The 115,343-nt window shown below is 46.9% G+C and carries 115 protein-coding genes; 112 read left to right on the forward strand and 3 right to left on the reverse strand.

Annotated features, from left to right (window positions below):
• Nucleotides 1–12 precede the first annotated feature (12 nt).
• The 7 genes from ftsY (at nt 13) to trmD (ending at nt 4,963) form a co-directional block, all read left to right on the forward strand.
• Nucleotides 13–1,020, forward strand: coding sequence for a signal recognition particle-docking protein FtsY (ftsY, locus tag AC0YN3_RS02495; RefSeq protein WP_475773547.1), 1,008 nt, complete (start codon nt 13–15; stop codon nt 1,018–1,020).
• Nucleotides 1,021–1,186: 166 nt separating this feature from the next.
• Nucleotides 1,187–1,549, forward strand: coding sequence for a putative DNA-binding protein (locus AC0YN3_RS02500; protein WP_475773548.1), 363 nt, complete (start codon nt 1,187–1,189; stop codon nt 1,547–1,549).
• Nucleotides 1,550–1,575: 26 nt separating this feature from the next.
• Nucleotides 1,576–2,952, forward strand: a complete 1,377-nt coding sequence (gene ffh / locus AC0YN3_RS02505) for a signal recognition particle protein (protein WP_183561784.1) — start codon at nt 1,576–1,578, stop codon at nt 2,950–2,952.
• 33 nt (nt 2,953–2,985) lie between these two features.
• On the forward strand, nt 2,986–3,258 hold the full coding sequence (gene rpsP / locus AC0YN3_RS02510) for a 30S ribosomal protein S16 (protein ID WP_053375694.1): 273 nt from the start codon (nt 2,986–2,988) through the stop codon (nt 3,256–3,258).
• A 25-nt stretch (nt 3,259–3,283) separates the two neighbouring features.
• Nucleotides 3,284–3,514 carry a KH domain-containing protein gene (locus tag AC0YN3_RS02515; RefSeq protein WP_053375695.1) on the forward strand — a complete coding sequence of 77 codons (231 nt, stop codon included), beginning with the start codon at nt 3,284–3,286 and terminating at the stop codon, nt 3,512–3,514.
• A 171-nt stretch (nt 3,515–3,685) separates the two neighbouring features.
• Complete coding sequence (rimM, locus tag AC0YN3_RS02520; RefSeq protein WP_475773549.1) at nt 3,686–4,210, forward strand: ribosome maturation factor RimM; 525 nt, start codon at nt 3,686–3,688, stop codon at nt 4,208–4,210.
• Nucleotides 4,211–4,213: 3 nt separating this feature from the next.
• The gene (gene trmD, locus AC0YN3_RS02525) at nt 4,214–4,963 is read left to right on the forward strand and encodes a tRNA (guanosine(37)-N1)-methyltransferase TrmD (RefSeq protein WP_475773550.1); all 750 of its coding nucleotides are present in this window, start codon (nt 4,214–4,216) and stop codon (nt 4,961–4,963) included.
• A 73-nt stretch (nt 4,964–5,036) separates the two neighbouring features.
• Here trmD and AC0YN3_RS02530 read toward each other — a convergent pair whose 3' ends face one another.
• A complete protein-coding gene (locus AC0YN3_RS02530) occupies nt 5,037–6,452 on the reverse strand; it encodes a CAP-associated domain-containing protein (protein WP_475773551.1) in 1,416 nt (471 codons plus the stop codon).
• A gap of 200 nt (nt 6,453–6,652) precedes the next feature.
• Here AC0YN3_RS02530 and rplS point away from each other — a divergent pair, with 200 nt between their 5' ends.
• From rplS to AC0YN3_RS02565, 7 genes are all read left to right on the forward strand, one after another.
• Entirely contained in the window at nt 6,653–6,994 is a 342-nt protein-coding gene (rplS, locus tag AC0YN3_RS02535) for a 50S ribosomal protein L19 (RefSeq protein WP_053375699.1), read from the forward strand.
• A gap of 186 nt (nt 6,995–7,180) precedes the next feature.
• On the forward strand, nt 7,181–7,792 hold the full coding sequence (gene lepB / locus AC0YN3_RS02540) for a signal peptidase I (protein WP_475774270.1): 612 nt from the start codon (nt 7,181–7,183) through the stop codon (nt 7,790–7,792).
• A gap of 9 nt (nt 7,793–7,801) precedes the next feature.
• On the forward strand, nt 7,802–8,668 hold the full coding sequence (ylqF, locus tag AC0YN3_RS02545; protein WP_441941740.1) for a ribosome biogenesis GTPase YlqF: 867 nt from the start codon (nt 7,802–7,804) through the stop codon (nt 8,666–8,668).
• Nucleotides 8,669–8,689: 21 nt separating this feature from the next.
• Complete coding sequence (locus tag AC0YN3_RS02550) at nt 8,690–9,304, forward strand: ribonuclease HII (RefSeq protein WP_475773552.1); 615 nt, start codon at nt 8,690–8,692, stop codon at nt 9,302–9,304.
• Between the two features lie 235 nt (nt 9,305–9,539).
• Complete coding sequence (locus AC0YN3_RS02555) at nt 9,540–11,420, forward strand: hypothetical protein (protein WP_475773553.1); 1,881 nt, start codon at nt 9,540–9,542, stop codon at nt 11,418–11,420.
• Nucleotides 11,417–11,725 carry an EscU/YscU/HrcU family type III secretion system export apparatus switch protein gene (locus AC0YN3_RS02560; RefSeq protein WP_475773554.1) on the forward strand — a complete coding sequence of 103 codons (309 nt, stop codon included), beginning with the start codon at nt 11,417–11,419 and terminating at the stop codon, nt 11,723–11,725. The genes AC0YN3_RS02555 and AC0YN3_RS02560 overlap by 4 nt, the downstream gene beginning before the upstream one ends.
• Nucleotides 11,718–12,122, forward strand: a complete 405-nt coding sequence (locus AC0YN3_RS02565; protein ID WP_475773555.1) for a YraN family protein — start codon at nt 11,718–11,720, stop codon at nt 12,120–12,122. Before AC0YN3_RS02560 ends, AC0YN3_RS02565 begins: the two co-directional genes overlap by 8 nt.
• A 71-nt stretch (nt 12,123–12,193) precedes the next feature.
• On the opposite strand, the gene AC0YN3_RS02570 is transcribed toward AC0YN3_RS02565, so the two are convergent.
• On the reverse strand, nt 12,194–13,762 hold the full coding sequence (locus tag AC0YN3_RS02570) for a YifB family Mg chelatase-like AAA ATPase (protein WP_475773556.1): 1,569 nt from the start codon (nt 13,760–13,762) through the stop codon (nt 12,194–12,196).
• Between the two features lie 349 nt (nt 13,763–14,111).
• On the opposite strand from AC0YN3_RS02570, the gene sucC reads away from it, so the two are divergent.
• The 97 genes from sucC (at nt 14,112) to pduL (ending at nt 112,718) form a co-directional block, all read left to right on the forward strand.
• On the forward strand, nt 14,112–15,272 hold the full coding sequence (gene sucC / locus AC0YN3_RS02575) for an ADP-forming succinate--CoA ligase subunit beta (protein ID WP_183561764.1): 1,161 nt from the start codon (nt 14,112–14,114) through the stop codon (nt 15,270–15,272).
• 59 nt (nt 15,273–15,331) lie between these two features.
• On the forward strand, nt 15,332–16,264 hold the full coding sequence (sucD, locus tag AC0YN3_RS02580; protein WP_475773557.1) for a succinate--CoA ligase subunit alpha: 933 nt from the start codon (nt 15,332–15,334) through the stop codon (nt 16,262–16,264).
• Nucleotides 16,265–16,470: 206 nt separating this feature from the next.
• The gene (gene dprA / locus AC0YN3_RS02585; protein ID WP_475773558.1) at nt 16,471–17,574 is read left to right on the forward strand and encodes a DNA-processing protein DprA; all 1,104 of its coding nucleotides are present in this window, start codon (nt 16,471–16,473) and stop codon (nt 17,572–17,574) included.
• Nucleotides 17,575–17,602: 28 nt separating this feature from the next.
• A complete protein-coding gene (topA, locus tag AC0YN3_RS02590) occupies nt 17,603–19,711 on the forward strand; it encodes a type I DNA topoisomerase (RefSeq protein WP_475773559.1) in 2,109 nt (702 codons plus the stop codon).
• Nucleotides 19,712–20,017: 306 nt separating this feature from the next.
• Complete coding sequence (gene trmFO, locus AC0YN3_RS02595; protein WP_475773560.1) at nt 20,018–21,337, forward strand: FADH(2)-oxidizing methylenetetrahydrofolate--tRNA-(uracil(54)-C(5))-methyltransferase TrmFO; 1,320 nt, start codon at nt 20,018–20,020, stop codon at nt 21,335–21,337.
• A gap of 59 nt (nt 21,338–21,396) precedes the next feature.
• Nucleotides 21,397–21,942, forward strand: coding sequence for an ATP-dependent protease subunit HslV (gene hslV, locus AC0YN3_RS02600; RefSeq protein WP_475773561.1), 546 nt, complete (start codon nt 21,397–21,399; stop codon nt 21,940–21,942).
• A gap of 79 nt (nt 21,943–22,021) precedes the next feature.
• Entirely contained in the window at nt 22,022–23,422 is a 1,401-nt protein-coding gene (hslU, locus tag AC0YN3_RS02605; RefSeq protein ID WP_475773562.1) for an ATP-dependent protease ATPase subunit HslU, read from the forward strand.
• Between the two features lie 27 nt (nt 23,423–23,449).
• Entirely contained in the window at nt 23,450–24,220 is a 771-nt protein-coding gene (gene codY / locus AC0YN3_RS02610) for a GTP-sensing pleiotropic transcriptional regulator CodY (protein ID WP_475773563.1), read from the forward strand.
• Nucleotides 24,221–24,436: 216 nt separating this feature from the next.
• Nucleotides 24,437–24,850 (forward strand): flagellar basal body rod protein FlgB, encoded by a 414-nt coding sequence (flgB, locus tag AC0YN3_RS02615; RefSeq protein WP_475773564.1) that lies wholly within the window; start codon nt 24,437–24,439, stop codon nt 24,848–24,850.
• A 2-nt stretch (nt 24,851–24,852) separates the two neighbouring features.
• Entirely contained in the window at nt 24,853–25,302 is a 450-nt protein-coding gene (flgC, locus tag AC0YN3_RS02620) for a flagellar basal body rod protein FlgC (RefSeq protein WP_475773565.1), read from the forward strand.
• Nucleotides 25,303–25,341: 39 nt separating this feature from the next.
• Nucleotides 25,342–25,647, forward strand: a complete 306-nt coding sequence (gene fliE, locus AC0YN3_RS02625; protein WP_475774271.1) for a flagellar hook-basal body complex protein FliE — start codon at nt 25,342–25,344, stop codon at nt 25,645–25,647.
• A 42-nt stretch (nt 25,648–25,689) separates the two neighbouring features.
• Nucleotides 25,690–27,261 carry a flagellar basal-body MS-ring/collar protein FliF gene (gene fliF / locus AC0YN3_RS02630; RefSeq protein ID WP_475773566.1) on the forward strand — a complete coding sequence of 524 codons (1,572 nt, stop codon included), beginning with the start codon at nt 25,690–25,692 and terminating at the stop codon, nt 27,259–27,261.
• Between the two features lie 23 nt (nt 27,262–27,284).
• A complete protein-coding gene (gene fliG / locus AC0YN3_RS02635; RefSeq protein ID WP_475774272.1) occupies nt 27,285–28,286 on the forward strand; it encodes a flagellar motor switch protein FliG in 1,002 nt (333 codons plus the stop codon).
• A complete protein-coding gene (locus tag AC0YN3_RS02640) occupies nt 28,279–29,118 on the forward strand; it encodes a FliH/SctL family protein (protein ID WP_475773567.1) in 840 nt (279 codons plus the stop codon). Before fliG ends, AC0YN3_RS02640 begins: the two co-directional genes overlap by 8 nt.
• Entirely contained in the window at nt 29,105–30,430 is a 1,326-nt protein-coding gene (gene fliI, locus AC0YN3_RS02645) for a flagellar protein export ATPase FliI (RefSeq protein WP_475773568.1), read from the forward strand. Before AC0YN3_RS02640 ends, fliI begins: the two co-directional genes overlap by 14 nt.
• Before the next feature lie 8 nt (nt 30,431–30,438).
• Complete coding sequence (gene fliJ, locus AC0YN3_RS02650; RefSeq protein ID WP_475773569.1) at nt 30,439–30,885, forward strand: flagellar export protein FliJ; 447 nt, start codon at nt 30,439–30,441, stop codon at nt 30,883–30,885.
• A gap of 37 nt (nt 30,886–30,922) precedes the next feature.
• Nucleotides 30,923–31,828 (forward strand): MgtE protein, encoded by a 906-nt coding sequence (locus AC0YN3_RS02655; RefSeq protein WP_475773570.1) that lies wholly within the window; start codon nt 30,923–30,925, stop codon nt 31,826–31,828.
• 49 nt (nt 31,829–31,877) lie between these two features.
• Complete coding sequence (locus AC0YN3_RS02660) at nt 31,878–33,248, forward strand: flagellar hook-length control protein FliK (protein ID WP_475773571.1); 1,371 nt, start codon at nt 31,878–31,880, stop codon at nt 33,246–33,248.
• 41 nt (nt 33,249–33,289) lie between these two features.
• Complete coding sequence (locus AC0YN3_RS02665) at nt 33,290–33,811, forward strand: flagellar hook capping FlgD N-terminal domain-containing protein (protein ID WP_475773572.1); 522 nt, start codon at nt 33,290–33,292, stop codon at nt 33,809–33,811.
• Nucleotides 33,811–34,188 (forward strand): TIGR02530 family flagellar biosynthesis protein, encoded by a 378-nt coding sequence (locus AC0YN3_RS02670; RefSeq protein ID WP_475773573.1) that lies wholly within the window; start codon nt 33,811–33,813, stop codon nt 34,186–34,188. The genes AC0YN3_RS02665 and AC0YN3_RS02670 overlap by 1 nt, the downstream gene beginning before the upstream one ends.
• 118 nt (nt 34,189–34,306) lie before the next feature.
• Complete coding sequence (gene flgG / locus AC0YN3_RS02675; protein ID WP_475773574.1) at nt 34,307–35,125, forward strand: flagellar basal body rod protein FlgG; 819 nt, start codon at nt 34,307–34,309, stop codon at nt 35,123–35,125.
• A gap of 57 nt (nt 35,126–35,182) precedes the next feature.
• On the forward strand, nt 35,183–35,410 hold the full coding sequence (locus AC0YN3_RS02680; protein WP_475773575.1) for a flagellar FlbD family protein: 228 nt from the start codon (nt 35,183–35,185) through the stop codon (nt 35,408–35,410).
• Entirely contained in the window at nt 35,407–35,871 is a 465-nt protein-coding gene (locus tag AC0YN3_RS02685) for a flagellar basal body-associated FliL family protein (RefSeq protein ID WP_183561725.1), read from the forward strand. Before AC0YN3_RS02680 ends, AC0YN3_RS02685 begins: the two co-directional genes overlap by 4 nt.
• Nucleotides 35,872–35,909: 38 nt before the next feature.
• Nucleotides 35,910–36,911 (forward strand): flagellar motor switch protein FliM, encoded by a 1,002-nt coding sequence (gene fliM / locus AC0YN3_RS02690; protein ID WP_475773576.1) that lies wholly within the window; start codon nt 35,910–35,912, stop codon nt 36,909–36,911.
• Nucleotides 36,901–38,172 carry a flagellar motor switch phosphatase FliY gene (gene fliY, locus AC0YN3_RS02695; RefSeq protein ID WP_475773577.1) on the forward strand — a complete coding sequence of 424 codons (1,272 nt, stop codon included), beginning with the start codon at nt 36,901–36,903 and terminating at the stop codon, nt 38,170–38,172. Before fliM ends, fliY begins: the two co-directional genes overlap by 11 nt.
• Before the next feature lie 21 nt (nt 38,173–38,193).
• The gene (locus AC0YN3_RS02700; protein WP_028611027.1) at nt 38,194–38,556 is read left to right on the forward strand and encodes a response regulator; all 363 of its coding nucleotides are present in this window, start codon (nt 38,194–38,196) and stop codon (nt 38,554–38,556) included.
• 57 nt (nt 38,557–38,613) lie between these two features.
• Nucleotides 38,614–39,213, forward strand: a complete 600-nt coding sequence (locus AC0YN3_RS02705) for a flagellar biosynthetic protein FliO (RefSeq protein ID WP_475773578.1) — start codon at nt 38,614–38,616, stop codon at nt 39,211–39,213.
• A 37-nt stretch (nt 39,214–39,250) separates the two neighbouring features.
• Nucleotides 39,251–39,958 carry a flagellar type III secretion system pore protein FliP gene (gene fliP, locus AC0YN3_RS02710; RefSeq protein ID WP_475774273.1) on the forward strand — a complete coding sequence of 236 codons (708 nt, stop codon included), beginning with the start codon at nt 39,251–39,253 and terminating at the stop codon, nt 39,956–39,958.
• Between the two features lie 22 nt (nt 39,959–39,980).
• Complete coding sequence (fliQ, locus tag AC0YN3_RS02715; protein ID WP_183561717.1) at nt 39,981–40,250, forward strand: flagellar biosynthesis protein FliQ; 270 nt, start codon at nt 39,981–39,983, stop codon at nt 40,248–40,250.
• Between the two features lie 11 nt (nt 40,251–40,261).
• The gene (gene fliR, locus AC0YN3_RS02720; protein ID WP_475773579.1) at nt 40,262–41,059 is read left to right on the forward strand and encodes a flagellar biosynthetic protein FliR; all 798 of its coding nucleotides are present in this window, start codon (nt 40,262–40,264) and stop codon (nt 41,057–41,059) included.
• Between the two features lie 12 nt (nt 41,060–41,071).
• The gene (flhB, locus tag AC0YN3_RS02725) at nt 41,072–42,169 is read left to right on the forward strand and encodes a flagellar biosynthesis protein FlhB (RefSeq protein ID WP_475773580.1); all 1,098 of its coding nucleotides are present in this window, start codon (nt 41,072–41,074) and stop codon (nt 42,167–42,169) included.
• A gap of 22 nt (nt 42,170–42,191) precedes the next feature.
• The gene (gene flhA, locus AC0YN3_RS02730; RefSeq protein ID WP_475773581.1) at nt 42,192–44,222 is read left to right on the forward strand and encodes a flagellar biosynthesis protein FlhA; all 2,031 of its coding nucleotides are present in this window, start codon (nt 42,192–42,194) and stop codon (nt 44,220–44,222) included.
• Nucleotides 44,219–45,424 carry a flagellar biosynthesis protein FlhF gene (gene flhF, locus AC0YN3_RS02735; RefSeq protein ID WP_475773582.1) on the forward strand — a complete coding sequence of 402 codons (1,206 nt, stop codon included), beginning with the start codon at nt 44,219–44,221 and terminating at the stop codon, nt 45,422–45,424. Before flhA ends, flhF begins: the two co-directional genes overlap by 4 nt.
• Nucleotides 45,421–46,290 carry a MinD/ParA family protein gene (locus tag AC0YN3_RS02740; protein ID WP_475773583.1) on the forward strand — a complete coding sequence of 290 codons (870 nt, stop codon included), beginning with the start codon at nt 45,421–45,423 and terminating at the stop codon, nt 46,288–46,290. The genes flhF and AC0YN3_RS02740 overlap by 4 nt, the downstream gene beginning before the upstream one ends.
• A gap of 26 nt (nt 46,291–46,316) precedes the next feature.
• A complete protein-coding gene (locus AC0YN3_RS02745; RefSeq protein ID WP_475773584.1) occupies nt 46,317–47,678 on the forward strand; it encodes a protein-glutamate methylesterase/protein-glutamine glutaminase in 1,362 nt (453 codons plus the stop codon).
• Nucleotides 47,679–47,722: 44 nt separating this feature from the next.
• Complete coding sequence (locus tag AC0YN3_RS02750; RefSeq protein WP_475773585.1) at nt 47,723–49,798, forward strand: chemotaxis protein CheW; 2,076 nt, start codon at nt 47,723–47,725, stop codon at nt 49,796–49,798.
• Between the two features lie 13 nt (nt 49,799–49,811).
• The gene (locus AC0YN3_RS02755; protein ID WP_183561701.1) at nt 49,812–50,273 is read left to right on the forward strand and encodes a chemotaxis protein CheW; all 462 of its coding nucleotides are present in this window, start codon (nt 49,812–49,814) and stop codon (nt 50,271–50,273) included.
• A 3-nt stretch (nt 50,274–50,276) separates the two neighbouring features.
• The gene (locus AC0YN3_RS02760) at nt 50,277–50,897 is read left to right on the forward strand and encodes a chemotaxis protein CheC (RefSeq protein ID WP_475773586.1); all 621 of its coding nucleotides are present in this window, start codon (nt 50,277–50,279) and stop codon (nt 50,895–50,897) included.
• Nucleotides 50,894–51,388 carry a chemotaxis protein CheD gene (locus tag AC0YN3_RS02765; RefSeq protein WP_183561697.1) on the forward strand — a complete coding sequence of 165 codons (495 nt, stop codon included), beginning with the start codon at nt 50,894–50,896 and terminating at the stop codon, nt 51,386–51,388. Before AC0YN3_RS02760 ends, AC0YN3_RS02765 begins: the two co-directional genes overlap by 4 nt.
• A 1-nt stretch (nt 51,389) precedes the next feature.
• Nucleotides 51,390–51,827, forward strand: coding sequence for a hypothetical protein (locus AC0YN3_RS02770; RefSeq protein ID WP_475773587.1), 438 nt, complete (start codon nt 51,390–51,392; stop codon nt 51,825–51,827).
• Nucleotides 51,828–51,831: 4 nt separating this feature from the next.
• The gene (locus tag AC0YN3_RS02775) at nt 51,832–52,617 is read left to right on the forward strand and encodes a FliA/WhiG family RNA polymerase sigma factor (protein WP_441941778.1); all 786 of its coding nucleotides are present in this window, start codon (nt 51,832–51,834) and stop codon (nt 52,615–52,617) included.
• 15 nt (nt 52,618–52,632) lie between these two features.
• On the forward strand, nt 52,633–54,039 hold the full coding sequence (locus tag AC0YN3_RS02780; protein ID WP_475773588.1) for a DUF342 domain-containing protein: 1,407 nt from the start codon (nt 52,633–52,635) through the stop codon (nt 54,037–54,039).
• A 36-nt stretch (nt 54,040–54,075) separates the two neighbouring features.
• A complete protein-coding gene (locus AC0YN3_RS02785; RefSeq protein WP_475773589.1) occupies nt 54,076–54,402 on the forward strand; it encodes a hypothetical protein in 327 nt (108 codons plus the stop codon).
• A 33-nt stretch (nt 54,403–54,435) separates the two neighbouring features.
• Complete coding sequence (locus AC0YN3_RS02790) at nt 54,436–55,041, forward strand: DUF6115 domain-containing protein (protein ID WP_475773590.1); 606 nt, start codon at nt 54,436–54,438, stop codon at nt 55,039–55,041.
• Nucleotides 55,034–55,615 (forward strand): hypothetical protein, encoded by a 582-nt coding sequence (locus tag AC0YN3_RS02795; protein ID WP_475773591.1) that lies wholly within the window; start codon nt 55,034–55,036, stop codon nt 55,613–55,615. Before AC0YN3_RS02790 ends, AC0YN3_RS02795 begins: the two co-directional genes overlap by 8 nt.
• Nucleotides 55,616–55,795: 180 nt before the next feature.
• Complete coding sequence (rpsB, locus tag AC0YN3_RS02800) at nt 55,796–56,494, forward strand: 30S ribosomal protein S2 (protein ID WP_054028957.1); 699 nt, start codon at nt 55,796–55,798, stop codon at nt 56,492–56,494.
• 143 nt (nt 56,495–56,637) lie between these two features.
• On the forward strand, nt 56,638–57,288 hold the full coding sequence (gene tsf, locus AC0YN3_RS02805) for a translation elongation factor Ts (protein WP_141500749.1): 651 nt from the start codon (nt 56,638–56,640) through the stop codon (nt 57,286–57,288).
• Between the two features lie 105 nt (nt 57,289–57,393).
• Nucleotides 57,394–58,122, forward strand: coding sequence for a UMP kinase (gene pyrH / locus AC0YN3_RS02810; protein ID WP_138752926.1), 729 nt, complete (start codon nt 57,394–57,396; stop codon nt 58,120–58,122).
• On the forward strand, nt 58,122–58,676 hold the full coding sequence (gene frr / locus AC0YN3_RS02815; protein WP_475773592.1) for a ribosome recycling factor: 555 nt from the start codon (nt 58,122–58,124) through the stop codon (nt 58,674–58,676). Before pyrH ends, frr begins: the two co-directional genes overlap by 1 nt.
• Before the next feature lie 61 nt (nt 58,677–58,737).
• A complete protein-coding gene (locus AC0YN3_RS02820) occupies nt 58,738–59,502 on the forward strand; it encodes an isoprenyl transferase (protein WP_475773593.1) in 765 nt (254 codons plus the stop codon).
• 27 nt (nt 59,503–59,529) lie between these two features.
• Nucleotides 59,530–60,324 (forward strand): phosphatidate cytidylyltransferase, encoded by a 795-nt coding sequence (locus tag AC0YN3_RS02825; protein ID WP_475773594.1) that lies wholly within the window; start codon nt 59,530–59,532, stop codon nt 60,322–60,324.
• Between the two features lie 15 nt (nt 60,325–60,339).
• Nucleotides 60,340–61,479, forward strand: coding sequence for a 1-deoxy-D-xylulose-5-phosphate reductoisomerase (locus tag AC0YN3_RS02830; protein WP_475773595.1), 1,140 nt, complete (start codon nt 60,340–60,342; stop codon nt 61,477–61,479).
• Between the two features lie 87 nt (nt 61,480–61,566).
• Nucleotides 61,567–62,841: an RIP metalloprotease RseP gene (gene rseP, locus AC0YN3_RS02835; protein WP_475773596.1), complete on the forward strand. Its 1,275-nt coding sequence runs from the start codon at nt 61,567–61,569 to the stop codon at nt 62,839–62,841.
• Between the two features lie 10 nt (nt 62,842–62,851).
• Nucleotides 62,852–64,300, forward strand: a complete 1,449-nt coding sequence (gene proS / locus AC0YN3_RS02840) for a proline--tRNA ligase (protein ID WP_475773597.1) — start codon at nt 62,852–62,854, stop codon at nt 64,298–64,300.
• A 43-nt stretch (nt 64,301–64,343) separates the two neighbouring features.
• Entirely contained in the window at nt 64,344–68,651 is a 4,308-nt protein-coding gene (locus AC0YN3_RS02845; protein WP_475773598.1) for a PolC-type DNA polymerase III, read from the forward strand.
• A 169-nt stretch (nt 68,652–68,820) separates the two neighbouring features.
• Nucleotides 68,821–69,282: a ribosome maturation factor RimP gene (rimP, locus tag AC0YN3_RS02850; RefSeq protein ID WP_475773599.1), complete on the forward strand. Its 462-nt coding sequence runs from the start codon at nt 68,821–68,823 to the stop codon at nt 69,280–69,282.
• 39 nt (nt 69,283–69,321) lie between these two features.
• Nucleotides 69,322–70,419: a transcription termination factor NusA gene (gene nusA / locus AC0YN3_RS02855; RefSeq protein ID WP_475773600.1), complete on the forward strand. Its 1,098-nt coding sequence runs from the start codon at nt 69,322–69,324 to the stop codon at nt 70,417–70,419.
• Nucleotides 70,420–70,470: 51 nt separating this feature from the next.
• Nucleotides 70,471–70,785 (forward strand): RNase P modulator RnpM, encoded by a 315-nt coding sequence (gene rnpM, locus AC0YN3_RS02860; protein WP_364140393.1) that lies wholly within the window; start codon nt 70,471–70,473, stop codon nt 70,783–70,785.
• On the forward strand, nt 70,772–71,104 hold the full coding sequence (locus AC0YN3_RS02865) for a L7Ae/L30e/S12e/Gadd45 family ribosomal protein (RefSeq protein WP_183561662.1): 333 nt from the start codon (nt 70,772–70,774) through the stop codon (nt 71,102–71,104). The genes rnpM and AC0YN3_RS02865 overlap by 14 nt, the downstream gene beginning before the upstream one ends.
• Before the next feature lie 61 nt (nt 71,105–71,165).
• Complete coding sequence (gene infB / locus AC0YN3_RS02870; protein WP_475774274.1) at nt 71,166–73,742, forward strand: translation initiation factor IF-2; 2,577 nt, start codon at nt 71,166–71,168, stop codon at nt 73,740–73,742.
• A 7-nt stretch (nt 73,743–73,749) separates the two neighbouring features.
• A complete protein-coding gene (gene rbfA / locus AC0YN3_RS02875) occupies nt 73,750–74,106 on the forward strand; it encodes a 30S ribosome-binding factor RbfA (protein ID WP_054028943.1) in 357 nt (118 codons plus the stop codon).
• Complete coding sequence (locus AC0YN3_RS02880) at nt 74,103–75,092, forward strand: DHH family phosphoesterase (RefSeq protein ID WP_475773601.1); 990 nt, start codon at nt 74,103–74,105, stop codon at nt 75,090–75,092. The genes rbfA and AC0YN3_RS02880 overlap by 4 nt, the downstream gene beginning before the upstream one ends.
• 3 nt (nt 75,093–75,095) lie before the next feature.
• Entirely contained in the window at nt 75,096–76,010 is a 915-nt protein-coding gene (gene truB, locus AC0YN3_RS02885) for a tRNA pseudouridine(55) synthase TruB (RefSeq protein WP_475773602.1), read from the forward strand.
• A 43-nt stretch (nt 76,011–76,053) separates the two neighbouring features.
• Complete coding sequence (locus tag AC0YN3_RS02890; protein ID WP_475773603.1) at nt 76,054–77,004, forward strand: bifunctional riboflavin kinase/FAD synthetase; 951 nt, start codon at nt 76,054–76,056, stop codon at nt 77,002–77,004.
• Nucleotides 77,005–77,210: 206 nt separating this feature from the next.
• Nucleotides 77,211–77,480 carry a 30S ribosomal protein S15 gene (gene rpsO, locus AC0YN3_RS02895; RefSeq protein ID WP_053375765.1) on the forward strand — a complete coding sequence of 90 codons (270 nt, stop codon included), beginning with the start codon at nt 77,211–77,213 and terminating at the stop codon, nt 77,478–77,480.
• Nucleotides 77,481–77,630: 150 nt separating this feature from the next.
• Nucleotides 77,631–79,730 (forward strand): polyribonucleotide nucleotidyltransferase, encoded by a 2,100-nt coding sequence (gene pnp, locus AC0YN3_RS02900; RefSeq protein WP_475773604.1) that lies wholly within the window; start codon nt 77,631–77,633, stop codon nt 79,728–79,730.
• Nucleotides 79,731–79,935: 205 nt separating this feature from the next.
• Complete coding sequence (locus AC0YN3_RS02905) at nt 79,936–80,934, forward strand: polysaccharide deacetylase family protein (protein WP_475773605.1); 999 nt, start codon at nt 79,936–79,938, stop codon at nt 80,932–80,934.
• 125 nt (nt 80,935–81,059) lie between these two features.
• On the forward strand, nt 81,060–82,328 hold the full coding sequence (locus AC0YN3_RS02910; protein ID WP_475773606.1) for a M16 family metallopeptidase: 1,269 nt from the start codon (nt 81,060–81,062) through the stop codon (nt 82,326–82,328).
• Nucleotides 82,273–82,752 (forward strand): dUTP diphosphatase, encoded by a 480-nt coding sequence (gene dut / locus AC0YN3_RS02915; RefSeq protein ID WP_475773607.1) that lies wholly within the window; start codon nt 82,273–82,275, stop codon nt 82,750–82,752. Before AC0YN3_RS02910 ends, dut begins: the two co-directional genes overlap by 56 nt.
• Before the next feature lie 134 nt (nt 82,753–82,886).
• Nucleotides 82,887–83,786 (forward strand): dipicolinate synthase subunit DpsA, encoded by a 900-nt coding sequence (gene dpsA / locus AC0YN3_RS02920; RefSeq protein ID WP_475773608.1) that lies wholly within the window; start codon nt 82,887–82,889, stop codon nt 83,784–83,786.
• The gene (locus tag AC0YN3_RS02925; protein WP_475773609.1) at nt 83,783–84,370 is read left to right on the forward strand and encodes a dipicolinate synthase subunit B; all 588 of its coding nucleotides are present in this window, start codon (nt 83,783–83,785) and stop codon (nt 84,368–84,370) included. The genes dpsA and AC0YN3_RS02925 overlap by 4 nt, the downstream gene beginning before the upstream one ends.
• Nucleotides 84,371–84,401: 31 nt before the next feature.
• The gene (locus tag AC0YN3_RS02930; RefSeq protein WP_475773610.1) at nt 84,402–85,436 is read left to right on the forward strand and encodes an aspartate-semialdehyde dehydrogenase; all 1,035 of its coding nucleotides are present in this window, start codon (nt 84,402–84,404) and stop codon (nt 85,434–85,436) included.
• A 57-nt stretch (nt 85,437–85,493) separates the two neighbouring features.
• The gene (dapG, locus tag AC0YN3_RS02935; RefSeq protein WP_475773611.1) at nt 85,494–86,708 is read left to right on the forward strand and encodes an aspartate kinase; all 1,215 of its coding nucleotides are present in this window, start codon (nt 85,494–85,496) and stop codon (nt 86,706–86,708) included.
• Nucleotides 86,709–86,735: 27 nt separating this feature from the next.
• A complete protein-coding gene (gene dapA, locus AC0YN3_RS02940) occupies nt 86,736–87,611 on the forward strand; it encodes a 4-hydroxy-tetrahydrodipicolinate synthase (protein ID WP_475773612.1) in 876 nt (291 codons plus the stop codon).
• A gap of 399 nt (nt 87,612–88,010) precedes the next feature.
• The gene (locus AC0YN3_RS02945) at nt 88,011–89,690 is read left to right on the forward strand and encodes a ribonuclease J (protein ID WP_138751535.1); all 1,680 of its coding nucleotides are present in this window, start codon (nt 88,011–88,013) and stop codon (nt 89,688–89,690) included.
• 181 nt (nt 89,691–89,871) lie between these two features.
• Entirely contained in the window at nt 89,872–90,606 is a 735-nt protein-coding gene (locus tag AC0YN3_RS02950; RefSeq protein ID WP_475774275.1) for a ClpP family protease, read from the forward strand.
• Entirely contained in the window at nt 90,603–90,815 is a 213-nt protein-coding gene (locus AC0YN3_RS02955; protein WP_475773613.1) for a YlzJ-like family protein, read from the forward strand. The genes AC0YN3_RS02950 and AC0YN3_RS02955 overlap by 4 nt, the downstream gene beginning before the upstream one ends.
• Before the next feature lie 80 nt (nt 90,816–90,895).
• Nucleotides 90,896–93,577: an FtsK/SpoIIIE family DNA translocase gene (locus tag AC0YN3_RS02960; protein WP_475773614.1), complete on the forward strand. Its 2,682-nt coding sequence runs from the start codon at nt 90,896–90,898 to the stop codon at nt 93,575–93,577.
• Nucleotides 93,578–93,695: 118 nt separating this feature from the next.
• Nucleotides 93,696–94,481 carry a spore cortex-lytic enzyme gene (sleB, locus tag AC0YN3_RS02965; protein WP_475773615.1) on the forward strand — a complete coding sequence of 262 codons (786 nt, stop codon included), beginning with the start codon at nt 93,696–93,698 and terminating at the stop codon, nt 94,479–94,481.
• 129 nt (nt 94,482–94,610) lie between these two features.
• A complete protein-coding gene (gene yfmF, locus AC0YN3_RS02970; protein ID WP_475774276.1) occupies nt 94,611–95,903 on the forward strand; it encodes an EF-P 5-aminopentanol modification-associated protein YfmF in 1,293 nt (430 codons plus the stop codon).
• A 2-nt stretch (nt 95,904–95,905) separates the two neighbouring features.
• A complete protein-coding gene (gene yfmH, locus AC0YN3_RS02975; protein WP_475773616.1) occupies nt 95,906–97,192 on the forward strand; it encodes an EF-P 5-aminopentanol modification-associated protein YfmH in 1,287 nt (428 codons plus the stop codon).
• The gene (gene ymfI / locus AC0YN3_RS02980) at nt 97,189–97,935 is read left to right on the forward strand and encodes an elongation factor P 5-aminopentanone reductase (protein ID WP_475773617.1); all 747 of its coding nucleotides are present in this window, start codon (nt 97,189–97,191) and stop codon (nt 97,933–97,935) included. The genes yfmH and ymfI overlap by 4 nt, the downstream gene beginning before the upstream one ends.
• A gap of 106 nt (nt 97,936–98,041) precedes the next feature.
• On the forward strand, nt 98,042–98,293 hold the full coding sequence (locus AC0YN3_RS02985) for a DUF3243 domain-containing protein (RefSeq protein ID WP_183561625.1): 252 nt from the start codon (nt 98,042–98,044) through the stop codon (nt 98,291–98,293).
• 191 nt (nt 98,294–98,484) lie between these two features.
• The gene (locus AC0YN3_RS02990; RefSeq protein ID WP_138751528.1) at nt 98,485–99,252 is read left to right on the forward strand and encodes a DUF3388 domain-containing protein; all 768 of its coding nucleotides are present in this window, start codon (nt 98,485–98,487) and stop codon (nt 99,250–99,252) included.
• Between the two features lie 18 nt (nt 99,253–99,270).
• Nucleotides 99,271–100,185 carry a RodZ domain-containing protein gene (locus AC0YN3_RS02995; protein WP_475773618.1) on the forward strand — a complete coding sequence of 305 codons (915 nt, stop codon included), beginning with the start codon at nt 99,271–99,273 and terminating at the stop codon, nt 100,183–100,185.
• A gap of 29 nt (nt 100,186–100,214) precedes the next feature.
• Nucleotides 100,215–100,709, forward strand: a complete 495-nt coding sequence (locus tag AC0YN3_RS03000; RefSeq protein ID WP_183561621.1) for a YajQ family cyclic di-GMP-binding protein — start codon at nt 100,215–100,217, stop codon at nt 100,707–100,709.
• A 295-nt stretch (nt 100,710–101,004) separates the two neighbouring features.
• Nucleotides 101,005–101,580, forward strand: coding sequence for a CDP-diacylglycerol--glycerol-3-phosphate 3-phosphatidyltransferase (pgsA, locus tag AC0YN3_RS03005; protein ID WP_169083019.1), 576 nt, complete (start codon nt 101,005–101,007; stop codon nt 101,578–101,580).
• A 92-nt stretch (nt 101,581–101,672) separates the two neighbouring features.
• Nucleotides 101,673–102,923 (forward strand): competence/damage-inducible protein A, encoded by a 1,251-nt coding sequence (locus AC0YN3_RS03010; RefSeq protein WP_475773619.1) that lies wholly within the window; start codon nt 101,673–101,675, stop codon nt 102,921–102,923.
• A 252-nt stretch (nt 102,924–103,175) separates the two neighbouring features.
• Nucleotides 103,176–104,228, forward strand: coding sequence for a recombinase RecA (gene recA, locus AC0YN3_RS03015; RefSeq protein ID WP_183561615.1), 1,053 nt, complete (start codon nt 103,176–103,178; stop codon nt 104,226–104,228).
• A gap of 80 nt (nt 104,229–104,308) precedes the next feature.
• The gene (locus AC0YN3_RS03020; protein ID WP_475773620.1) at nt 104,309–105,013 is read left to right on the forward strand and encodes a regulatory protein RecX; all 705 of its coding nucleotides are present in this window, start codon (nt 104,309–104,311) and stop codon (nt 105,011–105,013) included.
• A gap of 181 nt (nt 105,014–105,194) precedes the next feature.
• Nucleotides 105,195–106,736, forward strand: coding sequence for a ribonuclease Y (rny, locus tag AC0YN3_RS03025; RefSeq protein ID WP_183561612.1), 1,542 nt, complete (start codon nt 105,195–105,197; stop codon nt 106,734–106,736).
• A 90-nt stretch (nt 106,737–106,826) separates the two neighbouring features.
• Nucleotides 106,827–107,621 (forward strand): TIGR00282 family metallophosphoesterase, encoded by a 795-nt coding sequence (locus tag AC0YN3_RS03030; protein ID WP_475773621.1) that lies wholly within the window; start codon nt 106,827–106,829, stop codon nt 107,619–107,621.
• A gap of 137 nt (nt 107,622–107,758) precedes the next feature.
• Nucleotides 107,759–108,019, forward strand: coding sequence for a stage V sporulation protein S (locus AC0YN3_RS03035; RefSeq protein WP_006036664.1), 261 nt, complete (start codon nt 107,759–107,761; stop codon nt 108,017–108,019).
• A 209-nt stretch (nt 108,020–108,228) separates the two neighbouring features.
• A complete protein-coding gene (locus AC0YN3_RS03040; protein WP_475773622.1) occupies nt 108,229–109,170 on the forward strand; it encodes a dipeptidase in 942 nt (313 codons plus the stop codon).
• A 280-nt stretch (nt 109,171–109,450) separates the two neighbouring features.
• Nucleotides 109,451–111,208 (forward strand): 2-oxoacid:acceptor oxidoreductase subunit alpha, encoded by a 1,758-nt coding sequence (locus tag AC0YN3_RS03045; protein WP_475773623.1) that lies wholly within the window; start codon nt 109,451–109,453, stop codon nt 111,206–111,208.
• On the forward strand, nt 111,186–112,052 hold the full coding sequence (locus AC0YN3_RS03050; RefSeq protein ID WP_183561603.1) for a 2-oxoacid:ferredoxin oxidoreductase subunit beta: 867 nt from the start codon (nt 111,186–111,188) through the stop codon (nt 112,050–112,052). The genes AC0YN3_RS03045 and AC0YN3_RS03050 overlap by 23 nt, the downstream gene beginning before the upstream one ends.
• A gap of 90 nt (nt 112,053–112,142) precedes the next feature.
• Entirely contained in the window at nt 112,143–112,718 is a 576-nt protein-coding gene (gene pduL, locus AC0YN3_RS03055) for a phosphate propanoyltransferase (protein ID WP_475773624.1), read from the forward strand.
• A gap of 288 nt (nt 112,719–113,006) precedes the next feature.
• On the opposite strand, the gene AC0YN3_RS03060 is transcribed toward pduL, so the two are convergent.
• Nucleotides 113,007–114,500: an MDR family MFS transporter gene (locus AC0YN3_RS03060; RefSeq protein WP_475773625.1), complete on the reverse strand. Its 1,494-nt coding sequence runs from the start codon at nt 114,498–114,500 to the stop codon at nt 113,007–113,009.
• Between the two features lie 189 nt (nt 114,501–114,689).
• Here AC0YN3_RS03060 and AC0YN3_RS03065 point away from each other — a divergent pair, with 189 nt between their 5' ends.
• Nucleotides 114,690–115,292: a TetR/AcrR family transcriptional regulator gene (locus tag AC0YN3_RS03065; protein WP_475773626.1), complete on the forward strand. Its 603-nt coding sequence runs from the start codon at nt 114,690–114,692 to the stop codon at nt 115,290–115,292.
• Nucleotides 115,293–115,343 lie beyond the last annotated feature (51 nt).

Consider the following 115,343-nt stretch of genomic DNA (forward strand, 5'->3'; position numbering starts at 1 on the left):
GGAGTGGGTACGATGAGTTTTTTTAAGAGGCTGAAGGAAAGCATTGCAACAAAAACGGAAGCGGTAACGAATATTTTCAAGGAAGGCTTGACGAAAACCCGCACGGCGTTCGTAGAAAAAGTCGAGGAGCTTATTACTCGCCGCAAGAAGATTGACGAGCAATTTTATGAAGAGCTTGAAGAAATTCTTATCGGAGCGGATGTGGGCGTCAACACGGTCATGCAGCTCATTGACGATCTTCGCGTCGAAGTGAAGAAGCGTAAAATAGAGGATGCCGCTGACTTGCAGCCCATTCTGTCTGAGAAGCTCATTAACCTTATGAAGGGGGATGACCAATCGGGTCTCCGTATGGCACCAAGCGGAATTACGGTTATCTTGTTCGTAGGCGTTAACGGCGTCGGCAAAACGACAACAATCGGAAAGCTTGCTCATAAGTTCAAGAGCGAAGGAAAAAGCGTCCTTATGGCAGCGGGCGACACGTTCCGCGCCGGCGCGATCGAGCAGCTTGAAGTATGGGGGCAGCGAGTTGGGGTTGATGTCATCAAGCAGCAATCAGGTTCAGATCCGGCAGCCGTCATGTTCGACGCGGTGCAAGCAGCCAAACAGCGCGGCGTTGATGTCCTGTTATGCGATACTGCTGGACGGCTGCAGAACAAAACCAACCTCATGGAAGAGCTGAACAAAATTTTCCGAGTCATTCAGCGCGAGCTGCCGGATGCTCCGCATGAAGTACTGCTCGTGCTGGATGCAACGACGGGGCAAAACGCCCTTAGCCAAGCGAAGCTGTTCGGCGAGAAAAGCGGCGTTACCGGGCTTGTGCTCACAAAGCTGGATGGCACCGCTAAAGGCGGGATCGTTATCGCGATCCGCAATGAGCTCAGCTTACCGGTTAAGCTGGTTGGGCTAGGCGAGAAGATGGGCGACCTCCAGCAGTTTGATTCCGAGCAATTCATTCATGCGCTGTTCGCTGGCTTGATTCAGCGCGAGGAAGCGGAAGAAGCTGAGAAAAAGCAGGAATAATGCTCGTTTCATGCACGGCCGCGCTTAGAATAAGCTGCTCGATAAGGTGACAAGGGGAAATGCTTGACAGCAGCCTATGGCGTCATGTATGATAAAAGACGTTGTCAGGTGTAAAGGTATTTACCTTGTCGGCGAAGCAAGCTTAATAACAGGAGGGGCTGAGGGGATGAAAGCAAATGAACCAGATGCCTTGTCCAAAACAACCCGAATAAACTTGTTGTTCGACTTTTACGAGCCGCTCTTGACTGAGAAGCAGCGGACGTTTCTCAAATATTATTTTCATGACGATTTCTCCCTCGGGGAGATTGCGGGAGAGTTCGGCATTAGCAGACAAGCGGTGTACGAGCATATCAAGCGGGCCGAACAGGTGCTTGAGAGCTATGAAAGCAAACTGAGCTTGCTTGTCAGGCATGAATCGTTGCAGCAATTAACGGTCCAGCTCGTTAACAGCGTGAATGAGCTTTCCATTGCCGAGCATGACAGGCAGGCGCTCATTCAAGTTATTGCACAGCTGAAACTGGACGAATAATACATAATGAATGGAGGTGACGGTACATGGCAGCATTCGAGAGCTTATCAAGTCGACTTCAAAATGTGTTCAGCAAGCTGAGGGGCAAAGGCAAGGTTTCTGAAGAAGATGTTAGCGAGGCAATGCGCGAGGTGCGTCTGGCGCTGCTAGAGGCAGACGTTAACTTCAAAGTCGTGAAGGACTTTATTGCGAAGGTGAAGGAACGGGCTATCGGCTTGGATGTATCCAAAAGCTTTACGCCCGGCATGGTCGTCATCGATATCGTAAATAAAGAACTAACCGAGCTGATGGGCGGCACGCAGAGCAAGCTGGCGAAAGCGAACAAGCCGCCAACCGTTATTATGATGGCGGGCTTGCAAGGTGCCGGTAAGACAACGACGACCGGGAAATTGGCCAAGCTGCTCCAGAAGAGCAACAATCGGCCGCTTCTCATAGCCTGCGACATTTACCGTCCAGCTGCCATTAAGCAGCTGCAGGTGCTTGGCGAGCAAATCAACGCTCCGGTATTCTCCTTGGGTGACCAGACATCTCCCGTCGAAATTGCGCGTGCAGGACTTCAGCATGCGAAAGAGAACGGCAACGATTATGTCATCATCGATACAGCGGGCCGCTTGCACATCGACGAAGAACTGATGGAAGAGCTGAAGCAAATCCATCAGGTTACGAAGCCGGACGAAGTGCTGCTCGTTGTCGATGCAATGACGGGCCAAGACGCGGTAAACGTCGCCCAAAGCTTCCATGAGCAGCTTGCCTTAACGGGTGTTGTGCTGACGAAGCTTGACGGAGATACTCGCGGCGGCGCGGCGCTTTCGGTCAAAGCCGTAACAGGCTGTCCGATTAAATTCGCTGCGATGGGTGAGAAGATCGACTCATTGGAGCCGTTCCACCCAGAGCGTATGGCTTCACGTATTCTCGGCATGGGCGATATGCTCTCCTTGATCGAGAAAGCGCAGATGAACATCGATGCGGACAAAGCCAAGGAAATGGAACGTAAAATGCGTACGGCAGAATTTACGTTCGATGATTTCCTGGAGCAGATGGAGCAGGTCCGCAATCTTGGACCGCTTGATCAAATTATGGATATGCTGCCCGGCATGAACAAGATGAAGGGCATGAAGGATATGAAGGTCGATGAGAAGCAAATCGGCCGTGTCGAGGCGATTGTCCGCTCCATGACGAAAGAGGAGAAGCAAAAGCCAGAGCTGCTTAACCACAGCAGGCGCAAGCGTGTTGCTGCCGGCAGCGGCACAACGATCGTTGAGGTTAACCGCCTTATTAAGCAGTTCGACGACATGAAAAAAATGATGAAGCAATTCTCGTCGATGATGGGTCCGAAAGGTCCAAAGGGCGGCAAAAAAGGCCTGAAGGGCATGCTCGGAAAAAATATGAAATTCCCGTTTTAACGGTAGTTTACTCTTTGAAGGAGGTGAATTTTCATGGCAGTACGTATTCGTTTGAAAAGAATTGGTGCTCATAAAGCTCCATTTTACCGCGTAGTCGTTTCGGATTCCCGTTCGCCGCGTGACGGACGTTTTATCGAAGAAATCGGTACTTACAACCCGGTTGCACAACCGGCTCAAGTTAAGATTGATGAAGAGAAAGCGTTGAAATGGTTGCAAACAGGAGCACAAGCTTCTGATACCGTTCGCGACTTGCTTTCCAAAGCTGGTGTTCTTAAAAAGTTCCATGAGCTTAAGCAACAGAAATAACTGTTGAACAGCGGAGGGCCTTGAGATGAAAGAATTGATTCTTGTCATAGCGAAGGCATTGGTTGATCATCCTGATCAGGTGCAAATCAATGTGAAGGATGATGACCGTGGCACGATATACGAGCTTTCGGTTCACCCCGAGGATATCGGTAAAATCATCGGTAAACAGGGACGCATAGCGAAAGCGATGCGTACGGTAGTGACTTCTGCTTCCGTCAAATCGCAAAAGCGCGTCATCGTCGACATTATGTCATGATGTACGTAAGGGAGAAAGGCTAGGATCAACGTCCTAGCCTTTTTTCTGTGTCGATGCAGGTGCAGATGCTGTATGCACCTACGCTCAACGAAACGGCTTCGTCCCTTGCCATGGAACGAAGTCGTTTTTGCATGTATAATGAAGATACATACAAATGAAGGGCTGGTTGTTATGAACGAGAAGTGGTTTACGGTGGGCAAGGTTGTGAACACGCATGGCATACGCGGAGAACTGAAAATATTATCCCAAACTGATTTCGCAGAGGAACGTTTCGCTGCTGGAAGCACGCTGCTTATGCTGAATGAAGAATCAGGTGCTTCGTTGGAAGTGAAGATTATTAACTCACGTGCGAACAAAAACGTATACATATTGAAGCTTGAAGGCTTCACTGACATTAATCAAGTCGAGAAATACAAGGGCTGGACGTTGAAGGTATCCGCTGACAAGCAGCTTGAGCTAGACGAAGGCGAATATTATTATCATGAGATTATCGGCTGTCGCGTCATCTCCGAAGAAGGAGACGAATTAGGCGTTATATCCGAAATATTGAGTCCAGGCGCCAATGATGTCTGGGTTGTTGACCGTCCGAAAGGCTCCGGTAAACAACTGCTTATTCCCGTAATCGATGACGTTGTGATAAAGGTAGATAAGAAAGAGAAATTAGTGACGGTCCATTTGATGGAAGGATTGATTTAAGGAATGAAAATAGACGTGCTAACGTTATTTCCGGAGATGTTCGAAGGCGTGTTCAACGCTAGCATTCTAGGGAAAGCAAAAGAAAAGGGACTTGTCACGCCTCAAGCGATCAACTTCCGTGCCTATTCGGGAAATAAGCATAATACGGTTGATGATTATCCGTATGGCGGGGGCGGCGGCATGGTATTGAAGCCTGAGCCTGTATTTGCAGCTGTCGAGGATCTGAACCTCGATGAGGCCATTAAACCGCGTGTGATCCTGCTTTGCCCGCAGGGCGCGCAATTTACGCAGCAAAAGGCGGAGGAGCTGGCAAAAGAGCAGCATATCGTGCTTATTTGCGGACACTATGAAGGCTATGATGAGCGCATACGGGAGCATCTTGTCACGGACGAGCTCTCCATTGGCGATTATGTGCTCACGGGCGGGGAAATACCGGCTATGGTACTCATTGATAGCGTGGTAAGGCTGCTGCCGGGCGTCCTTGGCAATGAAACTTCAGCTGTGACGGATTCATACAGCACGGGGCTGCTCGAGCATCCTCATTATACGCGTCCGGCAGAGTTCCGCGGCTGGGCGGTTCCGGATGTGCTCATTTCCGGGCATCACGCCAATATTGAGGTGTGGCGCCGCGAGCAATCCCTCATCCGAACGCTAGAGCGTCGTCCTGATCTATTGGAAAGCGCGGAGCTTACCGATAAGGAGCGCAGGTGGCTGACGGCCCGCCGGAAGCAAAGAGCGCCTCAAAGCGATTGACAAACTATAAATAAGTGAAAGCCGCAGCGGTTGTCCGTTGCGGCTTTCGTTTGTCCTTTTTTATGTAGCAAAATTATGGCGTATAAAAGTTTTGGGTATAATAGACTTGATAGCTGCCGCCAACGGCGACTCCGGTACCAAGCTTCGTAAGCTTGCTGTCCAGCAAAGTCTCGCGATGTCCGGATTTGGAGTTCAGCCAGCCATAATGGGCATGGATGCTGCCTTGGTAACCGGCAGCAATATTCTCGGCCGCTTGACGATATTTGACCCCTTTAGCTTTCATTCGGTCAAAAGGGGAAGAACCGCTGGGATTGACGTGGTCGAAAAAGTCGCGTTTTTTCATATCCTCGCTATGGCTGCGGGCAGATGAGGCTGCTAGCTTGTCCCATTCCAGAAGCGGAATGTCTCGTACTGCACGTTCTGCGTTTGCAAGGTCGAAGAGCTGCTGCTCCAGTGCAGCTGCAAGCTTGCTCGTATAAGCTGATTTGACCGGCGCAGCAACCGATTGATTCATGCGAAGAATGCCAGAAACTTTATTAGCGTCTTGCCTGTCATAAAATAAAGTCATTCGCTCACTGTTAGAAGTAAAAGCATAATAGTCATCTTTAAGCACGGCGTTTGTTGCGCTTTTAGCTAGCTTTTTGGCAATTTCAATCGTTTGACCGATTTTTATCCCGGAGGTGCTCGTCCAATCGTCGCCCGCATTAGAGAAGAGTGCAACGACGCGCGCGTTCTGAACGCCGAACATCATGTAATGGCTGTAATCGGGATTGTGATAGATATGCCAAGCAAAGCTATATTCGCTCAAATCAATCCGTTCAGGCTTGCCAAGCGCCTTCTGGAGCTTCTCAAGCGAGTCGTTAAGCGCGATGCCGCCAAGAGAATCGACCGTCTTTACAATTTTTTTGTCTGACAGTTCGTTCGAGTGCTGCTTCAGGTTATAAAAGAAGGTCAATGCTTCAGCGCGAGTTAGCTTGCCGCCAGGAATAAAGCCGGCTACCGTTGCGGATGTACGCCCGTTTGATATCTTCTCGTCAAGCAGCCACTGAATGGCACCATTTTCCGTGAAAGCTTGTCCGGTTGCGGCAGATGCGAGCAGCAATGCGGCTTGGCCTCGTCTGAATTCCTGGGCTTGCTGTACGGTACTAAGCGGCCAGCCATGACTGCTCGCGTAATCGTAGTAAGTTCTTGACCAGATAGCGCCAGATGCGGAGGTTTCGTTAACCAAGCTATAAGTTCGGAGCAGCATAGCCAAAAACTCAGCTTCGTTTACGAGGTTATTCGGTTTAAAGAATCCGTCCCCATAGCCTTTTGCGAGCTTCTGGTCAACTGCCCAAGTAATATAGGAGCCGGCCCAATGACCGTTCGTGTCTTTAAAAGCCGTTGTCTCCGCATAGATGCGAGAGGGAGCTGACAGAGCCAATAATAGTAAGACTGCAATTTTACCCCCTTTTTTAATCGCTGAAATAAATGTAAACGATTGGTGCAAATTGGTCACCTCTTCTGTCGGTGTTTGTCATATTTCAGTATACATGAAAAAGGAATAAAAAATCGTATTGTATTATTGGGCTAGCTATGGTAAAATTTCTAATGTTGTTCGTAAAGTCGGACGGTCCGCTATCAGCGATGATCCGGTTCAGAGGAATTCGGTGAGCTTATAAGAACGTCTATGTGGAAGGAGTGAATCAAATGAATCTTTTGCAAACAATCGCGCAAGAAAACCTGCGCCAAGGTCTACCGAACTTTCGTCCTGGTGACACGCTAAAAGTTCATGTAAAAGTTATCGAGGGAACTCGTGAGCGTATCCAATTGTTCGAGGGCGTTGTAATTAAACGTCGCGGCGGTGGAATCAGCGAAACTTTTACAGTGCGTAAAATTTCCTACGGTGTTGGTGTGGAAAGAACTTTCCCGCTTAACTCGCCTAAAATCGAAAAAATCGAAGTGGCTCGCCGTGGTAAAGTACGTCGCGCGAAATTGTACTACCTACGTAGTCTTCGCGGAAAAGCTGCTCGTATTAAAGAAATTCGTTAAGAACAAACGACAAGAGGGGCTTGCGCAAACAAGCTCCTTTTCGTTATTTCTAAAGGTCGTTTACATATTACAGCATATGGGAAGAAGGCGAGCAGAGTGGACTCTCAGCAGCGTAATGACGAACCGGTCAATGGCAATGATCAAGATGTGAAGGATACGCAGAATCTTGCGGATAACGAGCAAAATATACCAAATCGCTCAGCAGCCCATGCTTCCGGCGCTAGGAAACAGGGTGGAGCTTACAAGGAAATCGTAGAATGGATCAAAGCACTAGTAATAGCTGTCGTTCTCGTATTTCTAATACGCCAATTTTTGTTCTCGCCTTTTATCGTAGACGGACCTTCCATGCAGCCAAACTTTGAAACGGGCGAGCGATTGATTGTAAACAAAATTTTGTACGCCATCCGCGAGCCGAAGTTTGGAGAAGTTGTTGTATTTGATGTACCTGAACAAGGCCGCAAGTTCATTAAGCGCGTTATCGGCGTTCCTGGCGACAAAATCAAGCTTGACGGCGATGACCTGTACATTAATGATAAAAAAATAGACGAGCCCTACCTTAAGGAAGCCATTGAAGCGGCTCATGCTAATGGCCAGCTTTATAATGAAAAAGGAGCGACATCCGACGTAGCGGACCTTGTTGTTCCGGAGGACACGATTTTTGCACTTGGTGATAATCGCAGCGACAGTACGGACAGCCGAGTCATCGGTTTTGTTTCCGATAAAGAAATTGTAGGCCGGGCGGATATTATTTTCTGGCCGCTGAACAAGCTGGAATTTATTAAGCACTGGACTAAATGAGGTGAGTAAATGACCATTCAATGGTTCCCGGGTCATATGACACGGGCGAAACGGCAAATACAAGAAAAGCTAAAACTAATCGATCTTGCCATCGAACTGTTGGATGCTCGAGTTCCGCTATCAAGCCGCAATCCGATGATAGAGGAAATATTGAACGGAAAGCCTAGGCTGATTGTTTTGAACAAATCAGATTTGGCCGATCCAAAGACTACGGAACAATGGATGGCATACTTCCGCAACGAAGGGCATGAGTCCATCGCTATTGATTCATCGACAGGTACGAAGGTCAATGAGGTTCCGTTGAAGGCGAAGCAGATTTTGCATGAGAAAATTGCCCGTCAAATTAATAAAGGAATTAATCCGCGTGCGATTCGCGGTCTTATTGTCGGCATACCGAACGTAGGGAAGTCGACGCTCATTAATAAGCTTGCCGGCCGCGCAATTGCGCTGACAGGTGACCGACCTGGCGTAACTAAGGGTCAGCAATGGATAAAGATCGGTACAGAGATGGAGCTGTTGGACACGCCGGGCATTCTGTGGCCTAAGTTCGAGGATGAGCTGGTCGGGTACCGGCTTGCCATGACGGGAGCGATTAGAGAGCAGATCCTGAACGTGGACGATATTGCTTTTTTTGCAATGCGGGAGCTGGTGGACCGCTATTGGCCGAACATGAAAGAGCGTTACGAGCTTGAAACGCCTCCGAAGGATATATCGGATTCGGATGAGATCGTTCGCGTAATGGAGGATATCGGGCGCAGACGGGGCTGTCTTGTAAGTGGAGGACATGTTGATCTGGAAAAAACGTCCGGCATTATTCTACGGGATTTGCGTTCAGGCAAGCTGGGACGCATTACGCTGGAAGCTCCACCTTATTGATGTGAAACGGGGGAACGTAACGTGCTGCAGTACGAACAGTCGTTATGGCAAGAAGGTTATCAAGCTTTAGCCGGGGTAGACGAAGTGGGACGAGGCTGCCTGTTCGGAGATGTCGTGGGAGCTGCTGTTATTTTGCCGCCAGGACTCATTATTGAAGGCGTCAATGATTCAAAGAAGCTTTCGGAAAAAAAACGCGAGCAGCTTTATGATATTATTTTGCAGGAGTGTGTCGCTTGGTCAGCCGCTCGCGTAGATGCAGAGACAGTTGACCGAATCAATATTAAGCAAGCGGCTAGGCTGGCCATGAAGATAGCTGTGGAAACGCTGCAGATTCCTCCCGATTATTTGCTGATAGATGCAGAGAAAGTGGATATTGCTTTGCCTCAGCAATCCATTATCAAAGGCGATGCAACAAGCCAAACGATTGCGGCAGCTTCCATAGTCGCGAAGGTGACGAGAGACAGGCTCTGCAAGGTGGAATGGGAGCAGGAATATCCCGCATACGGAATTGCGATACACAAAGGTTACGCAACGAAGCTGCACCGTGAACGGCTCCTCGAGAACGGTCCAAGCCCGTTGCATCGCAAATCGTTTCTTGGCAACTTATTCAGTGAGGAACAGCTTTCCCTTTTTTGACATAGGAATGGAAACAAATAACGTTCGATCAGATTCGCTTGGCAAAGAATGCCTGGTGCTATGGTTGAACGTTATTTTTTATCGCAAATTTAAACCATAAATCGCTTCATGCTTTTGCTGGATTAACCGATATAAGCGTTATGGGTTTACGCAGTCGAGTGATAGGATTGTACATAATAATAAGCGCTTAACAGGAGCGCAATTAGGCGCTATTGCAGCGGAGGCGGATGAACAAATGAACATAAGTCAAATGATGAGAAGCTTCTTGGGTGAAGCATCCGGTTCAGATACAAGGGCGGTAGAGCTCAAGGTCGGCCAGGTTGTACGCGGCGTGGTCTTACAGGTTATGGAAAACAATGAAGCGCTCATTCAAATTAACGGCGTGCAGGTTAGGGCGAAGCTGGAGATTCCTATGCAGGTAGGTCAGACGGCCATGCTTCAGGTGCAGCCGCAGTCTAGCGGAGCTCTCGTTATGCTCAAGCCGGTTGAGCCCGGGCAGGTAGGCTTGCCGGAGGATACTTTCAAGGAATGGGCGAAGCAGCTTGCTTTGCCAGAGCAGAAATGGGCAGCCCAAATCGTAAAAGATTTACGGAAAGAAGGTTTGATTCTAAACCGGGACGTTGCGCAGGCGTTCCAGCAAGCTGCCGCAGCGATGCCTCCGGATGGTGATGCGGAGCAGTGGATGCAGTCCGCTGCCGCAACGTACAAGCGCGGCTTGCCGATGACAGGCGCGACAATCGGAGCTATGCAGCAGGTGATGTTTGGGCGCAGTGCCCATGAGCTGCTGGATACGCTGCAGGTGCAGCTATCGGCGTTTGCTGGTGATTCTGACGCAGGATCAAGCGATAACAAGCCTGTCAACCAAGCTGCTGCGCGGGTGCAAGCGCTTCTGAATGAAGGGATGGAGCTGCTGAGAGGGGCAACTGCCGGTAATCAGGCTTCCCAGGCTTCCAGCAGCGCGGATGATACAGCTTTAGGTTTTCTGACAGGGAAGCAGCAAGCAGCATCGAGTGGCAAGACAGGCATTCAGCTTCAGGCAGCTACGGCGACTGCAAGTCATACAGGCAATGCATCCGCAGCAGATGATACGCTTCCGCAAACCATAAAAGCGGCAAGCGGTCATCCGAACTGGCTAGGCCAGATGATGAAGTGGATGGGCGTAGATCACGAGCTTCAGCTTGCCAAAGCGGTAGCAAGCGATTCGCAGAAGCAGCAGCCCGCTGCAAATCCAGCACAAGCAGCAGCTCCCGCGGCTGATACGGTTACGTCTCAAGCTTCCTCGGGAGAAGCAGCGAGACAGTCTGCTGCGATTCAAAATGCGACTGCTTCGCCAATTGTTACGTCGCAGAAAGCTGACGACGGGAGTTTGGATGCTTCAAAACTCGTGCAATCAGCCTCAAGTGAAACGGATAAGCCGGCAGAGCAGCTGCAATCTAGAGCCATCGACAGCAGAAATGTAATAGAACGTACAGCCGCGGCAGTAGTTTCAGTCCTTGCTGACAGCTTCCAAGCACCCGATGGATCACCGCCGGCGCAGCAAGAATCGTTAAAGAGCGCTTTACTCGCGTTGGTCTCATCTGATAATACGCCGCCTGCCATAAAGGAAACAGCTCAGCAGCTTGTGCAGCAAATAACAGGTCAGCAGCTGCTGTTGACGCCTGAGCGAAACAACTCGGTGCTTACTCATGTGACCATGTTTATACCGCTAAACAGTCCAGATGGCAAGCAGACTGCATCTGTCCATATTCAGACAAGACGAGGACGCAAAGGAGAGCTTGACTCGTCAAATTGCAGACTGTTGTTTAATTTGTCGATGAATACACTGGGCAACACCATGGTCGATGTGAATGTAATGGACAAAATTGTAAGCCTTAATATATGGAACGACCATCCGGCGATCGCAGCACTTGCAGAGTCATCACGGGGGGAGATTGCGAGCAGCATTCAAGACGCAGGCTATCAGCTGCTGTCACTGCGCACAACTCCTTTGCCAAAGGAGAACATCATGAAGCAGGAGGAAGCCGATGGCGCCGCAATGGCTCCTAAGAATAATCCGATGGCTGAGCTCACTGCTTTTTCCTCTAGCCGTTATAAAGGGGTGGATTACCGGATATGAGCAGCGATCAGGAAAGCAACCCGCATAAAGAAAAAGTGAAAAAAGCAGTCGCGCTTAAATACCAGCCAGGTGAGCGGTCGGCTCCTGTTATGATAGCCAAGGGCAAAGGACATTTGGCAGATCAAATCTTGGAGAAAGCAAAGGAAAACGGGATTCCCGTACAAGAGGATTCATCCTTGGTCGAAGTGCTCTCGAAGCTGGATATTGATCAAGAAATACCGCCAGAGCTGTATACGCTGGTTGCGGAAATATTGAGCTTTGTCTATCGCTCGGATCGCAAAGCGAGGGATTTGCTGGATGGCTGAAGAAATAATGCCCGTTGGCAAACAAGGCAGCAGTGATCAGCGCAAGCTAACGGGGGAACGCGGAGAACAAGCGGCGTACGATTATTTATGCAAGGCGAGTTATACGATTTTGGAGCGCAATTGGCGCTGCAGAAGCGGAGAAATCGATATCATTGCGGAGTGCGACGGCAGGCTGGTCTTTGTCGAGGTGCGAACAAGAACAGCTGGCGGGAAATTCGGAAGTGCGGCAGAATCCGTTGACCATCGAAAGCAGCAAAAAGTCCGCAATACAGCTCAAGTTTATCTGAAAAGCATGGGTCGGCTGGATGCTTCGTTACGGTTTGATGTCATTGCGATAAGTATTAATCGCAGGAATGCCGAGGTTGAAGATTGCAGGCATTTCGAAGGTGCTTTTTAAAGAAAGCGATAAACGAAATGAGGCCTTTGACTGTATGCAGCTTTTGCAGTGAAAGGCTTTTTCTAATCTCGTCAGTAAACAGCTTTGTCTAATCCCCGGAATTGTATGGCTTCTGCGATATGCTCGGCTTGTACGAGCTCCCGTGCTTCAAGGTCGGCAATGGTTCGAGCAAGCTTAAGTATTCTATCATAGGCTCGCATGCTGATCCCGAGTGCATCAAAAGCATGATCCAGCAGACTTATGGCATCCGGCATGATGTCTATGGATTGGCGCAAGGCTGCACCTGTTAGCTCGGACGAGGGGCTTATCGCTTTATTGTCCATCCGGGCTAGACGGAAAGCTCTGGCATGGACTACCATTCGCCTCATCTGCTGTGAGGTAAGGGAGGGACTTGCGGATTGCTGTTCCAAGGTAATCGGACGAGGAACCTCAAGCTGTAAATCGATGCGATCAAGAAGCGGTCCTGATATTTTGGATCGGTAACGGCTAATCATAGCTGCGCCGCACGTGCAGCGCTTGTCTCCATATTCGTGGCCGAAGTATCCGCATGGACATGGGTTGAGGGAAGCGGCCAGCATAATATGGGCAGGGAATTGAAAAACGGCTTTGGAGCGGGATATCGTCACGATCCGGTCTTCGAGCGGCTGACGCATAACTTCAAGCACCTGCCTAGGAAACTCAGGAAGCTCGTCGAGAAACAAAATGCCGCAGTGGGCAAGGGTAACCTTGCCTGGCTTTGGAATGGCGCCGCCTCCAATTAAGCCTCCCGCCGATATGGTATGATGCGGCGCGCGAAAGGGAGCTTGGGTTATTAGGCCTTGAGAGCATTCAAGCAGCTTGCCCGCCACGCTATAAATTTTCGTAACCTCAAGCGCTTCCTGTTCGGTCAACAGCGGCAATATGCCAGGAAGACGGCGGATCATCATGGTCTTTCCAGTTCCGGGCGGGCCGGTGAGCAATATATTATGTTTGCCAGCCGCAGCGATAAGCATAGCCCGCTTGGCCTGATGCTGTCCGATGACATCGCCGAAATCACCGTTTTCATTCTGCTCGTCTATATCGGATTGGGTGGTTGCGCTGCCGAATTCAATCATATTGTCTCGAGGAACGCGAATATGATCCCAGCCTTCCTGTTTCCTTTTGAGCAAATCAAGCTCATTCAAATGGTTAAGGGCATATAGCTCCATATCGGAGATCCAAACCGCCTCCTTAACATTGCCGCTGGGCAAAAGGATTCGCTCGAAACCGTTCCGCTTTGCTTGCTCAAGCATGGCTAGTACGCCTGGAACAGGCCGTATTTTGCCATTCAGCGAAAGCTCTCCTATAAGGAGCGTTTTTTCAAATGGAGCCGAATTTATTTGCCCGCTAGCGGTCAGAATGCCTGCGGCAATGGCTAAATCGAACGCAGTGCCTTCTTTCCGCAGGTCGGCAGGAGCGAGATTGACCGTTATTCGGTCAAGCGGAAAGGTGAAACCGCTGTTTTTAAGCGCTGCACGCACACGCTCGACGGATTCCCGGACAGCGGGATCGGGCAATCCGACTATGCTTATCTGTGGAAGCCCGCTTGAAATATCAACCTCGACCGATATACTTTTGCCATCCACGCCATAAACGCTAGCGCTGTGAATAATGCTGAACATAACAAAAAGCACCTCCATGTATGAGAATGAAGGTGCTTCCTTTCGATTCCGATCAGTATTTATGAATTTGCAAATATCATAGATTAGATCGCTTCTTATTGTCAATATTTTTAAATTCTCGGGTATGCGGGATCGGTTTTGGTCATACTAGATGGCGTAGTTGCCAGACTCAAAAACGCCCGTATCAACAGGTTTTATTTATTTAATCTCAAATTGAGATGAAACCCATATCAAAAAAGCCGTATTAATTATGTGTGAAAGTAAGGTAACGGATGGGGAAAGGTGCTACAATAATAGAGGTTTGTGTACATATGACTGATTTCAGTCTGTGAAATGGAGGATTTCAACAATGAATATCCATGAGTATCAAGGGAAAGCGGTCCTGAAACAGTATGGTGTCGTCGTACCAGAAGGTAAAGTAGCCTTCTCCGTAGACGAGGCTGTCGAAGCGGCCAAAGCGCTCGGAACACCGGTAGTTGTCGTGAAAGCACAAATTCACGCAGGTGGCCGTGGTAAAGCGGGCGGAGTTAAAGTAGCAAAAAGCATCGATGAGGTGCGTGCTTACGCTAGTGAAATTCTAGGTAAAGTACTCGTTACTCACCAAACAGGTCCAGAGGGCAAAGAAGTTAAACGCCTTTTGATCGAGCAAGGGTGCGACATTAAGAAAGAATATTATATCGGCGTAGTATTGGACCGCGGTACGGGTCGGGTCGTTATGATGGCTTCGGAAGAGGGCGGCACGGAGATTGAAGAAGTAGCCGAGCACTCCCCTGAGAAAATTTTCAAAGAAATCGTTGATCCGGCTGTTGGCTTGCAAGCGTTCCAAGCTCGCAAATTGGCTTACGCGATCAACATTCCTAATGAGCTTGTTAACAAAACGGTTAAGTTCATGATCTCTCTCTACACTGCATTTGTAGAGAAAGACGCTTCCATTGCAGAAATTAATCCGCTTGTCGTTACTGGCGACGGACAAGTTATTGCGCTTGACGCGAAACTTAACTTCGATTCCAATGCACTTTACCGTCACAAAGATATCGTTGAGCTGCGCGACCTGGAAGAGGAAGATGCGAAAGAAATCGAAGCTTCCAAATACGACCTTAGCTATATTGCGCTTGATGGAAACATCGGCTGCTTGGTTAATGGTGCGGGTCTTGCGATGGCGACAATGGATATTATCAAATATTACGGCGGCGACCCTGCCAACTTCCTAGACGTAGGGGGCGGTGCGACAGCTGAGAAGGTTACTGAAGCATTCAAAATCATCTTGTCCGACGAGAAGGTTAAAGGGATTTTCGTTAACATCTTTGGCGGCATCATGCGCTGTGACGTAATCGCTAACGGCGTTGTCGAAGCAGCTAAGCAAGTCGGTCTTGATCGTCCGCTTGTTGTTCGCCTTGAGGGCACGAACGTAGACCTCGGCAAAAACATTTTGAAAGAATCGGGATTGAACATCGTGGCTGCGGATTCCATGGCGGACGGCGCGCAGAAGATTGTCGCTCTCGTGAAATAAGATAACTTGCTGTGCGGCAATGGCTGCATACGAATTCATTCAGGGGATGTGAGTTAAGAGTGAGCATTTTGGTCAATAAAGATACAAAAGTCATTACCCAAGGGATTACAGGCGCTACTGGCTTGTTCCATACAAAAGGCGGGCTGGAATACGGCACGCAAATGGTAGGCGGCGTAACACCTGGTAAAGGTGGCACGAACGTTGACATTACACTTGATAACGGGACGCTCGTATCATTGCCTGTTTTCAATACCGTTGCTCAAGCGAAAGCGGCTACCGGCGCTAACGCGTCAGTTATCTACGTTCCTCCTGCATTTGCTGCAGATGCGATCATGGAAGCTGTAGATGCGGAGCTTGACCTCGTTATTTGTATCACTGAAGGTATTCCGGTACTGGACATGGTACGGGTTAAACGTTACATGGACGGCAGCAAAACCGTTCTAATCGGACCTAACTGCCCAGGCGTGATTACGCCTGATGAATGCAAGATCGGCATCATGCCTGGATACATTCATACAGCTGGTCACGTTGGCGTTATTTCCCGCTCCGGGACGTTGACTTATGAAGCGGTTCATCAATTGACGACTCGCGGCATCGGCCAATCCTCTGCGGTAGGTATCGGCGGCGACCCGGTTAAAGGCTCCGAGTTCATCGATATTCTGAATCTATTCAATGAAGATCCAGACACCTATGCGGTCATTATGATCGGCGAGATCGGCGGAACGGCTGAGGAAGAAGCAGCTGAGTGGATCAAAGCGAACATGACAAAGCCGGTTGTAGGCTTCATCGGCGGCGCTACAGCGCCTCCAGGCAAACGCATGGGACATGCTGGCGCAATTATTTCTGGCGGTAAAGGTACCGCTGCTGAGAAGATTGCAACGCTTGAAGCTTGCGGCATTAAAGTTGCCCCGACTCCTTCCGAGATGGGTTCAACGCTTGTAAGTGTACTAGAAGAGCAAGGATTGCTTGAAAAGTGCATTACACGTAAATAATTGAATCGATTGATGTGAGGTAAGCAACCTCTCAACGACCCGAAAACGGGAGTTGGGAGGTTGCTTTTTTATTTACCGATTTCCATTATTTTATCGGCTGACTTGCATTCTTATGCCGCGTAACGCACAATAGATAAGAATGCAGGCCAGCCCGAGTTAAGAAAGGGTTGGTTAAAATAGTTCAAAATCAAGATATACGCAGACAAATGATCATTGCTTTTCACGAAATTCCGGGTATTGGCTGGCATGCGATACAAAAAGCAGTGCAGCATCAATTATGGAATAAACCACTGTGGAGCGTAGAAGATCTTCTTGCAATAGGATTGCAGCGAGGCCAAGCGAAAGCGGCAGCAGAGCGTTATGCCGAGCAACCATGGATGTTGACAGAAGAGCCTTCCGCAGCCGCGCAGAAAGTAAATGCCGTCGCGTTGACCCCCTATGATGCAGCTTATCCGCATATGCTGAAAGAAATCGCGCAGCCGCCTTGGGTTCTTTATGCTAGAGGAAGGCTGGAGCTCCTGCAAAGACCAGCGATTGCAATCGTAGGAACGAGAGTACCTACAGCATATGGGAGACAGGCCGCGGCTTCACTGGCGAAAGAGCTGTCACATGCAGGACTGACGGTTGTAAGCGGACTTGCGAAAGGGATAGACGGCAAGGCTCATGAAGCTGCACTAGGAGGAGCGGGAGGCACGATTGCCGTTTTGCCCACGCCGATAGACAGATGTTATCCGCCGGAGAATCTATCATTGTTTCATAGAATCGCGGAGCAGGGCTTGCTCGTTTCCGAAACACCGATTGGCACCTCGCTGCACCCGGGACAGTTCCATCAGCGTAATCGTATTATCGCAGCTTTGTCCGTGGGTACCGTTGTGGTTGAAGGTGCAACAAGAAGCGGTTCTCTCATAACGGCTCGCCATGCTTCAGACATGTCCAGAGAATTGTTCGCCATACCTGGACCGATTAATTCGCCGAAGAGCGAAGGGCCCAATGAGCTGATTAAACGCGGCGAGGCGAAGCTAGTTACAGGCATGCAAGATATCATCGAAGAATTGAATTGGCTGCCGGCTGCTTTACAAGCATACAAGGAAGCGGATGAAAAGAGCTCGTCCAAAGTGGAAACAAAAGGGGATCAATTAACGCCCGAAGAGAGTAAATTGATTGCATTGCTTAGAGATCAGCCGCTTTCGATTAATGAGCTGCATGAGCTTTCTGCCATCCCTTTTGGACATTTGAACGCACTTCTGCTAAATTTATGTATAAAACGAAAAATTGAATTGCAGCCCGGATCAATATATATTGCTTTATAGCTTGCAATGGAGAGAGGAGGCGCCTTACATGGCAGATTCTTTAGTTATCGTCGAATCACCCGCTAAAGCCAAAACGATAGGTAAATATCTTGGCAGCAAGTATATCGTTAAAGCTTCCATGGGTCATATTCGCGATTTGCCCAAAAGCCAGATCGGCGTCGAGGTTGATAATGATTTTAATCCCAAATACATTACGATACGCGGAAAAGGCAGCGTCCTCAAGGAATTGAAGGATGCCAGCAAAAAAGTAAAACATGTCTTTCTAGCAGCCGATCCGGATCGCGAAGGAGAAGCGATTGCTTGGCATTTGGCCCATTATTTGGAGCTGGATGAGACAGATACTTGCCGCGTTGTATTTAATGAAATAACGAAGCAGGCTGTCAAGGACGCATTTAAGACGCCGCGGAAAATCAATATGGATTTGGTGAATGCACAGCAAGCGAGACGCATATTGGATCGGCTGGTCGGATACAAGATAAGCCCTCTACTATGGAAGAAAGTAAAAAAGGGCTTGTCAGCAGGCCGCGTGCAATCGGTTGCCGTAAAGCTCATTATTGATCGCGAGAATGAGATTGATGCATTTGTTCCCGAGGAGTACTGGTCTATTACCGCTAAGCTAAATCACTCGGGAATCGCATTCGATGCCAAATATCATTCCATAAACGGAGATAAGCGTGAGCTTGGCAATGAGGCAGAAATGCAGGAAGTGCTTCAGGCAATGAACGGAAGCCAGTTCACCGTCTCCGACGTGCGCGAGAAAGAGCGGCTCCGCAATCCTTCGCCACCCTTTATTACAAGCTCATTGCAGCAGGAGGCGGCCAGAAAGCTCGGTTTCCGCGCTTCCAAGACCATGTCCGTTGCCCAGCAGCTATACGAAGGCGTAGAGCTTGGCAAAGAAGGTACAGTCGGATTAATAACGTATATGAGAACAGACTCGACACGCATATCACCGATTGCGCAAGAGGAAGCAAAGGAATACATTACGGAAAAGTACGGTGCGCCTTACGTGCCTGAACAACCGCGGGTATATACAAAGAAGAACAGCAATGCCCAGGATGCGCATGAGGCGATTCGTCCGACATCCATCCTGCGCGACCCGGAATCGATGAAACCGTTTTTAAGCCGAGACCAGCTTCGCCTGTATAAGCTTGTATGGGAACGATTCGTTTCGAGCCAAATGCAATCAGCCGTCCTGGATACGATGACAGTTGATTTGCAGGCCGGCGAAACCATCTTTAGAGCGACGGGCTCCAAAATCAAGTTTGCTGGGTTTATGAAGGTTTATGTCGAAGGCAACGATGACGGAACTGTGGAAGAACATAAGTTTTTACCACCGCTCGCCGCTGGCGACGTGATGAACTCAGAGGCCATTGATCCTAAGCAGCATTTCACGCAGCCTCCTCCAAGGTTTACGGAAGCTAGGCTTGTAAAAACGCTTGAGGAGCTTGGCATAGGGCGTCCAAGCACGTATGCGCCAACGCTCGAAACGATTCAGAAACGCGGATACATTGCGATGGAAGAGAAAAAATTCATGCCGACCGAGCTTGGTGATTTGGTCATTCAGCTAATGGAAGAGTTTTTCCCTGAAATACTGGATGCCGAATTTACGGCGAACATGGAAGGAAATCTTGACCATGTGGAGGAAGGTACGGAGGATTGGGTAAAGGTTCTTGCGAATTTTTACGAATCCTTCGAGAAGCGTCTGGAAGTGGCCGAGGATGAGATGAAGGAAATCGAAATCCAGGATGAGGTTTCCGATGAGATTTGCGAGAAATGCGGCCGTCACCTCGTCTACAAAATGGGGCGTTTCGGGAAATTTCTTGCATGCTCCGGATTTCCGGATTGCCGTAATACGAAGCCGATTGTCAAGGATATTGGCGTGACGTGTCCGAAGTGCGCGGAAGGCAAAATCATTGAAAGACGCAGCAAAAAAGGAAGAATATTTTATGGCTGCGATCAATACCCGGGCTGCGATTACGTCTCATGGGACAAACCGACAAACAAACCATGCCCGCAATGCGAAGAGTCCAAGTTAGTTGAGAAGCGGAATCGCAGCGGAGCTAAGCTGATTTGTCCGACGTGTGATTACTCAGAAGAGGTTCTTGATGAGGACGAACAGGGTACGGATATCGATTAAGCACTAGCCGCGTGCCAAACAGTGCGCCTGGTAGATTATTTTTCTAATCAAATAAATACCCGCCACCGTCCTCCCTTTCTTTAGGGAGGACACCGTTGTTCAACGGGATGTTTATTCAACAACGTGTATTTGGCCCCTTTTACCGTTAGACGAATGTTTATATTGTGTTAGGCGAAGATTTGAACAATTGTAAGTGAATCGTAAATGATGGCTGGGGATAAATAAGAAATTGTTAATTTTTCTGCATGGCATGTGAAGCACAATAAGCAACCGAAGCGAATTACATCATGGAAGGATTGAAATATTTTGTCACAACCACAAAAAGTAACAGTAATCGGAGCTGGCCTGGCTGGAAGCGAGGCAGCATGGCAAATCGCATCGCAAGGAGTACCTGTCGTGTTATATGAAATGCGCCCTGTCACGAAAACGCCGGCTCACCATACGAATCAATTCGCAGAGCTAGTGTGCAGCAACAGCCTGCGGGCCAACGGTCTTGCCAATGCAGTAGGGGTGCTGAAGGAAGAAATGCGCCAGCTTGATTCTTTAATACTGAGCTGTGCGGATCAGCACGCAGTGCCTGCAGGAGGAGCGCTGGCGGTCGATCGTGACGGCTTCTCAGGCGAAGTAACTCGGAGGCTGCATGACCATCCGCTCGTTGAGGTTCGTAATGAAGAGGTGACAGAAATCCCTACCGACGGGATCGTGGTTATTGCTACAGGGCCATTAACGGCACCGGGATTATCCGCTCAAATCCAAGAACTGCTTGGCGAGGAATATTTTTATTTCTATGACGCGGCTGCTCCGATTGTAGAAAAAGACTCCATCGATATGAGCAAGGTTTATTTGGCATCGCGTTATGACAAAGGGGAAGCGGCTTACCTGAACTGTCCGATGACGGAGGAAGAATTCGAGATTTTCCACGAAGCGCTTACGACTGCCGAAAAAGCGGAAGTTAAAGATTTTGAAAAGGAAGTGTATTTCGAAGGCTGCATGCCGATCGAAATTATGGCAAGCAGAGGAAAGCAAACGGTGTTATTCGGTCCAATGAAGCCCGTTGGGCTTGTTAATCCGCATACAGGGAAGCTCCCCCATGCCGTTATTCAGCTGCGTCAAGATAATGCCGCTGGCACGTTGTACAATTTGGTTGGCTTCCAAACCCATCTCAAATGGGGTGAGCAGAAGCGTGTCTTCTCGCTCATACCTGGCCTTGAAAATGCTGAGTTTGTGCGTTTTGGCGTCATGCATCGAAATACTTTTATTAATTCGCCGCGGTTGCTTAAACCGACCTATCAGCTTAATAATCGCGAAACGCTGTTTTTTGCCGGTCAAATGACAGGCGTAGAGGGGTATGTGGAATCTGCCGCATCCGGTTTGATTGCCGGCTTTAATGCTGCAAGACTCGCCCGCGGACTCGAGCCAGTCGTACTTCCGGAGCACACAACGCTAGGAAGCATGGCTAATTATATTACGACGGCAGATTTCAAGCATTTCCAACCGATGAATGCAAACTTCGGGTTGTTCCCGCCGCTTGAAAAAAGAATGAAAAGCAAAAAAGAAAAGAACGAAATGATTGCTAACCGCGCGCTCGAGGGTATTGAGCAATTTAAAAAGGAACATTTGCAGTAGCCAATCGTAATGTAGGCATGGCAACCGATTTTAATACGGAACCTTGAGGAGGCAATGCAATGGAAATGCAATTTCACGCTACTACGATTTGCGCCGTGCGTCATGAAGGCAAAGGCGCGATTGCGGGGGATGGGCAAGTAACTTTCGGCAATAGCATGGTCATGAAAAACACGGCCAAAAAAGTAAGAAGATTATATCGTGGCCAAGTTATCGCAGGGTTTGCAGGCTCTGTTGCGGACGCAATTACCTTATTTGAGAAGTTCGAAGCGAAGCTGGAGGAGCATCACGGCAATTTGCAAAGATCAGCGGTTGAGCTAGCGAAGGAATGGCGTTCAGATCGCGTGCTTCGGAGGCTTGAAGCGATGATGCTTGTGATGGACAAAACAGGCTTGCTCTTAATTTCCGGAAATGGCGAAATCATTGAACCGGATGATGGCGTATTAGCCATTGGCTCCGGCGGCAGCTTTGCATTATCCGCGGCACGCGCGCTGCAGCGTCATGCGCCTCATATGTCCGCAAACGATATTGCTCGTTCCTCACTTGAGATCGCCGCGGACATTTGTGTATTCACCAACCGAAATATCATTGTTGAAGAGATTGAGTAGCGATAATTATCCCGCAGGACATATAAGGTTAAGCTTCGGAAAGCCAAAGTGAAGATATATAAATCGGAGGGATTTTATAATGGGAAATGATGCACTGACACCCCGACAGATTGTAGCGGAGCTTGATAAGTATATCGTTGGTCAAAAGCCGGCGAAACGTTCAGTAGCGATTGCGCTGCGCAATCGTTACCGCAGAAGCTTGCTTGATGAAACGCTGCGCGATGAAATCGTTCCGAAAAATATTTTGATGATCGGACCAACCGGAGTAGGGAAAACAGAAATTGCGCGTCGATTGGCGAAATTGGTAAAAGCCCCTTTCGTTAAGCTCGAGGCCACGAAGTTCACCGAGGTCGGTTACGTTGGCCGGGATGTAGAATCAATGGTGCGTGATCTTGTAGAAACAGCAATTCGTATGGTGAAGACGGAGAAAACGGAGAAGGTTAAAGACCGGGCAGAAACGCTTGCCAACGAACGAATTGTTTCGCTGCTAGCACCTTCTACGGCGAAAGCAAAAGCTTCAAAAAATCCTTTTGAGATGCTATTTGGCAACCAACAGCAGTCCGATGAGCCGAAGGATGAACCTGAAGCTGAGCATGCGCTGTATCAAAAACGCTCGCAAATCAAAGAGCAGCTGGCTGCGGGCAAGCTTGAGAATGAAATTATTGAAATTGAAGTAGAGGACTCTTCTCCCAATATGATGGATATGCTTTCCGGTCAAGGTCCGGAGGGTATGGGCATGAATATGCAAGAGCTGTTTGGCCAACTAATGCCGAAGAAGCCTAAAAAACGCAAGCTGCCAGTCAAGGAAGCACGAAAGGTGTTAACGCAGGAAGAAGCTAACAAAATTATCGATATGGACGATGTCATTACGGAATCGATTACAAGGGCGGAGCAATCCGGCATAATTTTCATAGATGAGATTGACAAAATTGCCAGCCCGTCACGCGGGTCAGGGCCGGATGTATCGCGGGAAGGCGTTCAGCGTGATATTCTTCCGATTGTGGAAGGCTCGACTGTCATGACGAAATATGGCCCGGTAAAAACGGATTACGTCTTGTTTATTGCTGCAGGTGCATTCCATGTAGCCAAACCTTCGGACCTTATCCCTGAGCTTCAAGGACGTTTCCCGATTCGCGTGGAGCTGACGAGCCTTAGTTTGGATGATTTCGTAAGCATCCTCAAGGAACCGAAGAATGCATTAACCAAACAGTATTCAGCTTTGCTAGAAACGGAAGGCATTCAAATTGAATTCTCTGATGAAGCGATCCATGAGCTGGCTTCAATCGCTGCGGATGTAAATCGGAATACTGAAAATATCGGGGCGCGCCGGCTGCATACCATTCTGGAGAAGCTGCTTGAGGATTTATCCTTTGAAGCGCCGGAGCTGTCGCTTGAGAAGATGACGATTACGCCGGAATATGTTAGAGAAAAATTAGGAAGCATTGCGCAAAATCGCGATTTGAGTCAATATATATTGTAGTTGTTATGAGTTTTGGGAGGCATTAGAATGAGTTTACTAACAAAGACAAGAACGCTGAACCGTCTGCTGCAGCGCGCGGCCGGCAAAGCGCTCAGCTTCAGGGAAATGGCGGAGGTGCTTTGCACGACGATACAGACCAACGTATTCGTTGTGAGCCGGAAAGGGAAAATACTTGGTTGTTCCGCCGTTGATGCATTTGACCATGATTTCATGCGAGCGTTATCTGCGGATGAGCTTCGCTTTCCCCAGGAAAGCAATATTCGATTTCTTGATATGCAGGAATCGATGACAAATGTAAAGCCGGATGCTGGCATCTATGAAACGTTCCCTCGGCTTGGCGACCAAGAAATTATGACCGTAGTGCCGATTATAGGGGGAGGAGACCGTTTGGGTACGCTCGTACTCACCCGGTTATCCGGCGCGTTTGACGATGATGATCTGATTCTAGCCGAATACGGCTCGACGATTGTCGGTATGGAAATTTTGCGCGAGCGAACCGAGGAGATCGAACAAGAGGTACGAAGCCGTGCTGTCGTAGCTGTTGCGGTAGGATCATTGTCCTTTAGTGAGCTAGAAGCCGTTGAGCATATTTTTGAGGAGCTGGACGGGAAAGAAGGGTTGCTGGTTGCATCCAAAATCGCGGATCGAGTCGGGATTACGAGGTCAGTTATCGTAAATGCTTTGCGAAAACTTGAAAGCGCCGGAGTAATCGAAACGAGGTCATTAGGGATGAAAGGCACATATATAAAAATCCTAAATCACCAATTGCTGCAAGAATTAGACAAAATCAAGTCGTGAATATAGGTCGTTTAGACCAAATTGGCCCTATCTTTTTTTAAAGATAGGGCTTTTTTCTTATTGTAATAATTTAGGAAATTGTTGAATATTATCATGTCGGCAAAAATCGACACTACAATCTCATTTTTTTAATTTTTACTGTCGAACAAAGAAGGAATGAGCAGTAATCTGTTGAATACGTAAAAGAGATCTCCTATGTGAAAGTGGTGAAACTACGTGAATTTGTTGAATGGCGCTGCATTTGGAAGATTGGAAGGCGCGCTTCAAGCAGCAGAAATGCGGCAACGCGTCATTTCAAACAATGTGGCAAACGGTGATACGCCGCATTTCAAACGGTCTGAAGTACTGTTTGAGGAATTGCTGGAGCAATCAATGGGCAATCAGCAGGGGCAATTGATCGGTAAACGGACCAATCAAAAGCATATTGCAATTGGAGCAGCTTCTTCTAGTCTACCTATACCCAAAGTTACCACTGATGAAACAACTTCGATGAACAACAATGAAAATAATGTTGATATCGACCGCGAAATGTCTTTGCTAGCAAAAAATCAGCTGAGTTATAACTTTTATATCCAGCAGATAAATCATGAAGTCAAAATGATGCGAACAGCGATTGAAGGGAGAGCTTAAGGATGAAGTTGTCAACAGGATTTGATGTTAGTGCTTCTGCATTGTCGGCTCAGCGCCTGCGGATGGATGTTATATCCTCTAATATTGCGAATGCAGAAACGACGCGGGGAAGTTTTGTTAACGGACAATTTCAACCCTACAAGCGAAAGATGGTTGTGATGGAGCCACTGCAGCAATCCTTCTCAAGCGTGCTCTCCCAGCAAATGAACGGAAACCCAGCTTCTCAAGGCGTCAAGGTTACAAGTATCAAAGAAGATCAATCTCCAAACAAACTTATTTATAATCCGACTCATCCCGATGCTGACGCAAATGGCTACGTAAATATGCCAAATGTCGATGTAACGAAAGAGATGGTCGATATGATAGCAGCGACTCGTTCCTATGAAGCGAACGTAACCGCATTGAATGCAACAAAAGCTATGTTTGTCAAGGCTCTTGAGATAGGTAGATAGCGTTGCGAAATAAGCAACTAACGAAAGGGAGGGAAAATGATGATACAGTCAATGTCGCTAGGCCCGGTTCAACCAGTAAAACTTCTAGAAGCTAAACCGATCCAAGAAGCGACTCCGGCTCAACTGACACAATCTTTTGGCCAATATTTGCAAACGGCAATAGACAATGTCAGTAACCAAGAGCAAAACGTCCATAAGCTTAATGATAAATACTTAATCGGTGAAGTAGATGTTACAAAAGTGCTGATAGCTTCTGAGCAGGCGCAGCTGAGCTTACAGCTTACCTCACAAGTCCGCAACAAAGTGGTTGAGGCATATCAAGAAATCATGCGGATGCAAATCTAATCATCATTTCGAACTAGCATAGTATTTGGGTGAGGTGACAACGTGAACGAGAGAATCGCCCAATATAGAGCAAGGCTCACTCAATTCTGGAGCCAGATGGGCAGAAAACAAAAAATTTGGTTGGGGGCTTCAATTAGTGGATTATTGTTGACAATCATATTGTTAACAATCGTATTTACAAGGACGGAATATGAAATTGCTTTCCAGAATTTAGATACAACAGACGCAGCTGCGATTATGACTTACCTCGACGGTAGCGGAATTCCTTATGAGCTTAGCAATAATGGAAAGAGTATATCTGTTCCGAGCACGGATGCTGCCCGAATTAAAGTGGATGTCGGTTCGCAAGGACTTGTTCAAAACGGTTCGATCGGCTTCGAGGCTTTTACTTCAAGCTCGAGCCAGTTTGGTACGACAGAAAATGAATTCAATGTGAAATATCTGAATGCATTGAATGGAGAAATTCAGCAGCTTCTGAACGCCATGCAGGGTGTTGATAGCTCCAAGGTGCTGGTAAACCTTCCAGAAGAGAGCGTATTTCTTTCTCCTGAAGACGCGGAACAAGCGTCAGCCTCAATCATGATCAAATTCATGTCGGGTTACCGCCCGAGTCAGAAAGAGGTTGATGGATACTACAATCTCGTGAAGACCGCTGTTCCTAATCTGCAAATGAAGGATATTACAATTTCGAGCCCGCAAGGTGAATTAAGTTTCTCAGAGGTTGACGGTGGGTTAGCGAACAGTACAGATGCTGTAGAATCGCAATTTAGCATTCAGAGGAAGTATGAAACGGAGCTCAAAAAAAATATCCAACAATTTCTAGGCCCGATCGTCGGAGCCGACAACCTCGTTATTCAAGTTTCAAGCAGCATGAACTTTGACAAAAAAACGTCGGAAGAGTCAGTTGTCAAGCCTTTGGATAACAATAATAATAACGGAATCATAGTGAGTGAAGAAATTTCGAATAGCACCTCAACTGGATCTTCTGGAGAGGCTGGCGGTGTTGCAGGTACTGGTGAAACCGATGTCCCAGGCTACGAAGCTTCAACGAGCGGTGAGAACTCATCTGAGACAAACTCGCAAATTCGGAATTATGATTTTACGAGAATTAACAGCAATATCGTTTCTGGGCCGTTCGTATTGAAAGACCTTTCTATTAGTATCGGTATCGAAGCGTCACAAATTGAGGATGGAGACAGCAGAACGGCAATTATGGCTTATCTGACTGCTTTAGTCCGCGCGCAGTTGGCCGATTCCGGTCAAGACGTAACCAATGACCAGCTAATTGAGAAAAAGGTTGCCTTAATTGCAAGAACTTTCTCCGGCAACGCAGCTAGTAATCAAGCAAACACATTGAGCATGCCATGGATTATTGGTATCGGTGTTGCAGCGTTAGCCATCATTGGAGGACTTATCGTTATTCTTGCACGCAGACGCAAAAAAGCAGTTGAAGAAGAAATTGAATTGGTTGCACCATCCAAAGTGGAATATCCAACTCTCGACTTGGAAAGTGTCAACAATGACAGTCAGGCTCGGAAAAATCTTGAAACACTTGCCAAACGGAAACCGGATGAGTTCGTTAATCTTCTTCGCACATGGCTTGTGGATGAATAGAGGTGGTTCAGGTGTCAAAATCGATGCAAGGCTTATCGGGTCGCCAAAAAGCAGCAATTTTACTCATTACGCTCGGCCCCGAAGTATCTGCACAAATATTCAAGCATTTGCGCGATGAAGAAATAGAGCAGCTTACGCTTGAAATTGCCAACGTCCGTAAGGTAGACAGCATGGACCGTGAAACCATCCTAAGTGAATTTCATCAAATTTGCATGGCTCAGGAATATATCACGCAAGGCGGCATTTCATATGCAAAAGATATTTTGGAAAAGGCACTTGGCGAACAGAAGGCGCTGGAGGTTATCAACCGATTGACAGCGACGCTGCAAGTAAGGCCGTTTGACTTTGCGAGAAAAGCAGAGCCTACTCAAATCTTAAACTTTATACAGAACGAAAATTCTCAAACGATTGCATTGGTACTTTCTTACTTGCAGTCGGAGCAATCATCGCATATTCTTTCTTCGCTTCCTCAAGAGAAGCAAGCAGAGGTTGCTAGACGAATTGCATTGATGGACAGTACATCGCCTGAAGTCATATCGCAAGTTGAACGTGTGTTGGAGCAGAAGCTTTCAGCTACCGTTACGCAGGATTACACGAATGCCGGTGGCATCGACTCTATCGTACAAATTCTAAACGGCGTAGACCGTGGAACAGAGCGGACGATTCTGGATGCGCTCGAAATACAAGATCCTGAGCTTGCAGAAGAAATCAAGAAACGGATGTTCGTCTTCGAGGATATTGTCAATATCGACAATCGATCTATCCAACGCATTATTCGCGATATTGAGAACTCGGATCTTCAGCTTGCGCTTAAAGTGGCAAGTGAGGAAGTTCGTGAAGCAATATTCCGAAATATGTCTAAGCGAATGGCCGAGACTTTCAAAGAAGAAATGGAGTTCATGGGCCCCGTACGGCTTCGTGATGTGGAAGAAGCACAAACTCGCATCGTAGCAACTATTCGCAGATTAGAAGAGTCTGGTGAAATCATCATCGCCCGTGGTGGAGGAGACGATATCATTGTCTAATTTGATCAAATCATCGAGTGTGATTACTCTTGACCAATTGAAACAGCTGGAATGGCTGCATCAAAGGAATTTTGAAATCGATGGAACGCATAGTCAGGAAGAGGAGATCGAGCCTGGACCTGATGAAGAGACGATAACGTTGCGAGATCAAATTTTGAGTGACGCACAGCATTATGCAGAGGAAAGACTGCAAGAAGCTGCAACGGAAAGTGAAAGGTTGCTTTCCGAAACCGAGCAGCAGATCGATGTTTGGTGGCTGCAAAAACGTACCGAGGATGAAGCAGCATCTGAATTGTCTAGGCAAAAAGGATATGAGCTTGGCTATGCTGAAGGATCTGCACAATCCGAGGCGGAGCTGCGAGAAGTCTGGGAGCAAAAAATTGCTGAAGCATCCGATGTGCTGAAAACGGCCTTCGACATGCGAGAGCAAATTATCCAAGAGGCTGAGCCTTTCCTAGTCGAGCTAAGCTGTGCAATCGCAGAAAAGATTATTGGACAGCAGCTGACTTTAGCTCCCGATATGGCACTTGAGCTTATTCGCAAATCATTATCTCGAAGAAGAGAGCAAGGTGTCATCACACTCTGTGTCGCACCAGGTCAACTTGCGTTTGTTCAAGCTGCCCGTGAGGAACTGCATTTCGCAATTGATTCACAAGCCGAATTGCAAATTTTGCCCGATTCTACAGTGAAGGATAACGGATGTGTCATTCGTTCGGCATTCGGAAGCATAGATGCCCGCATTGATACGCAGCTCTCAGAAATTAAACGTGAATTAATCCATCTAGCTCATCATAGCGGCGAAGAGCGAGGTCATTCCGATGATAGTGAATAATCTCGATGTTCTGAAATATATCGAACATCTGCAGCCTCTCGATCCCGTTAGAGTGAATGGCAAAGTGTCGCAAGTCATTGGACTAACCGTTGAATCTGAAGGACCCGATGCCAGCATTGGTGATGTATGCTTCATTTATCCGTCTAAAGGCGCAAAGCCCATTAAAGCAGAAGTTGTTGGCTTTCGCGAAAACAAGGTTATTCTTATGCCTCTGGGTGATTTACATGCGATTAGTCCCGGATGCGATGTTGTTGGCACAGGTAAGCCTTTGACGGTTCAGGTTGGATCAGAATTGCTCGGCAAGGTGCTTGATGGTTTAGGAAATCCGCTGGATGGATCTTTTCTTCCTAGACGAATGCCGCATTACTCTACATACAATGAGCCTAGCAACCCGCTTAAACGTCCTCGAGTGGTCGAACCGCTCGGCATTGGCGTGAGGGCCATAGACGGTTTGCTAACGGTTGGTCGCGGTCAACGTGTCGGTATCTTCGCGGGGTCTGGCGTTGGAAAAAGCACGCTGCTCGGTATGATTGCGCGGAATACATCAGCCGATGTCAATGTCATTGCCCTCATCGGCGAGCGTGGTCGCGAAGTTTTGGAATTTATTGAGAAAGATCTCGGCCCAGAAGGCTTGGCTCGTTCCGTTGTTATCGTAGCAACCTCTGATCAGCCAGCTCTCATTCGTATTAAAGGTGCGCTTATCGCTACTTCTATCGCTGAATATTTCAGGGATAGAGGCTTAAATGTCATGCTTATGATGGACTCGGTTACCAGGTATGCGATGGCTTTGCGTGAAGTAGGCTTGGCTATAGGCGAACCTCCTGCTACTCGAGGTTATACGCCGTCAGTATTCGCTGCGCTACCCAAGCTATTAGAACGCGCAGGAACTGGCCCAAGCGGTTCCATAACGGCTTTCTATACCGTGTTAGTCGATGGCGACGACATGAATGAGCCAATTGCTGACGCCGTTCGCGGTATTCTGGACGGACATATCGTATTAAGCCGTCAGTTAGCCCATAAAGGGCATTTCCCGGCAATCGACATTCTTGCTTCAGTAAGCCGTGTCATGAAAGAAATCGTAACCGAAGAACAGCAGGATGCAGCGAATGAATTAAAAAAACTTCTGTCTATTTATAGAGATTCGGAGGACCTCATCAATATCGGGGCGTACCAACGAGGATCAAATCAAGAAATTGATACAGCGATTCAATTTATTGAAACGATTCAAAGCTATACGAAGCAAAAGACCAATGAAAAGGTTAGCTTAGAGGAAGCGCAAATGGGTTTAATTAATCACTTCTACAGGAGTTGAACCTTTAAATGGCATCATTTCGGTATACATTTCAGAGGGTTGTCGATTTAAAGGGCAGCGAAAAAACACAAGCGGAGTGGATGCTGTCCTCAGCCGTAGGCGTATTAACTGCAGAGGAGCTTTCACTTGATCAATTGCGCGTGAAACAGCAGGAGTGGGAATCTAAGCTAATTGAGGCTGCTAGCATAGCAGTTCCTCTATCTGAGCTTCAGGTCATTCAGCATTATCTGGATCACTTAGTAGCATGTATTTCAAACAAAATGAAAGACGTGTTGCATGCACAAAAAGCGGTTGAGCAAAGCAGACTTAACCTTTCGGACAAGATGAAAGATGAAAAAGTGTGGCTTAAAGCAAAAGATCATGCGCGTGATCGGTTCCAGTATGCGCTGCAAATTAAAGAGCAGAACGAACTGGATGAGATGGCAAGCGTCCGTTTCATGATACCAACCCCATAAAGTGATGCGTGATACCGGCTAGAGGGAGTGAGTGGAATTGGCGGGTACGGAAAAAGAGAAGCAAGGCTACAGTACGCTTGAGCGAATGATGTTTTTAATGACTCCGATATTGTTCGCCATCGTACTGCTCGGTGTATTGTATACCTTGGTTGACAACGATTTCCGCAATAAAATGCTGACAGCCGGAAATTCAATTCCTGTCTTAAAAGACGTATTGCCTGAACCAAAGGTTGCAGGTGGTTCAATAAATGACGATGAATTGAAAACTTCGAACATGTCAGCTAAGATTGCGGACTTGCAAGCCCAGTTGACGGTAATCGAAAGTGAATTGGCTGCAGCGAATCAAACAAAAACGACGTTAGAGCAAGAAGTGAAGGATTTAGAGAGCGACAATTCGCAGCTAAAAAGCTCAAATGAAGCGGATGCGTTAGAGGACGAGCAATATCAGGCGAAAATTCAGGAGTTGGCCAGCATGTTCTCCAAGATTACGCCAAGTAAAGCTGCGCCGATCATGCAAAGCATGACTTTGGACGAGATGGTTCTCGTATTTGCGAATATGCGCCCAGACGACCGAGTCCGAATTATGGAAAAAATGAATCCTCAGACAGCAGCCGATGCCGCTATGAAACTGAAGGACAATGTTACAGCTAAGGACATGCAGATTGCCGCACTTCAAGCCAGGCTTCAAACACAGAAAACAGAAGCGGCTAAACCGGCTTCTTCCGTTCTTGATCAAGAGCAGCTTAGCGCTACCTTTACGGCAATGGATGCAAAAAGTGCAGGAGAATTACTAGTTAAAATGGTTGATGTTAGTCCTAGTAAAGTACTTCGGATTTTAAACGCGGTAGATAATCAAACGAGATCTTCCATACTTGCCGAAATGTCAGGAATCGATGAAAAGGTAACAGCCCAGCTCGTAACAAAACTGATGTCAGGCAGTTAGAACCACCTTTTGGAATGTGACTTTCACTATTTGAAAGGAGGTGAAAAAGATGGAAATGGCAATACCGCAGGCCAGTAATGCGCAACCTCAAACACAAACTGCTTCAAACGCTCAAGGTAATAAAGCTGTTGACGGTGCTGTATTTCAAAAAACATTGGTTCAACAATTGAACAATGAGGCGTCCTCTAAATCGGGACAAGCACAAGCTGCACCTCTTGTCGCTACCGTGAATAATGAAGCAGCCGTCGTAGTGGAGGAAGCTGCAGCTTCACCGACACTATTGGAACTTATGTCTATTATTGATGGTTTATTAGATAAGCTTGAATCTTCTGAAACAGAGGATGAAGGAACGAAACCAATAGACGAGGAGCAGTTGAAACAACTATCAGATATGTTGGATCAAATGAATGCTCTGCTTGCTTTGCTCGGATTACCTGTACCACTAATCCAAAATTCGAATACGGATGTTCTTTTGGATGATGCAAGCGTAGAGGTACCTCAAGAGCTTAATCAAGCAACCAATATTAAGAATAAGCTTCAGGATACGCTTGTTCATATGCAAATCATGTTAAATCAAGGTTCAATGAAACAGATTCAACAACAAGAGCCTGCTTTAGTGGTTGCACAGCAGCTACAGGCGTTAACAGCGATTTTGGAAGGCGAGCCGGTGGATACGAATAAAGCACAAACGAAATCGACGGCCTTCACACAACAACTGTTTACCGCTCAGCTGGCACCACAAGCCGATACTGGCGTTCTTTTACAGCGTTTATCACAGAAATCAGCTCATCCGGCGTTGTTAACCACAATTGCACAAGCGATGGAGCAAAGCGTTAATGTGGATCCGGCGGTTTCTAATGATGAAAGCAATCTGCAATTGCATGTTGGTACAACCAATTCTGAGACGATGCGTGCTCTAGCTCCATTGACTGCAAACGCTCCGGCTGCGACTTCCTTCGTCGTTGCAGAAGAGTTCGCAAAGTCCATGACTGGAATGATTGTTCAGAAATTTGATTTAACGACAATCAACGGCGTTTCGGAAGCCAAAATCATGTTGTACCCAGAACATCTAGGTCAAGTTGACGTGCGCATAACGATGCAAAACGGATTGTTGACAGCTGTTTTTCAAACGGATACTGCAATGGCAAAAGACATGCTAGATAACCAAATGGCACAGTTGCGATCTGCACTTCAAGCCCAAGGACTTATGGTAGACAAGCTGGAGGTTTCACAAGGTCATCCGACTACGCAGCTTTCTCATCAGCAGCAAGGGCAGGGAAGCAGCCAGCAGCAATCGTCGAATCGACAAAACTTTAGCAGTGATGATAGCACAAGCGATAGTCAATTCGAGACCGAGATGGTTCAGCAAGCCACGATCCAAGGACTTGGATTCGGAAGAGGAATCAATGTCAGAGCATAATATCGCAGTTGTACCGTCCAAATGAACGGAGGTGATTGGAAATGACAGATAGCGTTTCTACCCGTGTTGTATGGCCTAACTACAGCCAAGCCAATGTACAAGCCGCTGCCAATAAAAAAAGCTCAGATACGCTCGGGAAAGATCAATTCCTCAGCATTCTCGTAACTCAGCTGCGCAATCAGGATCCGATGCAGCCACTGCAGGATAAAGATTTTATTGCGCAAATGGCTCAATTCACATCTGTCGAGCAGCTAATGAACATGTCAACAGAGTTAACCTTAATGCGGCAAAACATAGGTTCTGCATCTAGCTTAATCGGTAAGACGATTGAGTGGAGCGAGTATGACGAAGCAGGAGAGGTTACTACGGTCAAAGGCATTGTTGATTCAATTATTTCGAAGGAAGGCATCCTGTATGCGAAAGTCGGCGGAGCCGAGGTTGCGCTTGATTACGTAACTTCGATCTCAGAAACAAACGACAACGAGGATTCTTCAAACGAAGATGATGAAGAAAGCAGTAAATCTTCTGATTCAGCAAATGCTGAGGAAGGAGCTGGAAGCTGATGAACGAAGGCGTGAAAATAGGTCATATTTTCCCTGTCATGACGACGCCTCACCATGTAAGCAAAACGGCAGCCAACCGTCAAACGCAGCCGTCAGAGTTTCAAGAGCTGCTTAATGCTAAAGTGCTTAAATTCAGCCATCACGCAGAGGTACGCATGCAGCAGAGAGGCATCAAGCTACAACCGGAATCGCTGACAAAAATAATAAACGCAGTAGAAGAAGCGGCCTCCAAAGGGGCACAGGACTCCCTAATCGTATTCCGTGATATTGCTATGATTGTCAATGTACCGAGCCGAACCGTCGTAACCGCGATGGACGGCGGGCAGATGAAAAGCAATGTATTCACGCAGATTGACAGTGCTATTATTTTATCGTGAGCAGGCTGGACCTATCAGGAAGCCTCAAGCTGTGGATCGATTGAAGCAGCTAAATGATAGTGCATTTACAATTCCGAGCAAGTGGTTTTCATTTCATATTCCAGGAGGAATAATCTAAATGCTAAGATCGATGTATTCAGGCGTTTCTGGTATGCGCGGCTTTCAAACAAAGCTAGACGTGATTGGTAACAATATTGCGAATGTAAACACGGTTGGCTTTAAAGCGGGTCGGGTTATGTTTAAAGATATTCTAAGCCAAACCGTTGCAGGCGTTACGGCACCAGAGGAAGGCGTGCGCGGCGGTGTCAACGCAAAGCAAATCGGTCTAGGCGTGTCTATCGGATCTATCGATACGGTACATACCGCGGGTAGTGCTATGACGACTAACCAACCGACAGATCTGCGAATCGATGGAGACGGATTTTTTGTTGTGAGAGCAAGTGACGAATCCGAGATGCTTCTAACACGTGCAGGAAACTTTACGCTAGATGCGAACAGACAGCTTGTGACTGGCGATGGTTATTTTGTGCTAAGCGTAGATCAAGAGCCAATCGTTCTTGATGAAGCTATTACGGCATTTTCTATCGGGCAGGACGGTACGATTATGGGCGTAACGGCTGATGGCACGGAAGCTGTTGCTCAACTGGGAATCGCAAAAGTCGTAAATCCTAGCGGATTAGAAAAACTTGGCGGTAACATGTATCGCGTTACTGCTAATGCGAACCCAGATGCGTCAATTGAAGATTTCATGACTTTTGCTGGCGATCCTGACCTTGGAACAGGCGCAATCATTGCGGGTCAACTTGAAATGTCCAACGTTGATTTAACTGCCGAGTTCACGGAAATGATCGTGGCGCAACGCGGATTCCAAGCCAATTCACGAATCATCACGACTTCAGATGAGATTCTGCAAGAGGTTGTTAACTTAAAACGATAGGTAATTCATAACGAGCGGGAGGCTTAGTGCCTCCCCTAGGTGTGAGGGGGGAAACTAATGATTACCGTAACGCGTTTGAATGGAACAAAAGTAACAATAAATGCTCTGTTAATTGAAGTGATTGAAGAGGCAGCAGATACGGTTATAACGCTTACGACTGGTAAAAAATTAGTCGTTACGGAGAAAACAGCTGAGCTGCTGTTGCTAAATCAACAGTATTTACGCACAATTGGCCTCATTGCGGCGGCCCAAAAGAGTGAGCAAACGGAGGGTCCCTCATCATGAAAAAAATGCTTCCTTGGTTAATAACGATTCTATTATCTATTACGCTTATAGCAGTTGTGGCCATTATTTTGTTTAAGTCATTCTTTGCAGATCCAAAAGAGCAAGCCACAGAAACAAAGACCATCGAGGTAAAGGTTTTATCCGCAGACGAGCGGGTGGAGGTTACTTCCGAGCTGAAGGATTTCAGACGAAATCTGAAGGATCCGGAATATGTCGTTGTGCTCAGCTTTGCGTTCCAGCTTGACGGGAAGAAAGCAAAGGAAGAGTTCGATAAGATTATCGAAATTGAAGTTAGGCCCATCATTAACAGAGCACTCGCGGATATGACTGCTGATGAATTGAATGGATCCCAGGGAGAAGACGCACTTGAATCTAAGCTGCTGAATCTCATTACGCCAATTATTCCAAAAGGAAAATTGGTTAAAGTAGAAATCACTAACTTTATCATTACTGAAATTTAACTTAACTACGCCGACATTCCTCGAAGGAGGTGAGATATTTGGTTGATGTTCTATCGCAAAATGAAATAGATGCGCTACTAGCAGCCTTGGATTCTGGCGAAATGGACGCAGAGGATCTCAAGAAGGAAGAAACGACACGAAAAGTCAGCTTGTATGATTTTAAGCGCGCCGTTCGTTTTTCGAAGGATCATATTAGAAGCTTAACAAGGATTCATGAAAACTTCGCGCGATATTTGACAACCTATTTCTCAGCGCAACTTCGCACTTTTGTTCAAATAAATGTCGTGCAGGTCGAGCAACTGCCTTATGACGAATTCATTCGTTCGATTCCTAAAATGACGATCCTGAATATATTTGAAGCGGAGCCGCTCGAAGGTCGAATGGTGCTTGAGGTCCATCCGAATGTGGCCTATGCTATGCTTGACCGTATGCTTGGAGGACAAGGGATAGCGCCTTCCAAAATCAACAATTTAACGGAGATTGAAACCATTATTATGGAACGAATCTTCAGCAGAACGTTTGAAAGTTTGCAGGAAGCATGGAAAACGATTATCGACATTTCGCCAAGGCTTGAAGCTTTGGAAACAAATCCGCAGTTCATGCAGATTGTTTCACCCAATGAAACGATAGCACTTATTTCGTTTAGCACCAAAATTGGTGATACGACGGGCATGATTAATCTCTGTATCCCGCATGTGGTTATAGAACCGATTATGTCAAGGCTATCTGTACATCATTGGTTCGTATCCCAGAAGAAAGCGCGGGCACCGGAAGAAGTTGAGATTCTAGAGCAGCGTGTAAACAAAGCTAAGCTCCCTATCGTTGCTGAGTTGGGTGAATCGTCGCTAACGATTAAAGAGTTCTTAGGCTTGAATGTTGGGGATGTCATTTCACTTAACAAGTCAGTTGATGAAGGCTTGAAAATTAAAGTGGGGGACAAGCTTAAATTTATCGGCAGCCCTGGTTCTGTTAAGGATCGGATAGCAGTTCAAGTAGATGAGATTGTCGTTGAAGGAGTGGAAGAAGATTATGATGAGTAAGGACTATTTGTCGCAAGAGGAAATTGATGCATTGCTTCGTCAGTCTTCCAATGATTCGGAAGCCGAGCAACCTTCTGAAGGCGGATCGCAGCTTTCGGACTTCTTATCTGAAATGGAACAATCAGCGCTCGGTGAAATTGGAAATATTACGTTTGGCAGCGCGGCAACAGCATTATCTACGCTGCTGGGCAAAAAAGTCGATATTACGACACCGCAAGTAACGATTGTGAAAAAGGAAGAGCTTGCTGATATTTTCCCTAAACCCCACGTAGCAGTTAGCGTGCAATATGTCGATGGGTTTCAAGGCATCAATTCTTTGGTTATTAAAACGAAGGATGCTCAAATTATCGCGGATCTCATGCTTGGCGGCGAAGGAACCAATATAACGGTTGAAGAGCTGAATGAAATCCATATCAGCGCCGTGCAAGAAGCGATGAATCAAATGATGGGTTCATCGGCGACTTCCATGTCTACGATATTCAATCGTTTTGTTAATATTTCGCCTCCTGGCATCGATATTTTAGACGTGAACAACGGTGATGGCATGGAGCATTTGCCACCGGTTGACTTGTTTATTAAAATTTCGTTCCGGTTGACAATAGGCGATCTTATTGATTCAACAATTATGCAGCTTCTTCCAATTCCATTTGCGAAGCAGATGGTTGATATTTTGATGGGAGTTGTAGAGGAACCTTCAGCTCCAACAGCACCAGCAGCGGTTGCAGCACCGCAAACGGCTCCTCCTGCTTCTGCTCAGCAAGCTGCAATGCAGGAAACGGCAGCAACTGCTTATATGAACGCTGCGCCGCCTCAGATGCATGCAGCACCGCCTATGCAGCAGCAAATGCCGCCTACGCAGTATCAAACGCCTGCAGCTGGCTATGATATGCCAATGCAGCCACAGGGCCCGCATACATATGGTCATGCTGCTAATCGGAACGTAAATGTACAGCCCGTGCAATTTGCTAATTTTGGCAATGCGCCATTTATTCAACCTGATGAAACAAACCTCAATTTACTTCTCGACATACCGCTAAAGGTCACTGTAGAATTAGGAAGGACCCAAAAGCAGATTAAAGATATTTTGGAGCTGTCGCAAGGTTCAATTATTGAGCTGGACAAGCTGGCCGGTGAGCCGGTTGACATTCTAGTAAACAATAAACTCATTGCCAAAGGCGAGGTTGTTGTTATCGATGAAAACTTTGGTGTTCGAGTTACAGATATCGTAAGCCAATGGGACCGCATTCAAAAATTACAATAGCATCCTAGGAGGATAAAAAAGATGGCAAACCGCATTCTTATCGTAGACGACGCAGCTTTTATGCGAATGATGATTCGTGACATTTTATCAAAGAACGGATACGAAGTCGTCGGTGAAGCCCAAGATGGCGCCCAGGCGGTTGAGAAGTACAAGGAACTAAAACCAGATTTGACAACGATGGATATTACGATGCCTGAAATGGACGGAATTTCCGCATTGAAAGAAATCAAAAAGCTCGATGGAAACGCAAAAGTGATTATGTGTTCAGCAATGGGTCAGCAAGCAATGGTAATTGATGCGATTCAAGCAGGCGCAAAGGACTTCATCGTCAAACCGTTTCAAGCTGATCGTGTAATCGAAGCGATTAAGAAAACTCTCGGATAACGGTTAGATATTATGCTTAACTTAACTTCGCGCATTTCAATGGTGTCTGCTCTTGGGATGGCGATATGGCCTCGATTTGCGGCTGCTGCTGCCTTAGACGGCAGCAGCGCAAGCAATGACGAACAAATGGTGTTCACGGGATCTAATGATCTCGCAGGCAGTTTGGTATGGGTCATCGTCTCACTTGCTATCGTTATCGTATTAATTATTTTTGTCATTAAATGGCTGTCTCAGCGCAACCGTATGTGGGGAGCGAATCGATCGCTTCGCTCACTCGGCGGCATTGCACTCGGACAAAACAATTCTATGCAAGTCATAGAAATTGCAGGACGTATCTACATAGTTGGCGTAGGTGAAAGCATCACTCTCATTGATAAAATTGACGATCCAGAGCAGGTTAGCGCTGTGATCGCAGCGTTAGAGCGTCAGAAAGATGCCGGATGGGGCAATGACGTTGTAGGACAAGTGATTAATAAGCTCAAAAATCGCAACAAAAAGGATGGATCAGAGCCTGTAAACGAGCAATGGAACAAAACTTCCTCTTTTGAAGACTTATTGCAAAATAAACTTAGTCAGCAAGCTGATCGCAAACAGCAGTTGGAATCGCTATTGCATGACTCAAAATCAAATGAACGGTTGATGGATGATGAAAAATAAATGGTGGATATCAATTGTCGCTGTACAGCTTCTTGCGATGTTCATACATAATCAAGCATTTGCTGAGCCGTTGCCTGATATATCCATCAACATAGGCGATGGCAATAGCGAAACACCAGGTACAAGCGCATTATCCATGCTTCTACTGATTACGGTTTTAAGTATTGCTCCTGCGATTTTGGTACTAATGACAAGTTTTACACGAATCGTAATCGTACTTGGTTTTGTAAGGACTTCCCTAGGTACGCAGCAAATGCCTCCTAACCAGGTGCTAATTGGTTTGGCCATGTTCCTTACTTTTTTTATTATGGCTCCAACGTTCTCACAGGTGAATGAGGTTGCACTTCAGCCGTATTTAAAAGGAGAGATCAGTCAAACGGATGCCTTTAAGGAAGCATCTATTCCAATGAAGAAGTTCATGTTCTCGCATACGCGCGAAAAGGATCTTATGCTGTTTATGAATTACACAAAAACAGAGAAGCCTACTTCATTCGAAGAAATTCCTATAACGGTATTAATACCTGCTTATGCAATAAGCGAATTGAAAACGGCATTTCAGATGGGCTTTATGATCTTCATACCATTTTTAGTCATTGATATGATTGTTGCAAGCACCTTAATGGCGATGGGGATGATGATGCTCCCGCCCGTCATGATTTCGTTGCCATTTAAAATATTGCTTTTTGTATTAGTAGATGGGTGGTACTTGATCGTTAAATCTTTATTGTTGAGCTTCAACACGTGATACTAGCAGGGAGGGACATTCGATGAGTACTGATTTCATAATCGGATTAGCCGGTGAGGCCGTATTCGTGGTTTTGAAAGCCAGTGCGCCAATGCTCGTTCTTGCTTTGGTCGTAGGTTTGATTATCAGCATATTCCAAGCAACAACTCAGATTCAAGAGCAGACGCTCGCATTTGTTCCGAAAATTGTAGCGGTTTTTGTGTCCATCATTATTTTTGGTCCATGGATTCTAAATACGGTTATCGATTTCACATACAATCTGCTGAATAATCTTCATAATTACATCGGTTAGGTTGTGAGTGGATGGAAACGATCGTACAAGGTTTTCCTATTTTTTTGTTAATCTTTTGTCGAATAACTGCGTTTTTCGTCGTTGCGCCTGTCTTTTCTTCGCGAGGCGTGCCGAATGTATTTAAACTAGGACTCGGTTTTTTCATTTCATTTATCGTTTTCCTAACGTATGGAATGAAACAATCGATTGTGCCTGATGCAGAGTACGTACTCATTTTGTTTCGCGAAATATTGATCGGCGTGTTGATGGGGTATGTCGTTTATTTGTTTTTTACGGTCGTTCAAACGGCCGGGGCTTTTATGGATTTACAGGTTGGATTCGCAATGGCGAATATCGTTGATCCGCATACTGGAACATCTGCGCCTCTGCTTGGTAACTTTAAATATATGGTGTTGATTGTTATTTTTCTAATGATGAACGGCCATCATTTTTTATTGACTGGGCTCATGGACAGTTATCAATGGATGCCTTTGGATAACGAACTGTTCACTAGATTTATGAATGGCAGTTTAACCGATTTCTTGACTCGAACAGTAGCTAATACCTTTTTACTTGCGATACAAGTAGCTTCACCACTTATTGTTGCTATGTTTCTTACCGATGTTGGATTAGGGTTTTTAACGAAGACGGCTCCGCAATTTAACGTTTTTGTAATCGGTATTCCCCTTAAGCTAATTATTGGTCTGTTTTTATTAACCTTGTTAATGCCAAGTCTGGCAGCCATATTCGAAAGATTATTTTCCATCATGTTCGATTCATTAGAGCAATTATTCGGTGTCGTACAAGGACCGCCGGCTGAAGGGCAATAGGAGGATGCTTGTGTGCGTAATTACCGTCTAGAGCTTGATCTCCAGCTTTTCAGTCAGGAAAAGACAGAACAGGCTACTCCAAAGAAAAAAGACGAAGCTAGAAAAAAAGGACAAGTCGCCAAATCCGCAGATTTAGCTGGATCTTTTATATTATTATTTGTGTTTGCGAGTTTTATAATGCTTGGCAGCTATTTTAAACAGCACATTATGATGTTGTTCGGGAATTTATTCGAAGACTGGCTTTTAATGGATTTGACGGTCGGCAATGTGTTGTCGCTCTTTACAGAAATTACGATTGAAATGCTTCTCATACTGATGCCGATATTTGTGATAACCATTCTAGTGGGCATTCTCGGCAATATTGTACAGTTTGGCTTTTTATTAACGGGCGAACCTCTCAAAATGAAGCTGGAAAAAGTCAACCCGATTAACGGTTTTAAACAAATTTTTTCCGCAAAGACATTGGTTGAGTTTTTAAAAAGCGTGTTAAAGCTATTAATTGTAGGAGTACTCGTATATTTGGCCATATCAAAGGAATGGGAACGAATACTCGTACTAGCAGGCTTACCCATTCAACAAATTTTTACTTTTACGGCTGGTTTGACCGTAAAGCTTGGCATTGAAATAGGAGCGGTATTGACCGCTCTTGCGTTAGCTGACTATTTCTATCAACGCTACGAACACAATAAAAGTTTGAAAATGTCCAAACAGGATATAAAAGATGAACATAAAAAATCCGAAGGTGACCCGTTGATTAAAGGGAGAATTCGTGAGCGCCAAAGAAGAATGGCATTTCAACGCATGATGCAGGAAGTACCTAACGCGGATGTCATAATTACCAACCCTACCCATTTCGCTATCGCATTGAAGTATGATGCCTCTAAGATGGAAGCGCCTAAGATCATTGCAAAAGGGATGGACCATGTTGCTCTTCGCATTAGAGAAATTGCGAAAGAAAACGGGGTTGTCATGATGGAAAATAAACCACTTGCCAGAGCGCTATACGAGCGGGCTGAGATTGGGGATGTCATCCCTCCAGACCTGTTCCAAGCGGTGGCTGAGGTGCTCGCATATGTATACAAAATGAAAGGCCGAGTAAAATCATCATAACACTACGGGAGGAGACGGCGTCATGAAAGCAAGAGACTTTGTAGTATTATTTGGCGTAATTGGTATTGTACTCATGATGATAATTCCGATCCCAGTCCTACTACTAGACATACTTATCATTTTAAACATATCAATTGCCTTGATGATTTTACTTATTGCGATGAATACAAAAGAAGCGCTGGATTTCTCCATCTTCCCTGCAATTCTATTAATAACTACCCTGTTCCGACTAGCGCTAAACGTCTCGACGACTAGAAATATTTTATCTCATGCCGAGGCGGGAGAAGTCGTCGCGACTTTCGGCAGCTGGGTAGGCGGAGGACAGATCGCAATTGGATTTATCGTCTTCCTTATCCTTGTCGTGGTGCAGTTTATCGTAATCACAAAAGGCTCGGAGCGTGTTGCTGAGGTTGCGGCAAGATTTACGCTCGATGCTATGCCCGGTAAGCAGATGAGTATTGACGCGGATTTGAATGCCGGTCTCATTAATGAACAGCAAGCAAAAGCCCGCCGTTCGAAAATCGAGCGAGAAGCTGATTTTTACGGAGCGATGGACGGTGCAAGCAAGTTCGTAAAAGGGGACGCAATTGCATCTATTATTATACTCGTTATTAATCTGGTCGGTGGTTTCATTATCGGTATGGCGATTCATGACCTAAGCTTTGGCGAATCGCTCTCCACTTTCTCCATTCTAACCATTGGTGACGGACTAGTGAGTCAAATCCCTGCTTTGCTTATTTCAACTGCTGCTGGCCTAATCGTGACAAGAGCGGCTTCAGACGGCAACTTGGCAGAGGATGTTACCAACCAATTATTCAAATATCCTAAGCTCCTATTTATTGCGGCAGGAACAATTGGTTTGTTAGGTTTAACACCAATTGGACCGTTGAGAACATGGCCATTTGCTATCATGCTCGCTTTTGGTGGATGGTATATGCAAAAGGCTATTAACAAACAGCAAGAACAAGAGGAGATGCTCGTTGAAGAGCAGCAGATCGAAGAAGTCCGCAGCCCAGAGAGCGTCATTAGTCTGCTACAGGTTGATCCGATCGAATTTGAGTTTGGTTATGGCCTTATCCCGTTAGCAGATACCCAGCAGGGCGGTGACTTGCTTGATCGGATCATCATGATTCGCAGGCAATGCGCTCTTGAGCTTGGCCTCGTCGTTCCCGTCATTCGAATCAGGGATAACATTCAATTGAAGCCAAATGAATATGTTGTCAAAATAAAAGGAAATACGGTGGCTCGCGGAGATTTATTGCTGAATCATTATCTGGCAATGAGTCCTGGTTTTGAGGATGATTCCGTGATTGGAATCGAAACGATGGAGCCTGCTTTTGGATTGCCTGCCATTTGGATTGATGAGCAGATGAAGGAGAGAGCAGAGCTTTCCGGATATACCGTAGTAGATCCGCCATCAGTGGTTGCGACGCATCTCACAGAAATAATTAAACGGCACGCTCATGAGCTTATTGGCCGGCAAGAAACGAAGCAGCTTGTTGAGAATGTTAAAGAATCATACCCAGCACTTATTGACGAGCTGATTCCAGCCATCCTTACGGTTGGTGATGTTCAAAAGGTATTGTCCAAGCTGCTGCGCGAGAAGGTATCCATTCGTGACCTGGTGACGATCTTCGAAGCATTGGCGGACCATGGGAATTATACGAAGGATCCTGATATATTGACGGAATATGTACGACAGTCGTTGTCTAGACAAATTACGCAACAATTCTCGTCAGGCAGCGATACGCTGAAAGTGATTACGGTAGGACCGCAGCTGGAGAAAAAAATTGCGGAATCGGTTCAGCAGTCGGATCAAGGCAGCTATATTGCATTGGATCCGATATCCACGCAGCAGATCTACCAGAAGCTGAATGAACATGTCAATCGTCAGATTCAATCAGGTCAGCAGCCAGTCGTACTCGCCTCACCTACAATTCGGATGTACCTGAGACAAATTGTAGAAAGAACGATGCAGGATGTACCGGTGCTTTCATACAGTGAACTAGAGCCAAACATTGAGGTACAAAGCGTTGGGGTGGTGAATTTATGAGAGTGAAACGATATGTCGTTAATGCATTGCCTGAGGCCGTGTCGTTAATTAGAAGTGAGCTCGGTAAAGACGCCGTTATACTGAACACAAAAGAAATCAAGGTTGGCGGCTTTATGGGCATGTTTCGCAAAAAAAAGGTGGAAGTTATAGCTGCTATTGAATCGAATCAAGCCAATCCCCCAGCTCAAGCACAGCGTGCGCCGAATCCGCAAGTCGATGCTGCTGTAGAACAGATCCTTCAATCGGTACAGAGAACGGCTACTGCCGTCATGGAGCCGCCACCGGCACCTTTAATTGATGAAAAGGAAAAGAAGCGCAATGAGCGGGAACAATTCATTATTGATGAAATCAGAGATTTAAAAGAATACATGGTCACACTGTCAAAGAAACAGAGTCAAAGCACGGAGCTGTCGGAGCACCTGATTGAGCTAAGAGAGCATCTTACTGAGCAAGAGGTGGACGGGCAGTGGATCGAGCGCTTGTTAAACGATATTTTAGACAAGCAAACGGAGGAAGGGACTATCTTTCCCAAAGAGCAGGTTTGGGAGCAGGCCTTTTTGCTGCTCGAAGCCTGGCTTCAACCTTATAGCGGAAGCGGCATTAGCAATCAAGCCAGAGTTGTGCATTTCGTAGGTCCGACAGGTGTTGGCAAGACAACGACGATTGCTAAGCTTGCAGCAGAACAAACCCTTAAGCAAGGGAAAAAAGTAGGTTTTATAACTTCAGATACTTATCGAATCGCAGCGGTGGACCAGCTAAGAACATACGCTAACATATTGAATGTTCCGATGGAGGTTGTGTTTTCGCAAATGGATTTGCCACGCGCATTCAAGCAGCTTGAAGAGCGTGAATTAATTTATATGGATACGGCAGGCCGAAACTTCCGAAGCGAGCTTCACGTTTCAGAAGTGAATAGCCTGCTTCAAACGAGCGAACCGAGCGAAACCGTGCTCGTGTTAAGCATGACAGGCAAAACGCGTGATATGGCTGCAGTTGCGGATCACTTTTGCAAATACGGTGTACGGAAGGTGCTATTTACAAAGCTTGATGAAACATCCGTTTATGGAGCCATTTTCAACCTCATCATGAATTATGAACTGCTGCCAACGTACATGGCAAGCGGGCAAACCGTTCCGGATGATATTGAAAGCTTTAAAGTTGATTCGTATATTCGGCAACTTTTAGGGAGTAGTGTCTCATGATAGACCAAGCTGAAGCGTTGCGTAACTTAGTCAAGCAGCAAGAACGTGGGGAAGATGTGCTTGCGACTCGGGTAGTAACGGTTACCAGCGGGAAAGGCGGAGTAGGGAAGTCGAACTTTAGTTTGAATTTTGCGCTTTCCTTGCAGCGGTTAGGTAAAAAAGTACTTGTTTTTGATGCCGACATTGGTATGGCTAATATCGATGTACTGATGGGAGTTTCATCCACTTATAATCTCTATCATTTACTAAAGCAAGAAAAAACAATATGGGAGATTGTGCAGGAGGGTCCTGAGGGGCTTCACTTTATTGCTGGGGGATCCGGGTTCCGTGATTTAATGGACTTGTCGTCGGAGCAGCTCGATCGATTCTCGGATGAAATCAGCAAGCTTCACGGCAAATATGATTTTATTCTGTTCGATACTGGCGCTGGCTTATCGAAGGAGACCATGAAGTTTATAACGGCTGCTCAGGAAACGATTGTCGTAACAACCCCTGAACCTACATCGATTACGGATGCCTATGCATTAATTAAGATGGTTAAAGGAATGGAAGCAGACATTCAATTCAAATTGATTGTTAACCGAGCATCCGATGCGAGAGAAGGGAAACAAACCGCGGACAAAATCAGCATGGTTTCGCAGCGGTTTCTCCAGTCGGAGCTCCCGCATCTCGGGATTCTCCCTGATGATCCAAATGTGTCGAAGGCGGTGAAGCGCCAAGTTCCATTTACACTTGCATACCCGGGAACAGAGGCATCCATTGCCATTAATCAAATTGCAAAACGTTTTCTTGAAATCCCACAAAACGATACGGTTAGCGGTGGCGTCAAAGGATTTTTGCATAAAATGTTCAGACTCTCAAGATAATCCTTTGGAAGTGAGGAGTGAAAATAATGGTTCCTTACCGCGTGCTTGTTGTTGATGATTCCGGATTCATGCGGAAGATTATTAGTGACTTGATCGTTCAAGACCCGCAATTTACAATTGTGGCTACTGCCGCCAACGGGCAAGAAGCCATTGAAGCGGTACGTGAATGGAAGCCGGATGTTGTAACCTTGGATTTGGAAATGCCTCTAATGAATGGCATTGAAGCCTTGCAGGCCATTATGCGAGAAAATCCGACTCCTGTAATTATGCTGTCAGGAATTAGTGAGGATAACACGAGGGAAACGATCAAAGCGCTTCAGTTCGGGGCATTTGACTTTATCCGCAAACCTTCGAGCGCCATTTCCAATGATATTCACCAGGTCGGAGAGGTTCTGCTAGAAAAGCTGCGGATTGCAGTATTAACAAAGCGTTATCAGCCTGTCATCCCCATTGATGAGAGATTCGCTTCAATTATAGAAGATAGCAATCAACTCAAGCAGCAGATGTCTGCTGCCTTAGAGAAGACAGTACAACCTGTGGAGCCAAGCCTTCCCACTCAGCCGACTGCACGACTTAGCCCGGACTCGACTTTGAATCCGAAACCTAAGGAGCAGCAAGTGACGCAGCGTTCGGTATCCTCTTTACATAAACAGCAAAAATCTAAACTGTCGGAAACCTCTGCTCCGAATAAAGAGAATCCTCCGGCAGCAATACTGAAGCCGGTTGTGAAATCGAAGCTTCCGGAGATTAAAGCTGCAATTCCTGATCCGCCTGGCATGAAAAAAAGCAAGGCTAGCGGAGCGACCGGTTCCTTTAAGCATATCGTAGCAATCGGTACATCTACAGGAGGGCCTAGGGCACTGCACGAAGTTATTACTTCTTTGCCAGGTGACTTTCCAGCACCTGTTCTTATCGTTCAGCATATGCCTCCTAAGTTTACAAAGTCGCTAGCTCAGCGGTTGGACAGCTTTAGCGAGCTTCATGTTGTAGAGGCGGAGCAGGGCGAGAGAGTTGTAGCTGGGAAGGTATATATCGCGCCAGGTGCTTTTCATATGGAGCTTGCAAAGGATGCAGCCGGATACTTCATTAAGCTCACCGAGCAGCCGCAGCGGAATGGCCATCGTCCATCCGTTGATGTTTTGTTTGAATCTTTACTGCCGATTCGTGAGCTTAAACGCCATGCTGTTATTATGACAGGAATGGGAAGTGACGGTGCAAAAGGGATGAAGCTTTTGTCTGATTCTGGGATCGAGACATCCATTGCCGAAGCCGAAGAAACCTGCGTGGTATATGGCATGCCGAGATCCGCGGTAGAAGCAGGTTGTGTCAATCAAATCGTACCGCTGCAAAACATAGCTTCACAACTCGTGCAAGCCATGCTGAAATAAATAGGCCACACTCGCAAGAACATACTAACAGGAGGTGCTAGGAAATGGATATGAATGCGTATTTATCGATGTTCATCGATGAATCTAATGATCACCTGCAATCCTTGAATGAAAATTTACTTCGTTTGGAAAGCGAGCCTGAAGAACTTAGTATCGTTCAAAACATTTTCCGTTCAGCCCATACGCTGAAAGGGATGTCAGCTACAATGGGTTTCGAGGATTTGGCTGCTCTTACACATGAAATGGAAAACGTACTGGATCTTGTGCGTAACAGCAAGCTCAAAATGGACAGTTTTATCTTTGACACATTGTTCAAAGGGCTGGATGCACTTGAAGCGATGGTTCAGGATATTGTTGGCGGAGGGACAGGCAAAGCCGACGTCACATCAATCGTAGCGTCTTTGCAAATTATTCTTAAAAGCGACTACAGCGCGAGCAGTGCTTCAGCGGCTCCTGTCGTAGCAGCCAATGCAACAACATCAAGCGCATCAGGGGCGATGCTGCTTGATGAATTCCAATCTTCTATCCTTCTTCAATCGATTGAGACGGGCCACAATGTCTATCATATTCAAATCGCCATTCGCGATAATTGCATGCTGAAAGCCGTTCGTGCATATATGGTGTTTGATTTACTTGAGCGAAACGGTGAGGTCATTAAATCTGATCCATCCGTTCAAGATATCGAGCAGGAAAAATTCGATTTTACCTTTACAGTGTTTACGATCTCAAACTTGAAGCAGGAGGATCTTCAATCCCAGCTTCTCAATATTTCTGAAATTGAAACCGCCGAGGTGACGTTGTTAGATGCCGAATCATTAGCCGTACTCGGTCAGTCCACTGCTGCAGCAGCCGTTGAGACTGTCGAGGCAGCTCAGGTCGAAGCGCCTGTCGTCGCTAAAGAAGATGCGGCCCCGAGCAATCAAGCAGCTAAAGGACAAGCACCTGCAGCAGCAAATGCACCTGCTAACGTATCCAGAACCATTCGTGTCGATATCGAAAGACTTGATGCTCTAATGAATCTATTCAGTGAGCTGCTTATCGACCGAGTACGGCTCGAACAGCTTTCAAGTGAAATTAAACGCAATGATTTAACGGAAACCGTGGAGCACATGACGCGAGTCAGCTCCGATTTGCAAAGTATCGTATTGAAGCTTCGTATGGTGCCAGTGGATTCCGTATTCAACCGTTTCCCGCGTATGATTCGTGATTTAGCGAAATCGCTGGACAAAAAGATTGATCTTGTCATTACCGGTGCCGATACAGAGCTTGATCGTACGGTTATTGATGAAATCGGGGATCCTCTTGTTCATTTGTTAAGAAACTCAGTCGATCATGGCATTGAAACCGTTGATGAGCGAATAGCGGCAGGGAAGTCAGAGACGGGAACCATTTACCTGCGTGCCTATCACAGCGGGAACCATGTCTTCATCGAGGTAGAAGAGGACGGCCGGGGCATTCATCACGAGCGCGTGCTAAAAACAGCCATTAAGAATGGTGTCGTAACCGAAGAACAAGCAAAGCTATTGTCTGCGGATGAAATTAACATGCTTATATTTGCAGCTGGATTCAGTACCGCTGATAAAATATCCGATATCTCCGGACGAGGCGTAGGGCTCGATGTGGTACGTTCAAAAATCACTTCGCTCGGCGGCAATGTCACGATTGATTCTGCATTTGGCAGAGGAACGAAGTTCTCTGTTCAGTTGCCTCTCACGTTGTCAATTATATCTGCGATGTTAATTAAGCTTGGTTCCGAGAAGTATGCCATTCCATTATCGTCAATCGTTGAGACCGGCATTATTCGCAAGGAACAAATTCTGCATGTACACGGCAACAAGATGATTGAGTTCAGAAACGTGATTATTCCGCTCGTATCGCTTAGCAAAGTACTCGATTCTCCTGATTTTAATGAGAACGACGAGACAGAGACCGAAATCGTAGTCGTGCGCAAAGGTGAAAAATGGGCTGCAGTCATGGTCGATGAGTTTATCGGACAAAGTGAAATCGTATTGAAAACGTTGGGCAAATATCTGACCAATGTTGAAGCGATCTCGGGAGCTACCATTCTAGGTGATGGTTACGTCGCACTGATCATTGATCCGAACGCACTAATCAAATAGGGAGGTTTTTAGTATGGGAGAAGAATTAAAGGTTATCGTGTTTGCGCTTGGCAACGAAGAGTACGGTATCGAAGTAGATAAGGTTCGCACGATCGAAAGGTTGTCTCCAATTACTCGCGTCCCGAAAACTGCGGCTTTTATAAAAGGTGTTATTAACTTGCGCGGTATTGTCGTCCCGGTTATCGACCTTCGCGGTCGCTTTAATCTTACGGAAACGACACCAACAGAAAATTCAAGAATTATCGTTGTAGCTGTAGCCGATATAGAGGTAGGTTTTATCGTTGATTCGGCAAATGACGTAATCGATATCGATACGGATGCAATTGACTTGCCTCCTGAGATCGTTGGCGGCATTAAAGCTAAATACTTAAGAGGCATTGCTAAACTTGGTGAAGGTCGACTTCTCATCATGCTTAACTTGTCCGAGGTACTGAATAAGAATGAAATCATCCAGATCGAACAGCTCGAGGTTTAAAAGGTGAGCTTATTTAGCCGATTTGAAGCTTTTGAGCTGGATGTACTGAAAGAAGTCGGCAATATCGGAGCAGGCAATGCTGCTACTGCATTATCGCGGTTGTTGGATAAACCCGTCGATATGGCAGTGCCAAAGGTGAGCCTGCTGCCGTTCGAAGAAGTCGCTGAGCGAGTTGGCGGTTCTGAGCAAATCGTAATTGCGGTTTTTCTCAGGGTGGAGGGCGAAGCACCAGGCAATATGTTTTTTATCATTGAGGAAGCCTCCGCGAGAAGAATTTTGAGACAGCTGCTTTCGATAAATGTGGAGGAGCAAGAAGGTTATTCAGAAATGGAGCTGTCGGCGCTTTGCGAGATCGGCAACATTCTGGCAGGCTCTTATTTATCCTCACTTGCGGATTTTACCCATCTTACAATGGCTCCATCTGTTCCTGCGATCGCAGTTGATATGGCTGGTGCTGTACTCAGCTATGGTTTAATGCAGTACGGTGAGATGGGCGACTCGGCCCTATTAATTGAAACGACTTTTTTAGAGGATCGTCAATCACTGGAAGGACATTTCTTCCTAATTCCGGATCCAGAGTCGTTTGAAAAAATTTTCAGGGCTTTGGGAGTCGTTAGCGAATGATACAACATAATTTGGTCAAAGTAGGCATGGCTGATTTAAATATTGCAACAGATGGAGCAATACTCAAAACAACCGGCTTAGGATCTTGCGTGGGTCTTACTTTGTTTGATCCCATTCGAAAAATAGCCGGAATGGCACATGTGATGCTGCCATCTTCAGAAATTGCCCGTGAGACCAAAATGAATTTGGCTAAGTATGCAGATACAGCCATTCCTGAGCTGCTGGACCGTATGTTAGCCGCAGGCGCGCATGTGATTAGCATGAAGGCTAAAATGGCGGGCGGCGCTCAGATGTTTGCAATGTCGGGGCATACGGATTCGCTTAGAATCGGACCCCGAAACGTAGAATCCTGCACGGAAATGCTGCATCGGTTCAAAATTCCGATTATCTCGCAAGATACGGGAGGCAGCTTCGGAAGGACGATTGAATTTGATAGTATTAGCGGGATGCTCTCGATAAGAAGCGTCCAGTTTGGAACAAAGGAGATTTGATATGCTGGGAACATGGCGATGGAATGTCGTATTTGGAATTTTCGGCACCGTGCTGACGGTAGCTTTCTCAATTGGTAATAATCCGATTGTTGTCATGCTGCTAAGAAGTATGTATGCTTTCATCGCTTTTTTTGTTCTTGCGTATGGAGTACGAGCCATTTTGGCCTACATTCTTCAGCCTCCTTCATTAGTAGGCGATTCACTCGAAGATAATGATGGTAAAGGTACACAACTTGACTTAAAAACACCTGATGAGTCAGCGGATTTAAATGCATTGCTGAAGTCGCAGCTGCAGGATGGAGGAGCATCTCCGACAACTGATTCCCACAATAACGCAGCAGTTGATTTCAAGCCGTTAAGCCCGCCGCAATTGCTATCTACAAAAAATACACAACCTGAAGAATTGGTTAAAGCCATTCGTCACCTGACAGGAGAGTGAGTCGATGACTGAGCAGAAACCCCCTCATTTGACAAACTTGCAGATGTGGCAAGCCTGGAGAGAACAGGGCGATTTGGAAGCGAAAAAAAGTTTGATCGAACAATATTTGCCTTTAGTTGATTACGTGACAAACAGAATGGCTATTGGACTTCCCAAAAACGTAATAAAAGATGATCTTGCGAGCAATGGTGTTATGGGATTAATCGATGCCATCGAGAAATTTGATTACGGACGCGGCTTACAGTTTGAGACCTATGCATCTTGGCGAATTCGCGGAGCTATCATCGATGGGCTGAGGCAAGGAGATTGGGTGCCGCGTTCAGTAAGGGAGAAGGCTAAAAGAGTAGAAGAGGCCTATCAGCATTTGGAGCAGCAGTATTTGCGCTCCGTTACGGACGCGGAGATTAGCCAGTATCTGGAGCTGACAGAGAAGGAATTTACGAATATGCTTCAAGATATTTCGGTGACTACGGTCTGTTCGCTGGAAGACCCGATAAGAGAAGAAGAGTCAGAGACGAGAATGTCTTTGTTAGTGGATGACAAAGCTAAAAACCCTGACCATAAAGTACATGAGTTCTACATTAAGGAATCGCTAGTAAAAGGCATTGACCGGTTAACGGAAAAGGAACGAACTGTCGTTTCATTGTTTTATTATGAAGAGCTGTCCTTGAGTGAGATTGCTGAAGTAATGTCACTATCACCGTCGAGAATTTCCCAGCTCCACTCCAAAGCCATTCTTAGGCTGCGAGGAGCTTTGGCTAAGCATAAAGATCAACTCATGCAACATTAAGAGAGGAGGAGTCAGGTGGATAATCTACAATTAGAATCATACCTAAGCATCCAAACATCAGCCGATAAGCTGTCTGCCTTTATCACATTTAGCAGGATTACGGATGAATTCGAATGTAACGGCGATGAGCTTGAACGTTTTCTAAGAAGCAAGGGAATCGTTTATGGTCTTCGAACAGAAGTTCTTAATCAGATTGGCACTAATCCTCTCGCATACTGCAAAGAACAGACACTCATTGCACAAGGGGAGCCACCGCTCCCAGGTAAGGATGGATACGTAAAGCTTATACAGGATATGAACAAAGCCAATAAGGCTCCAGCAGAGCTAGAGGATGGCAAAGTTGATTTCAAAGAGGTTGTACAGCTAAAAAACGTAAAGCGTGGCCAATTGATTGCAGAAAGGTTCGATCCCACGGCGGGTCCAGCGGGAAAAACGGTGACAGGCGAAGAAATCCCTTCTAAGTCGGGGAAATCGGTCCGTTTTAAAGTAGGCAAAAACGTAGTATTGAACGATCAGCAAACAGCTATGTATTCCGCTATAGATGGCTTGATTTCCTTGACAGATAAAGAAAAAATCAATGTCTTTCCGGTTTATGAGGTCAATGGGGACGTTGATTACAGCGTAGGCAACATTGATTTTGTAGGAACCGTAGTCATTAGGGGTAACGTTCTTAGCGGTTTCCGCATTAAAGCATCCGGCGATATTCGCGTAATTGGCGGTGTGGAAGGCGCAGAGATCGAATCGGAAGGCTCAATTGAAATTACGGGCGGGATATTAGGCGGAAATAAAGGTTTTGTCAAAGCGGCTCGTAACGTACGAAGCAGTTTTATTCAAGATAGTAACGTAATAGCGGGCGAAGAGGTACTCGTTTCCCAAAGCATCATGCATTCTCATGTGAAAGCCGGAAAAAATGTTATTTGCTCAGGTGCGAAAGGCCTTATTGTAGGTGGCTTAGTGCAAGCCGGTGATCTGGTTAGCGCAAGAACGGTTGGGAACTCGATGTCAACCGCGACAACAATCGAAGTTGGTGTGAATCCCGAGTACCGTACGGAGCTGCTTGATTTGAGAACGAGGGGCAAGCAGTACTTCGAAAACCTTGATAAAACGGATAAAGCGCTTACTATTCTTGATCAACTGGCAGCTGCGGGACATCTTACTCCGGAAAAGCTTGCATTGAGAATAAAATTAACGGCTTCCAAACGTCAGCTCGTGATGGAAAATGATGCTGTCAAATCGCGAATACTTGAAATTGAAAAAACGCTCGAGGATACTGAACGCTCAAGAGTGGATGTCAGCAATATTGTTTATGGCGGGACAAAAATTGTAATTGGCAGATATACAAAGTTTGTAAAAGACTCTTCCCAGCGGGTTTCTTTTCGGTATTCGGATGGGGATATCGTGTTAGTACCGTACTCTAGCTAGTTTATTATTTATCAATAACCCAAGGGGTGAGTTGATATGACCTTCAAGTCAATTGACTTGCAGATGTCTGTACCGCGCACGCAGGAATTTAGCGGCATGCATGGTCAAGCACTTCATAAGCCGGTGGCCGATCAGAATACGCTGGCTGCTCAAACGACGAAACAAACCGAACTTTTGCGCGGCAAGAATACGGCCGTTGAGCAATCAAACGGGGCTCACATACGAAATGATCAGGATGGCGAGCAAGGCAATTCCAACCCAAATGCCAAGCGTGAGCGAAAAGTGCCTGGCTTAGATCATGATGAGCAAGATCATCCTCCCGTCCACCCATTCAAAGGGCATCGACTGGATATAAAGCTTTAGAACCAGGTTATTTCAGAAAGGCAGGCTAAATCAATGCAGCCTTACTTGCAATATATTATTTTACTCGGAGCGGTTGTCATTGTAGGCGGCTTAGTTATGCCCCGCAAGAAGCAGGAAATAGCAGCACGGCCGCAGTCCATGGAAAATATGGAGAACGCGTTGGAGCAGTTTATGGAGAACATGGAGAAGGATAATGAAGAGCTAGTTCTTTTAGTAAGAAACGCACAAGAAGAATCGAAGTCGGATGCTGTTCGTAAAGAACAGCGCATTGCGCAGTTGGAAGCTAGATGCGAGCAGCTAACGGAGCAATTGCAAGATACGCTCGCCAAAGTGAGTGTATCCAGCAGCGTACCAGCGCTAGAATCCCCACAGAAAGCATCAAGAGATTTGAATCACGCACAGTTCCCGGTACTCCCCCAGCAGGAGGCCATGCGTTTACCGGAAGCGGAAGCAAAAGTAGAAGCGCAAGTAGAAACAGAACCGGTTAAACAGTCCATACAATCACGCTACAGGGATCTTTTTTCACTGTATGAGCAGGGTAAATCGATAGAAATTATATCGAAAAAGCTGGGAATGAACAAAGGCGAGGTTCAGCTTATCATACAGCTGTCTAAGCAAGAGGAGGCATCCCGTGCTTAAAAATCGAATATTTTTAATCGGATTAGGCCTGGGTATTATAATTGGTGCCTTGTTGTTTCAATTGATGCTCTCTGGAGAGCAGAGCAGAGAGAAGCTCGCAGCGCGGGACAGTGAGAGTACGGATAAGCGATACACGCAAGTTGAAGTCGATGCGTTGCTTAAGGCAGAACGTGATTCCATCGAGCTTGACCAGTCGGTTGGTTCTAAAGCTAGCACACATGAAACTGAGCCGGCCGTGACCCCGGTACCAAGTACAGAGCCGCCGGATAAGGCTGTGGAAACTGCTGCGAGCCCGACTGTAGTGCCCGGGAAAGAAAAAGCTGTTATTAATCATGTGATAAGAATCAAAGCAGGCATAGGCCTATCCAAAACGGCGGAGCTGCTTGTTTCAAATCATATTATTGATGATGGCGCAGCATTTATCGCCGAAATGAAAAAGTCTAAAAAGCTGGTTCGCGCCGGTTATTTTTTGTTTCATGAAGACAGCACAATCGAACAGGTTATAAATGTAGTAACTAGCCAACCGCTTACGGAAGAACAAGCTGCTGCATTATCATCCGCTAAAAATAGTTAGTCTATCTTTTCGGGAAACGATTGTTGCGCGAAGATTGTATTTATGGTATATTAATTCACGGTGTTAAAAACGCACGCAGGTCAATTTTGTCAAACGGTGCTTCCGCCCGGCGGAAGTTTTGACAAAAGATGCGACTAGCGGAGGAGCACTAAAAAACCATTATTAGGAGGTGTTGAAGAAATGGCGGTTATTTCCATGAAACAGCTATTAGAAGCTGGGGTACACTTCGGTCATCAGACTCGTCGTTGGAACCCGAAGATGGATCGTTATATCTTCACAGAAAGAAACGGGATTTACATTATCGATTTGCAAAAAACGGTTAAGAAAGTTGACGAAGCGTACAACTTTGTTAAATCGATCGCTGCAGACGGCGGCACTATGCTGTTCGTAGGTACGAAAAAACAAGCTCAAGATTCCGTAAAAGAAGAAGCAGAGCGTTGCGGCAACTTCTACATCAACCAACGTTGGTTGGGTGGAACTTTGACTAACTTCCAAACGATTCAAAAACGTATTGACCGTTTGAAACAACTTGAAAAATGGGCTGAGGACGGCACTTTCGAGGTTCTACCTAAGAAAGAAGTTATCATCCTTAACAAAGAAAAAGACCGTTTGGAGAAATTCCTCGGCGGTATCAAAGGCATGAAAGGTTTGCCAAGCGCGTTGTTCATTATTGACCCACGCAAAGAGCGCATTGCGGTTGCAGAAGCTCGCAAACTTGGAATTCCAATCGTTGGTATCGTTGATACAAACTGTGATCCGGATGAAATCGACTACGTGATCCCAGGTAACGATGATGCAATTCGTGCCGTTAAATTGTTGACGTCCAAAATGGCTGATGCTATTGTTGAAGCTAATCAAGGCGAACAAACAACGGCTTAATCTAAGGCTTTAGTTTTTCAACAAAGGGTGGTCAGATGGTGATAAACCTCTCACTGCCCTTTTTTCGAATGTAAATCATTAAAACCAACATTAATTATTCGCGAAGCTAAATAGACTTCGTGAAACCTATAGGAGGGCTTACAATGGCAGTTAGTGCTAGCGCGGTAAAAGAGCTTCGGGAAAGAACTGGAGCTGGAATGCTTGATTGCAAGAAAGCTTTGGATGAAACAAACAATGATGTTGAAAAGGCAATTGCAGTACTTCGTGAAAAAGGTTTGGCTGCTGCAGCTAATAAAGCAGGCCGTATTGCAACTGAAGGCGTAGTTGAATCGTATATTCACGCAGGCGGCCGTATTGGCGTAATCGTTGAAGTAAACTGTGAAACGGATTTCGTAGCTAAAACGGATCAGTTCCGTGAGTTTGCAAGAGACGTTGCTATGCAAATCGCTGCAGCTAACCCTAAATTTGTTAGCCGCGAAGAGGTTTCTTCCGAAGAGCTTGAAAAAGAGCGCGAAATTTTGAAAGCTCAAGCGCTTAACGAAGGCAAGCCTGAAAAAATCGTTGAAAAAATGGTTGAAGGCCGTATCTCGAAATACTACGAAGAGTTCTGTCTTCTTGAGCAATCGTTCATTAAAGACCCAGACAAAACAATTTCTGTATTGCTAAACGAAAAAATTAGCAAAATCGGTGAAAACATTTCAATCCGTCGTTTTGTTCGTTATGAACTTGGTGAAGGTCTTGAGAAAAAAGTTGATAATTTCGTTGAAGAAGTTATGGCACAAGTTAAACATTAATCCGAACGCACAGGCGGGGCGGGGCGTCCGCCCCGCCTGCTTGTATGAATAGAACATATTTGAAGGACCTCAGCATAAGTGAGGTGCATGATGGAGGTATTAACGTTGGAGCAGCCTGTGTATAAACGTATCGTTCTGAAAGTCAGCGGTGAATCATTGTCTGGGCAAGAAGGTTATGGCATAGAAGCAACTGTCATATCATCAATTGCAGATCAAGTGAAAGAAGTCGTGGCACTTGGGATAGAAGTAGCTATCGTAGTTGGCGGCGGCAATATTTGGCGCGGCATAGCTGGCTCTGCTAAAGGAATCGACCGCGCAACAGCTGATTATATGGGTATGCTGGCTACACTTATGAATTCACTCGCACTTCAAGATGCGCTTGAACAAATCGATGTACCGACTCGCGTTCAAACTTCAATCGCAATGCAACAGATTGCTGAGCCATACATCAGACGTCGTGCTATCCGTCATTTGGAGAAAGGCCGCGTCGTTATATTTGCAGCTGGAACGGGAAATCCTTTCTTCTCTACGGATACAACAGCGGCACTGCGCGCTGCAGAGATTGAAGCCGAAGTTATATTAATGGCGAAAAATAAAGTGGACGGCGTATATTCAGCCGATCCGTTTAAAGATAGTACGGCTGAGAAATTCGAGGAGCTTACATACCTGGATATGCTTAACCGTAATTTAGGCGTAATGGATTCAACCGCAGCATCGCTTTGCATGGATAATAATATTCCTCTTATCGTATTTGCGATTACAGAGAAAGGGAATATTAAACGCGTCGTGCTGGGTGAGAAAATCGGAACGATTGTGAGAGGAAGTGCGAAATAATGCCACAAGAACTGAAAAAAAACGCTGAAGAACGCATGGATAAAGCAATCTCGGCTCTAAAACGGGATTTGTCTTCACTACGTGCGGGAAAAGCAAGTGCATCGTTGCTCGACCGAATTCAAGTTGAATATTATGGATCAATGACGCCAGTGAATCAGCTTGCCAACATCAGTACTCCTGATTCGCGTACGCTGTTCATCCAACCGTGGGATAAATCATCGATGTCAGCTATCGAAAAAGCGATCATGAAATCGGACCTGGGTCTAACTCCGTCGAATGATGGGACGTCAATTCGACTTTCGATTCCGCCACTTACGGAAGAACGCCGTGGCGAGCTCGTAAAAACATCGAAAAAGCTTGGCGAAGAAGCTAAGGTAGCCATTCGCAACATTCGTCGCGATGCTAATGACGGCATTAAAAAGCTGGAGAAATCGGCCATTTCCGAGGATGAATCGCGCGGTCATCAAGAGGACATTCAAAAGGCGACCGACAAGTTCATCGCTGAAGTGGATAAAGTACTGGTTACAAAAGAAAAAGAAATTATGGAAGTATAATAATCTCTGGGCCCCTCCGCTAGGTGGGGTTTGGTTTTGATTTCGGTTGGGAGGAAGTAAGATGATCGAGCGACTTTGGGCCAAATTAGGCAAATCGTCCTTACAGCCGACTGATTCTGTGCCCTCAGAAAACGTGCCTGAGCATGTTGCGATTATTATGGATGGAAACGGCCGCTGGGCTAAACATCGCGGATTGCCGAGGATGGCAGGCCACCATTCTGGGATGAAAGCGATCAAACGCATTACTATTGCAGCAGATCGGCTTGGCGTCAAATATTTGACGTTATATGCATTTTCTACGGAGAACTGGAAAAGACCAAAGGCTGAAGTGGATTTTCTGATGAAGCTTCCTCAGCAATTTCTTGAGATTGAGTTAGAAGAGCTAATCGCAAACAATGTACAGGTTCGAATGATGGGGCATAAAGAAGACTTGCCTTCTTTCACATTAAGCGCTGTTGAGGAAGCCATCGTAAAAACGGCAAACAACACAGGCCTTGTTTTGAACTTTGCACTTAACTATGGAAGTCGCAAGGAAATGCTCGAAGCGATAAAAACGATCGCCTCGGATGTAGAGCAAGGACATCTGACAATCGATGATATCGATGATAAGGTAATGTCAGATCGATTGCTCACTAGTGGATTGCCTGATCCGGATTTGCTTATTCGAACTAGCGGGGAATTGCGATTAAGTAATTTCATGATGTGGCAGCTTGCTTATAGTGAATTGTGGTTTACGGATGTGTATTGGCCGGAATTTACGGAAGCGCATTTTCAAGAAGCGATTTTGGAATATCAACGTCGTGCGCGTCGGTATGGTGGATTGTAGCTTCAAGCAACGGAGTGTGACTTTTCATTGAGACAACGAATTATTACGGGTGTAATAGCAGGCGTAGGTTTTATCGGTTTAACCGTGGTCGGCGGTTGGTTATATACCGCTCTGCTCGTCTTATTGGCAATTATCGGCTTTACTGAATATGCGCGCATGAATGGTGTAGCATGGTCGCATCCGTCTTCATTGCTCGGATACGCGGGTGTGCTACTGTTTGTGCTTCCTTGGTCGGATTGGGGCATCAGTGTTCCGTCCACTTTGGCAATCCTTTGGATATTAGCCTTCTTGCTGCTGGCTCTTACCGTGATTACAAAAAATAGAACAACAATTGATGGCGCCGCACTTATGTTGCTAGGCGCTTTATATGTAGGTTACGGCTTCGCCGCAATGGGTGAGGTTAGGCAAATTGAAACTTACGGCATGATGTGGACATTTTTGTCTTTTGGCTGTATATGGGCATCGGATATCGGCGCCTATTTTACTGGACGAGCTATTGGCAAAACAAAGCTATGGCCATCCATCAGCCCGAATAAAACGATTGAAGGTGCACTAGGAGGCGTCTTGTTTTCGCTAGCGGTTTCTGCTGTATTCGCATTATGCTTTCCGGATTTTATTACGCTGGCGAAAGCTTTGCTGATTGGCTGCATTGCTGCTGTGGCTGGTCAATTCGGAGACTTAATACAATCGGCTTATAAGCGTGTCAGAGATATTAAAGATACTGGAACGCTGCTTCCGGGGCATGGCGGCGTTCTTGACAGATGCGACAGCTGGCTTATCGTATTTCCGCTATTAGTGCTTACCGAGCTGCTACCTGTATAAGCCAGGAGGATATGCATGAAAAGAATTAGTGTATTAGGTTCGACGGGATCAATCGGAACGCAAACCTTGGATGTCGTCGCTTATCATTCTGAGGAATACAAGGTAGTCGGGTTATCCGCTGGTTCTAATCTTGATTTGTTAATTGCTCAAGCGAACCAGTTCAAACCGACGATTGTAAGCTTGGCATCCAAAGCTGACGCGGATACTGCACGTACTCATTTGCCTGCAGGAACTAAGGTCGTTTATGGCGAAGAGGGCTTAATCGCAGTAGCGGCAGAAACGGATGCAGATCTTGTTGTGACTGCTATTATGGGCAGCAGGGGTCTTCCAGCGACACTCGCAGCAATCGATGCGGGCAAGACGATTGGACTTGCTAACAAAGAGACGCTAGTGACGGCTGGACACATCGTGATGGATCGAGCCAAGATGCGCGGAGTATCGATATTACCTATCGACAGTGAGCATTCGGCTGTTTATCAATGCTTGAACGGCGAGGATCGCAGGTCGGTTCAAAAAATTACTTTAACCGCATCGGGCGGATCCTTTCGTGATCGGTCAAGAGCTCAGCTTGAAGGTGTAACGGTTGCAGAAGCGCTTAACCATCCAAACTGGGCGATGGGGGCTAAAATAACGATCGATTCCGCGACGATGGTTAACAAAGGCTTAGAGGTTATAGAAGCGAAATGGTTATTCGATGTTACATACGACCAAATAGATGTCATTATTCATCCGGAAAGCATTATTCATTCCTATGTTGAGTTTTCCGACAATAGCGTGATTGCGCAGATGGGAATGCCTGATATGCGCGTACCGATTCAATACGCGTTGTCGTATCCGCAGCGGAAGGAGACACCGACAGAGAGGCTGAACCTGGCTCAAATCGGCAAGCTTCATTTTCGAGACATGGATTTCGAGCGATATCCATGTCTACGCTTGGCTTATGAATGCGGTAGGCTGGGACAATCCGCACCCGCTGTCTTCAATGCAGCTAATGAGGTTGCCGTAGCACGGTTTTTAAAAGGCGAAATAACCTTTCTAGATATTGAGCGGATACTGGAAACAGTAGTCGGTCAGCACAGCACAATCGATATTCACGATGTGGAGACGATTGCGGAAGTGGACGCTTGGGCACGCAGAATGGCTGAATCCGTTTAAGTTGGCCGAAAACCGGTTCTCTTGTATCGGACGGGAGAATAATGATAATCTATGTACAGGCCGTAATGAACAGGAGGCTTCAGCTTAATGCACATGATTCAAGTTGTGTTTTTGACTATACTCGTCTTTTTCGTCATCGTGACGATTCATGAATGGGGTCATTACTATTTTGCCAAGCGTGCGGGCATTTTGGTTCGCGAATTTGCCATTGGCTTCGGACCGAAGCTGTTTTCGGTCAAGCGCGGAGAAACCAGATATACGCTTCGTCTAATTCCTGCAGGCGGATTCGTGCGAATGGCAGGCGAGGACCCGGAAATCGTTGATGTCCAGCCTGGCCAGACGATTGCGGTTCGTGTGAAGGACAATAAAGTGACCCGCCTCTATTTGGATCGCCTTGACGAGCGGAGCGGCGTTATACGCGGTGAAATTGTTACCATTGATTTGGAGCACAGGCTTTCAGTAACATTGGATGTGGAAGGCGAGAGTGAAACGTATTCGGTTCATCCTGCTGCTTTGATGATTACAAAGGGCAAGGAAACCCAAATTGCGCCAATTGATAGACAATTCGGGAGCAAAACCGTTCCACAGCGTGCGCTTGCTATTTTTGCTGGCCCGATGATGAACTTCATTCTTGCTTTTGTATTATTCGCAGCCTACATCCAAATGGCTGGCATTCCGGTAGAAAATCCGGATAAGCTGCTCGTTGGAGATATCTCAGAGGGAATGCCGGCATCGAAGGCGGATCTAAAAAAGGGAGACGTCCTTGATGCCGTTAACGGCGTCAAAATCGGAGCCGATTTCGATAAAATGATTGAAATAATCGGAAAATCGCCGAATGTTCCCATTCGCATCGATATCATCCGAGATGGCAAGGCACAACAGGTCGTCATTACTCCAGAAGCTAATAAAGAAGGCGTAGGCAAGGTCGGTATCAGCGCTTCAATACCAACGCGGTCTGCAACCTTTGGAGAAACCTTTACAGGTGCGGGCAAGCTGATGAAAAGCATGACGATTAGCATTTTTGAAGGGTTCAAAAAGTTGATTTTCGGAGAATTCAAGCTGGATGATCTTGGCGGTCCCGTAAGAACAGCCGAAGTAACTAGCCAGATTGCCCAACAAGGCATTGTTCAGTTAACATCTTGGACAGCGCTGCTCAGCTTGTACTTAGGTATATTCAATCTATTGCCGATACCGGCACTCGATGGCAGTCGTCTTATTTTCCTTGGAATTGAAGCGATACGCCGTCGTCCAATCGATCCAAATCGCGAGAGCATGGTGCACTTTGTGGGCTTCGCGCTCATTATGCTTCTCATGCTCGTGGTAACCTATAATGATATTTTACGTTTGGTAAAAGGGGAGTAATTGGTCGCTTATGTCTAAAGACAAACAGTTCGTAACCGAAATCACGCCGCAAGGCGAGGATTTCTCAAGATGGTATCTCGATGTAATCAAAAAAGCCGAGCTAATGGATTATTCGCCTGTAAGAGGCTGTATCGTATTCCGCCCGGAGGGCTATGAACTTTGGGAAAATATTCAGCGTGACCTGGACCGCCGATTCAAAGAAACGGGACACCGGAACGCATATTTCCCTTTGTTCATTCCAGAGAGCTTTTTTCAGAAGGAAAAGGAGCATGTCGAAGGCTTTAATCCCGAGCTGCCGTGGGTAACAGAAGCAGCCGGCGAGAAGCTTGAGGAGCGTCTTGCCATCCGTCCGACATCAGAGACGATGTTCGGTCATATGTATTCGAAATGGATCCAGTCTTACCGTGATCTCCCGCTTCTTATCAACCAATGGGCGAACGTTGTTCGTTGGGAGAAGCGTACGATGCCTTTCCTTCGCACAAGTGAATTTTTGTGGCAGGAAGGCCATACGGCACATGAGAACGAAGCGGAAGCACGTCAAGAAACGATGCAAATGCTGGATGTGTACACGCAATTCGTCGAGGAGTTTCTTGCAATCCCCGTCATTAAAGGGGAGAAGACGCCTTCCGAACGATTTGCCGGTGCAGTAGACACGTATTCCATTGAAGCAATGATGAAGGATGGCAAAGCTGTTCAGGCGGGAACCTCGCATTACCTCGGCACTAAATTTGCCGTCGCGTTTGATATTAAGTATCTCGACCGCGAGAATACGCTGCAATTCGCGCATACGACCTCTTGGGGAGTAAGCACAAGACTAATTGGTGCGTTGATCATGGTTCATGGCGATGACAGGGGGCTTGCTTTGCCTCCGAAAGTTGCACCTACGCAGGTTATCATGATTCCGATTGGTCCTGCCAAGATGCGTGAGCAAGTTGTGGGCCGCGTAGACGAGCTGTATGCGGAGCTCAAAAAAGCTGGCATACGCGTGCGCGTTGACGACCGTGCTGACGTAAGTCCCGGCTGGAAATTCAATGAATACGAAATGCGCGGTGTACCGCTTCGCCTAGAGCTTGGACCGCGCGACATGGAAAACGGCCAAGTGGTTCTCGTATCTCGGATTACGGGAGAGAAGCGTATTGTCAAACAAGACAACCTAATCGCTGAAATTGAAACGATGCTCGAAGAAACGCATCATGAGATGTTTAACCGTGCCAAGCAATTCCGTATCGATAATTCCCGCACGGTAGATACGCTTGATGAAATGAAAAGCTTTTTGGAGGAGCAGCGCGGCTTCGTAGAAGCAGGCTGGTGCGGTTCCGCGGCATGCGAGAAACAGGTTAAAGAAGAAACCGGAGCAACAAGCCGGAACATTCCATTCGAGCCTACCGTTCATAAAGAGAACTGTTTAGTATGCGGCGACTCCGCTAAACATACAGTCGTTTTTGCAAGAGCTTATTAAGGACTGAAGCTAGTTCGGTTCGGATCTTAAGGGGTTGATTTTTTTGGGCCAAACCGCAGATAATCGGCAGCGCTTCGAGATGCTATTGCAGCAGTCGGGGCTGCCGAAAGAACTTATACAAACCTATTTCCAAGATGGATATATCGAGCAGGTTATAGTTAGCAACAGTAATCGTGAATGGACGTTTTGCATACGCAAAACGTCCATGGTTCCTTTACAGGCCTACAATGGCCTTTGCCAGGCTGCCCGCATAAAATTCGAGCATATTGCCGAGGTCAAGTTTATTCTCATTTATGACGAAGTCGTAGAAACAGAATCAATCGTTACGCAATATTGGGGTTTGTTCATGGAATGGGCACAGCGCGAGATTGCCTCCGTTAACGGTTGGCTTCAAAAAGCGACGATTGCGGTTGAAGGCGATACGTTGACTTTGTCCCTTTTGGACAACACGGGATTGGAGCTTGCTAGAAAAAAACGCCTTGATGATGAAATTATTCGCTTTTACAATCAGTATTTCCAGCGTTCCTGCAAGGTCAAGATGATTATTAGCGAGTCTAGGCAGGACATTCTGGATGAATACGCACTCAAGATTGTGCAAGAAGAACGAGAATACGTGCAAGAACTCATGGCAAGCTCGCAAGCGGAATCTGATCTTGTTGACGAGTCTGAAATTAGGCTTGCGGTGGGCTACGATATTCGCGAAGAGCCAGTACCATTGATGAATATTGTCGAGGAAGAAAAGAAAATTACCGTTCAAGGCTCAGTTTTTGGCCTGGATGTGAAAGAGCTTCGCAACGGCAGTACTTTGTTTACCTTTAACGTCACCGATTTCAGCGATTCGATTGCAATGAAAATGTTTGCAAAGACGAAGGATGACGTGAAAATACTCAACCAGCTCGCCAATGGCAAATGGGTGAAGGCACGGGGCAGAATCGAATACGATCGTTTCATGCAGGAGCCGGAGCTAGTCATGATGCCGAATGACCTGCATGAAGTCAAATCACCACCTGACCGCATGGACAAAGCGGAAGAAAAACGGGTTGAATTTCATCTGCACACGACAATGAGCGCCATGGACGCAGTTACACCCGTGGATACGTACATCAAGACTGCAGCCAAATGGGGTCATCAGGCGATAGCGGTTACGGACCATAGCAATGTTCAATGTTACCCGGATGCTAATAAATCAGCCAAAAAACACGGGATTAAAGTGCTGTTCGGCGTGGAAGCCAATATCGTTAACGATGCTGTTCCCATGGTATTGCAATCCAGACCGGAGCCGCTGGCAACGGCTACTTATATCGTTTTTGATATCGAGACGACGGGCTTGTCCGTTATCAATAACAAAATCATAGAGCTAGCCGGCGTTAAGATGCGCGATGGCAAAGAAATCGATCGGTTCTCGACGCTGATCGACCCGCACGAGAAAATTCCTTACCATATTCAGCAATTGACCAATATTAATGACGATATGGTCAAAGGACAGCCGGAAATTGAGCCTATGCTTCGCGAATTTATTACCTTTATTGGCGATGATGTGCTCGTTGCACATAATGCGCGATTTGATATCGGGTTTATTCAAGCGAACTGCAAGTCATTTGGCATGCCAGAGGTGAAAAATCCGGTTCTGGATACCCTTGAACTCGCCAGGTTTATATATCCGTCGCTCAAGAATCACCGTTTGAATACGTTGGCGGATAAGTACAAGGTCAGCCTTGAAAACCATCACCGTGCAGTAGATGACTCTCTTGCTCTCGGCGGTGTGCTGTACGGCTTGATTGCCGATGCGGCAGAACGGAATATTACGAATCTACACCAGCTTAATGATTATGTCGGAATTGATTTATCGAACTCCAGGCCGTTTCATAGCAATGTCTATGCTCTGAATGCAGTCGGCAAGAAAAATTTATTTAAGCTTATTTCTTTATCCCATACGGAACACTTCAAGCGTGTTGCAACGATTCCAAAGACGAAGCTTACCGAGCACCGTGAAGGCTTGCTTGTCATATCAGGCTGCGAGAAGGGCGAATTTTTTGAAACCGTTCTGAACAAGTCCTATGAAGAAGCGCTGGAGGTTGCTCGTTTCTATGATGTTCTCGAAATCCAGCCAATTGATTTCTACATGCACCTTGTTGAGAAAGGTCTCGTCGGCAGCCGTGCAGAGATTGAGCAAGCCCATCGCCGGGTTTGCCAAATCGGGGACGAGCTGGGCAAGCCGGTGATTGCGACAGGAAACGTCCATTACTTGAATCCTCGGGACAAAATGTACCGCGATATAACGATTCATGGTATTACAGGCTTTAGCCCGCTTAAAAGCATACGCAAGCCCGACGCTCATTTTCGGACAACAGAGGAAATGCTGGAGGAATTTGCTTTCTTGGGAGACGCAAAAGCCCGCGAAGTCGTTATTACCAATACGGTAGAGCTTGCAGAGCGTTTTGAACCTTTCGATATGTTCCCAAAAGGCTTGTTTGCCCCGGATATCGAAGGAGCGGATGATGAAATCCGCAATACCTGCTATGAAACGGCGAAGTCCATGTATGGCGAAAACCTGCCGCAGGTGGTCATTGATCGGTTGGAGAAAGAACTTATTCCTATTATCAAATTTAAATTTTCCGCGAACTACTTGATATCGGAGAAGCTGGTCAAAAAGTCTAATGCGGACGGTTATTTGGTTGGCTCGAGGGGATCCGTAGGCTCATCGGTCGTGGCGACGTTTCTTGGCATCTCCGAGGTTAATCCGCTGCCAGCTCATTACCTTTGCAAAAATTCGGATTGCCGCCACAGTGAATGGTTTCTAGACGGCAGCATACCGAGCGGCTTTGACCTTCCGGATAAATTATGTCCGAATTGCGGAAAACCGATGAAGGGCGAAGGACAAGATATTCCGTTCGAAACCTTTCTTGGATTTAAGGGCGATAAAGTTCCCGATATCGATCTTAACTTCTCTGGCGACTATCAGCCGATTGCCCATAACTTCACGAAAATAATGTTCGGTGAGAAAGCGGTATTCCGGGCAGGAACGATCGGAACGGTGGCTGAGAAGACGGCATATGGCTTCACTAAGAAGTATGAAGAGGAGCATAACAAGAAATGGCGGGGAGCAGAGCTCGCTAGGCTTGCTAGCGGATGCACGGGCGTAAAACGCAGCACAGGGCAGCATCCAGGGGGAATTGTCGTCGTTCCCGACTACATCGAGGTAGAGGATATTACTCCTGTTCAGTTCCCGGCAGACGATGTTAACGCTGAGTGGAAAACGACGCATTTTGATTACCATGCCTTCGATGAAAACTTGCTTAAGCTCGATATACTGGGACATGATGATCCGACCATGATGCGGATGCTTCAGGATTTGACAGGCGTTGATCCGATTAGCATTCCGATGAATGATCCGAAAGTGATGAGCATGTTCAACTCTACGGCGGCACTCAACATCCCGGGCGAGCGAATCCGATCATCGGTAGCCACATATGGCGTACCGGAAATGGGGACCAAATTCGTAAGACAGATGCTTCAGGAAACGCAGCCGTCTTCTTTTGCGGATTTGCTTCAAATTTCCGGTTTGTCTCACGGTACTGGCGTATGGCTGGGTAACGCACAAGAGCTAATTAAGAAAGGCACTTGCAACATCAAGACGGTTATTGGGTGTAGGGATGACATCATGCTGTTCCTCATCTACAAAGCTGGTATGGATGCAGGCCTTGCTTTCAAAATTACGGAAAGCGTACGTAAGGGGAAGGGACTTACTCCAGAGTGGATAGATGAGATGAAGCGCTGTAAAGTACCCCAGTGGTACATAGACTCCTGCCTGCGCATTGAGTATATGTTCCCGAAAGCACATGCTGCCGCTTATGTTATTTCCGCTGTACGTACAGCTTTCTTCAAGCTTTATCATCCGATTGAATATTATGCGACTTACTTCACGGTAAGAGCGGATGACTTTGATTTGGAGCTGCTATGCCAAGGCTACGATGCGATATTGCGAAAGCTGATCGAGATCGAAGCAAAAGGATTCAATGCGCTGCCGAAAGAGAAGAACATGGTTTCCCAGCTCGAAATGTCGCTCGAAATGACGGCTCGCGGCTTCTCCTTTAAGCCGATTGACCTTTACCGCTCAGATGCTACGAAGTTTCAGGTAGATGGTGATTCTTTAATTCCGCCATTCGCGGCGATCGCCGGTATCGGAGATAATGCGGCACGCAATATTGCTGCTTCAAGGAATGAAGGCGAATACCTGTCAATTGAAGATTTCCAGATGAAATCCAAGGCAACCAAGACGATTATCGAGGTACTTGGAAGCATGGGCTGCTTCCGTGGTTTACCTGAATCCAACCAGCTTTCCTTGTTCTAGAATCGGTTTCAATAGAAAAGATTTCTTGTCACTATAGTGCGGTTATGTTATAATTTTTCTGGCAATGATGATGATAAAGACTTTGATGCAGAAGAGTGGGGAAACCCACTCTTTACGTTTTGTAAACGGCAAAATGGCATAGTGCGTATAAACAGGAGGTCAACAGAATTTGAGTACATCCAAAATCAAAGCCGCTGTCCAAGAAATGGCTCTGCCATACCTCAGCAGCAATGGATTTGAACTGGTTGATATTGAGTATGTGAAAGAAGGAAGCAATTATTTCCTTCGTATATTCGTGGATAAAGAAGGCGGCATCGATATTGATGATTGCGGCCGTATTAGCGAATTCATGGGCGAAGAGCTGGATAAAAACGATCCGATTACCGACGTTTATTTCCTTGAGGTTTCCTCCCCCGGAGCAGAAAGACCGCTTAGGAAGGAAGAGGATGTTCGTAAAGCTATCGGTAAACACGTTTACATAACGACATATGAACCGATCAGCGGCGCTAAAGAATTTGAGGGGCTGCTGCTTGCGTTTGACGGGGTAAATGCGATCGTTCAAACCGGCAAGAAGGAGTATACGATTCCTTACGATAAGGTAGCCGGAGCTAGACTGGCTATCGTATTCTAAATATTCGCTTTTTATATTGAAAGGGGGAAATTCAGTCCAATGAGCATGGATTTTATTGAAGCGTTACAAGAAATAGAAAGAGACAAGGGAATCTCGAAGGATGTTCTCCTTGAAGCGATTGAGGCTGCGCTTATCTCCAGCTACAAAAGAAATTTTAACACCGCGCAGAATGTGCGCGTTGACATTAACCGCCATACTGGCGTAATTAAAGTTTATGCGCGCAAAACGGTTGTCGACGAAGTGCTTGACCCGCGTCTTGAAATCACGGTCGAGGCATCTCGCGAAATCAACCCGCATTATCAAATCGATGATATTGCGGATATTGAGGTTACGCCGCGCGATTTCGGGCGTATTGCTGCCCAAACCGCCAAGCAGGTCGTAACGCAGCGCATTCGCGAAGCTGAGCGCGGACTGATCTATAACGCATTTATCGATAAAGAGGAAGATATCGTTAACGGTATCGTTCAGCGTCAGGATGTCCGCAATTTGTTTGTGGATCTTGGCAAGGTAGAGGCGGTACTGCCGCTTACTGAGCTTATGCCTACCGATAAGTTTAAGCACGGCGATCGCGTAAAGTCTTACATCACGAAAGTGGAGAATACGACTAAGGGTCCTCAAATTATTTTATCCCGTACGCACCCGGGCTTGCTTAAACGCTTGTTCGAGCTTGAAGTGCCCGAAATATATGACGGCGTCGTAGAAATTCGCTCGGTTGCCCGCGAAGCAGGCTTCCGCTCCAAAATTGCGGTTCATTCCCGCAATACCGAAGTTGATCCGGTAGGATCATGCGTCGGTCAAAAAGGACTGCGCGTTCAGACGATCGTAAACGAGCTTAAAGGCGAAAAAATCGATATCGTTCGTTGGTCTGAAAGCGTGGATGAGTATGTTGCGAATGCACTAAGCCCATCGAAGGTGCTCGAAGTTATCGTATTCGAACAAGAGAAAATGGCGCGGGTAATCGTTCCTGATTACCAGCTTTCGCTTGCAATCGGCATCAAGGGTCAGAATGCAAGGCTGGCAGCTAAGCTGACTGGCTGGAAGATCGATATTAAAAGCGAAACGCAAGCGGAGCAAGAATATGGCCGTCCGAAATCGTTGACTACCATTATGCACCAGGATTCGGTATCCATCGATTAATCCGTTTCGGCAACTATAGCGTCAATTCAGCTGGCAGAGGAGGGGTGTGCAATGAGACCGAGAAAAGTACCGCTTCGCAAATGCGTCGCTTGTCAGGACATGAAACCGAAGAAGGAACTCATCCGGATTGTGCGGACACCGGCCGAAGAGGTGCAGATTGACCTGACAGGCAAAAAAGCTGGACGCGGTGCGTATTTATGCGGCAAAGTGAGCTGTTTTAAACTGGCGAAAAAATCCAAAGCGCTCGATCGAGCGTTGAAGCAGCATGTTGGAGAACATATCTATGACCAGCTTGAGCAGGATTTCGTAGCGGTAGAGGAGCAGTTTATCGCGAATAAGGAGCTGATAAGCGATGAAGCAGAATAAAAGCTTATCACAGCTTGGCATGGCGATGCGTGCGGGAAAGCTGATTACGGGGGACGAAATCGTCCTCAAAGCCGTCAGAAACAAACAAGCATTTCTCGTTATCATCGCAGGAGATGCTTCAGACAATACGAAGAAAAAATTTCGTGACAAATGCAACACCTACGGAATACAACTCGCCGAAGCATTCGATCGTGAGCAACTAGGTAGGGCGATTGGTAAGCCAGAACGGGTTGTGCTTGCGGTAACCGATATGCAGTTCGGAAAAATGATTGCGAGTCATCTGAGCCATAATACGGAGGTGGATCATATTGGACAATAAACAAGACAGCAAGGATAATAAAGATAAGCTGCGCGTTTACGAGTATGCCAAGTCACTTAATATGAGCAGCAAAGAAATTATTACGATTCTAAAAAGACTGGATTTGCCAGTTAATAACCATATGAGTGTTATGGAAAATGAAATGGTAAACAAAGTCGAAGGATTTTTTCGCAATATCAAACAAAACGCTGCCGTCAAACGCGCGCAGGAAACAACGAACGTCTCGGTTTCCTCCGCGCAGCCTACTGCCAACAAGCCGCAATCGCAGCAGCCGCAGCAGCAGGAACGGAAGCCGCAATTGATTCAGGAAAATAAAAATACTACGCAAGACAGACAGGGGCCTATGAATTCTATTAATACGAAACCACAAACCACAGAGCAACAATCCGAACAACGACCAGCCGGACAACAAACAAGCCGTCCAGCGCAAGCATCCAGCAATAATCGTCCAGCACAGAGCAGCAATTCCAGCCGCCCTTCACAAGGCAGCAATAACTCCAGCCGTCCAGCTCAAAGCGGACAGGGCAGCCGTCCTTCACAAGGCAGCTCCAGTCGTCCAGGGCAAGGTCAAGGCGGACAAGGCAACCGTCCATCATCTGGAGGACCGAGTCGTCCACCGCAAAGCGGACAAGGCAGTTCAGCTGGTCGTCCTAGCGCACCGCGCCAAGATGCTCCAAGCCGTCCTGCTCCATCCGGCCAAAGCCGTTTTGACTCCAAGCCGGCACAAGGGCAAGCACGCGGAAACGACAACAGAAATGCAAGACCAGGCCAGAAAAGATTTGAAGACGGCAAGCCAGGCGGCTTCAGAGGCAATAACGGTCGTGGCGGACAAAAAGGCCGCGGTGGCAAGTTCCAACAACAGCCGCCACGCGAGAAAATTGACAATACACCGAAAAAAATTATCGTTCGCGGTACGATGACTGTCGGCGAACTTGCGAAATTGCTTCATAAGGATGCTTCAGAAGTTATTAAGAAGCTAATCTTCTTAGGCGTTATGGCTACTATCAACCAAGAGATCGACATGGATGCGATTCATTTGATCGCTACTGATTACGGCGTTGAAGTAGAAGTGAAAATTCCTGTTGAGGAAGATTCCTTCGAAACGGTTGAGGAATCAGACGAGGATGAAGATTTAGTATCACGTCCTCCAGTTGTTACCATTATGGGTCACGTTGACCATGGTAAAACGACTCTGCTTGATGCAATTCGTCAAACAAACGTTACTGGTGGAGAAGCAGGCGGTATTACGCAGCACATTGGCGCGTACCAAGTCGAAATCAACCACAAGAAAATTACTTTCCTAGATACACCGGGTCACGAAGCGTTTACGCTTATGCGTGCGCGCGGTGCACAGGTTACCGATATTACGATTATTGTTGTCGCAGCCGATGATGGCATTATGCCTCAAACGGTTGAAGCGATCAATCATGCCAAAGCTGCCGGTGTTCCTATTATCGTAGCGGTTAACAAAATCGATAAGCCAGAAGCGAACACAGAAAAAATCAAGCAAGAAATGACTGAATATGAGCTTGTTCCGGAAGAGTGGGGCGGCGATACGATTTTCGTCGAGGTTTCCGCAAAGCAAAGAATTGGTCTTGAAGGTTTGCTTGAGATGATTCTGCTTGTTGCTGAAGTTAACGACTACAAAGCGAACCCTGATAAGCGTGCAAGAGCAACGGTTATCGAAGCCGAGCTCGATAAAGGAAAAGGTCCAGTTGCTCGTATCCTCGTTCAACACGGAACATTGAAAATCGGAGATGCTTTCGTAGCCGGCAACTGTTTCGGCCGTATTAGAGCAATGGTTAACGACAAAGGCCGCCGTTTAAAAGAAGCAGGTCCTTCAACTCCGGTGGAAATTACAGGATTAACTGAAGTTCCGCAAGCTGGGGATCCGTTCATGGTGTTTGAGGATGAGCGCAAAGCTCGCGCAATCGCTGACCGCCGTTCGATTAAACAACGTCAATCGGATATGGGCGCTAACACGCGCGTAACGCTTGATGATCTGTATAACCACATCAAAGATGGTGAAATTAAAGACCTGAACGTTATTATCAAGTCCGACGTTCAAGGGTCATCCGAAGCACTTAAAGGCTCGTTAGCCAAAATCGATATCGAAGGCGTTCGCGTTAAGATCATTCACAGCGGCGTCGGAGCGATTACGGAGTCCGATATTATCTTGGCATCCGCATCGAATGCGATCGTTATCGGCTTTAACGTTAGACCTGATCCGCAAGCAGAAGCTACGATTGCCCAAGAAAAAGTCGATGTTCGTATGCACCGCGTTATTTATAACGTAATCGATGAAATCGAACAGGCAATGAAAGGCATGCTTGATCCAATCTTCAAAGAAGTCGTAATCGGCCACGCTGAGGTTCGTAGCGTATTTAAAGTGACGAAGGTTGGCGCAATTGCAGGCTGTATGATTACTTCCGGTAAAATCACGCGTTCCGCAGAAGCACGTTTGATTCGCGGCGGCATTGTAGTCTTTACGGGCAAAATCGATTCCTTGAAACGTTTCAAGGACGATGCGAAGGAAGTTGCGCAGGGCTACGAGTGCGGTATAACGCTAGATCGCTACAACGATGTTCGTGAAGGCGATACGATTGAAGCGTTTGTCATGGAATCAGTAGAGAGGTGAGTATAGTATGGCAAAAATCCGGGTAGGACGGGTTGGCGAACAAATTAAAAAAGAGCTAAGCCAGATTATACAGACTGAGCTTAAAGATCCAAGAATCGGTTTTATTACCGTTACAGGAGTAGAAACGTCAAGCGATCTTTCTCAAGCAAAAGTATATTTAAGTGTACTTGGCAGCGAAGAGCAGAAGGAAGCAACGCTTAAAGCACTTGCTAGCGGAACAGGGTTTATCCGCACAGAGCTTGGCAAGCGCATGCGACTTCGCCATACGCCGGTATTGCTGTTTAAGTTTGACAGCAGTATTGAATACGGCAGCCGAATCGAGGCTTTGCTTGAAAATATCAACAACGGAAATTCGGCTCGATGATGGAACAAGGCAGCTATTCAAATGAGCTCGATGCAGCGCTGGCATTCATGAGAACCAACGATGATTTTCTGGTTGTTTCTCATGTTCAGCCTGATGGGGATGCGATAAGCTCCACTGTCGTTATAGGCTGGCTTCTTGAAAAGCTGGGTAAAACCTTTGTCATGATAAATGAAAGCGAGCTGCCCTCGCGGCTTAGCTTCCTGAATCAATTTAATTCCATTGTTCATTATAAGAATGCCATTCCTGAACGGAAATTCGATGCGGTGATTTCCATTGACTGCGCTGATTTCAAACGGATCGGTGAGGTTTCGGGCAGCTTTGCACCAGATGCAAAGCTGCTCAATATCGATCATCATCCGACCAATAACGGATTTGGCACAGTCAATGTCATTCGTGCAGAAGCAGCAGCTACAGTTGAAATCTTGTTTGATTTGATAGAAAGAGCGGGGATCGCTTGCGATCTGGACTGCGGAACCGCTATCTATACCGGATTATTAACCGATACAGGCGGCTTCCGTTATTCCAATACGAGTCCGCGTGTCATGGAGATTGCTTCGCAGCTTCTTGCATTAGGAGTATCGGGCAATGAACTAGCAGACCATCTGCTTGAGAAAATGACAAGAGCCAAACTAAAGCTGCTGCAATTAGCATTGAATCGACTTACGTTCTCAGATAACCAGGAAATCGGCTGGGTATATATCGGGAAGGACGATCTTCGCGAAACTGGCGCTGTTCCTGAGGATCTCGAGGGAATTGTGAATTACGCGTTGAACGTCGATGGGGTTGAAGTAGGTATTTTGTTCAAAGAAACAGAAGATGGTGCAGTTAAAGCGAGCATACGCTCAGCCGGTAAAGCCAATGTAGCTGCAATTGCGCAGCAATTCGGTGGCGGAGGCCATGTTCGGGCGGCAGGCTGTCGTCTGGAAGGCTCTTTACCAACTTCGATTGCCGTGTTAGTGGAAGCAGTGAGAAAGGCGTTGGTTTAATCGATGGACGGCATTTTGGCAGTTTGGAAGCCCGAAGGCTGGACTTCCCACGATGTGGTCGCTAAAGTTCGCCGAGTGTTAAAGATGAAGCGAATCGGACATGCAGGCACGCTTGATCCTATGGTCACAGGCGTATTGCCTTTATGTCTAGGACGTGCAACGAGAGTCGTTGAATACGTGCAGGAGCGTCCGAAATCTTATGAAGCAGTACTGCAGCTTGGAATCGCAACCGATACGGAGGATTTAACCGGCACGGTGATCGAAAGCCACGCGTCGGTATCGGTAACAGAAGCTGAGGTTCGTCAAGCTTTGGCACGTTTCATCGGCGAGATCGACCAAGTACCACCCATGTATTCTGCCGTTAAAATTGACGGCAAGCGTCTATATGAGCTTGCTAGAGAAGGCAAAACGGTAGAACGGAAGTCTCGGAAGGTTACGATTCATGAAATTAACCTTCTTGATTTTCAGCTTGAGCTTGAGCAACCACGAGTTACTTTTTCTGTCGTGTGCTCCAAAGGTACATATATCCGCACCTTATGCGTGGACATCGGCAAAGCGCTAGGTGTTCCCGCAGCGATGGCGCACCTGACAAGAACGATGTCTGGCGGCATTACGAAGGATAGCTGCCTGACGCTTGAACAAATTGAGGCTTTGCAGCAAGCAGGACAGTTGAATGATCATCTGATTCCCGCTGATGAAGCGATTACGCATTTGGAGCGCGCAAGCGTTTCTGAATCTATTGGCCGGCTAGCTTTAATGGGGCAGAAGGTAGGGCTTGCCCACTCTGATATCAATTTGGACCATTTGCAGAATGAGCAGCTAGTTCGTCTTTATAATGAGCATGGTTCTTTTCTGGGCATTTTCCAGATTGACTGTGTTTCTGCAGTTTTCAAGCCGATTAAAGTTTTTTCAGCATAATTAATGATCTAGAAAGCTAATAGGAAATGCAGGTGTTTCAGCGTTGGAAATAATTCCATTAAGTTTCCCTTTAAACGGTTTGTCCATGTTATCGCTGGACAAACCGCTTTCCATAGCAATCGGCCATTTTGACGGTGTCCATCGCGGTCATCAAAACGTCATTCGCCAGGCGGTTAATGAAGCAAAGGGCTCTGATATGCTATCGGCGGTTTTAACATTTGATCCGCATCCGAAGGAAGTACTCGGTCAAGGCGATCAATATTATCGTTGTCTAACGCCACTTGATGCAAAGACTGCTTTATTTGCCGAGCTTGGAGTGGACCTGGTTTTTATTATGAGATTCGATAAGGAATTCGCTTCTGTCTCGCCAGAGCGTTTCGTAGCTGAGGTGCTGCGTACACTGCGTGCCAAACATGTCGTAGTGGGTTTTGATTTTAATTTTGGACATAAAGGACTCGGCAATTCTGAAGCCCTGATAAAACTGGGGCAACCCGATATTTCTGTCGAGGTCATTGAGCCTTTATTCGAGAATGGGATTAAAGTTAGCAGTACTTATATACGCGAAGCATTGGAGCAAGGGGAGATCGAGCTGGCGGAACGCTTGCTCGGACGTCCTTATGAAGTAACCGGCAATGTCGTACATGGAGATAAAAGAGGTCGGACTATCGGTTTCCCGACTGCAAACCTCCAGATAACGGCACCTTATATAACGCCACGTTTAGGCGTTTATGCGGTTACTGCTTGGGTAGGCGGCAAAGCTTATTCCGGTGTTTTGAATTATGGACTGAAGCCAACCTTTAACAAGGACGGTCTGCAGCCCGTGATGGAAGCTCATTTGTTCGACTTTAACAGCGACATCTATGACGAGCAGCTGCGTTTGCAATTTATTTCATTTATTAGGTCAGAGAAAAAGTTTGAGTCGATCACCGAGCTGATTGAACAAATCAGTACCGATTCTAGACAAGCGAAGCAGATACTTGGGTATAACGATTAGGTTTCTCGCTTCAATTGAGACGATTATTATTGCGAACCGCTGTTATGCTTCTCGACAATTGTCCAACATATATGTTATACTATACAACGTTGTGAGTGGTCATACGCTTTGTATGAAATATTCATTAACTTAACCTTAGCTTGGATGTCCGTTCTCACCGACGGCTTCGTGGCTAATGGCGATTATCAAGAAGGAGGTGAATTAGGATGGCAATTACACAAGTACGTAAAAACGAACTGATTGAGACGCATAAGACACATGCAACTGATACCGGTTCTCCGGAAGTTCAAGTGGCTATCCTGACTGAAAACATCGTTAACTTGACTCAACATTTGCGGGAGCACAAGAAAGATCATCATTCCCGTCGTGGTTTGCTCAAGATGGTAGGTCAGCGCCGTAAGCTGCTTGCATACCTTAAAAACAATGATGTTAGACGTTACAGCGCATTGATCGAAAAACTCGGCCTACGCCGCTAAACTATGCGTAATGAAAAGCAACCTGGTTGTCCTGCCGTCCGGGAATAACGGATAAGCGGATTCGGGTTGCTTTTTGTAATAGGGAAACACCCATAAATAGCTGCGAATTGCAGTAAAATATTCTACATAGAAACGTATAGGAGGGATATAATGGTACAACGAATTGAGATGGAAGTAGGCGGAAGACCGCTATCCATCGAAACAGGCCGTCTTGCAAAGCAAGCAAATGCTGCAGTAACCGTGCAATATGGTGATACTGTCGTATTATGTACGGTGACAGCTTCTGCAGGTCCGAAGGATTTGGATTTCTTTCCGCTAACGGTTAACTATGAAGAGCGTTTGTATGCGGTTGGCAAAATTCCAGGCGGATTCATTAAACGCGAAGGCCGTCCAAGCGAGAAGGCTATTCTGTCGAGCCGACTAACAGATAGACCCATTCGTCCATTGTTCCCAGAAGGCTTCCGTAATGATGTACAAGTGATGAACATCGTTATGAGCGTTGATCAAGATTGCTCGCCTGAAATTGCAGCTATGATTGGTACTTCAGCGGCATTATCGATCTCCGATGTTCCGTTTGACGGTCCGATTGGCGGCGTAAACGTGGGCCGTATAAACGGTCAATTTATTATTAACCCGACCGTTGAACAAAGCCAAGAAACGGATATTTTCGTAGTCGTTGCCGGTACGAAAGATGCCATCATGATGGTAGAAGCCGAGGCGAACGAGGTTTCTGAATCCGTGATGCTAGAAGCGATCATGTTCGGACATGATGAAATCAAAAAAATCGTAGCTAAAATCGAAGAATTGCAGGCTGTTGCCGGCAAACCGAAGATGGAAGTTAAGCTGCGCAAAGTCAATGAGCAAGTGAATGCCGATGTACGTGCATATGCTTCTGCTGGTTTAGTCGATGCGATTAAAGTAGAAGAAAAGCATGCTCGCCAAGAGGCAATTGATGCGGTAAATAGCGAGGCTGTTGCCTACTTTGAAGAAAAATATATCGACACGCCTGAGCTTCTATCTGATGTCAAGGAAGTGCTTTATGATATCGTGAAGGAAGAAGTTCGTCGTCTGATTTCACACGACAAGATCCGTCCGGATGGTCGTTCGCTTGATGAGATTCGTCCAATCGATTGTGATGTTGCGATTCTTCCGCGTACGCACGGTACTGGCTTGTTTACTCGTGGACAAACTCAGGCGCTAAGTATTTGTACGCTTGGTGCAATGGGCGATGTTCAAATTTTGGATGGCATCTCGCCAGAGGAAACAAAACGCTTTATGCACCATTACAACTTCCCTCCATTTAGCGTAGGTGAAGCTCGCCCACTACGTCCACCAGGCCGTCGCGAAATCGGACATGGCGCACTAGGCGAGAGAGCATTATCAAAGGTTATCCCGTCCGAGGCGGAATTCCCTTACACGATTCGCCTCGTATCCGAGGTGCTTGAATCGAATGGCTCCTCTTCGCAAGCAAGTATTTGTGCAAGCACGCTAGCCATGATGGATGCAGGCGTACCGATCAAAGCTCCAGTAGCGGGTATTGCAATGGGACTTATCAAAGATGGTGACCATTTCGCAATCTTGTCGGATATTCAAGGGATGGAAGACCACCTTGGAGATATGGACTTTAAGGTTGCAGGTACAGCCGAAGGCGTAACGGCAATTCAAATGGACATTAAGATTGCCGGCATTAACCGTGCAATATTAGAGCAATCACTTGAGCAAGCCCGTCAAGGACGTATTTTCATTCTTGGCAAAATGCTTGAAAGCCTGCCGACAACACGGACTAGCTTATCCAAATATGCTCCAAAAATATTGACGCTTCGCATCAATCCGGACAAAATCCGTGATGTAATCGGCGCCGGCGGCAAGATTATAAACAAAATTATTGAAGAAACAGGCGTCAAAATCGATATCGAGCAGGATGGAATGGTATTTATCGCTTCTTCTAATGAAGAAATGAACCAAAAAGCCAAATCCATTATTGAAGGTATCGTGAAAGAGGTCGTCGTTGGTGAGATCTACCTAGGTACTGTTAAGCGCGTTGAGAAGTTCGGTGCTTTCGTAGAGATTCTACCGAATAAAGATGGACTGGTCCATATTTCCCAACTGTCAACTGAGCGTGTTGCCAAAACGGAAGATGTCGTTAACATCGGCGATCAAATTAAAGTAAAAGTAACGGAAATCGATCAACAAGGACGAATTAACTTGTCTGCAAAAGTGTTGATGACGACTGAAGCTGCTCCGCAATAGACATTTCTATTTAGCGGTCCATAAAAGTAAAATATGAAAAGAGACAGATTCGATCTGGCTCTTTTTTGCTTTTTGTTTCTTACATAATCGTTCACAGCAAAGGTCTGCTGCATAAACTCGTCCAATGATTCATACATATGAATTAACATGCTGGATTAAGGTCAAGCTTAAAAGGCATGCTAGGACTTTTATGGGAGTGGACGAAATGATGGTGAGGAAGGCAGCGATGATTGCAGCAAGCATGCTGCTCGTGCTTGCGCTGGTAAGCATGAATGAGGATGTTTCTAAGTATTTGGCTACAATTAAGTATAAAAACAACGTTACAGCAACAACAAACATAGATAACAAAACGAATGAGCGCGATCGTTTGCTGGCGATCATCGAGGCAGAAGCTGACAAGCTAAAGATTGCTCCAGTAAACGCACGAATCGACCGAGTATGGAAAGCTATTCCAGGTTACAATGGTTTGGAAGTGGATGTGGAAAAGACATTGGAAGGCGCTTTGCTTGCGCTGCCTGCCGAAACAATCCAATATGTCTTCAGAGAAGTCGAACCAGAAATTAAGCTGAATGATTTGGGACCGCATCCGATCTATCGAGGAAATCCCGATAAGAAGATGATCTCTCTCATGATTAATGTGGCGTGGGGCAATGAATTCATGGATTCCATTTTGAACACGCTGAAAAGAGAAAACGTAAAGGCAACTTTTTTTCTGGACGGAAGCTGGTTATACAAAAATGTGGAGCTCGCAACCCGCATTCAGTCTGAAGGGCATGAGATGTCCAATCATGCGTATACGCATCCAGATATGAAAGCACTGAACAGACAGTCGCAATATAACCAAATCGTAAAAACAGAAGCGCTTTTGAAAACAAAGCTACAGGTTAATAACAAATGGTTTGCTCCGCCTTCAGGTTCCTACAACCAAATGACCGTCCAGATCGCCGAGGAGATGGGATTAAAGACGGTGTTATGGACGCTCGATACAGTCGATTGGCAGAAGCCGCCGGCTGATTCGGTTATTAGAAAGATTGCCGCGAAGCTTGAGCCAGGAGCACTGATCTTAATGCACCCAACAGCAACGACGCGTGATGCGCTTCAAGGCATCATAACGGCTGCAAAAGCAAAAGGGTATGTGATCGGAACGGTAAGCGAAACGCTTTCTTCTAAACGGATTCCCGCTGCTGTTGAGGGTGACGGCTGATTCTGCTATAGTAAAAACATTCATGTTCAAGAAAGCATGTTAAACGATTCGAGTTTTGTATGGCGAATTTTTTATGGTATTGACTAAATTTCGATTTGCCGAACGAAACACAAGGAGGACTACTGATGAACAAATACATGCTGAGCAACGGATTGCGCGTTGTTGTTGAATACATACCGACTGTTAGATCGGTTTCATTTGGCATTTGGGTCAAAACAGGCTCAAGAAACGAGACGCCGGAAAACAACGGGATTTCGCATTTTATTGAACATATGCTCTTTAAAGGAACAGAAAAGCGCACGTCAAAGGACATTGCCGACTTGTTTGATGGCATTGGCGGCAACGTAAATGCGTTTACTTCCAAAGAATACACCTGTTATTTCGCCAAAGTGCTTGATGAGCATTTGCCGCTCGCGGTTGACGCTTTATCCGATATGTTCTTCAACTCGCAGCTCGATCCAGAGGAGCTGGCTAAGGAGAAGAACGTCATTCTTGAAGAAATATCGATGTACGAGGATACTCCTGACGATAAAGTACATGACGAAGCCTCACGTGCTGCATTCGGTGACCATCCGTTAGCGTACTCCATCTTGGGGTTAGAGGAACGGTTGACGGCGATGACTTCGGAGACGCTTCGCGGATATATGAATGACAACTACACGCTGGAGAATGTCGTGATCAGTGTTGCGGGCAACGTCGAAGAGCAGAGTCTGCTTACTCTTTTGGAAAAGCATTTCGGCAGCTTCACCAATAGCAAGCCAGCTTCAGCTATCGTGACGGCACCGTCCTTCCATGGCGATTATCTGTTCTATAAAAAGAAAACAGAACAAAATCATTTATGCATATCGTTTCCGGGCTGCTCAATTACGGACTCTCATTTGTATGCCATGATTCTGCTGAACAACGCTTTAGGAGGGGGCATGAGCTCCAGGTTATTCCAGGAAATTAGGGAAAAGCGCGGCCTTGCCTATTCCGTTTACTCTTATCATACTTCTTACGCGGATACCGGGTTATTCACGTTATATGCGGGTACTGCACCGAAACAAACCAAAGACGTGCTTGATTTGACGATGGAACAGCTTAATGAGCTATCTGTCAAAGGGTTAGGCGAGGATGAGCTGCACCGTGGCAAGGAGCAATTGAAAGGCAGCCTCATCTTGAGTTTGGAGAGCACAAGCAGCAGGATGAACCGTCTCGGCAAAAACGAGCTGATGTTAGGCCAGCATTACACGTTGGATGAATTGCTGAAGCGCATCGATTCCGTAGAGATGTCGCATGTGGTTGAAGTTACGAAACGAATGCTGTCCGTTCCTTTTTCCGTAGCGATGGTAGGTTCGAATGATAAGGCAACAGCGCAACTGGGGAGGAATCAATTTGTATCAGGTACAGTTTAAGCGTTTATCCGGAAACGAGGATATTGCTATTCCGCAAAAAATGTCCGAATGGGCGGCAGGCTTCGACCTGCAGGCAGCTGTTGAAGAATCCATCGAGCTGCAGCCAGGAGAGCGCAAGCTTATTCCTACAGGATTTGCGATGGCCATGCCTGGAGAGCTTGAAGCGCAAATCAGGCCGCGGAGCGGTTTGGCATATAAGCATGGCATAACCTGCTTGAATTCACCGGGCACGATTGATGCCGATTATCGCGGTGAAGTGAAGGTGCTGCTTGTTAATTTGGGGCAGGAAGCATTTACCATCACACGTGGCGAGCGTATCGCGCAAATGGTATTTCAGCTCGTGCCGGCGGTGTCCATTATCGAAGCAGAAGTACTTCCCGAAACGGTGCGTGGCGCAGGCGGCTTTGGTCATACAGGCGTCTAGAGGAAGCAATCGCATATAAGTTCCAGCTAGAAAGAAGATCGGGTTATTTGCCCGATCTTTTTTTATTTTTCACCCCGCTCTGGGCGCAAGCATAAGATGATCTTGAGCTATTAGCAAGAAAGGAGTGGAGCTTAATGCTAACAGGCGTCCGAGTGCTGTTGCTTGGCGGTGATGCAAGGCAGCTTGAGGTCATCCGCAAGTTGACAGAGCTTGATGCTTCAGTCACCGTATCAGGATTTGACGGCTTGCATTCATCGCTGGACGGAGCCGTACAGGCGGAGTTTGAGGAGCAGCTGTTTGAAGCTGTCGATGCACTGCTTTTGCCTGCGGTAGGTACCGATGACCAAGGTATCATTCACGCTGTATTCAGCGACCGGGAGATGCAGGTAACGGAGGGTCATTTTTCGAAGCTGCCTAAACACTGCACGGTTTACACCGGAATGGCAAAGCCGTTTCTGCGCCAGCTTTGCGAGAAGCATTCCTTGTCGTTAGTCGAGCTGTTTGACCGTGACGATGTTGCGATATACAATTCGATCCCGACGGCGGAAGGCGCATTAATGATGGCGATTCAGAATACGGATATTACGATTCACGGCTCCTCTTCCATGGTCCTTGGCTTCGGAAGAACGGGCTTCACGATGGCACGCACGTTGAAGGGTTTAGGGTCAAAAGTAAAGGTTGGGGTACGCCGTTCCGAGCACTTCGCAAGAGCGGCAGAAATGGGCTTTGAGCCTTTCTACATCAGCGGTTTATTGCAGCATGTAAGCAATATTGACTTGCTTTTTAATACAATTCCGACTATGATAGTCACAGCGCAAATTATCGCAAATTTACCCTCGCGGGCCGTCATTATTGACCTCGCATCGAAGCCAGGCGGCACTGATTTCCGCTTTGCAGAGAAGCGCGGGATTAAAGCGATGCTCGCGCCCGGACTTCCCGGTATCGTCGCACCCAAAACAGCTGGACGTATCATGGCGGATTGCTTATCACAGTTGATTTTGGACGATACGATTAAGCGGGGGAATGGGATATGAATTGGTCCGGAATTACGGTGGGCTACGCTTTGTCGGGCTCACATTGTACGTTTGCTGAGGTTATGCCAGAAATTAAACGGTTCGTCGATGCAGGCGCGAATGTGGTGCCGATCGTATCGAATACGATTATGACTACGGATACGCGGTTTGGCAAGTCCGAGGATTGGCAGACACAGCTTAAGGCGATTACTGGAAATGAACTTATTTCAACGATTGTGCAGGCTGAGCCGCTAGGGCCATCCAAGCTGCTAGATGTGCTCGTTATTGCGCCATGTACTGGAAACACAACAAGCAGACTGGCGAATGCGATAACGGATAGTGCCGTTCTTATGGCCGCCAAAGCGCAAATGCGCAATGGACGCCCGCTTGTTCTTGCGATTTCGACGAATGATGGGCTAGGTTTAAATGCTGCTAACATAGCGAAGCTATTAGTGGCTAAACATATTTATTTTGTACCGTTTGGCCAAGATAATCCTGTGCAGAAGCCGAATTCGCTTGTTGCTAGAATGGATTTGGTCTTGGAAGCATGCGAAGCTGCCCTACAAGGCAAACAGCTGCAGCCTCTGCTTGTCGAGCGGCATTAAGGACAGATGGACGAGGGGGAGACGACAACAAATGTCGAATCAGCGATTGTTTAATGTTGCAGTGGTTGGGGCAACAGGCGCAGTTGGAGAACAAATACTACATTTACTCGAGTCCAGAAACTTCCCTATCAAACAATTAAAGCTATTATCTTCTGCCCGTTCCGCAGGCAAAGTCATTACCTTCAAAGGCCAGGAACATACGGTCGAAGAAGCAACGCCCGATAGCTTCAAAGGCATTGAAATCGCATTGTTCAGCGCGGGCGGCGAGGTGACAAAAGCACTTGCGCCTCATGCGGTTAAGCATGGCGCAGTATGCATTGACAATACGAATGCGTTTCGTATGGACGAGAATACTCCTCTTGTCGTCCCTGAAGTTAATCTAGAGAAGATTAGCGAGCATAAGGGCATAATCGCTAATCCCAATTGTTCGACAATCCAAATGGTAGCTGCGCTTAAGCCGCTTCAAGATCGTTACGGAATAGCACGGATTATCGTATCTACGTATCAAGCTGTATCCGGTGCCGGGAGCCTCGCAATCGATGAGCTGCTTCGTCAGACTACTGCCTCACTGAACGGGGAAGATGTTAATCCGGCTATTTTACCCGTGGGTTCATTGCCGGTTAAGCATCAAATCGCTTTCAATGCGATTCCGCAGATTGATAAATTCCAAGACAATGGCTATACCCTAGAAGAGATGAAAATGGTCCGTGAAACAAAAAAGATTATGGGTGACGAGTCGATTCAGGTTACGGCGACTTGCGTTCGTATTCCTGTTGTATACGGGCATTCGGAATCTGTTTATGTGGAACTTAAAAACGATTACGACTTGGAAGAGGTTAAACAGCTGCTTGCGGACGCACCGGGCGTAACGCTTGTTGATGATCCAGCAAATCAGCAGTACCCTCTAGCGACCGAGGCTGCCGGCAAGCCGGATGTTTTTGTTGGTCGCTTGAGACGCGATCTTGGGTTTGAGCGCGGACTTAATATGTGGATCGTATCCGATAACCTGCTCAAAGGCGCAGCATGGAATGCCGTACAAATCGCAGAACATATTTCAAAAGGTTAATGTATTAAGCAGGTCATTGTTTGCTTTTTCCTGGGATCGATCATGGAGGATTATATTATGCGCATCCTGATCCAGAAATTCGGGGGCACCTCACTATCTACCAATGATGCCAGAGAACATGTGATCGAACATATTGCCAGAGAACGAAACGAAGGATGTGCTATTGTCGTTGTTGTCTCCGCAATGGGACGCAAGGGTGATCCTTACGCAACGGATACTTTATTGCAGATGATACGTGATAATGGCGACAGCTTGCCGGCTCGCGAGCGAGATATGCTGCTTGGCTGCGGAGAGATTATTTCCGCAGCTGCTTTATGCAGCTTACTCCATGCGAGCGGGATACCTTCCGTTGTCCTAACTGGCGGACAGGCGGGCATGTTGACTGACGAGCAGTACGGGCATGCGCGGATCAAAGAAATCCGGCCAGAGAAGGTTCTTGCCCATTTGCGGGAAGGAACCGTCGTTATTGTAACGGGCTTTCAAGGGAGCACGGTGCATGGCGATACGACAACGCTAGGACGAGGCGGCAGCGATACTTCGGCTACTGCTTTAGGAGCAGCGCTTCGAGCTGAAATGGTCGATATCTATACGGATGTGGATGGCATATTAACCGCGGATCCTCGAATCGTAGAGGAAGCAAAACCTTTGCCTGTCGTGAGCTATGCCGAAATCTGCAATATGGCTAGGCAAGGCGCGAAGGTCATTCATCCTCGGGCTGTGGAGATTGCCCAGCAAGCACGCATACCGCTGCGTGTAAGATCGACATTTTCCCAAGAAACTGGAACGCTTGTCACGGATTCAGCCGAACTGAAAGCAGAGCTTTCTGTCAAGGATAGGCATGTCACGGGAATTGCCCACGTTTCTGGAATAACGCAAATTTCTGTAAGAGCGATTGAAGGCCGAAATGACGTACAGCTCCAGGTTTTTCAATCGATGGCCAAACATCATATTAGCGTTGACTTTATTAATGTGACGCCTAGCGGTGCAATCTATACTGTTTTTGATCATGATGCAGTACGGGCAGTAAAGGTATTGGTAGAGGCTGGTTTTGCCCCTTCTGCCATTAATGGCTGTGCGAAAGTATCGGTAATAGGTGGAGGAATGAACGGGGAACCCGGCGTCATGGCACGTATCGTGGAAGCGCTGACGGAGCAAGGGATTTCCATTATGCAATCTGCTGATTCTAATACAACGATTTGGGTGCTCGTTCGTGAAGCGGATATGGCTGAGGCACTTCGTTCTCTCCACGCGAAGTTCGAGCTTCATCGATAGAGAGCAACACTTTTAGGAGGAATTCAGATGGAATTTGGAAGATTGATTACCGCAATGGTAACGCCATTCGATGCGGATGGTCATATTGATTGGCAAACAACTGGCCAATTGATCGATTATTTAATTGATGAGCAGCAAAGCGATAGCCTTGTCGTTTCAGGTACGACTGGCGAATCGCCGACGCTTTCAGATGAAGAGAAGCTGGAGCTGTTCCGATTTGCTGTCAAGCATGCGAACGGACGCTGCAAAATTATTGCAGGTACGGGCAGCAACAACACAGCCCATTCGATCCATTTGACCAAGGATGCTGAAGCAGCTGGCGTTGATGGAATTCTGCTTGTTGCGCCTTATTACAATCGTCCTAGCCAAGAAGGGCTTTTCCAGCATTTCAAAGCAATCGCGGAAGCAACGGCTCTGCCGATTATTTTGTATAACGTGGAAGGCCGTACAGGCGTAAATATCTCTGCCGATACAACGCTTCGTTTAGCGCAAATCGACAATATTATTGCTACAAAGGATTGTGCTAATACGGAACAGCTGTCGCAAATCATTAGCGGGGCACCTGAGGGCTTCAGGGTGTACAGCGGTGATGACAGTGCGACGCTGCCGTCTTTGGCTGTAGGCGGCTATGGTATTATCAGCGTAGCTAGTCATATCGTGGGCGTTCAGATGAAAGAGCTTATTCAAGCACATTTGGATGGCAATGTTCAGGAGGCTGCGCGTATTAACGGAACGCTTCTGCCGGTTTTCAAAGGTCTATTCTATTGTCCTCATCCTGTGCCCAACCCCGTTGCAGTAAAATATGCTTTAGGCTTAAAAGGGATTTCAGTTGGCGGAGTTAGATTGCCGCTTGTTACCGTTAATGAAGCTGAGTCCGCATTCCTACGCAACTTATTGGCATAATTAATCGATTTTATTTATCCCAGCCGGTGCGTCCAGCATCGGTTTTATTTTTTGGGGAAACCTAATTCAAAATAGCAATATCGTGTTTCACTTGTATTCCAGCTTTTTCTTCATGTATAATGATTTCAAGTGACTGGGTGCGGCAAATATTTGGAAATGAACTTAACGTCAGAGCGGCATCTGACGAAACACGTGCATAGGTAGCGAGAAGTTCGGCATCACAACACCTATGGATAAGTAATGTATAGCTTTGCTTTTCCATATAAAGACAATAATTACGAGGCCATTCTAGCTTCGCAAAAATAATCAGATGCTTTGAAGCGAAGTTGCTTCGACAAATTTAACAGATGATTACGAAGCGTTTACCGCTTCGCAAAATTTTAAGGAGGAAAGATACACTTGTCTAAGAAGAACAACCAGGATAAACTGCTCATTTTTGCACTAGGCGGAGTAGGCGAAATCGGAAAAAATATGTACGTTATCCAGTATAACAATGACATCGTTGTCGTTGACTCGGGCTTGAAGTTTCCAGAAGAGGACATGCTCGGGATTGATATTGTAATACCAGATATCTCCTACCTTACCGAAAATCGCGACAAAGTTCGCGGAATTATCATTACGCATGGTCATGAGGATCACATCGGCGGATTGCCATACGTGCTGAAAAGCCTAAATGTTCCGTTATATGCTACAAAACTTACAATGGGCCTAATTGAAGGTAAATTGAAGGAAGCTAGCTTGCTTGGAGAAACGAAGCGTATTCTTATCAACGCAGACAGCGAAATTCAATTAGGAACCATCCGTGCATCATTCTTCAGAACAAACCACAGTATCCCAGATTCCGTTGGCGTTAGCTTAGACACCCCGGAAGGTACCGTTGTCCATACAGGTGACTTTAAGTTTGACCATACTCCGGTTAATGAACAGTTTGCAGACTTGCAACGCATTGCCGAAATCGGAAAACGTGGCGTATTGGCACTTTTATCCGATAGTACGAACGCTGAGCGCCCTGGCTACACACCGTCGGAAGCTCAGGTTGGAGACAACCTTGAAGATATTTTCCGCAAATCATCACAGCGCGTTGTTGTTGCGACATTCGCGTCGAACGTTCACCGTATTCAACAAATCATTAACGCTGCCATCGCGACAAAACGCAAAATCGCTGTTGTCGGACGCAGCATGGTTAATGTTGTTGGCATTGCATCCGATCTTGGTTACTTGAATATTCCAGAAGGCATGATTATCGAGCCGGAGGAAGTCAATAAGCTTGCAGCTGATCGCGTAGTTATTTTATGTACAGGCAGTCAAGGCGAGCCGATGTCGGCGCTTACGCGCATGGCACGCTCCACACACCGCAAGGTGGATATTCTTCCTGGCGATACCGTTATCATTGCAGCAACGCCTATTCCAGGTAACGAACGATATGTTGGTCGTACAGTCGATGAATTATTCCGTCTTGGCGCGAATGTCATCTATGGCAACGGTTCGGTATCCGGCGTTCACGTATCCGGTCACGGCAGCCAAGAAGAACTGAAACTAATGCTTAACCTCATCAAACCGAAATATTTTATTCCGATTCATGGTGAGTACCGTATGCTTCGTCAACATGCGAAGCTCGGAGAAGCAATCGGCATTGAACGTGAAAACATTTTCGTTATTGATAACGGAGATACTGTCGAATTCCAGAACGGAAACGGTCGCAAAGGGTCGAAAGTACAAGCAGGTAACGTTCTGATTGACGGTTTGGGCGTTGGCGACGTCGGTAATATCGTATTGCGTGACCGCAAGCTGCTTTCGCAGGACGGTATTCTAGTCGTTGTTGTTACGCTCAGCAAGCAGGACGGAGCGATCTTGTCTGGTCCGGATATTATCTCGCGTGGTTTCGTCTACGTACGGGAGTCCGAAGGTCTTCTTGATGAGGCGAACCGCATTGTTACATCGACTTTAACACGATTGATGAATGATAAAGTCAATGAATGGGCATCGCTTAAGACGAATGTGAAGGATGCGCTTGGACGCTTTTTGTACGAGCAAACCCGTCGCCGCCCAATGATCCTGCCTATTATTATGGAAGTATAATACAAAAGTTTCTGATGAAGAGAATCGCTTGTCCATTCCGCAATTGCCGCGGCGGATACAAGCGATTCTTTTTTTATATCTGCTGGCGCTCGGGTTTTAACTGCATAAATTCGACGGGAGACCCCATACTATGACAAGCAATATCACAAGAGGGGGATTGTACATGTATTGGCATTCACGAATGGATATAACAGCAGAGCAGCCGGAACCAAACGCAGACGAGAAAAGAAGAGCGAGTGCTGTCGTAGAAACGATTCAACAGCTAGGTCAGACCGCGACACCGGCAATGACGGAATCTAACATATTTTGTATGACGATTATCGGGCAAGTAGAAGGCCATCTTGTATTACCGCCGCAGAATAAAACGACCAAGTACGAGCATCTTATTCCCCAGCTAGTCGCAGCAGAACAAAATCATAAAATCGAAGGCATATTTATCGTGCTCAATACAGTCGGCGGTGACGTGGAAGCGGGACTTGCCATAGCCGAAATGATCTCATCCTTAACGAAGCCTACGGTCACCTTGGTCCTTGGCGGCGGTCACTCGATTGGCGTCCCGATCGCCGTCGCAGGAGATATGTCGTTTATTGCTGAAACCGCGACAATGACGATTCACCCGATAAGGCTGAACGGATTAGTAATCGGAGTTCCGCAAACATTCGAGTATTTGGATAAAATGCAGGAGCGTGTCGTCCGTTTCGTAACCTCGCATTCTAATGTGTCTGAGCATATTTTCAAAGAACTGATGTTCAAGACGGGTGAGCTCACGCGTGATATCGGTACGACGGTTATTGGTTCCGATGCTGTAAAGCATGGGCTTATCGATGCCGTTGGCGGCTTAGGAGAAGCGCTTAAAGAGCTGAATAAGCGAATAGAAGCATTCAAGCAAAGCAAGGTGGAGGTGACGCTGCAATGACGTTGTATACGAATATGCCACTAGAAGTCGTTCTTGAAGGTTTTAATGACGATCGAGAAGACATGCAGGAGATATGGACAAGCGGAGTGAAAATGCAGGTCATTCCCATTGCTCCTGGGATGGGGAAAATCGTTAGGCTAATCGAGTGCGGCCTAGATGATTATTTGAACCCGCTATTCACGCCGGGTACGATCATTCAATACCGGTAACGCCAAACGGATGTTCGTACGAATGTCTCATAGGAACATTTGCCCACCTATGGTATAATCTTTTACCAGAGGTGACCGATTTGGCTAAAAAAAAGAGACGAAGAAAATCACTAGGTACTAACCTAAAATACGAAGTATACGGCATTCTGCTTATTACGATCTCCATCATAGCTCTCTCCGGGGAAGCGGCTGTCGGGCGCTCGTTATCCAAATTATTTGGACTTGTGCTCGGCAAGTTTTATTTTGTGCTTGCAATCGTTGGTATCGTCATTGGATTAGCGGTTATGATTAAGAGGGCTTGGCCAAAAGGCTGGACGAATAAGCGCACAGGCTTGCTTATTTTGGTACTTGCTTTCACGTTGATGAGCTCTATCTCAGAAATCGAACAAAAACTTACTCCTACCGTAGAGCTAACCGGAACGTTAATATTCAGGCAGTTAAGCAGTGATTTGCAGCTATCATTAATTAGCGTACCTGCGGAGAGCGATCTGCCTATCCGTGACAAGGAAATCAGCGGAGGATACGTAGGCGCAATTCAATACTCGTTGTTTTTCTCGTTATTCGGTTATTATGGTGCGAAGCTCATTATGTTCGTCATGTTTGCGATCTCGATTATGCTCATGACAGGCAAGTCTTACGTCGAGCTGGGAAGAGTAGTCAGCAGCCGCGGTACGCGCATGTTCAAGCTGCTGGCGGCCAAATGGGCAAAGCGAGCTACAATACGAGCGTCAGCTACGGCAAGCGGAAGCGCAGGACAAGCAGATTTGGACGACGATGACACGATTGACGACGAGCATGATGATTACGTAGCCGCTCCTCCTAAAAAAAGAAGATCCTTATTTTTCTCATGGCGGACTAATGCTGATAAAGAGGAATCGGATGGCAAAGAGGAAGGACTCGATGATTGGGTATTTGAGCCAAACAGTGCTGATACAGCAATAGGCAGCTCACCGGCCTGGCAGAACGAGATAGAACCGCCTTGGGAAAAATCGGGCACAGACATACATAACGCTTCCAATCCGAACGAGCTTGTACATACGCAAACTGAACCATGGGTTAACGATGAGAAAGGCTTTATTATTGACCCCGATATACCAGAGACTGAAGCTGAACTACCATGGATCGAGAACGGCATTGCGCCAATTCCAGCCGAGGAGTCAATGGAGTCATTCGATACAGAAGATTGGGAGGACGAAGCGGATAATAACGGGGAGCTTGATTTATCCGAGCAAGCATCAAAAAATGCACCGCCCGAATCAGAGGCACTGGAAGCGGATGATAATCAAGGGCAAACAGTACCAAGGCGTCCAATTGCTGCAGAGGAAGCCGTGACCGTTAAGCCATACCTGCTGCCGCCATTCTCTTTGCTGACGAAGCCGAACCTTATGAGCAAAAATGCTGATGCAACAGATATGTACGACTCCCGTAGGAAGCTGGAAGCAACATTAGAAAGTTTCGGAGTACGAGCGAAAGTACTCGATGTTGTTAGAGGACCAGCCGTTACGCGCTATGAGGTCCAGCCCGCGACAGGCGTAAAGGTTAGTCGTATTGTGGGATTGACAGATGATATCGCATTAGCGCTAGCCGCTAAGGATATCCGTATGGAGGCTCCGATTCCGGGGAAGTCGGCCATCGGCATTGAGGTTCCGAACATGGAAGTATCCGTCGTGACGATGCGCGAGGTAATGGAAACAGCCACTTTCCAGAATGCCGCATCCAAGCTTTCCATTGCATTCGGACGTGACATTTCGGGTCAGACTATAGTCGGGAACTTGGCAAAAATGCCCCATTTGCTCGTAGCTGGAGCCACGGGCTCAGGCAAGTCAGTTTGTATTAACGGTATTATTACGAGTATTTTGTACAAAGCAGCTCCAGATGAAGTAAAGTTTCTGATGATCGATCCGAAGATGGTCGAGCTTAATGTCTATAACGGCATTCCGCATTTGCTAGCGCCGGTCGTTACAAATCCAAAGAGAGCGTCGCTCGCGCTCAAAAAAATCGTCGTTGAGATGGAGAGCCGCTACGAGCTGTTCTCAAAATCTGCTACGCGTAATATCGAAGGCTACAACACGTTAATGGCGGACAACCCTGCGGCAGTCCTTCCATATATCGTCGTAATCGTGGACGAGCTGGCGGATTTGATGATGGTTGCCGCCAATGATGTAGAGGATTCAATCGCCCGTTTAGCCCAAATGGCTCGTGCTGCCGGCATTCATCTTATTATTGCGACGCAGAGGCCGTCTGTTGATGTTATTACAGGCGTAATCAAGGCAAACATACCTTCGCGCATTGCCTTTGGCGTATCCTCCCAAGTAGATTCTCGTACCATTCTGGATATGGTCGGAGCCGAGAAGCTTCTGGGCCGTGGCGATATGTTGTTTTTACCGGTCGGCATGTCTAAGCCCATCAGGGTCCAAGGCGCTTTCTTATCGGATCAGGAAGTTGAGACGCTCGTTAATTTCGCCCGGGGCCAAGCAGAAGCCGAGTACAAGGAAGATCTAGTGCCGGAGGTTGAAGAAGAAACGGCGGAAGGAAATGAAATGCTTGATGAGCTATATGATCAAGCCGTTCAGATTATCATTGAAGCAAAGCAAGCATCCGTGTCGCTGCTGCAGCGCAGGATGAGAATTGGTTATACAAGGGCGGCTAGATTGATTGATCAGATGGAAGCACGCTCTATCGTGGGTCCGTACGAAGGAAGCAAGCCGAGGGAAGTCCTGATCACAATGGATCAGTTCCAAGCTGGGAAAGTTAGCTCGTAATCCCTGCCGTTTGCCGAATACGGAATAAAGTGCATAGAAGCGGATTGAATTTCTCATACTAAAGTCAGGTAACGCTACCTTAAGCGAACTAACTTGCAAGAGAAAGGCAGATCCCATCATGAGAAATCGTTTGATTCTGGCAACCTCGATTATCGTGCTGTTGTTGTTTGGCTCATTCACGCTGCTGCACGGAGATCGGGAGAAGGCTGCGGAGACGTTTAGCAATGCTACCTTGACCGTGGGCTCTTCGGGGCAAGACGTAAACGAGCTTCAAGGACGACTGAAGCACCTCGGGTATTTCAAAGGCGAAGTAGACGGGAAGTTCGGTACGGGTACTAAAAACGCGGTAACTTGGTTTCAGTGGAAGTTTGGCCTGAAGTCGGATGGCGTCGTCGGTGCAAAAACGAAGCTTAAGCTTTGGGAAGCTACAAAGAGCTGGAAGCCTACCGCGGCAGCCCCCCCAGCAGCTAATTCGGGAGCAAGCGGCAAGGAAACAGCAAGTTCAGCCGGCAAAGAGACGACGATAGCCAAGTCAAACCGTCTAGGCTTGACCGAGAATGACTTGCAGATGATGGCTAATGCCGTATACGGCGAATCGCGCGGCGAGCCTTATGAAGGACAAGTTGCTGTTGCTGCCGTTATTATCAACCGACTGAAATCGCAAAGCTTCCCTAATACGATATACGGCGTTATTTTTCAGCCTGGCGCGTTCACTGCGGTTGCAGACGGGCAAATTTGGCTCACGCCAAATGCAAAGGCTAGGGAAGCGGTTGAAGATGCAATTAATGGCTGGGATCCAACTGGAGGCTGCATTTACTACTTTAACCCCGATACCGCAACATCGAAATGGATATGGACAAGGACACAAATCAAGACGATCGGCAAACATATTTTCTGTATGTAACTATAGGACACTTACGAGAGGAAGCAGCCGTTACTGCCATCAGCAGCAGTGGTTGCTTCTTCCATTTCCTATAGGTTAGAATGGTATAGTGATTTGTCTAATGGAATAGATTTACTCTATAACGCGCCGATGAAAGGAGCAAACCGAGTGTCCACATTCGAAAGAGGACAGCTGCAGCGTATAAGACTGCATGTACTGCCTACAAAACGATTCAAAACGTTTGCTATTTCCTTATTTGCGGGACTTACACTTGACGAAGCAACGGTAACGCCGATTGCTTTGCTTCCGTTTGTACTGAGAAGAGGTACTGCCGAATTGCCTGAAACCATAAGCTTCCGAGAAAAGCTTGATGATTTATATGGAGCGGGTTTCGGATTTGACGTATATAAAAGAGGCGATTCCCAAATTGTCCAGTTTCGCATGGACGTTATAAACGACGCTTTCGTCTCCTCGAGCACGCCGTTGCTTGCTGAGTCGCTGCAATTCCTAGGCGATGTCGTAACGGATCCTTTGCTTGAGAAGGATGCTTTTAACCCAAAATATGTAGAAGCAGAGAAAATCACGCTTAAAAAGCGTTTAGAAGCCATCGTAAACGATAAAATCAGGTATGCTGCCGAGCGCTGTCTTGAAGAAATGTGCGCGGATGAGCCATATCGCCTTCATCCGCTTGGCAAGCTCGCGGAGATTGATTCCATTACACCTGCTTCGTTATACAAGCAGTATGAGTCATGGCTGGACCAGGCCGCGCTTGATCTGTATGTCGTGGGAGATACGACACTGGCTGAAGTTACGGAGCTCGTTACGCACGCTTTCAAGCTCAAGGAAGGCTCGCCTTCGTCTTATGCAACGCCAAACGTCCATCATAAAGTTACAGAAGTAAAGCAAGTAACCGAGCGCATGGAAGTAAGCCAAGGCAAGCTCAATCTAGGGCTTCGCACGGGAGTAGGCTACGTTGATGACGAGTATCCTGCTGCTCTGATGTATAACGGTATTTTGGGCGGCTATCCGCATTCGAAGCTATTCCTGAATGTTAGGGAAAAGGAGAGCTTAGCCTATTACGCGGCTTCCCGGCTTGACGGCCATAAGGGACTTTGTACGATTCAATCCGGCATTGAATTTGCTAATTATGACCGAGCCGTTGTCATTATTAAGGAACAGCTTGAAAGCATGCGCGCAGGCAACCTGTCGGAGCTGGAATTAAATCAGACGAAAGCGATGATTTCCAATCACCTTAGGGAGCTTCAGGACTCCGCCTACGAAATGATCGCCTACGATTTCAACGGCGTACTCACCGGCAAGCACCGAAGCGCAGACCAGCTGCTGGAGCAGGTACAGGCGGTCACGCCGGCCGACATTGTAAAAGTAGCTGAAGGCGTGCAGCTGGATACGATTTACTTTTTGCGTGACCGGAAGGAGGCATAACGATGCAAACCCTTAACTATCCTAACGTGCAGGAAACGCTATATCGCGAGGTGCTTGATAACGGGCTTGAAGTGATCGTGCTGCCGAAGGAAGGCTTCAATAAAACCTATGCGACGTTCTCAACGAAATACGGTTCGGTCGACAATCATTTTTCAGTAGGCAGCCAAACACCTGCTAAGGTGCCTGACGGCATTGCCCATTTTCTTGAGCACAAAATGTTTGAGGAGCCGACTGGTGACATATTCGCCGTATTTGCTTCCCAAGGGGCTTCTGCCAATGCATTTACGAGCTTTGATCGCACCGTGTACTTGTTCTCGGCAACCGAACAAATTCATGCGAATTTGGAAACCTTGATTAATTTTGTTCAGAATCCCTATTTCACGGATACCAACGTGGATAAGGAAAAGGGAATTATCGAGCAAGAAATCAATATGTATCGCGATAATCCGGATTGGAGAGTTTATTTCGGATTGATTGACGCGCTTTACCATAAGCACCCGGTTCATATTGATATTGCCGGCACGGTTGATTCCATCAGGCAGATTGATAAGGAAATGCTTTACCAATGCTACGAAACGTTTTACCACCCTTCCAATATGCTGTTGTTCGTCGTAGGCGGCGTTCAAGCGGAAGAAGTATTCAAGCTGGTTCGCGACAACCAAAGAGCCAAAAACTTCAAGCCCCAGGATGCTATTTCCCGTTATTTTGACGATGAGCCGGAATCGGTCAAACTAAAACGGAAAGTAACCGAGCTTCCCGTCTCGCTTCCCAAATGCATGCTTGGCTTTAAAGATAAACGGGCAGGATTGACCGGCGAAGCCCTTCTCCGGCAGGAAGTAACGACAAAGCTGATGCTGGAAGCTTTAATTGGACCTAGCTCAAAGCTTTACCAGCAGCTGTACGAAGCGGACCTTATTTCTGATTCCTTCGGACATGAATACAACTCTAGCACGGGTTATTCATTCTCCGTTATCGGCGGCGACACACGCAGCCCGGATGAATTGATCGAGCAGTTCCGTTCGGCGGTGGAAGCGGCATTGGCCACCGGCATCGAACCGACCGCGTTCGAGAGATCCAAAAGGAAAAAAATCGGCGGATATTTGCGGATGCTTAACTCCCCAGAAGCGATCGCCGGTGAGTTTACGAGATATCGCTTCCGTGACAGCGATATGTTTGACGTGCTGGATTTTTATGAAAAATGCACCATTGAAGACGTGAACGCCCGCCTGCGCGAGCATTTCGACTTTGAACAATTGGCCGTATCGATCGTGGAACAACCGACGGCATGAAGACGCTCCAACAAATGACGGTATTGATTACGGGGGGAGGCCGCGGAATCGGGGCAGCGATTGCCAAACGTTTCGCGGCAGAAGGAGTCAATATTGTCATTCATTATTTGGAGTCCCACGAGACCGCTAATGAAACCGCTAGAACATGCATGGCTTTAGGCGCCAACGTGCTAACGATCTCTGCTGATTTACGCTCAAAAGAGCAGCTCGCGCGGATGCGAGACAAATTGGAGAGCCATCAGATGCTTCCTGATATTTTGGTGAATAACGGCGGCATTTCCCATTACGGCATGCTCATGGATGTTACGGAAGAGGAATGGGATAATGTCATGTCCGTTAACCTTAAAGGAATGTTCTTGTGCTCGCAGCTATTTATGCCGAACATGGTCGCACAGCGATATGGACGAATTATTAACGTTTCTTCCATCTGGGGAATGTCAGGTGCTTCTTGCGAGGTGCTCTATTCTACAACAAAGGGCGGTATGAATGCATTCACGAAGGCACTTGCCAAGGAACTCGCGCCAACGGGGGTCACGGTTAATGCCGTTGCCCCCGGCGCTGTTGATACCGAAATGATGGATAGCTTCAATGCCGAAGAAAAGGCCGCGATCCAACAAGAAATTCCTGTCGGGCGATTCGGCTCCACGGAGGAAATCGCATCGCTCGTATATTTTCTTGCGCTGCCGGAGTCTTCTTACATTACGGGTCAAGTCATTAGTCCGAATGGCGGCTGGCATACGTAAGTCATGCATGTTTGAATTCGGACAAGCCGCTGCATAATATGAGATGCTTTTACGCATGATATGACTGTTGATGATTCTTTTCTATACCTTTAGGAGGCGAGAGAACATGTCAACTGTCCTTTCTAATTTTGCTACATGGAAGCATTTCTTGGCAGACCGTGTATCGCAAGCGAAAAAGATCGGCATGACGGAAGAAACGATTTCAAGCTTGGCTTACGAAATCGGTACCTTTCTCGATGAGAAGGTAGATCCGAAAAACGAGGAAGAACGCGTATTGAAACAGCTATGGGATGTCGGTGACGAGGCAGAACGCAAAACGCTTTCTTGCCTGATGGTCAAGCTCGTCGAGAAATCGTAGTTGTTCTTTTACCGAGTCGTCATTTTCCTCATGTAGAAGCAGAAGCAGGAAAGCCTCCCATCAGGAGGCTTTTCTGCAATGTTTCTTTTTGGGTTGCAGGATTGTGACGAAAATTGTAGAATTATGTTTCATGACGTACATATCCATCATTTACATACTTCTATAAGAACAGGTTTAGGACGGTGACAGCTTTGGAGTCGAAACAATGGTATATGGAATACAAAATACATAAAAACAGGCCTGGCTTGCTAGGAGATATCGCGTCATTGCTCGGTATGCTGGAAGTCAATATTATGACCATCAACGGCGTTGAGGATCGGACAAGGGGCATGCTTCTTCAAACGGATGACGACGAGAAGATCGAGCTGCTCGGTAAAATGCTCCAAAAAGTGGACAATATTACGGTTAATAAACTGAGAACGCCTACAATCGTTGATATTTTGGCTGTTCGTCATGGACGTTACATCGAACGGGATTCAGATGATCGCAAGACGTTCCGGTTCACGCGCGACGAGCTCGGCATTTTAGTTGATTTTTTAGGCGAGGTGTTTAAACGTGACGGCAATCAGGTTATTGGATTACGTGGGATGCCTCGCGTTGGCAAGACAGAGTCAATTATAGCAGGCAGCGTGTGTTCGAATAAGCGCTGGACATTTGTATCGTCCACCTTGCTGCGTCAAACGGTTCGGAGTCAGCTATCCGAGGATGAAATGCAGCCAAACAATATTTTTATCATCGACGGAATCGTAAGTACGATTCGTTCAAACGAGAAGCATTATGGCCTGCTGCAAGAAATTATGGCTATGCCGTCCACGAAGGTTATTGAGCATCCGGATATTTTCATTAAGGAGTCCAATTTCGATTATAGCCATTTTGACATTATTGTGGAACTTCGCAATACGCCAGATGAAGAAATATCCTACGAATCTTTTACCGCTAACTATACAGACGATTTCTAATTGGAAGGAGGCCGTCTCATGTCTGATTTGGGAGAATTACTTCGCAAGGCGAGAGACCAACGCGGATTAACGCTGGACGATATTCAAGAAACAACAAAAATCAGAAAACGGTATTTGGAAGCAATCGAAAGTGGTGACCATACGGTTTTACCAGGTCCGTTTTACGTACGGGCATTTGTGAAAAATTACTCAGAGGCTGTTGGTCTCGATCCGGACGAAGTGCTTCGTTTGTATCAGCATGAGGTGCCTGCAGCACCAGTTGAGCAAATCGCCGAGCCGATGGTCGTTAGGTCGCCGCGCCGAGTGAAGTCTCAATCCTCAGAGCGGTTGGGCAAAATCGGCTTTAACGTGATGATGTGGTCTTTTCTCATTCTCATCGTGGTCGTGATTTGGGTCTATGTGATCAATAAGGATTCGGATGGACCGAAACAAGTTGATAATAGCACGGATATTACTGACGCTTCGGAGCCCCCTGTCAAGAATGAGGATGGGAATTCCGGCGGCAGTACGAATGCGCCAACAAACGAGCCAGTTGCTCCGACTCCGACCGAAGCGCCTACGACTGTCGTATTCGGAAGCAAGGTTGGGAAGGCGGATCAATACGATATTGGCCCAGCCGGCAAGCCTCATAAGGTTGAAGTGAAAGTTGCAGGCGGCAGAAGCTGGCTGGAGGTCCGTACGGAAAGCAATAAAGGTGAAAAGCTGTATTCCCAAAATGCTGAAGACGGAACAACCGAGTCGTTTGATCTTAACGGTGTTATCTACATAAATGTGGGTAGAGCTGATCTAATCGAAATAAAGGTAGATGGTGTAATCGTACCCGACGGTGATCGTGCGACTTCCAAAAAGGTTTTGCTGCAGCCGTTATCCGATGGCAGTGAAACACCTGAAGGAACAATAGCGCCTTCTAACGAAACGAATCAATCACAATAATGAACACTGTAACAAAGGAGAGGTTTTTTATGGCTTCAGAAAATGCATTTGATATCGTATCTAAAGTTGACATGCAAGAATTAGTTAACGCAATCAAGCAGGCGGAGCGGGAGATAGAGACTCGCTTTGACTTCAAAGGAAGCAAAAGCTCGATTGCGCTCGAGAAGGAAGAGCTTGTCGTCGCATCAGAGGATGATTACAAGCTGAAAAACGTGCTGGACATTCTTTTATCCAAAATGGTTAAGCGCGGCGTTCCGATCAAAAATTTGGATTACGGTAAAATTGAAGGTGCTTCCGGAAATACCGTTCGGCAGCGGATTAAACTTAGACAAGGCATTGAGCAGGATGTTTCCAAAAAAATCAACATCCTCATACGCGATTCGAAGCTTAAAGTCAAAAGCTTGATCCAAGGCGATCAAATCAGAGTCTCGGGCAAAAGCCTGGATGATTTGCAAGCGGTCATGAAGCTTCTTCGCGAAGCGGATCTTCCAGTAGAACTGCAATTTACCAATTATCGCTCGTAATAACGAAGCTTCGTTTCGTCGGAATTCGAGAAACGGAGCTTTTCATTTAGGTGAAGCATGGTTGGAAAATGGGGCTTTAGCCGCTTTTGACACGTGTATTTGCATGTATTATACTTGTTGAGATAGCTTTACAGTAGGATCTGGGGGATACATAAATGAGAGAAAGCACACAAACAGACGCTCAAGGCTGCTCTGCGTACGGTCTACAACCGAAGCAGATTTCCGGTCATATTCATGAACAAATGGTTCGCGTATCGCACACCTATGAGTTAGATCGATCCGAGGAGGGAATAGCGTGAATCTGGCGAACCGCATAACGCTTGCCAGAATATTTTTGGTGCCGGTTATTATGTTTTTTCTGCTTATCAAAGTGGATTTGGGGTCGTTTAGCATTTCGGACTTCTCCATTACATACAATCAAATCGCAGCGGCACTCATTTTTATTGTGGCGGCAAGCACAGACGGGTTAGATGGCTACATTGCCCGCAAAAACAAAATCGTAACCAACCTAGGGAAGCTGCTCGACCCGCTGGCAGACAAGCTGCTCGTTGCCGCGGTCCTCATTTCGCTCGTTGAGATGGATAAGCTGAACGCGCTTATTGCGATCGTTATCATTAGCCGCGAATTCGCCGTGACAGGCCTTCGCCAAATTGCGCTCCTAGAAGGCTCAGTGATGGCAGCCAGCACATGGGGCAAGTGGAAGACCGCGATTCAAATCACGATGATTATCGCGTTGTTGATTAACAACTTCCCGTTTAATTTTATTGATTTTCCGTTTGATGTCATTGCCAGCTGGGTCGCTGCGGCCATTACCGTGTACTCAGGCATCGACTATTTTTTGAAGAACAAGCATTTGATTCCGGTAGAATAATGTTAAAGCATCTTTCCGTATGACGGGGAGATGCTTTTGCTTATATCGCATAAAGCCAGCCTATAATTTGGACGTGGAGGAGATATCGAATAATGAAAGCAGAAATTATAGCGGTCGGGACGGAGCTGCTGCTCGGCCAAATCGTAAATACGAATGCGCAGTTCCTGTCTCAAAAATTAGCGGGGCTCGGCGTCGATGTTTATTTCCAAACGGTAGTTGGCGACAATGCCGGGCGGTTGAAGGAAGCGATTGAAATTGGCCGCAGCCGTGCTGACCTGCTTGTATTTACAGGCGGACTGGGTCCGACGCAGGATGACCTTACAAAAGATGTGCTGGCGGAATACCTGAGTCGCAGCCTCCTCATCCATGAGCCCTCTATGGCTCAAATTGAGCAAATGTTCAGCTCCCGAGGCATTCATATGGTGGAGAGCAATCGAAGGCAGGCATTGATGATCGAAGGCGGAGAGCCGCTTGAGAATACGACTGGCCTAGCCGTCGGCAACGGGTTATCCGTTGACGGAACGTTATACTTGCTGCTGCCTGGGCCTCCCCGCGAGATGAAACCGATGATGGACGGCGCAGGCGAAGCATGGCTGCGCGCACAACTCGGGGCAGCGGATCCTCTCTATTCGCGCATCCTGAAGTTCGCGGGAATTGGTGAATCGAACTTGGAAGCGAAGCTGATTCCATTGATTGACGGGCAGAGCGATCCAACCATCGCTCCCTATGCGAAGGAAGGCGAGGTATCGATCCGCGTCTCCACCAAAGCGGGATCAGCTATCGACGCTGATCAGAAAATAGACGAAACGGTTGCCAAAATCAAAGCCTTGGTAGGCGAATTTCTATATGCGCAAGAGGACATCCCCCTGGAGGAAGAGGTTATACACCTTCTAAGAGCCTCAAGACGCAAGCTAGCGAGCGCGGAAAGCATAAGCGGGGGATTGCTGGCTGAGCTCATTACGAACGTTCCTGGGAGCAGTGGAGAGTATGTAGGCGGTGTTGTCACTTATACGAATATAATGAAGCATCACTTATTAAGCATTCCCCTTACGCAGCTTGAAGGCGAAGGAGCGCCCGGCGCGATAAGCGATTCGACGGCTGCGATCATGGCAGAGCGCGTCCGGGAGCTCTCCGATGCGGATTTCGGGGTCTCGTTGACAGGCGTAGCCGGTCCGGCTGAATCCGAGGGCAAGCCTGTCGGGCTGGTGTATGTGGGGATTTCGCAGCGCGGGAGGGCTACTGAGGTGTTTACGCTAAATCTCAGCGGCGGCAGAGGCATGATTAGGCTGCGTGCAGTGAAATCGGCATTGTACCGGTTATGGCTCGCTCTTAACAGAGAATAAACGATCATATTCATTTGCATCTGCTAGTGCTTCCGGTTCGCTGGCATAAATAATGTTTGTCAATTGCCGGACAGCCCGTTATAATAAAAGACAGTTACCGGAAGAACCGTGGCGAAGAATACTTTGCTGCGGTTTTTTTATGTCCATAACTAGGGCTGAAGCAAAAAGGCGAATGTATGTTCGAAAAAATGCTTGTCATCCCGAAAGAAAAAAGGTATCATAACATTATAAATAAAGAAGGATGTGAGTTTCTTGTCGGATCGTCGCGCTGCACTAGAAATGGCTTTGCGTCAAATTGAGAAACAATTTGGTAAAGGCTCCATCATGAAATTAGGAGAATCTACACACATGCAAGTTGAAACCGTGCCTAGCGGTTCACTTGCTCTTGATATCGCTTTAGGAATAGGCGGCTTGCCGCGTGGACGTGTTATTGAAATATACGGACCGGAATCATCAGGTAAGACGACAGTTGCGCTTCATGCGATTGCAGAGGTTCAACGCATAGGCGGACAAGCTGCATTTATCGATGCGGAGCATGCGCTAGACCCGCTTTATGCAAGCAAGCTTGGTGTGAATATTGATGAGCTGCTGCTATCACAGCCGGATACGGGTGAGCAAGCACTAGAAATCGCAGAAGCGCTTGTTCGCAGCGGTGCGGTTGATATCGTGGTTATCGACTCCGTTGCCGCACTCGTGCCGAAAGCAGAGATTGAAGGCGACATGGGTGATTCTCACGTCGGTCTACAAGCCCGCTTGATGTCACAAGCATTGCGTAAACTATCGGGTGCAATCAGCAAATCGAAGACGATTGCAATTTTTATCAACCAGCTTCGCGAGAAGGTGGGCGTCATGTTTGGTAACCCTGAGACAACACCAGGCGGACGGGCATTGAAGTTCTATTCCAGCGTACGTCTGGACGTACGCCGTATTGAGACCTTGAAGCAAGGCAACGATATGGTTGGTAACCGCACCCGTATTAAGGTTGTTAAGAACAAAGTGGCACCACCGTTCAAACAGGCCGAAATCGATATTATGTACGGAGAGGGAATTTCGAGAGAAGGTACCCTTGTTGATTTAGGCGTTGAAATGGATATTGTACAGAAGAGCGGCGCATGGTTCTCTTATAATGGGGAGCGTCTTGGCCAAGGCCGAGAGAATGCGAAGCAGTATTTGAAAGACCATAAAGACATTGCCGAAGTGATCGAGAAGCAGATTCGGGAAGCGAGCAACCTGTCGGCTGCAGCGACTCAAGCTAACTTCAAAGCCGAGGAAGAAGACGACGAAGAGTTCGAAGATCTGGAATAGATCGGCACTGAAACTATACGTACCAATGCTTCGCCGCCCTGATAGGGGCGGCGAAGCTGTGTTTAGAGAGGATGTAAATCGTGGCTCCAAGCACTGTCGAGAATGAAGAAGAATGGATGATTTTGTCTGTTCGCCTTGATAAAAAAGAACGGAAATTATATCATCTCTTTGCTGAGTCCGACGAACCGTTGCTATCTGTCCATGAGGATATATTGATACGATTCCGTTTGGCGAAAGGTCAATTGTTAACGGAAATCCAAATCGAAGAAATAAGAACGGAAGATGAGCGTTACCGTGCTTATATACTGGCAATCGGCTATTTAGGCGCTAGACCGCGAACGAGAAAGCAGATCGAGCAATATTTGAGCCGGAAGCTATTTGAGAATGACAATATTCAATATGCGCTAGACCGTTTAGAAAGGGAGCATATTGTGGATGATGAACAGTATGCACGCCAATTCGCTGCAGGGCGATTGAAGAACGGCTTGAAGGGTCGACGCTTCATTAAACAAGAGCTGCAGCAGAGGGGCGTGTCGAAAGAAGCCGCTGCGGAAGCCATTGATGCATTGGACGAGGAAATCGAGCTTGCGTCCGCGAAGAAGGCTGCGGAGAAGAAATGGCGATCGCTAAAAGGAGAGACTTTCGAGAAAAAGCGCAAGCTTATGGGCTATTTAATGCGCAGGGGCTTTCCGGGAGATATCGTCAAGAAGGCAATAAAATGGATAGATCTAAACGGGGATGAAGACGCATTCGAGGAAGTTGATGGGCTTTTGCTTGACAATTGATTTTACGAAAAGATAAAATGAGGTTGTATTCCTTCAATATTGAATCAATTTTCCTTCCAAAAGTTGATTCAATACGATTATTTTCGTCAAATTAGTAATTGTTGAAACGGTTTGAAGCCGGTTGAAAACCTAATATCATCCCAAGCAGTGCCTTGGTGTATGCAACAAGGAGGTGAACAAGATGTCTGAGATCATTTGGATCTTGATCTGTCTCTTTGTTGGCGCAATTTTCTTTGGGATTGGTTATTTTATTCGAAAATCGATTGCAGAGGCCAAAATTTCGAGCGCTGAGCAAGCTGCTATTGTTATCGTAGAAAATGCGAAGAAAGAAGCGGAAGCTCAGAAGAAAGAAACCGTGCTAGAGGCAAAAGATGAAGTCCACAAACTTCGTTCCGAAGCCGAGAGAGACATTCGTGAACGTCGCAACGAAGCTCAACGTCAGGAAAGACGTTTACTCCAAAAAGAGGAGTCGCTGGATAAAAAGTTAGAAGCGCTAGAACGCAAAGAAGAAACTGTAGCCAACAAAGAAAAACGGATCGAAGAAACGCAAGAGCAGATCGATTCCATTTATAAGCAGCAGCTAAGCGAATTGGAACGGATATCGAGTCTGACAACGGAAGACGCGAAATCGATTATTTTATCTAATGTTGAGCAGGAAGTACGACATGAGACAGCACAAATGATCAAAGAGATCGAGCAGCAAGCGAAAGAAGAAGCTGATAAGAAAGCCCGTGATATTATATCACTTGCTATTCAGCGCTGTGCGGCGGATCATGTGGCTGAAACGACGGTATCCGTCGTAACTTTGCCTAATGAAGAAATGAAAGGCCGCATTATTGGGCGTGAAGGCCGTAATATCCGTGCTTTGGAAACATTGACTGGTATCGATCTAATCATCGACGATACACCGGAAGCGGTCATTTTATCAGGTTTCGACCCGATAAGACGCGAAATTGCCCGCACTTCTTTGGAAAAGCTTGTGGCTGACGGTCGTATCCACCCTGCCCGCATTGAAGAAATGGTTGAAAAATCTCGTAAAGAGGTGGACGAGCGAATCCGTGAATACGGTGAGCAGGCTACCTTCGAGGTTGGTGTTCACAGCTTGCATCCGGATTTAATCAAGATTTTGGGACGATTGAAGTATCGGACAAGTTACGGTCAGAACGTGCTAAAGCACTCTATGGAGGTTGCTTACTTAACTGGGTTGATGGCAGCAGAGCTAGGCCAAGACGTTACGCTCGCGAAGCGTGCAGGCTTGCTGCATGATATCGGTAAAGCTTTGGATCACGAAGTAGAAGGTTCACATGTTGAGATCGGCGTGGAGCTTGCCAAGAAATACAAGGAGCATCCTGTCGTTATTAACAGTATTGCTTCTCACCACGGAGATACGGAAGCAACTTCCGTTATCGCGATGCTGGTAGGTGCAGCTGACGCATTGTCCGCTGCGCGCCCTGGAGCTCGCCGTGAAACGCTTGAAACGTATATCAAACGACTGGAGAAGCTAGAGGATATTTCCGAATCGTTTGAAGGCGTGGAGAAATCGTACGCGATTCAAGCTGGCCGCGAAGTGCGCGTCATGGTGCAGCCAGAAAAAATCGACGATACCGAAGCATTCCGCCTTGCACGTGATATTACGAAAAAAATCGAGAGCGAGCTTGATTATCCGGGACATATTAAAGTTACGGTCATTCGAGAAACTCGCGCGGTTGAATATGCGAAGTAAGCAACAACAAAATATCGGCTTTTCAGAAAAGTGGCTGCTTGTTAGCCACTTTTCTGTTTGCAGGCGTACAAAAAAGGAAGTGTACTTATTATGAACGTATTATTTATCGGCGATATCGTAGGCAATGTTGGCAGAAGTGCTCTGAAACGGGTACTTCCGGCTCTCAAAAGTAAATATAACCCGCATATTATCATCGCCAACGGCGAGAATGCAGCTGCTGGACGCGGAATAACGGCAGCTATAGCGAAGGAATTTTTCGAATGGGGCGTCCATGGCATCACAATGGGCAACCATACGTGGGATAATAAAGATATTTTTGAATGGATTGACGATGAGCCCCGAATTGTGCGACCGGCCAACTATGCAGAAGGCGCTCCCGGTCAAGGCATGGCATTCATCAAGGCTGGCGGGAAACAGCTGGCTATTATTAATTTGCAAGGCAGAACCTTTTTGCCTCCGATTGATTGTCCATTCCGCAAGGCCAATGAGTTAATCGAGGCGGCCAAGGAGAAAACAAATAACATTCTCGTCGATTTCCATGCTGAAGCGACTTCGGAGAAAATTGCGATGGGCTGGCACTTGGACGGCAGAGCTTCAATCGTGCTTGGGACGCATACGCATGTACAGACAAATGACGATACGATACTGCCTGCAGGTACGGCCTATATCACGGACGTGGGCATGGTCGGACCGAAGGAAGGCGTGCTGGGGATGGAGCGGAACGCAGTGCTGCATAAGTTCATTACGCAGCTGCCCGTTCGCTTTGTAGTAGATGAAGGAAAGTGGCATTTGCACGCCATTTCCGTGCAGATTGACGACGCGACGGGCGAAGCGCGAAAAATCGAAAAAATAAGGCTGACGGAAGACGAATGGCTGCTCATGTAATGATTCTAATCTTTGAAAAGTTCCGACAATTCAGAACAGTTTGTGAATAGACGGAATAAAAGCAGGAATTTTTTAATCTCCCTCGAATACTATTTAAAAGTGGAATCCATCCAACAGTCCAAGGGGAGGTTCTTTTTATGGATGTATTAAAAGTTTCAGCAAAATCAAATCCTAATTCCGTTGCAGGCGCGCTAGCTGGCGTTCTTCGTGAACGTGGTGGTGCGGAGCTGCAAGCCATTGGAGCTGGTGCGTTGAACCAAGCAATCAAAGCGGTTGCGATTGCGAGAGGTTTTGTCGCTCCCAGCGGGGTGGATCTGATTTGTATTCCGGCTTTTACTGACATTGTTATTGACGGGGAGGACCGAACAGCAATCAAATTGATTGTTGAACCTCGGTAGCAAATCCAAGCGGCGTTAAGTTGCAAGCCAATTGGATCAAATGAAACGATTCGCCTGTTTACGACGTAGACAGGTTTTTTTGATGTATAGGAACGGATAAGAGTTTGCCCATCCCATCTTTATACGTTTCGCTGAAACGTTGGCGTCTATAGAAAGGACGCCGTCAGTCGGTTTACCTTACTGTGAGCATAACGAATGGTGGTGCGTCTATGAAAGTGGTAGATTTTCATTGCGATGTGCTCTGCAAGCTGTTGCTAGATGAGCATTTAACGTTTCAAGACAGCAAGCCGGGCAGCTTGGATGTGACATACGAGCGCTTGAAGGCGGCAGGGACGGTTTTGCAGACCTTTGCGATCTATATTCCCGAATCGTTAAATGGACGTTTAGAGCCCATTCTGGAGAGTCTGGATCGCTTTTATCAACAGGTGCTTGCCTGTAAGGACATGATGTTAGTTCGGTCCGCTCAGGACTTGGAATTATGCTTGAAAACAGGGAAAATAGGGGCATTGCTATCGCTTGAAGGCGTTGATGGTCTTCAAGGCCAAATATCTATGCTCCGTATCCTGCAGCAACTGGGCATTCGCGCCGCTGGTTTGACCTGGAATCATGCGAATTGGGCCGCTGACGGGGCAATGGAGCCTCGCGGCGGAGGCTTAACGGCTGCGGGAAGACGGTTTGTTGAGGAGTGCAGCAAGCTGGACATCATGGTGGACGTATCTCATTTGTCAGAGCGAGCGTTTTGGGATGTTGCCGAGCTTTCGCAGAAACCGTTTCTCGCATCCCATTCAAACGCAAGAGCGATTTGCGATCATCCTCGAAATTTACACGATAGGCAGATTGCGGAGATCATTAATAGGGACGGAATGCTCGGCATAACGTTCGTGCCATGGTTTGTATCCGGTGCGGAAACCGTCGTAATCGATGACTTGCTTCGGCATATCGAACATATATGCGAGCTTGGCGGTGAGGAACATATAATGCTAGGGTCGGATTTCGACGGCATTGATCGATATATTAGCGGACTCACGCACCCTGGGGAGCTGAGCTCGTTTACGGATGCTTTGCTGAAACGCTTTACTTCTCAGCAAACGGAGCAGTTCATGTCCGGAAATGCGATACGATTTCTAAGAAGCAATCTACCTGTTTCCTAAATATGGTTCATTCTGTTTGCGGTATCGTATTGATCGCAAACAACTATATTTCAATTAAGCGTTTACACCTTGATTTTTGATGGCCAGCGCTTTAAAATTGTTGTGACTGTCATGCTATTTACGATATAATTACATGATGATATTTTAAAATATAGGAGCGTATATGCTTAAGCTATACATTCCCTGTATTTCTCGGAACGAAACGCGCCGCGCCGCAAAAGAAGGCGATAGCTGTTTCACCTTGTATTTGTACGTTCTAGAAAAAGAGGAGTTGGGCATTTTGATTAGTCAATTGTCTTGGAAGATCGGGGGCCAACAAGGAGAAGGCGTAGAGAGTACGGACCGAATCTTTTCCACGGCGCTTAATCGCTTGGGCTATTATTTATATGGGTATCGGCATTTTTCTTCACGTATCAAAGGCGGTCATACCAACAATAAAATTCGTATAAGCACGAAGCCTATTCGTGCTATTTCCGATGATTTGGATATTTTGGTCGCATTCGACCAAGAGAGCATTGACTTGAACGCCAAGGAACTGCGTTTAGGCGGCGTAATCGTAGCAGATGCGAAATTCAATCCGACGGTTCCAGAAGGCATAGATGCTAGATTGTTCGCGGTGCCTATTACGAAGATGGCCGAGGAGCTCGGTACATCGCTAATGAAAAACATGGTTGCCTCCGGCGCATCATGGGCTCTGCTTGGATTGCCCATCGAAGTATTCAACAAGGCGGTAGAAGAAGAATTCGGCCGTAAAGGCGCAGCGATCGTCGAGAAGAATATTGAAGCGGTCAAACGCGGTGCGGAGTTCGTTCTTGAGCAAGCTGGCGGCCCGCTTGACGAATTCAAGCTTGACGAGGCAGATGGCCAGCAGAAACTGTTCATGATCGGGAATGAAGCAATCGGACTTGGCTCTATTGCTGCAGGCTGCAGGCTGATGGCGGCTTACCCGATTACTCCAGCGTCTGAGATCATGGAATATTTAATTAAGAAGCTATCGAAATTCGGCGGAACGGTTGTGCAAACCGAGGACGAGATTGCAGCGGTAACGATGGCGATCGGCGCAAACTATGCAGGTGTGCGCACCATGACGGCTTCGGCAGGTCCCGGCTTATCGTTGATGATGGAAGCCATCGGTCTGGCAGGAATGACGGAAACGCCGCTTGTCATCGTAAATACGCAGCGTGGCGGCCCGTCAACCGGCTTGCCAACAAAGCAAGAGCAATCTGATCTCAATGCGATGGTATACGGAACACATGGCGAAATTCCGAAAATTGTCATTGCGCCGGCTTCAATCGAGGATTGCTTCTTCGACACGATCGAATCGTTTAACCTTGCCGAGGAATACCAAGTGCCGGTCATTCTAATGACTGATCTTCAGCTGTCTCTAGGCAAGCAATCATGCGAGCCGTTTGACTACGATAAAATTGAGATCAAACGAGGCAAGCTGGTAGAAAATGTGCCAGAGCTTGAAGGCCATGACCTCTTTAAACGCTACGAGCTAACGGAAGACGGCGTTTCACCGCGTGTATTGCCAGGTGAAAAGGGCGGATTGCATCACGTAACCGGCGTTGAGCATGATGAGACCGGACGTCCTTCCGAGAATGCCACAAATCGTCTGAATATGATGGACAAACGCTTAAACAAGCTGAACGATATGTATATTCGCGACGCAATCCGCATCGATGCTCCTCATGAAACGCCTGAGCAGCTGATTATCGGGATGGGATCGACTGGCGGCACAATAGATGAAGCAAGAAGCATGCTGGCTGAGGACGGAGTAGCAACGAACCACATAACGATTCGTCAAATTCATCCATTCCCTACAAAGCTGCTCCTGCCGTATTTGCAAAACGCCAAAAAAGTAATCGTGATTGAAAACAATGCCACTGGACAACTGGCAGCTCAGATTAAAATGAATGCCGGCTTCGCTGAAAAAATCGAGAGCTTGCTCAAATATGACGGCAATCCATTTTTGCCTTCGGATATTTACAAAGCTTGCAAGGAGTTGAGTCTAGATGGCAACGTTCAAAGAGTTTAGAAATAATGTGAAGCCCAACTGGTGCCCTGGCTGCGGAGATTTCTCCATTCAAGCCGCCATACAACGCGCTGCGGCCAACGTAGGTTTGGAGCCTGAAAATTTGGCTGTCATCTCCGGTATCGGTTGTTCCGGCCGGATTTCCGGATATATAAACGCGTACGGCTTCCACGGTATTCATGGACGCGTGCTGCCAATTGCGCAAGGCGTTAAGCTGGCCAACCGCGAGCTTACGGTAATCGCATCGGGCGGCGACGGCGACGGCTTCGCAATCGGAATGGGCCACACCGTACATGCCATCCGCAGAAATCTGAACGTAACCTACATTGTAATGGACAATCAAATCTACGGATTGACAAAAGGCCAAACCTCGCCGCGCAGTGCGGAGGGCTTCAAAACGAAGTCAACGCCGGAGGGCTCCATTGAAACGACATTGTCTCCGCTTGAAATTGCTTTGTCAGCGGGCGCTACGTTTGTGGCTCAATCCTTCTCCAGCGATTTGAAGCAATTGACGAAGCTGATTGAAGAGGGGATCAATCACGAAGGTTTCTCGCTAATCAATGTGTTCAGCCCATGCGTAACCTTCAATAAAATCAATACGTATGATTGGTTTAAGGAAAACATCGTCAACCTTGAGCAATTCCCGGATTATGATCCATCTAATCGCGTGCAAGCGATGAACAAGATCATGGAGACGAATGGCTTGGTGACGGGATTGATCTATCAGAACAAAACGCGCAAATCTTACGAAGATATGATTACGGGTTTTAAGCCTGAAGCTCTTGCTAAACAGAATATTAAGATTACTCCGGAAGAATTCGACAAGCTTGTAGCGGAATTTAAATAAGTGGTATGATAAGCATGCGGCTTAATTGCCGTATGCTTATTTTTGTCGCATGAATCCGTAAATACAACAGGATAACAGGAGAGTGACAACATGATACATAGAGAAGTTACGATAGGAGTATCCGCAAGACATATTCACTTATCACAGGAGCATGTCGAGCTTTTGTTCGGTAAAGGCTACGCGTTGACGGAAATGAAGCCATTGTCTCAGCCCGGACAATATGCCGCCAATGAAACGGTTGCTGTCTCGGGTCCAAAAGGCAGCTTCGCGAAGGTCAGAATCTTAGGTCCTGCCCGCAAACAAACACAGCTGGAAGTGTCCCGTACGGATGCTTTTGCATTAGGCGTTAACCCGCCAGTAAGGGAATCAGGCGACATTCAAGGCTCCGCGGGGATCAAGCTTCAAGGGCCTGCTGGAGAGCTTGAAATCGAAGAGGGCGTTATCGTAGCTGCCCGTCATATCCATTTCCACACAAGCGACGCAGAGCGCTATGGCGTTGCGGACAAGCAGCTGCTTCGCGTGCGGTTCCCTGGGGAGCGTGGCGTCATATTCGAACAGGTGGTTGCGCGCGTCTCCGACCAATATGCGCTTGACATGCATATTGATACGGACGAAGCAAATGCCGCAGGCGTCAAAAACGGCGACAAAGCAGAAATTATCGATTAATAGGGCTTTCTATGAAGAAGAAACGGCTGATGGCGTCCTTTCAATAGACGCCATCGTTTCGGTGAAACGCATAGAGAAAGGATGAGCAAACCCAAATCTTTTCCTATACGTCAAGAAGAAACAGCTTCGCCGTCCTCTGCAAGAGGAGGATATCCGTTTCTCGTAGAAATAGAAGAATACTTTATCGGGTGAAACCTATAAAGTCTATATGTATAAAAAGACAGCTTCCTTGTCGTCAATGACGATTCGGAAGCTGTCTTTTGCATTACATAAGATAAGTAAAGTTAGTTAGTGGCCCATCATCATGGACATTTCAGGCTTCTCATCCATATTGGTGCCCTTCTCTTGCTTTGGTCTGCGAAGCAGCAAAGCAGCAATTGCGCCAACGATTGAAATAATGGCGAGAATGAAGAATGTGTCACCGTATGAGGAGTAAACAACATTCGGTCCTGGATTTGTCGCACTGTAATGCTCGACTCTGCTCGCAAGAATGGTGGACAAGCCTGCGATTGCAAAGGAGGTCATGACCTGCTGCGCAGCAGCCGTCAATGAAGTGACACGGCTTACAAGCTCCCTAGGAGCGGACTGCATGATATGCGTGTTAAGAGGCATCATGGACAAGCCCATACCTGCTCCGAGCATGGCAAGTGGAATCATCAATGTAAGCAGCGTCGTTTCGGCAGATATTTGGCTTAAAATAAAACCGGCTATCGTAACGATGGCTAACCCTGAAAGAACGACGGGACGTGCTCCGAAACGGTCAAACAGCTTGCCGCCGATCGGCATGAAAATACCGGCTGCAAGTGCTTGCGGCAGCAAGATAAGTCCAGTGTCAAACGCTGAGTAGCCTTTTGCAAGCTGCAAGAAAATCGGTGCAAGGAACAAAGTTCCGAACAAGGCGATCTGCACGATCCATTGCAGAATGATGCCTCGCGTGAAATCTCCGGATTTGAAAACGCGGAGCTCCAGCAGCGGTTCTTTGCGGTTAAGCTCTACGATAATGAAAATGATGAGCGCTACAGCACCAACGATCATGCCGATTAGCGCTTCTGGCGATGTCCAGCCGCTTCCGCCGCCGCCTTCACCGCCGCCAGCTGAGCTTACGCCGTAAGCAAGCATGGCAAATGCAAGTGGAGCGAATATCATCCCAAGGAAATCAAGGGAAGGTACGCGTTTGCGCTCAATATTCGGCAATGTGCGAAGACCAACGATAACAGCGATGACGCCGATCGGAAGATTAATAATGAAAATCCAGTGCCATGATACGTAGTCAACTAGGTAGCCAGCTACTACAGGGCCAAGAGCAGGAGCGAGCAGCATCGGAATACCGATCATGCCCATAACAGCACCTTGCTTGCCTGGAGGGCTAAGCCTAAACGTGAAGGCCATCGCAATTGGAGCGACCATGCCGCCGCCAAGGCCTTGAATGACACGGAATACGATAAGCTGCTCAGCCGTCGTTGCGAGTGCGCAAAGAGCGGAGCCAAGCGTAAACATAATAATGGAGAACAAGAAAACCTGCTTGGCTCCAAAACGATCCGACATCCATCCCGCGAGCGGAATGACAGCGGCTTGCGCGAGTGCATAGCCCGTGATCGTCCATTGGACGATTGACATCGAACTTTTGAAATCCTCCATTAAACCAGGCATGGCAACGTTCATTGCCGTACCATCCAGAATGACCATAAACATGCCGACAATGATGGCGATTAGCGGGGCAATAATATTGCGAATCGACATGGGATCGCCAGTAGGTGCTGCTTTCGGTGAAGCGGAAGCCATTTTTATTCCTCCTATCCGTATATGGGGGGGTCTATTCTTCCTATTGTTGACCTGCTATAAGGAATCAGGCTACAATAAAAAGATGACCGCATCTATGTGCGGACAATTGTCCGCACTACTGAATAATAAAGACGAAACGGGCAATTGTCAATCGTTACATTTGTAAAAGCGGAAAAAGGAGATAGGACGATGACTGCACCAGAAAACAGCAGGACGAAACAAGCGTTGAGCAAAGCAATTTTGCATACTGCCAATTGTTTGTTTACGGAGCATGGGGTAGAATCGGTCAGCATGCATCAAATCGCGAAATCGGTAGGCATCGGGCAAGGCACTTTATATCGGCGTTATTCAAACAAAGGCGATTTATGTATGGATATGATGAAAGAGAACTTTGAAATCTTCATCTCGGAGATCGATGAATATTTAGAATCAGCCGTGCAGCAGTCCGTTCAAGAACGGCTAAGCACCGTGATGCGAAAAATTATAGCTTTTATTGACAAAGAATCGAAATGGCTTGGCGTTATGCAATCTTTCAATAAAATGGAAAATCAAAAACCGGATTTCTTTCAATCGCCGCCATATTTATATTTGCATAGCGTGCTTAAAAATCTTTTTATAGAAGCGATAGAGAAGAAAGAAATCTCATCCATTGATCCCTGCTATGCGGCTCACTCCTTTATTTCCATACAATCGCCGCATACGTTCAAGCAGCTTAGGTTCGTGATGGGCTATTCTTGCGAGGAAATTCAAGACCGATTTTGCATGACCTTTATTGACCCTTTATTCCGTTAACTGGTATAATACTGAATTGGGCTATATAAGCATACTAAGCAACTATTAGTA

It is taken from the genome of Paenibacillus sp. J22R232 (genome assembly GCF_056269165.1).

Bases quoted from the DNA above. Each gene is read 5' to 3' on its own strand.
- AC0YN3_RS02995 (WP_475773618.1), top strand. From the start codon at position 99,271: ATGTCTGATTTGGGAGAATTACTTCGCAAGGCGAGAGACCAACGCGGA.
- pduL (WP_475773624.1), top strand. From the start codon at position 112,143: ATGATACATAGAGAAGTTACGATAGGAGTATCCGCAAGACATATTCAC.
- AC0YN3_RS02670 (WP_475773573.1), top strand. From the start codon at position 33,811: ATGAACGAAGGCGTGAAAATAGGTCATATTTTCCCTGTCATGACGACG.
- AC0YN3_RS02555 (WP_475773553.1), top strand. From the start codon at position 9,540: ATGAACATAAGTCAAATGATGAGAAGCTTCTTGGGTGAAGCATCCGGT.
- AC0YN3_RS02785 (WP_475773589.1), top strand. From the start codon at position 54,076: ATGACCTTCAAGTCAATTGACTTGCAGATGTCTGTACCGCGCACGCAG.
- AC0YN3_RS02500 (WP_475773548.1), top strand. From the start codon at position 1,187: ATGAAAGCAAATGAACCAGATGCCTTGTCCAAAACAACCCGAATAAAC.
- dapG (WP_475773611.1), top strand. From the start codon at position 85,494: ATGCGCATCCTGATCCAGAAATTCGGGGGCACCTCACTATCTACCAAT.
- AC0YN3_RS02765 (WP_183561697.1), top strand. From the start codon at position 50,894: ATGATACAACATAATTTGGTCAAAGTAGGCATGGCTGATTTAAATATT.
- infB (WP_475774274.1), top strand. From the start codon at position 71,166: ATGAGCAGCAAAGAAATTATTACGATTCTAAAAAGACTGGATTTGCCA.
- dprA (WP_475773558.1), top strand. From the start codon at position 16,471: ATGATCATTGCTTTTCACGAAATTCCGGGTATTGGCTGGCATGCGATA.
- flhF (WP_475773582.1), top strand. From the start codon at position 44,219: ATGAGAGTGAAACGATATGTCGTTAATGCATTGCCTGAGGCCGTGTCG.
- fliJ (WP_475773569.1), top strand. From the start codon at position 30,439: ATGGCATCATTTCGGTATACATTTCAGAGGGTTGTCGATTTAAAGGGC.
- fliY (WP_475773577.1), top strand. From the start codon at position 36,901: ATGATGAGTAAGGACTATTTGTCGCAAGAGGAAATTGATGCATTGCTT.
- flgC (WP_475773565.1), top strand. From the start codon at position 24,853: ATGAAGTTGTCAACAGGATTTGATGTTAGTGCTTCTGCATTGTCGGCT.
- AC0YN3_RS02775 (WP_441941778.1), top strand. From the start codon at position 51,832: ATGACTGAGCAGAAACCCCCTCATTTGACAAACTTGCAGATGTGGCAA.
- ffh (WP_183561784.1), top strand. From the start codon at position 1,576: ATGGCAGCATTCGAGAGCTTATCAAGTCGACTTCAAAATGTGTTCAGC.
- AC0YN3_RS02950 (WP_475774275.1), top strand. From the start codon at position 89,872: ATGGATATAACAGCAGAGCAGCCGGAACCAAACGCAGACGAGAAAAGA.
- AC0YN3_RS02880 (WP_475773601.1), top strand. From the start codon at position 74,103: ATGATGGAACAAGGCAGCTATTCAAATGAGCTCGATGCAGCGCTGGCA.
- fliR (WP_475773579.1), top strand. From the start codon at position 40,262: ATGGAAACGATCGTACAAGGTTTTCCTATTTTTTTGTTAATCTTTTGT.
- fliE (WP_475774271.1), top strand. From the start codon at position 25,342: ATGATACAGTCAATGTCGCTAGGCCCGGTTCAACCAGTAAAACTTCTA.
- AC0YN3_RS03030 (WP_475773621.1), top strand. From the start codon at position 106,827: ATGAACGTATTATTTATCGGCGATATCGTAGGCAATGTTGGCAGAAGT.
- AC0YN3_RS02700 (WP_028611027.1), top strand. From the start codon at position 38,194: ATGGCAAACCGCATTCTTATCGTAGACGACGCAGCTTTTATGCGAATG.
- AC0YN3_RS02685 (WP_183561725.1), top strand. From the start codon at position 35,407: ATGAAAAAAATGCTTCCTTGGTTAATAACGATTCTATTATCTATTACG.
- dpsA (WP_475773608.1), top strand. From the start codon at position 82,887: ATGCTAACAGGCGTCCGAGTGCTGTTGCTTGGCGGTGATGCAAGGCAG.
- AC0YN3_RS03060 (WP_475773625.1), bottom strand. From the start codon at position 114,500: ATGGCTTCCGCTTCACCGAAAGCAGCACCTACTGGCGATCCCATGTCG.
- AC0YN3_RS02955 (WP_475773613.1), top strand. From the start codon at position 90,603: ATGACGTTGTATACGAATATGCCACTAGAAGTCGTTCTTGAAGGTTTT.
- ftsY (WP_475773547.1), top strand. From the start codon at position 13: ATGAGTTTTTTTAAGAGGCTGAAGGAAAGCATTGCAACAAAAACGGAA.
- trmD (WP_475773550.1), top strand. From the start codon at position 4,214: ATGAAAATAGACGTGCTAACGTTATTTCCGGAGATGTTCGAAGGCGTG.
- hslU (WP_475773562.1), top strand. From the start codon at position 22,022: ATGGGAAATGATGCACTGACACCCCGACAGATTGTAGCGGAGCTTGAT.
- ylqF (WP_441941740.1), top strand. From the start codon at position 7,802: ATGACCATTCAATGGTTCCCGGGTCATATGACACGGGCGAAACGGCAA.
- AC0YN3_RS02740 (WP_475773583.1), top strand. From the start codon at position 45,421: ATGATAGACCAAGCTGAAGCGTTGCGTAACTTAGTCAAGCAGCAAGAA.
- AC0YN3_RS02750 (WP_475773585.1), top strand. From the start codon at position 47,723: ATGGATATGAATGCGTATTTATCGATGTTCATCGATGAATCTAATGAT.
- AC0YN3_RS02770 (WP_475773587.1), top strand. From the start codon at position 51,390: ATGCTGGGAACATGGCGATGGAATGTCGTATTTGGAATTTTCGGCACC.
- rimM (WP_475773549.1), top strand. From the start codon at position 3,686: ATGAACGAGAAGTGGTTTACGGTGGGCAAGGTTGTGAACACGCATGGC.
- fliQ (WP_183561717.1), top strand. From the start codon at position 39,981: ATGAGTACTGATTTCATAATCGGATTAGCCGGTGAGGCCGTATTCGTG.
- yfmH (WP_475773616.1), top strand. From the start codon at position 95,906: ATGCAAACCCTTAACTATCCTAACGTGCAGGAAACGCTATATCGCGAG.
- AC0YN3_RS02745 (WP_475773584.1), top strand. From the start codon at position 46,317: ATGGTTCCTTACCGCGTGCTTGTTGTTGATGATTCCGGATTCATGCGG.
- AC0YN3_RS03065 (WP_475773626.1), top strand. From the start codon at position 114,690: ATGACTGCACCAGAAAACAGCAGGACGAAACAAGCGTTGAGCAAAGCA.
- AC0YN3_RS03035 (WP_006036664.1), top strand. From the start codon at position 107,759: ATGGATGTATTAAAAGTTTCAGCAAAATCAAATCCTAATTCCGTTGCA.
- sucC (WP_183561764.1), top strand. From the start codon at position 14,112: ATGAATATCCATGAGTATCAAGGGAAAGCGGTCCTGAAACAGTATGGT.
- rseP (WP_475773596.1), top strand. From the start codon at position 61,567: ATGCACATGATTCAAGTTGTGTTTTTGACTATACTCGTCTTTTTCGTC.
- AC0YN3_RS03000 (WP_183561621.1), top strand. From the start codon at position 100,215: ATGGCTTCAGAAAATGCATTTGATATCGTATCTAAAGTTGACATGCAA.
- rpsP (WP_053375694.1), top strand. From the start codon at position 2,986: ATGGCAGTACGTATTCGTTTGAAAAGAATTGGTGCTCATAAAGCTCCA.
- rbfA (WP_054028943.1), top strand. From the start codon at position 73,750: ATGGCAAAAATCCGGGTAGGACGGGTTGGCGAACAAATTAAAAAAGAG.
- AC0YN3_RS02830 (WP_475773595.1), top strand. From the start codon at position 60,340: ATGAAAAGAATTAGTGTATTAGGTTCGACGGGATCAATCGGAACGCAA.
- rpsO (WP_053375765.1), top strand. From the start codon at position 77,211: ATGGCAATTACACAAGTACGTAAAAACGAACTGATTGAGACGCATAAG.
- ymfI (WP_475773617.1), top strand. From the start codon at position 97,189: ATGAAGACGCTCCAACAAATGACGGTATTGATTACGGGGGGAGGCCGC.
- topA (WP_475773559.1), top strand. From the start codon at position 17,603: ATGGCAGATTCTTTAGTTATCGTCGAATCACCCGCTAAAGCCAAAACG.
- flgG (WP_475773574.1), top strand. From the start codon at position 34,307: ATGCTAAGATCGATGTATTCAGGCGTTTCTGGTATGCGCGGCTTTCAA.
- pnp (WP_475773604.1), top strand. From the start codon at position 77,631: ATGGTACAACGAATTGAGATGGAAGTAGGCGGAAGACCGCTATCCATC.
- AC0YN3_RS02660 (WP_475773571.1), top strand. From the start codon at position 31,878: ATGGAAATGGCAATACCGCAGGCCAGTAATGCGCAACCTCAAACACAA.
- AC0YN3_RS02930 (WP_475773610.1), top strand. From the start codon at position 84,402: ATGTCGAATCAGCGATTGTTTAATGTTGCAGTGGTTGGGGCAACAGGC.
- fliP (WP_475774273.1), top strand. From the start codon at position 39,251: ATGTTCATACATAATCAAGCATTTGCTGAGCCGTTGCCTGATATATCC.
- AC0YN3_RS02570 (WP_475773556.1), bottom strand. From the start codon at position 13,762: ATGTTCAGCATTATTCACAGCGCTAGCGTTTATGGCGTGGATGGCAAA.
- AC0YN3_RS02925 (WP_475773609.1), top strand. From the start codon at position 83,783: ATGAATTGGTCCGGAATTACGGTGGGCTACGCTTTGTCGGGCTCACAT.
- AC0YN3_RS02865 (WP_183561662.1), top strand. From the start codon at position 70,772: ATGAAGCAGAATAAAAGCTTATCACAGCTTGGCATGGCGATGCGTGCG.
- AC0YN3_RS02705 (WP_475773578.1), top strand. From the start codon at position 38,614: ATGGCGATATGGCCTCGATTTGCGGCTGCTGCTGCCTTAGACGGCAGC.
- AC0YN3_RS02565 (WP_475773555.1), top strand. From the start codon at position 11,718: ATGGCTGAAGAAATAATGCCCGTTGGCAAACAAGGCAGCAGTGATCAG.
- AC0YN3_RS02985 (WP_183561625.1), top strand. From the start codon at position 98,042: ATGTCAACTGTCCTTTCTAATTTTGCTACATGGAAGCATTTCTTGGCA.
- sleB (WP_475773615.1), top strand. From the start codon at position 93,696: ATGAGAAATCGTTTGATTCTGGCAACCTCGATTATCGTGCTGTTGTTG.
- yfmF (WP_475774276.1), top strand. From the start codon at position 94,611: ATGAAAGGAGCAAACCGAGTGTCCACATTCGAAAGAGGACAGCTGCAG.
- codY (WP_475773563.1), top strand. From the start codon at position 23,450: ATGAGTTTACTAACAAAGACAAGAACGCTGAACCGTCTGCTGCAGCGC.
- dapA (WP_475773612.1), top strand. From the start codon at position 86,736: ATGGAATTTGGAAGATTGATTACCGCAATGGTAACGCCATTCGATGCG.
- fliG (WP_475774272.1), top strand. From the start codon at position 27,285: ATGCAAGGCTTATCGGGTCGCCAAAAAGCAGCAATTTTACTCATTACG.
- dut (WP_475773607.1), top strand. From the start codon at position 82,273: ATGATAAGGCAACAGCGCAACTGGGGAGGAATCAATTTGTATCAGGTA.
- AC0YN3_RS03040 (WP_475773622.1), top strand. From the start codon at position 108,229: ATGAAAGTGGTAGATTTTCATTGCGATGTGCTCTGCAAGCTGTTGCTA.
- proS (WP_475773597.1), top strand. From the start codon at position 62,852: ATGTCTAAAGACAAACAGTTCGTAACCGAAATCACGCCGCAAGGCGAG.
- rpsB (WP_054028957.1), top strand. From the start codon at position 55,796: ATGGCGGTTATTTCCATGAAACAGCTATTAGAAGCTGGGGTACACTTC.
- AC0YN3_RS02790 (WP_475773590.1), top strand. From the start codon at position 54,436: ATGCAGCCTTACTTGCAATATATTATTTTACTCGGAGCGGTTGTCATT.
- AC0YN3_RS02680 (WP_475773575.1), top strand. From the start codon at position 35,183: ATGATTACCGTAACGCGTTTGAATGGAACAAAAGTAACAATAAATGCT.
- tsf (WP_141500749.1), top strand. From the start codon at position 56,638: ATGGCAGTTAGTGCTAGCGCGGTAAAAGAGCTTCGGGAAAGAACTGGA.
- AC0YN3_RS03050 (WP_183561603.1), top strand. From the start codon at position 111,186: ATGGCAACGTTCAAAGAGTTTAGAAATAATGTGAAGCCCAACTGGTGC.
- AC0YN3_RS02905 (WP_475773605.1), top strand. From the start codon at position 79,936: ATGATGGTGAGGAAGGCAGCGATGATTGCAGCAAGCATGCTGCTCGTG.
- AC0YN3_RS02755 (WP_183561701.1), top strand. From the start codon at position 49,812: ATGGGAGAAGAATTAAAGGTTATCGTGTTTGCGCTTGGCAACGAAGAG.
- AC0YN3_RS03010 (WP_475773619.1), top strand. From the start codon at position 101,673: ATGAAAGCAGAAATTATAGCGGTCGGGACGGAGCTGCTGCTCGGCCAA.
- rplS (WP_053375699.1), top strand. From the start codon at position 6,653: ATGAATCTTTTGCAAACAATCGCGCAAGAAAACCTGCGCCAAGGTCTA.
- AC0YN3_RS02515 (WP_053375695.1), top strand. From the start codon at position 3,284: ATGAAAGAATTGATTCTTGTCATAGCGAAGGCATTGGTTGATCATCCT.
- AC0YN3_RS02665 (WP_475773572.1), top strand. From the start codon at position 33,290: ATGACAGATAGCGTTTCTACCCGTGTTGTATGGCCTAACTACAGCCAA.
- flhA (WP_475773581.1), top strand. From the start codon at position 42,192: ATGAAAGCAAGAGACTTTGTAGTATTATTTGGCGTAATTGGTATTGTA.
- frr (WP_475773592.1), top strand. From the start codon at position 58,122: ATGCCACAAGAACTGAAAAAAAACGCTGAAGAACGCATGGATAAAGCA.
- AC0YN3_RS02560 (WP_475773554.1), top strand. From the start codon at position 11,417: ATGAGCAGCGATCAGGAAAGCAACCCGCATAAAGAAAAAGTGAAAAAA.
- rnpM (WP_364140393.1), top strand. From the start codon at position 70,471: ATGAGACCGAGAAAAGTACCGCTTCGCAAATGCGTCGCTTGTCAGGAC.
- AC0YN3_RS02910 (WP_475773606.1), top strand. From the start codon at position 81,060: ATGAACAAATACATGCTGAGCAACGGATTGCGCGTTGTTGTTGAATAC.
- hslV (WP_475773561.1), top strand. From the start codon at position 21,397: ATGGAAATGCAATTTCACGCTACTACGATTTGCGCCGTGCGTCATGAA.
- nusA (WP_475773600.1), top strand. From the start codon at position 69,322: ATGAGCATGGATTTTATTGAAGCGTTACAAGAAATAGAAAGAGACAAG.
- AC0YN3_RS02820 (WP_475773593.1), top strand. From the start codon at position 58,738: ATGATCGAGCGACTTTGGGCCAAATTAGGCAAATCGTCCTTACAGCCG.
- truB (WP_475773602.1), top strand. From the start codon at position 75,096: ATGGACGGCATTTTGGCAGTTTGGAAGCCCGAAGGCTGGACTTCCCAC.
- rny (WP_183561612.1), top strand. From the start codon at position 105,195: ATGTCTGAGATCATTTGGATCTTGATCTGTCTCTTTGTTGGCGCAATT.
- fliI (WP_475773568.1), top strand. From the start codon at position 29,105: ATGATAGTGAATAATCTCGATGTTCTGAAATATATCGAACATCTGCAG.